The organism is Streptomyces sp. RK62 (assembly GCF_018070255.1).
GTDB lineage: Bacteria > Actinomycetota > Actinomycetes > Streptomycetales > Streptomycetaceae > Streptomyces > Streptomyces nigra.
In genome coordinates this window covers 112,789-227,582 of record NZ_JAGPYD010000013.1, presented here as the reverse complement: position 1 = coordinate 227,582, position 114,794 = coordinate 112,789, and the positions used below count along the sequence as shown (strand labels likewise).

The 114,794-nt window shown below is 71.7% G+C and carries 103 protein-coding genes and 2 riboswitches (2 of these 105 only partly in view); of the genes, 35 read left to right on the top strand and 68 right to left on the bottom strand.

The genetic code is table 11. The annotated features are described in order from the left end of the window. Positions 1–2,550 carry the 5' portion of a DNA polymerase III subunit alpha gene (dnaE, locus tag KBY32_RS25555; protein ID WP_055621597.1) on the bottom strand. It extends 990 nt beyond the left edge of the window, so 2,550 of the gene's 3,540 nt are visible here — the first part of the coding sequence; its start codon is at positions 2,548–2,550; its stop codon lies beyond the left edge, outside the window. A gap of 256 nt (positions 2,551–2,806) precedes the next feature. Between dnaE and KBY32_RS25550 the strand changes: the two genes are divergently transcribed. The 4 genes from KBY32_RS25550 (at position 2,807) to KBY32_RS25535 (ending at position 7,615) form a co-directional block, all read left to right on the top strand. After that, positions 2,807–4,132, top strand: a complete 1,326-nt coding sequence (locus tag KBY32_RS25550) for a DUF2252 domain-containing protein (RefSeq protein WP_210981786.1) — start codon at positions 2,807–2,809, stop codon at positions 4,130–4,132. 90 nt (positions 4,133–4,222) lie between these two features. Next, on the top strand, positions 4,223–4,921 hold the full coding sequence (locus KBY32_RS25545; protein WP_055621599.1) for a hypothetical protein: 699 nt from the start codon (positions 4,223–4,225) through the stop codon (positions 4,919–4,921). A gap of 78 nt (positions 4,922–4,999) precedes the next feature. Beyond that, entirely contained in the window at positions 5,000–5,839 is an 840-nt protein-coding gene (locus KBY32_RS25540) for a thioredoxin domain-containing protein (RefSeq protein ID WP_055621600.1), read from the top strand. Between the two features lie 114 nt (positions 5,840–5,953). After that, positions 5,954–7,615 carry an alkaline phosphatase gene (locus KBY32_RS25535; protein ID WP_210981785.1) on the top strand — a complete coding sequence of 554 codons (1,662 nt, stop codon included), beginning with the start codon at positions 5,954–5,956 and terminating at the stop codon, positions 7,613–7,615. 7 nt (positions 7,616–7,622) lie between these two features. Here the strand turns inward: KBY32_RS25535 and KBY32_RS25530 are convergent, their stop codons facing one another. Next, positions 7,623–8,192 (bottom strand): dienelactone hydrolase family protein, encoded by a 570-nt coding sequence (locus KBY32_RS25530; protein WP_055621602.1) that lies wholly within the window; start codon positions 8,190–8,192, stop codon positions 7,623–7,625. A gap of 93 nt (positions 8,193–8,285) precedes the next feature. On the opposite strand from KBY32_RS25530, the gene KBY32_RS25525 reads away from it, so the two are divergent. Then, positions 8,286–9,407, top strand: a complete 1,122-nt coding sequence (locus tag KBY32_RS25525; RefSeq protein WP_210981784.1) for a mechanosensitive ion channel family protein — start codon at positions 8,286–8,288, stop codon at positions 9,405–9,407. 5 nt (positions 9,408–9,412) lie between these two features. Here KBY32_RS25525 and KBY32_RS25520 read toward each other — a convergent pair whose 3' ends face one another. From KBY32_RS25520 to KBY32_RS25495, 6 genes are all read right to left on the bottom strand, one after another. After that, complete coding sequence (locus KBY32_RS25520; RefSeq protein ID WP_210981783.1) at positions 9,413–10,153, bottom strand: SDR family NAD(P)-dependent oxidoreductase; 741 nt, start codon at positions 10,151–10,153, stop codon at positions 9,413–9,415. Between the two features lie 38 nt (positions 10,154–10,191). Next, positions 10,192–11,778 (bottom strand): Na+/H+ antiporter, encoded by a 1,587-nt coding sequence (locus tag KBY32_RS25515; RefSeq protein ID WP_210981782.1) that lies wholly within the window; start codon positions 11,776–11,778, stop codon positions 10,192–10,194. 79 nt (positions 11,779–11,857) lie between these two features. Next, a complete protein-coding gene (locus tag KBY32_RS25510) occupies positions 11,858–12,331 on the bottom strand; it encodes a GNAT family N-acetyltransferase (RefSeq protein WP_210981781.1) in 474 nt (157 codons plus the stop codon). After that, positions 12,328–13,272, bottom strand: a complete 945-nt coding sequence (locus tag KBY32_RS25505; protein ID WP_108706468.1) for an RluA family pseudouridine synthase — start codon at positions 13,270–13,272, stop codon at positions 12,328–12,330. Before KBY32_RS25505 ends, KBY32_RS25510 begins: the two co-directional genes overlap by 4 nt. Before the next feature lie 74 nt (positions 13,273–13,346). After that, the gene (gene lspA, locus KBY32_RS25500) at positions 13,347–13,946 is read right to left on the bottom strand and encodes a signal peptidase II (protein ID WP_210981780.1); all 600 of its coding nucleotides are present in this window, start codon (positions 13,944–13,946) and stop codon (positions 13,347–13,349) included. A gap of 70 nt (positions 13,947–14,016) precedes the next feature. After that, positions 14,017–14,907 (bottom strand): TraR/DksA C4-type zinc finger protein, encoded by an 891-nt coding sequence (locus KBY32_RS25495; RefSeq protein ID WP_210981779.1) that lies wholly within the window; start codon positions 14,905–14,907, stop codon positions 14,017–14,019. Between the two features lie 615 nt (positions 14,908–15,522). Here KBY32_RS25495 and ileS point away from each other — a divergent pair. After that, on the top strand, positions 15,523–18,663 hold the full coding sequence (ileS, locus tag KBY32_RS25490) for an isoleucine--tRNA ligase (RefSeq protein ID WP_210981778.1): 3,141 nt from the start codon (positions 15,523–15,525) through the stop codon (positions 18,661–18,663). Positions 18,664–18,900: 237 nt separating this feature from the next. On the opposite strand, the gene KBY32_RS25485 is transcribed toward ileS, so the two are convergent. From KBY32_RS25485 to rsmH, 16 genes are all read right to left on the bottom strand, one after another. Further along, the gene (locus tag KBY32_RS25485) at positions 18,901–20,046 is read right to left on the bottom strand and encodes a DivIVA domain-containing protein (protein ID WP_055621610.1); all 1,146 of its coding nucleotides are present in this window, start codon (positions 20,044–20,046) and stop codon (positions 18,901–18,903) included. A 55-nt stretch (positions 20,047–20,101) separates the two neighbouring features. Further along, a complete protein-coding gene (locus tag KBY32_RS25480; protein ID WP_055621611.1) occupies positions 20,102–20,389 on the bottom strand; it encodes a YggT family protein in 288 nt (95 codons plus the stop codon). Between the two features lie 59 nt (positions 20,390–20,448). Further along, on the bottom strand, positions 20,449–21,090 hold the full coding sequence (locus tag KBY32_RS25475; protein WP_055621612.1) for a cell division protein SepF: 642 nt from the start codon (positions 21,088–21,090) through the stop codon (positions 20,449–20,451). A gap of 129 nt (positions 21,091–21,219) precedes the next feature. Then, entirely contained in the window at positions 21,220–21,939 is a 720-nt protein-coding gene (locus tag KBY32_RS25470) for a YggS family pyridoxal phosphate-dependent enzyme (protein WP_210981777.1), read from the bottom strand. Between the two features lie 6 nt (positions 21,940–21,945). Continuing rightward, positions 21,946–22,674, bottom strand: coding sequence for a peptidoglycan editing factor PgeF (pgeF, locus tag KBY32_RS25465; protein WP_210981776.1), 729 nt, complete (start codon positions 22,672–22,674; stop codon positions 21,946–21,948). Between the two features lie 10 nt (positions 22,675–22,684). Continuing rightward, positions 22,685–23,890 (bottom strand): cell division protein FtsZ, encoded by a 1,206-nt coding sequence (gene ftsZ / locus KBY32_RS25460; protein WP_115509188.1) that lies wholly within the window; start codon positions 23,888–23,890, stop codon positions 22,685–22,687. 287 nt (positions 23,891–24,177) lie between these two features. Continuing rightward, positions 24,178–24,975 carry an FtsQ-type POTRA domain-containing protein gene (locus tag KBY32_RS25455; protein WP_210981775.1) on the bottom strand — a complete coding sequence of 266 codons (798 nt, stop codon included), beginning with the start codon at positions 24,973–24,975 and terminating at the stop codon, positions 24,178–24,180. Positions 24,976–24,998: 23 nt separating this feature from the next. After that, a complete protein-coding gene (gene murG / locus KBY32_RS25450) occupies positions 24,999–26,093 on the bottom strand; it encodes an undecaprenyldiphospho-muramoylpentapeptide beta-N-acetylglucosaminyltransferase (RefSeq protein WP_055621616.1) in 1,095 nt (364 codons plus the stop codon). Positions 26,094–26,099: 6 nt separating this feature from the next. Further along, complete coding sequence (gene ftsW, locus KBY32_RS25445; protein WP_055621617.1) at positions 26,100–27,461, bottom strand: putative lipid II flippase FtsW; 1,362 nt, start codon at positions 27,459–27,461, stop codon at positions 26,100–26,102. A 102-nt stretch (positions 27,462–27,563) separates the two neighbouring features. Continuing rightward, entirely contained in the window at positions 27,564–28,988 is a 1,425-nt protein-coding gene (gene murD, locus KBY32_RS25440) for a UDP-N-acetylmuramoyl-L-alanine--D-glutamate ligase (protein WP_055621618.1), read from the bottom strand. Then, positions 28,970–30,043, bottom strand: coding sequence for a phospho-N-acetylmuramoyl-pentapeptide-transferase (gene mraY / locus KBY32_RS25435; protein ID WP_055621619.1), 1,074 nt, complete (start codon positions 30,041–30,043; stop codon positions 28,970–28,972). The genes murD and mraY overlap by 19 nt, the downstream gene beginning before the upstream one ends. Beyond that, positions 30,040–31,455: a UDP-N-acetylmuramoyl-tripeptide--D-alanyl-D-alanine ligase gene (murF, locus tag KBY32_RS25430; RefSeq protein WP_210981774.1), complete on the bottom strand. Its 1,416-nt coding sequence runs from the start codon at positions 31,453–31,455 to the stop codon at positions 30,040–30,042. The genes mraY and murF overlap by 4 nt, the downstream gene beginning before the upstream one ends. A gap of 4 nt (positions 31,456–31,459) precedes the next feature. Beyond that, positions 31,460–32,989: a UDP-N-acetylmuramoyl-L-alanyl-D-glutamate--2,6-diaminopimelate ligase gene (locus tag KBY32_RS25425; RefSeq protein ID WP_108706479.1), complete on the bottom strand. Its 1,530-nt coding sequence runs from the start codon at positions 32,987–32,989 to the stop codon at positions 31,460–31,462. A gap of 171 nt (positions 32,990–33,160) precedes the next feature. Then, positions 33,161–35,122 carry a peptidoglycan D,D-transpeptidase FtsI family protein gene (locus tag KBY32_RS25420; RefSeq protein WP_374224991.1) on the bottom strand — a complete coding sequence of 654 codons (1,962 nt, stop codon included), beginning with the start codon at positions 35,120–35,122 and terminating at the stop codon, positions 33,161–33,163. Positions 35,123–35,127: 5 nt separating this feature from the next. Further along, positions 35,128–35,673 (bottom strand): hypothetical protein, encoded by a 546-nt coding sequence (locus tag KBY32_RS25415; RefSeq protein ID WP_210981772.1) that lies wholly within the window; start codon positions 35,671–35,673, stop codon positions 35,128–35,130. Between the two features lie 79 nt (positions 35,674–35,752). Next, complete coding sequence (gene rsmH, locus KBY32_RS25410; RefSeq protein WP_079033851.1) at positions 35,753–36,748, bottom strand: 16S rRNA (cytosine(1402)-N(4))-methyltransferase RsmH; 996 nt, start codon at positions 36,746–36,748, stop codon at positions 35,753–35,755. 420 nt (positions 36,749–37,168) lie between these two features. On the opposite strand from rsmH, the gene KBY32_RS25405 reads away from it, so the two are divergent. The 4 genes from KBY32_RS25405 (at position 37,169) to KBY32_RS25390 (ending at position 42,785) form a co-directional block, all read left to right on the top strand. Beyond that, positions 37,169–37,717 carry a carbonic anhydrase gene (locus tag KBY32_RS25405; RefSeq protein WP_247689960.1) on the top strand — a complete coding sequence of 183 codons (549 nt, stop codon included), beginning with the start codon at positions 37,169–37,171 and terminating at the stop codon, positions 37,715–37,717. A gap of 279 nt (positions 37,718–37,996) precedes the next feature. Continuing rightward, positions 37,997–39,040 (top strand): MoxR family ATPase, encoded by a 1,044-nt coding sequence (locus KBY32_RS25400; protein WP_055624570.1) that lies wholly within the window; start codon positions 37,997–37,999, stop codon positions 39,038–39,040. Beyond that, complete coding sequence (locus KBY32_RS25395; protein ID WP_210981770.1) at positions 39,037–40,404, top strand: DUF58 domain-containing protein; 1,368 nt, start codon at positions 39,037–39,039, stop codon at positions 40,402–40,404. Before KBY32_RS25400 ends, KBY32_RS25395 begins: the two co-directional genes overlap by 4 nt. Next, positions 40,401–42,785, top strand: a complete 2,385-nt coding sequence (locus KBY32_RS25390) for a DUF3488 and transglutaminase-like domain-containing protein (protein ID WP_210981769.1) — start codon at positions 40,401–40,403, stop codon at positions 42,783–42,785. Before KBY32_RS25395 ends, KBY32_RS25390 begins: the two co-directional genes overlap by 4 nt. Before the next feature lie 235 nt (positions 42,786–43,020). On the opposite strand, the gene KBY32_RS25385 is transcribed toward KBY32_RS25390, so the two are convergent. From KBY32_RS25385 to KBY32_RS25375, 3 genes are all read right to left on the bottom strand, one after another. After that, positions 43,021–43,413, bottom strand: a complete 393-nt coding sequence (locus tag KBY32_RS25385; RefSeq protein WP_108706486.1) for a DUF3040 domain-containing protein — start codon at positions 43,411–43,413, stop codon at positions 43,021–43,023. A gap of 290 nt (positions 43,414–43,703) precedes the next feature. Further along, positions 43,704–44,531: a methyltransferase gene (locus tag KBY32_RS25380; RefSeq protein WP_055624566.1), complete on the bottom strand. Its 828-nt coding sequence runs from the start codon at positions 44,529–44,531 to the stop codon at positions 43,704–43,706. Positions 44,532–44,766: 235 nt separating this feature from the next. Beyond that, positions 44,767–45,333 (bottom strand): SAV_6107 family HEPN domain-containing protein, encoded by a 567-nt coding sequence (locus tag KBY32_RS25375; protein ID WP_055624565.1) that lies wholly within the window; start codon positions 45,331–45,333, stop codon positions 44,767–44,769. A gap of 170 nt (positions 45,334–45,503) precedes the next feature. Between KBY32_RS25375 and KBY32_RS25370 the strand changes: the two genes are divergently transcribed. The 5 genes from KBY32_RS25370 to KBY32_RS25350 all read left to right on the top strand — a co-directional run bounded on the left by KBY32_RS25370 (position 45,504) and on the right by KBY32_RS25350 (position 51,605). Continuing rightward, entirely contained in the window at positions 45,504–46,343 is an 840-nt protein-coding gene (locus KBY32_RS25370) for an ATP-binding cassette domain-containing protein (protein ID WP_210981768.1), read from the top strand. Then, on the top strand, positions 46,315–48,399 hold the full coding sequence (locus KBY32_RS25365; RefSeq protein ID WP_210981767.1) for a YhgE/Pip family protein: 2,085 nt from the start codon (positions 46,315–46,317) through the stop codon (positions 48,397–48,399). Before KBY32_RS25370 ends, KBY32_RS25365 begins: the two co-directional genes overlap by 29 nt. A gap of 23 nt (positions 48,400–48,422) precedes the next feature. Beyond that, complete coding sequence (locus tag KBY32_RS25360; protein WP_055624562.1) at positions 48,423–49,052, top strand: TetR/AcrR family transcriptional regulator; 630 nt, start codon at positions 48,423–48,425, stop codon at positions 49,050–49,052. Between the two features lie 377 nt (positions 49,053–49,429). Then, complete coding sequence (locus tag KBY32_RS25355; RefSeq protein ID WP_055624561.1) at positions 49,430–50,047, top strand: DUF4126 domain-containing protein; 618 nt, start codon at positions 49,430–49,432, stop codon at positions 50,045–50,047. Positions 50,048–50,102: 55 nt separating this feature from the next. Beyond that, complete coding sequence (locus KBY32_RS25350) at positions 50,103–51,605, top strand: NAD(P)/FAD-dependent oxidoreductase (protein WP_210981766.1); 1,503 nt, start codon at positions 50,103–50,105, stop codon at positions 51,603–51,605. A gap of 30 nt (positions 51,606–51,635) precedes the next feature. Here KBY32_RS25350 and KBY32_RS25345 read toward each other — a convergent pair whose 3' ends face one another. The 7 genes from KBY32_RS25345 to KBY32_RS25315 all read right to left on the bottom strand — a co-directional run bounded on the left by KBY32_RS25345 (position 51,636) and on the right by KBY32_RS25315 (position 57,968). Continuing rightward, positions 51,636–52,592 carry a hypothetical protein gene (locus KBY32_RS25345; protein ID WP_210981765.1) on the bottom strand — a complete coding sequence of 319 codons (957 nt, stop codon included), beginning with the start codon at positions 52,590–52,592 and terminating at the stop codon, positions 51,636–51,638. Between the two features lie 57 nt (positions 52,593–52,649). Further along, entirely contained in the window at positions 52,650–53,573 is a 924-nt protein-coding gene (metF, locus tag KBY32_RS25340) for a methylenetetrahydrofolate reductase [NAD(P)H] (protein ID WP_055624558.1), read from the bottom strand. Positions 53,574–53,768: 195 nt separating this feature from the next. Further along, positions 53,769–54,431 (bottom strand): thiamine phosphate synthase, encoded by a 663-nt coding sequence (thiE, locus tag KBY32_RS25335; protein ID WP_210981764.1) that lies wholly within the window; start codon positions 54,429–54,431, stop codon positions 53,769–53,771. Between the two features lie 211 nt (positions 54,432–54,642). Then, complete coding sequence (locus KBY32_RS25330; protein ID WP_004001914.1) at positions 54,643–55,008, bottom strand: Rv2175c family DNA-binding protein; 366 nt, start codon at positions 55,006–55,008, stop codon at positions 54,643–54,645. Positions 55,009–55,085: 77 nt separating this feature from the next. Further along, positions 55,086–56,249, bottom strand: coding sequence for an NAD(P)/FAD-dependent oxidoreductase (locus tag KBY32_RS25325; protein ID WP_247689989.1), 1,164 nt, complete (start codon positions 56,247–56,249; stop codon positions 55,086–55,088). A gap of 77 nt (positions 56,250–56,326) precedes the next feature. Further along, positions 56,327–57,505 carry a hypothetical protein gene (locus tag KBY32_RS25320; RefSeq protein WP_210981763.1) on the bottom strand — a complete coding sequence of 393 codons (1,179 nt, stop codon included), beginning with the start codon at positions 57,503–57,505 and terminating at the stop codon, positions 56,327–56,329. A gap of 115 nt (positions 57,506–57,620) precedes the next feature. Beyond that, positions 57,621–57,968, bottom strand: a complete 348-nt coding sequence (locus tag KBY32_RS25315; protein ID WP_055624554.1) for a hypothetical protein — start codon at positions 57,966–57,968, stop codon at positions 57,621–57,623. Between the two features lie 52 nt (positions 57,969–58,020). Continuing rightward, positions 58,021–58,132, top strand: a riboswitch (TPP riboswitch). Between KBY32_RS25315 and thiO the strand changes: the two genes are divergently transcribed. From thiO to KBY32_RS25285, 6 genes are all read left to right on the top strand, one after another. Next, a complete protein-coding gene (thiO, locus tag KBY32_RS25310; protein ID WP_210981762.1) occupies positions 58,130–59,293 on the top strand; it encodes a glycine oxidase ThiO in 1,164 nt (387 codons plus the stop codon). It overlaps the preceding riboswitch by 3 nt. Then, entirely contained in the window at positions 59,290–59,490 is a 201-nt protein-coding gene (gene thiS, locus KBY32_RS25305; protein ID WP_055624552.1) for a sulfur carrier protein ThiS, read from the top strand. The genes thiO and thiS overlap by 4 nt, the downstream gene beginning before the upstream one ends. A gap of 3 nt (positions 59,491–59,493) precedes the next feature. Beyond that, positions 59,494–60,288, top strand: a complete 795-nt coding sequence (locus KBY32_RS25300; RefSeq protein ID WP_210981761.1) for a thiazole synthase — start codon at positions 59,494–59,496, stop codon at positions 60,286–60,288. A gap of 118 nt (positions 60,289–60,406) precedes the next feature. Further along, positions 60,407–62,338 carry a Stk1 family PASTA domain-containing Ser/Thr kinase gene (gene pknB / locus KBY32_RS25295; RefSeq protein WP_210981760.1) on the top strand — a complete coding sequence of 644 codons (1,932 nt, stop codon included), beginning with the start codon at positions 60,407–60,409 and terminating at the stop codon, positions 62,336–62,338. A gap of 75 nt (positions 62,339–62,413) precedes the next feature. Next, entirely contained in the window at positions 62,414–63,307 is an 894-nt protein-coding gene (locus KBY32_RS25290) for a deoxyribonuclease IV (RefSeq protein WP_210981759.1), read from the top strand. 76 nt (positions 63,308–63,383) lie between these two features. Further along, entirely contained in the window at positions 63,384–63,860 is a 477-nt protein-coding gene (locus KBY32_RS25285) for a DUF4396 domain-containing protein (RefSeq protein WP_210981758.1), read from the top strand. A gap of 19 nt (positions 63,861–63,879) precedes the next feature. Here the strand turns inward: KBY32_RS25285 and KBY32_RS25280 are convergent, their stop codons facing one another. Next, the gene (locus KBY32_RS25280) at positions 63,880–64,512 is read right to left on the bottom strand and encodes a sulfite oxidase-like oxidoreductase (protein ID WP_055624547.1); all 633 of its coding nucleotides are present in this window, start codon (positions 64,510–64,512) and stop codon (positions 63,880–63,882) included. Between the two features lie 175 nt (positions 64,513–64,687). Between KBY32_RS25280 and bfr the strand changes: the two genes are divergently transcribed. After that, positions 64,688–65,164, top strand: a complete 477-nt coding sequence (gene bfr / locus KBY32_RS25275) for a bacterioferritin (RefSeq protein WP_055624546.1) — start codon at positions 64,688–64,690, stop codon at positions 65,162–65,164. 19 nt (positions 65,165–65,183) lie between these two features. Here bfr and KBY32_RS25270 read toward each other — a convergent pair whose 3' ends face one another. Together KBY32_RS25270 and KBY32_RS25265 are read right to left on the bottom strand one after the other, a co-directional pair. Then, positions 65,184–65,408, bottom strand: coding sequence for a bacterioferritin-associated ferredoxin (locus tag KBY32_RS25270; protein WP_055624545.1), 225 nt, complete (start codon positions 65,406–65,408; stop codon positions 65,184–65,186). 143 nt (positions 65,409–65,551) lie between these two features. Then, positions 65,552–66,904: a class II 3-deoxy-7-phosphoheptulonate synthase gene (locus tag KBY32_RS25265; RefSeq protein ID WP_055624544.1), complete on the bottom strand. Its 1,353-nt coding sequence runs from the start codon at positions 66,902–66,904 to the stop codon at positions 65,552–65,554. 96 nt (positions 66,905–67,000) lie between these two features. On the opposite strand from KBY32_RS25265, the gene KBY32_RS36000 reads away from it, so the two are divergent. Beyond that, the gene (locus KBY32_RS36000) at positions 67,001–67,057 is read left to right on the top strand and encodes a trp operon leader peptide (RefSeq protein WP_079033853.1); all 57 of its coding nucleotides are present in this window, start codon (positions 67,001–67,003) and stop codon (positions 67,055–67,057) included. A gap of 93 nt (positions 67,058–67,150) precedes the next feature. Beyond that, positions 67,151–69,031: an anthranilate synthase family protein gene (locus KBY32_RS25255; protein ID WP_115509213.1), complete on the top strand. Its 1,881-nt coding sequence runs from the start codon at positions 67,151–67,153 to the stop codon at positions 69,029–69,031. Here KBY32_RS25255 and KBY32_RS25250 read toward each other — a convergent pair. The 5 genes from KBY32_RS25250 to KBY32_RS25230 form a co-directional block, all read right to left on the bottom strand. Further along, entirely contained in the window at positions 68,983–69,978 is a 996-nt protein-coding gene (locus KBY32_RS25250; RefSeq protein ID WP_055624542.1) for a 2-hydroxyacid dehydrogenase, read from the bottom strand. The genes KBY32_RS25255 and KBY32_RS25250 overlap by 49 nt on opposite strands. Before the next feature lie 105 nt (positions 69,979–70,083). Further along, positions 70,084–71,112 carry a 6-phosphofructokinase gene (locus tag KBY32_RS25245; protein WP_115509214.1) on the bottom strand — a complete coding sequence of 343 codons (1,029 nt, stop codon included), beginning with the start codon at positions 71,110–71,112 and terminating at the stop codon, positions 70,084–70,086. A 139-nt stretch (positions 71,113–71,251) separates the two neighbouring features. Beyond that, on the bottom strand, positions 71,252–71,944 hold the full coding sequence (locus KBY32_RS25240) for a response regulator transcription factor (protein WP_210981757.1): 693 nt from the start codon (positions 71,942–71,944) through the stop codon (positions 71,252–71,254). Next, positions 71,941–73,176, bottom strand: a complete 1,236-nt coding sequence (gene macS, locus KBY32_RS25235; protein WP_079033848.1) for a MacS family sensor histidine kinase — start codon at positions 73,174–73,176, stop codon at positions 71,941–71,943. Before macS ends, KBY32_RS25240 begins: the two co-directional genes overlap by 4 nt. Positions 73,177–73,219: 43 nt before the next feature. Then, a complete protein-coding gene (locus KBY32_RS25230; RefSeq protein ID WP_181890525.1) occupies positions 73,220–73,972 on the bottom strand; it encodes a 1-acyl-sn-glycerol-3-phosphate acyltransferase in 753 nt (250 codons plus the stop codon). 190 nt (positions 73,973–74,162) lie between these two features. Here KBY32_RS25230 and KBY32_RS25225 point away from each other — a divergent pair, with 190 nt between their 5' ends. Then, a complete protein-coding gene (locus tag KBY32_RS25225; protein ID WP_210981756.1) occupies positions 74,163–74,942 on the top strand; it encodes a carboxylesterase in 780 nt (259 codons plus the stop codon). Next, entirely contained in the window at positions 74,935–75,573 is a 639-nt protein-coding gene (locus tag KBY32_RS25220) for a hypothetical protein (protein WP_210981755.1), read from the top strand. Before KBY32_RS25225 ends, KBY32_RS25220 begins: the two co-directional genes overlap by 8 nt. Before the next feature lie 22 nt (positions 75,574–75,595). Here the strand turns inward: KBY32_RS25220 and KBY32_RS25215 are convergent, their stop codons facing one another. From KBY32_RS25215 to KBY32_RS25190, 6 genes are all read right to left on the bottom strand, one after another. Continuing rightward, complete coding sequence (locus tag KBY32_RS25215) at positions 75,596–76,351, bottom strand: endonuclease/exonuclease/phosphatase family protein (RefSeq protein WP_210981754.1); 756 nt, start codon at positions 76,349–76,351, stop codon at positions 75,596–75,598. A 138-nt stretch (positions 76,352–76,489) separates the two neighbouring features. Then, positions 76,490–77,443 carry an ROK family glucokinase gene (locus KBY32_RS25210; protein WP_055624534.1) on the bottom strand — a complete coding sequence of 318 codons (954 nt, stop codon included), beginning with the start codon at positions 77,441–77,443 and terminating at the stop codon, positions 76,490–76,492. A 128-nt stretch (positions 77,444–77,571) separates the two neighbouring features. Continuing rightward, entirely contained in the window at positions 77,572–78,066 is a 495-nt protein-coding gene (locus tag KBY32_RS25205) for a DUF5304 domain-containing protein (protein WP_210981753.1), read from the bottom strand. Positions 78,067–78,123: 57 nt separating this feature from the next. Then, the gene (locus KBY32_RS25200; RefSeq protein WP_210981752.1) at positions 78,124–79,299 is read right to left on the bottom strand and encodes an ArsA family ATPase; all 1,176 of its coding nucleotides are present in this window, start codon (positions 79,297–79,299) and stop codon (positions 78,124–78,126) included. Positions 79,300–79,384: 85 nt separating this feature from the next. Beyond that, complete coding sequence (locus KBY32_RS25195) at positions 79,385–79,825, bottom strand: SRPBCC family protein (protein WP_210981751.1); 441 nt, start codon at positions 79,823–79,825, stop codon at positions 79,385–79,387. Positions 79,826–79,967: 142 nt separating this feature from the next. Beyond that, positions 79,968–80,774, bottom strand: coding sequence for a metallophosphoesterase (locus tag KBY32_RS25190; RefSeq protein ID WP_210981750.1), 807 nt, complete (start codon positions 80,772–80,774; stop codon positions 79,968–79,970). Positions 80,775–81,071: 297 nt separating this feature from the next. Here KBY32_RS25190 and KBY32_RS25185 point away from each other — a divergent pair, with 297 nt between their 5' ends. Beyond that, on the top strand, positions 81,072–82,868 hold the full coding sequence (locus tag KBY32_RS25185) for a long-chain fatty acid--CoA ligase (RefSeq protein ID WP_055624529.1): 1,797 nt from the start codon (positions 81,072–81,074) through the stop codon (positions 82,866–82,868). An 82-nt stretch (positions 82,869–82,950) separates the two neighbouring features. On the opposite strand, the gene KBY32_RS25180 is transcribed toward KBY32_RS25185, so the two are convergent. After that, positions 82,951–84,093 (bottom strand): glycosyltransferase family 4 protein, encoded by a 1,143-nt coding sequence (locus KBY32_RS25180; RefSeq protein ID WP_210981749.1) that lies wholly within the window; start codon positions 84,091–84,093, stop codon positions 82,951–82,953. A gap of 120 nt (positions 84,094–84,213) precedes the next feature. Here KBY32_RS25180 and KBY32_RS25175 point away from each other — a divergent pair, with 120 nt between their 5' ends. After that, positions 84,214–85,449: a glycosyltransferase 87 family protein gene (locus tag KBY32_RS25175; protein ID WP_115509232.1), complete on the top strand. Its 1,236-nt coding sequence runs from the start codon at positions 84,214–84,216 to the stop codon at positions 85,447–85,449. A 9-nt stretch (positions 85,450–85,458) separates the two neighbouring features. On the opposite strand, the gene KBY32_RS25170 is transcribed toward KBY32_RS25175, so the two are convergent. From KBY32_RS25170 to KBY32_RS25150, 5 genes are all read right to left on the bottom strand, one after another. Continuing rightward, complete coding sequence (locus KBY32_RS25170; RefSeq protein WP_210981748.1) at positions 85,459–86,652, bottom strand: hypothetical protein; 1,194 nt, start codon at positions 86,650–86,652, stop codon at positions 85,459–85,461. Between the two features lie 32 nt (positions 86,653–86,684). Next, positions 86,685–87,701, bottom strand: a complete 1,017-nt coding sequence (locus tag KBY32_RS25165; RefSeq protein WP_210981747.1) for an NlpC/P60 family protein — start codon at positions 87,699–87,701, stop codon at positions 86,685–86,687. A gap of 228 nt (positions 87,702–87,929) precedes the next feature. Further along, positions 87,930–88,964, bottom strand: coding sequence for an NlpC/P60 family protein (locus KBY32_RS25160; protein WP_210981746.1), 1,035 nt, complete (start codon positions 88,962–88,964; stop codon positions 87,930–87,932). A gap of 210 nt (positions 88,965–89,174) precedes the next feature. Continuing rightward, a complete protein-coding gene (locus tag KBY32_RS25155) occupies positions 89,175–90,518 on the bottom strand; it encodes an NYN domain-containing protein (RefSeq protein WP_210981745.1) in 1,344 nt (447 codons plus the stop codon). 34 nt (positions 90,519–90,552) lie between these two features. Next, positions 90,553–90,792 (bottom strand): hypothetical protein, encoded by a 240-nt coding sequence (locus KBY32_RS25150; protein WP_055624524.1) that lies wholly within the window; start codon positions 90,790–90,792, stop codon positions 90,553–90,555. 165 nt (positions 90,793–90,957) lie between these two features. Here KBY32_RS25150 and KBY32_RS25145 point away from each other — a divergent pair, with 165 nt between their 5' ends. Together KBY32_RS25145 and KBY32_RS25140 are read left to right on the top strand one after the other, a co-directional pair. Continuing rightward, positions 90,958–91,707, top strand: coding sequence for a rhomboid family intramembrane serine protease (locus KBY32_RS25145; protein ID WP_210981744.1), 750 nt, complete (start codon positions 90,958–90,960; stop codon positions 91,705–91,707). Beyond that, positions 91,704–91,985, top strand: a complete 282-nt coding sequence (locus KBY32_RS25140) for an Lrp/AsnC family transcriptional regulator (RefSeq protein WP_062674842.1) — start codon at positions 91,704–91,706, stop codon at positions 91,983–91,985. The genes KBY32_RS25145 and KBY32_RS25140 overlap by 4 nt, the downstream gene beginning before the upstream one ends. A gap of 46 nt (positions 91,986–92,031) precedes the next feature. On the opposite strand, the gene KBY32_RS25135 is transcribed toward KBY32_RS25140, so the two are convergent. From KBY32_RS25135 to KBY32_RS25110, 6 genes are all read right to left on the bottom strand, one after another. Then, entirely contained in the window at positions 92,032–93,399 is a 1,368-nt protein-coding gene (locus KBY32_RS25135) for an aminotransferase class V-fold PLP-dependent enzyme (protein WP_210981743.1), read from the bottom strand. A 126-nt stretch (positions 93,400–93,525) separates the two neighbouring features. Beyond that, positions 93,526–93,642: riboswitch (SAM riboswitch) on the bottom strand. Between the two features lie 72 nt (positions 93,643–93,714). After that, a complete protein-coding gene (gene trpD, locus KBY32_RS25130) occupies positions 93,715–94,779 on the bottom strand; it encodes an anthranilate phosphoribosyltransferase (RefSeq protein WP_055624520.1) in 1,065 nt (354 codons plus the stop codon). A gap of 139 nt (positions 94,780–94,918) precedes the next feature. Further along, positions 94,919–96,556 (bottom strand): cytochrome bc complex cytochrome b subunit, encoded by a 1,638-nt coding sequence (locus tag KBY32_RS25125; protein WP_055624519.1) that lies wholly within the window; start codon positions 96,554–96,556, stop codon positions 94,919–94,921. Beyond that, complete coding sequence (locus tag KBY32_RS25120; RefSeq protein WP_055624518.1) at positions 96,553–97,602, bottom strand: ubiquinol-cytochrome c reductase iron-sulfur subunit; 1,050 nt, start codon at positions 97,600–97,602, stop codon at positions 96,553–96,555. Before KBY32_RS25120 ends, KBY32_RS25125 begins: the two co-directional genes overlap by 4 nt. Next, positions 97,599–98,411 carry a c-type cytochrome gene (locus KBY32_RS25115; protein WP_055624517.1) on the bottom strand — a complete coding sequence of 271 codons (813 nt, stop codon included), beginning with the start codon at positions 98,409–98,411 and terminating at the stop codon, positions 97,599–97,601. Before KBY32_RS25115 ends, KBY32_RS25120 begins: the two co-directional genes overlap by 4 nt. Before the next feature lie 80 nt (positions 98,412–98,491). Next, positions 98,492–99,112: a heme-copper oxidase subunit III gene (locus KBY32_RS25110; RefSeq protein WP_055624516.1), complete on the bottom strand. Its 621-nt coding sequence runs from the start codon at positions 99,110–99,112 to the stop codon at positions 98,492–98,494. Positions 99,113–99,259: 147 nt separating this feature from the next. On the opposite strand from KBY32_RS25110, the gene KBY32_RS25105 reads away from it, so the two are divergent. Beyond that, positions 99,260–99,661 (top strand): hypothetical protein, encoded by a 402-nt coding sequence (locus KBY32_RS25105; protein ID WP_210981742.1) that lies wholly within the window; start codon positions 99,260–99,262, stop codon positions 99,659–99,661. Between the two features lie 50 nt (positions 99,662–99,711). On the opposite strand, the gene KBY32_RS25100 is transcribed toward KBY32_RS25105, so the two are convergent. From KBY32_RS25100 to coxB, 4 genes are all read right to left on the bottom strand, one after another. Next, complete coding sequence (locus KBY32_RS25100) at positions 99,712–100,962, bottom strand: Ig-like domain-containing protein (RefSeq protein WP_210981741.1); 1,251 nt, start codon at positions 100,960–100,962, stop codon at positions 99,712–99,714. Positions 100,963–101,106: 144 nt separating this feature from the next. Beyond that, positions 101,107–101,505 carry a cytochrome c oxidase subunit 4 gene (locus tag KBY32_RS25095; protein ID WP_055624513.1) on the bottom strand — a complete coding sequence of 133 codons (399 nt, stop codon included), beginning with the start codon at positions 101,503–101,505 and terminating at the stop codon, positions 101,107–101,109. After that, on the bottom strand, positions 101,502–103,235 hold the full coding sequence (gene ctaD / locus KBY32_RS25090) for a cytochrome c oxidase subunit I (RefSeq protein ID WP_055624512.1): 1,734 nt from the start codon (positions 103,233–103,235) through the stop codon (positions 101,502–101,504). Before ctaD ends, KBY32_RS25095 begins: the two co-directional genes overlap by 4 nt. Then, entirely contained in the window at positions 103,232–104,197 is a 966-nt protein-coding gene (gene coxB / locus KBY32_RS25085; RefSeq protein WP_210981740.1) for a cytochrome c oxidase subunit II, read from the bottom strand. The genes ctaD and coxB overlap by 4 nt, the downstream gene beginning before the upstream one ends. Before the next feature lie 264 nt (positions 104,198–104,461). Between coxB and KBY32_RS25080 the strand changes: the two genes are divergently transcribed. After that, positions 104,462–105,847 (top strand): cysteine desulfurase/sulfurtransferase TusA family protein, encoded by a 1,386-nt coding sequence (locus KBY32_RS25080; RefSeq protein ID WP_210981739.1) that lies wholly within the window; start codon positions 104,462–104,464, stop codon positions 105,845–105,847. Positions 105,848–105,862: 15 nt separating this feature from the next. Here the strand turns inward: KBY32_RS25080 and KBY32_RS25075 are convergent, their stop codons facing one another. Beyond that, a complete protein-coding gene (locus KBY32_RS25075; RefSeq protein ID WP_055624509.1) occupies positions 105,863–106,837 on the bottom strand; it encodes a carbohydrate kinase family protein in 975 nt (324 codons plus the stop codon). Between the two features lie 131 nt (positions 106,838–106,968). Here KBY32_RS25075 and KBY32_RS25070 point away from each other — a divergent pair, with 131 nt between their 5' ends. Together KBY32_RS25070 and KBY32_RS25065 are read left to right on the top strand one after the other, a co-directional pair. Then, positions 106,969–107,178: a hypothetical protein gene (locus KBY32_RS25070; RefSeq protein ID WP_055624508.1), complete on the top strand. Its 210-nt coding sequence runs from the start codon at positions 106,969–106,971 to the stop codon at positions 107,176–107,178. Between the two features lie 578 nt (positions 107,179–107,756). After that, positions 107,757–109,169: a hypothetical protein gene (locus tag KBY32_RS25065; protein ID WP_308293794.1), complete on the top strand. Its 1,413-nt coding sequence runs from the start codon at positions 107,757–107,759 to the stop codon at positions 109,167–109,169. An 84-nt stretch (positions 109,170–109,253) separates the two neighbouring features. Here KBY32_RS25065 and KBY32_RS25060 read toward each other — a convergent pair whose 3' ends face one another. After that, positions 109,254–109,610 (bottom strand): iron-sulfur cluster assembly accessory protein, encoded by a 357-nt coding sequence (locus KBY32_RS25060; RefSeq protein ID WP_030951236.1) that lies wholly within the window; start codon positions 109,608–109,610, stop codon positions 109,254–109,256. 336 nt (positions 109,611–109,946) lie between these two features. On the opposite strand from KBY32_RS25060, the gene nadA reads away from it, so the two are divergent. Further along, positions 109,947–111,143 carry a quinolinate synthase NadA gene (gene nadA / locus KBY32_RS25055; protein WP_210981737.1) on the top strand — a complete coding sequence of 399 codons (1,197 nt, stop codon included), beginning with the start codon at positions 109,947–109,949 and terminating at the stop codon, positions 111,141–111,143. A gap of 15 nt (positions 111,144–111,158) precedes the next feature. On the opposite strand, the gene KBY32_RS25050 is transcribed toward nadA, so the two are convergent. Continuing rightward, the gene (locus KBY32_RS25050) at positions 111,159–113,396 is read right to left on the bottom strand and encodes a PQQ-binding-like beta-propeller repeat protein (protein WP_210981736.1); all 2,238 of its coding nucleotides are present in this window, start codon (positions 113,394–113,396) and stop codon (positions 111,159–111,161) included. A 135-nt stretch (positions 113,397–113,531) separates the two neighbouring features. Then, positions 113,532–114,794 carry the 3' portion of an efflux RND transporter permease subunit gene (locus KBY32_RS25045; protein WP_210981735.1) on the bottom strand. Its footprint extends 1,872 nt past the window's final position, so the window shows 1,263 of its 3,135 coding nt (coding positions 1,873–3,135); the start codon falls outside the window, past its right edge; the stop codon is at positions 113,532–113,534.

Genomic DNA, 114,794 nt, shown 5'->3' with positions numbered 1-114,794 from the left:
GTCGTCGCCCTGGGCGGCGAAGTTGTGCACGGATTCGTTGACGTTCGGCGGGAGCACGCGGATGCCCATGCGCCGGCACTCGTTGAGGTAGACCGCGGACTTGTCCTTGTCGTCCTTCACGGACGTGAGCAGCGCGGCCATGTACTCGGCGGGGTGGTTCGCCTTGAGGTAGGCGGTCCAGTACGACACCAGTCCGTACGCGGCCGAGTGCGCCTTGTTGAACGCGTAGCCGGCGAACGGGACCAGCACGTCCCACAGCGCCTGGATGGCCTCGTCGCTGTAGCCGTTCTTGCGGGCGCCGGCCTGGAAGATCGTGAAGTTCTTCGCCAGTTCCTCGGGCTTCTTCTTGCCCATCACACGGCGGAGGATGTCGGCCTCGCCGAGCGAGTAGCCGGCGACGATCTGGGCGGCCTTCTGCACCTGCTCCTGGTAGACGATCAGGCCGTAGGTGACGTCCAGGACCTCGCGCAGGGGCTCCTCGAGCTCCTTGTGGATGGGCGTGATCTCCTGCTGCCCGTTCTTGCGCAGCGCGTAGTTCGTGTGGGAGTTCATGCCCATGGGGCCCGGGCGGTACAGGGCCGACACGGCGGAGATGTCTTCGAAGTTGTCCGGCTTCATCAGACGCAGCAGCGAGCGCATGGGGCCGCCGTCGAACTGGAAGACGCCGAGGGTGTCGCCGCGCTGGAGCAGTTCGAAGGTCGTGGGGTCGTCCAGCGGGAGACTGAGGAGATCGATGTCGATCCCCTTGTTGGACTTCACCATCTTGACGGCGTCGTCCATGATCGTCAGGTTGCGCAGGCCGAGGAAGTCCATCTTCAGCAGGCCGAGCGACTCGCAGCTCGGGTAGTCCCACTGCGTGATGGTCACGCCGTCGGTGTGCCGGACCCAGACGGGCACGTGCTCGGTGATGGTCTCGCTGGACATGATCACGCCGGCGGCGTGCACACCCATCTGCCGGACCAGGCCCTCCACGCCGCGCGCGGTGTCGATGACCTTCTTCACGTCCGGTTCGTTCTCGTACATCGCGCGGACCTCGCCGGCCTCCGAGTACCGGGGGTGGCTCGGGTCCGTGATGCCGGAGAGCGGGATGCCCTTGCCGAGGACGTCGGCGGGCATCGCCTTGGTGATACGGTCGCCCATCGCGTACGGGTAGCCCAGCACGCGCGCGGAGTCCTTGATCGCGTTCTTGGCCTTGATGGTGCCGTAGGTGCCGATCATGGCGACCTTGTCGGCGCCGTACTTCTCCGTCACGTACCGGATCACCTCGACGCGCCGGCGCTCGTCGAAGTCGATGTCGACATCGGGCATGGAGATGCGCTCGGGGTTGAGGAACCGCTCGAAGATCAGGCCGTGCGGGATGGGGTCGAGGTCGGTGATGCCCATGGCGTACGCGACGATCGAACCGGCCGCGGAGCCTCGGCCGGGGCCGACCGCGATGCCGTTGTTCTTGGCCCACATGATGAAGTCGGCCACGACGAGGAAGTAGCCGGGGAAGCCCATCGAGATGATGACGTCCATCTCGTAGTCGGCCTGCTTCTGGCGGTCCTCGGGGATGCCGCCCGGGAAGCGGCGCTCCATGCCGCGGCGGACCTCCTCCTTGAACCAGGTGACCTCGGTGTAGCCCTCGGGAATGTCGAACTTGGGCATGAGGTCGCGCTTCTCGAACATGCCCGTGGTGTCGACCATCTCGGCGATCAGCAGGGTGTTGGCGCAGCCCTCCTGCCAGGCGTCCGAGGAGTCGATGGCGTACATCTCGTCCGTGGACTTCAGGTAGTAGCCGGTGCCGTCGAACTTGAAGCGGTCCGGGTCGGAGAGGTTCTTGCCGGTCTGGATGCACAGCAGGGCGTCGTGGGCGGTCGCCTCGTGCGCGTACGTGTAGTGCGAGTCGTTCGTCACCAGGGGCGGGATGCCGAGCTTCTTGCCGATCTCCAGCAGGCCGTCGCGGACCCGGTGCTCGATGTCGATGCCGTGGTCCATCAGCTCCAGGAAGTACCGGTCCTTGCCGAAGATGTCCTGGTAGTCGGCGGCGGCCTTCAGGGCCTCGTCGAACTGGCCGAGCCGCAGCCTGGTCTGCACCTCGCCGGAGGGGCAGCCGGTGGAGGCCACGATCCCCTCGGACCACTGCGAGATGGTCTCCTTGTCCATCCGGGGCCACTTCTGCAGCCAGCCCTCGGCGTAGGCGTCGGAGGAGAGCCGGAAGAGGTTGTGCAGCCCCGTGCTGTTCACGGCCCACATCGTCTTGTGGGTGTAGCCGCCGGAACCGGAGACGTCGTCGCGCTTCTGGTGCGGCTGGCCCCACTGGATCTTGCGCTTGTTGCGCCGGGACTCGGGGGCGACATACGCCTCGATCCCGATGATCGGGGTGATCCCGGCCTTCTGCGCGGAGTGGAAGAAGTCGTACGCCCCGTGGAGGTTGCCGTGGTCGGACATGGCGATATGGGTCATGCCCATCTCGTTGCAGGCGTTGAACATGTCCTTCAGCCGCGCGGCACCGTCCAGCAGCGAGTACTGGGTGTGGACGTGCAGGTGCGTGAACGGCGGCTTCGACACGACGTGGCCTCCAGGGGAAAACGCTGCGGCGCGAAGCGCCTCGCTGAGGGGTGGTGGTCGGGTGACGGGTGGGCAGTCGGTGACAGGCGGGCGGACACTTCCGGGGACAGCGTCGAAGTCTATGCCTCGGCACTGACACGCACGGGCCTCCCCCGCGTACCTTCACAGCGAGGGCCTGCGGGGCACTTTTCAGCGGGCCCGCCCGTTCGATACGGCAGAAACGCTGTCGTACACATGCACCAGGAGGCACCCAGCGATGTCGGTCCCCCAGCTCAACGACGAGCAGCGCGGCGACGAGATCCTCGCCGTCTTCGAGACCGCCTTCGGCGAGCTCCTGGCCGCCGACCCGGCGGCGTTCCGCGTGAAGTTCCGGAAGATGGCGGCCTCGGCCTTCGCCTTCTACCGGGGCACGGCGTGCCTCTTCTACCACGACCTCGACAGCGAGAAGCGGGGCGGCCCGTACCTGGACGAGCGCACCTCGCGCGTGTGGATCCACGGCGACCTGCACGCGGAGAACTTCGGCACGTACATGGACAGCAACGGCCGGCTGGTCTTCAACGTCAACGACTTCGACGAGGCCTACGTCGGCCCCTTCACCTGGGACCTCAAGCGCTTCGCCGCCTCCGTCGCCCTGATCGGGTACGCCAAGGCGCTCGGCGACGACCAGATCAGCGAGCTGGTGCGGATCTACGCGGAGGCCTACCGCGCGCGCATCCACGCCCTGGCGACCGGCGCCAAGAGCGACGAGGTGCCGCCGTTCACGCTGGACACCGCCCAGGGCCCGCTCCTGGACGCGCTGCGCGTCGCCCGCTCGCTGACCCGCTTCGGGCTGCTGGACTCGATGACGGAGATCCGGGACTTCGAGCGCCGCTTCGCCCCGGGCGGCGGTTCCATCGAGCTGGACGCCGCCACGCGGTACAAGGTGCTCGCGGCGTTCGACGGCTATCTGGAGACGCTGCCGGACGCCTCGCTGGCCCGCCCCGACTCCTACCGGGTCAAGGACGTCGTGGGGCGGCGCGGCATCGGGATCGGCTCGGCGGGGCTGCCGTCGTACAACATCCTGCTGGAGGGCCACAGCGACGCCCTGGAGAACGATGTGGTGATCTACATCAAGCAGGCCCAGACCCCGGCCGTCTCCCGCCACATCACGGATCCGGCGATCGCCGGGTACTTCCAGCACGAGGGCCACCGCACGGTGATCTCGCAGCGCGCGCTCCAGGCGCACGCCGACCCGTGGCTCGGCTGGACGGAGCTGGACGGCTCGGGCCAGCTGGTCGCCGAGGTCTCGCCGTACGCCGTGGACCTGGACTGGAGCGACATCGACGACCCGGAGGAGATCGCGACGGTCGTCGCCGACCTCGGCCGGGCCACCGCGGCGATGCACGCGGCGGCGGACGACACCTCCGGCGAGTCGCTGGTGCCGTTCTCGACGGAGCGCGCCATCGACGCGGCGATCGCCGCCGACGAGGAGAACTTCGCCGAGCTGCTGGTCTCCTTCGCGCACGACTACGGCGCACGCGCGCGTACCGACCACCAGATCTTCGTGGACCTGTTCCGCAACGGCCGGATCCCGGGTCTGTGACGAAAGGGTCGCCCACCGGCGGCCGGGGACCTCTCACAAGCACTCTTTAGGGGTCCCTTACCTCCTCTCATGCCACACTCTTCTTTCGATATGGACATCTCCGGGACCCAGCTGCGAGCGGTACGCGCGACGCTGTTCACGTCACTCGTGGTGACGCTGAGCACGGCGTCGCACGTCCTGCTGTCCCGGGCGCCCCTGCCGCTGAACACGGTGGCCCTGCTGGCGGCCGCCGTGTTCGCCCTGGCGTACGCGCTGGCCGGGCGGGAGCGGAGCTTCGGGCGGATCGCCGCGCTGCTGATCCCGCTGGAGCTGGCCGCCGACACGATCCTCACCACCGGGCAGCACGTCTGCTACGGCAGGGCGGGCGGCCCGGTCGCGGGCCCGCTGGCCTCCGTCGGCTGGGACGTGCTGTGCGGCGACGGCACCGAGGTCGGCACCCCGCTGGCCCAGGTCACCGGCACCGACCCGGACCGGCTCGGCGGGCTCCTCGCGCACGCCGACCCGGCCACCGCCTGGTTCCTGCTCGCCGCCCATGTCGGCGTCGGCCTCGCGGCCGCGGCCTGGCTGCGCCGGGGCGAGCGGGCCCTGGCCCAGCTGCTGCGGGCCGTCGGCGCGACCACGTTCCGGCCGCTGCTGCTGGCGGTCGCCGCGGTGGCGGTCCGGCTGACGTCGCCGGCCCGGCGCCTGCCCCGCCCGGCGCACCGCGCGGCCACCGCGCGCCTGCTGCTCCTCGTGCACTCCCTGGGACGGCGTGGGCCGCCCTGCTCCCCCGCGCTCACCCTCGCGTGACCGCGCCCTGAGCAATACGGCCCACCCGTACGTATCCCGCACACGACGTGTGCGCGTCCCCATGCATGGAGATCACCAATGAGCAAGCGGAACAGCCAGGCGGCGAAGTCGGCGGCCCGAGAGCGCCTGCGCGCCGAACGCGAGCGCGAGGCCAAGCGCGCGAAGGTCAGGCGCCAGATCATCGTCGCGGCCTCGGTCGTCGGCGTCCTGGCGGCGGCCGGCGGCATCGGCTACGCGGTCGTCCAGGCGAACAAGCCCAGCTACTGGGAGTCGCTGACCGACGCCAAGGTCACCGCGCCGGCGAACACGACCGGGACGAACGGCACGACCGTCGTCATCGGCAAGGACAGCGCCAAGAAGACCCTGAAGCTGTACGAGGACCCGCGCTGCCCGGTCTGCGCCTCCTTCGAGCAGGCCGTCGGCCCGACCGTCGAGAAGGACATCGACGCCGGCAAGTTCAAGCTGCAGTTCGTCGGCGGCACCTTCCTCGACGGCGACCAGATGAAGGAGGGCGATATCGGGGCGAACGGCGAGGGCTCGAAGAACGCGATGAGCGCCCTGGGCGCCGCGCTGAACGTGAGCCCCGAGGCGTTCCTCGCCTACAAGAGCGCCCTGTACTCGGAGAAGTTCCACCCGCTGGAGTCCGAGGACAAGTTCAAGGACGACGCGTACCTGATCAAGGTGGCGGACAGCGTGCCCGATCTGAAGGGCAACACCGAGTTCCAGAACGCCGTCAAGAAGGGCACGTACGACGCCTGGGCGCTGGCCATGTCGAAGACCTTCGACACCAACAAGGACGGTGTGACGGGCACGCCGAGCCTGGTGATGGACGGCAAGATCCTGGAGAAGTCCGATGCCAACCAGCCGTGGACGGTGGACGAGTACACCAAGGCCGTGGACGCGGCGCTGAAGGGCTGATCTCCGCCTTCGAGCGGCGGTGACCGCAAGGAAGCCGGACCTCCGTGTGAAGGGCGGGCGAATTTCCGCGGATTCGCCCGCCCGAGCGAGTACCGCTCAGTAACCTGTTCGGCTGTGACCAGTCGATACAGATCATCCGATCAGTACAACGCGCTCAGCCCTCGCCGCCGTTCGGTCGTCAAGGCCGCGGCGGCGACGGCTGTTCTGGCCGGCCCGCTCGCCGGCGCCCTGCCCGCCCGCGCCGTCGACGCCGCCCCCGCCTTCCTGCACGGTGTCGCCTCCGGCGATCCCCTGCCGGACGGCGTCCTGCTGTGGACCCGGCTGACCCCGACGCCGGACGCGGTCCCCGGTTCCGGGATCGGCCCGGACGTCGAGGTCAGCTGGACCGTCGCCCTGGACAAGGCGTTCATGAACGTCGTCGCCAAGGGCTCGACCACCGCGACCGCGGCCTCGGACCACACCGTCAAGGCCGACATCCGCGGCCTGTCACCGGCCACCGACTACTGGTTCCGCTTCTCGGCCGGCGGCACCGACTCCCCGGCGGCGCGTACCCGCACCGCGCCGGCGGCGGACGCGGCGGTGACCAACCTGCGTTTCGGCGTGGTCTCCTGCGCCAACTGGGAGGCCGGCTACTTCTCGGCGTACCGCCATCTCGCCGCCCGCGGCGACCTCGACGCCTGGCTCCATCTCGGCGACTACATCTACGAGTACGGCACCGGGGACTACGGCACCCGCGGCAAGGTCGTCCGCCCGCACTCCCCCGCCCACGAGATCGTCACGCTCGCCGACTACCGGGTCCGGCACGCCACGTACAAGACGGACCCCGACCTCCAGGCCCTGCACACCAAGGCGCCGGTCATCGCGATCTGGGACGACCACGAGTTCGCCAACGACACCTGGTCGGGCGGCGCCGAGAACCACACCGAGGGTGCCGAGGGCGCCTGGGCGGCCCGTCAGGCCGCCGCCAAGCAGGCGTACTTCGAGTGGATGCCGGTGCGCCCGGCGATCGCCGGCACCACCTACCGCCGGCTGCGCTTCGGCAAGCTCGTCGACCTGTCCCTGCTCGACCTGCGCTCCTTCCGCTCCCAGCAGGTCTCGGTCGGGAACGGCGAGGTCGACGACCCCGACCGCACGCTCACCGGACGCGCCCAACTCGACTGGCTGAAGGCGGGCCTGAAATCCTCGGACACCACCTGGCGGCTGGTGGGCAACTCCGTGATGATCTCGCCGTTCGCGATCGGCTCGCTCTCCGCCGATCTGCTCAAGCCGCTCGCCAAGCTGCTGGGCCTGCCGCAGGAGGGGCTCGCCCTCAACCCCGACCAGTGGGACGGCTACACGGACGACCGCCGTGAACTCCTCGCGCATCTGCGGTCGAACGCGATCCGCAACACCGTCTTCCTCACCGGCGACATCCACATGGCGTGGGCGAACGACGTCCCCGTGGACGCCGGCACCTACCCGCTGTCGGCCTCCGCCGCCACGGAGTTCGTCGTCACCTCGGTGACGTCGGACAACCTGGACGACATCGTGAAGGTCCCCGAGGGCACGCTCTCCGCGATCGCGTCCCCGGTCATCCGCGCCGCCAACCGGCACGTCCACTGGGTCGACACCGACCGGCACGGCTACGGAATCCTCGACATCACGGCCGAGCGCGCGCAGATGGACTACTACGTCCTGTCCGACCGCACCAAGCGCGACGCGACCGCGAAGTGGACCCGCTCCTACCGCACCCGCAACGGCACACAGAAGGTCGAGCGCACGTACGACCCGGTGTGACCGGACTCTAGAGGCCTTCCAGGAAGCCGAGTGCCACTCGCCAGGTGGCCTCGGCCGCCTCCTCGTCGTAGTCGGGGAGGTCCGGGTCCGTGTAGAGGTGCCCGGCGCCCGCGTACCGGTAGACCTCGACGTCGGCGCCCGCACGGCCCATCTGGAGGTACCAGGCGCTGAGCCAGTCGTCCGTCTCGAACGGGTCCGGCTCGGCCACGTGCAGCTGCACCGGCAGGTCGTCCACGGAGGCGTTCGCCGCGATGTCCGAGGTGCCGTGCAGAAGCAGCAGCCCGCGGGCCTTGTCGTCACCGAGCGCCAGCGTCTGCGCGATCGACGCCCCGAGCGAGAACCCCGCGTAGACCAGTCCCCGTTCCGAGTAGGGGGCCGCGGCCAGGACGGCCCGCTTCAGCAGCTCGTCCTTGCCGATCGACGTGTTGAACTCCATGCCCTCCTCGACCGTCCCGAAGGTCCGCCCTTCGAACAGGTCGGGCGTCCACACCTCGTGTCCGGCGGCACGCAGCCGGTCCGCGGCCTGCCGCACCGCGGGCCTGAGCCCATAGGTCGAGTGAAACAGCATGATGTTCATGAGGCCATGGTGCCAGCCGCCCCGGCGAGGCCGTGACCAGCGCCTCACCCACCATGATGTTCAGGCCCCCCGAAGGCTGGTTACGTTCGAGGGATGGAGACGATACTCCGTCCACTGCTCGTGATCGGCGGCTCGGTCCTGCTCACCCTGCTCATCGGGTGGGCCACCGACCTCGTGATGCGCAAGGCCGACGAACGGCACGGCGAGACCCCGCTGTGGGGTCTGCTGCGCCGCGCCCGGGTGCCCTGGCAGGTCGTGCTGTGCGTGGCCCTGCTGAGAGGGTCCTACGACGAATCCCAGCTGCTGGTGGAGCACCGCGTCGCCGTGGGCCGGGTGCTCACGCTGGTGCTGATCGGGGCCGCGGCCTGGCTGGCGATCCGGATCGCCGCCGCGGTCGTGGAGACCTCGTACAGCCGCTACGCCCGGGTGCACCACGACGCGGCCCGGGTCCGCCGGGTCCGCACCCAGGTGACACTCATCATGCGGGTGGTGTCCGCGGTCGTCGGCGTGGTGGCGGTGGCCGCGATGCTGCTGACGTTCCCGGCGTTCCGCGCGGCCGGCGCCTCGCTGCTGGCCTCGGCCGGGATCCTCGGCATCGTCGCCGGTGTGGCCGCCCAGTCCACGCTGAGCAACATGTTCGCCGGCCTGCAGATCGCCTTCGGCGACATGGTGCGCATCGGGGACACGGTCGTGGTCGACGAGGAGTGGGGCACCGTCGAGGAGATCACCCTGACCTTCCTGACCGTGCGGACCTGGGACGAGCGCCGGATCACGATGCCCGTGTCGTACTTCACGGCGAAGGCGTTCGAGAACTGGTCGCGCGGCGGCGCGCAGATGACCGGCACGGTCTATCTGCACGTCGACCACTCGGCGCCGCTGGACGCGATGCGCGAGAAGCTCCGCGACATCGTGCGCGAGTGCCCGGCCTGGGACGGCCGCGACCACGGCCTCGTCGTCACCGACTCCACGCCCTCCACCATGGAGGTCCGCGCCCTGGTCACCGCGAAGGACGCGGACGACCTGTGGACGGTGCGGGTCACGGTGCGCGAGCAGCTGATCCGCTGGCTGACCGAGCGGCACCCGTACGCGCTGCCCCGTGTCAACGCGGCGGACGCGGTCCTGCCGCCCGGCTTCCCGGTCCCGGACCGCGTCCCGACGGCCCGCCGCACCCTGCCCCGCGGCCAGCAGCCGACGGCGCGGTCCGAACGGCCCTGACGGGTTCAGCGCCCGCGTTCGGCCCCGCCGTTGACCTGGATGATCTGTGAGGTGATGTGGCCGGCGGCGTGCGAGGCCAGAAAGTGCAGCGTCGCGGCCACGTCGCCGGGCGTCCCGGCCCGCCCGTTGGACGTCTCGGCGATGAGCCGGGCGCGCCGCTCCTCGCTCATCGCGTCGCCGAAGAAGCCGGTGTCCTCGACGTACCCGGGCGCGACGACGTTCACGGTGATCCCGCGCGGCCCCAGCTGGCGGGCGAGATCATGGGCGTACGGGTGCAGCGCCGCCTTGGACGCCGCGTACGCCCCGCTGCCGGAGCCCCGGAAGGCGGCGATGGAGCTGAGGAACAGCACCCGCCCGCCGGGGTCGGCGAGCCGGTCCTTCAGCGCCTCGGTGAGCAGGGCGGCGGTCAGCGTGTTGAGGCCGAAGTTCAGGGTCCAGTCGTGCAGGACGACGTCGAGCGGTTCGTCGCTCTCCACCCGGGGTTCCAGCCCGCCCGAGCCGCCGGCGCTGTGGATCAGCACGTCCACGGTGCCGAACTCGGCGGCGACGAAGCGCTCCACCGCCCGCGCCCCTCGCGGCCTGCTCAGATCCGCCGCCAAGGTCAGGGCGCCGGGCACCCCGGCCTCCTCCAGGACCTCGGCGCGCCGCCCGAGCAGCAGCACCTGGTCGCCGTCCGCGGCGAACAACCGGGCCGTCGCCAGCCCGATCCCCGTACCGCCTCCACTGATGACAACGTTGCGAGCCATGATCAGATGGTACGAAGCCACCGGCCCCGGCGGGCGGATCAGCGCAGACTGCGCACGTCCAGGTGGCGCAGCACCCGGTCGACGACCTCGGGGTCGGCGCCCGGCTCGCTGCGGGCCGCGAGCACCTCGTGCCGGGCCGCGCTCAGCAGCTCGCCCTGGATGCGCCGCACCCGCTTCAGCCGTCTGACCCGCTGATCGTGGGCCTCCCGGCGCTCCTCCTCGCCCAGGTCGGGGCTGATCCGCACGCCGATCTCCAGGGCCCGCCGCAGCATCTGCTCGGACAGCTCGTCGGGCAGCTCCTCGACGGCCTCGATCTCCCGCAGTCTGCGTTTGGCGGCCTTGGCCGCGCGGATCGCCAGCGTCCGTTCGAACTCCTTCTCCTGTTCGCTGTCGGACTCCACGCCGAGCCGCTTGACCAGCCAGGGCAGGGTCAGTCCCTGGAGCACGAGGGTCGCCATGATCACGCCGAACGCGATGAAGATGATCTCGTCCCGGTCGGGGAACGGCGAGCCCGCGTCGGTCTCCAGGGGGATGGCCAGCGCCAGTGCCACGGACGCCACCCCGCGCATTCCCGACCACCACATGACGACGGTCTCGCGCCAGGTCATCGGGATCTCCTCCTCGACGTCCCGTCTGGCGTGCATCCGCTTGGCGAGCCAGCTGGCCGGCAGCAGATAGAGCAGGCGTACGAGCACGACGACCCCGACGATCGCGCCGGCCCAGGTGAGCATCTCGCCCCAGCGGCCGGACGCGGTGCTGATGGCGTTGTGCAGTTCGAGGCCCACCAGGCCGAAGGCGACGCCGGTGACGAGCGTGTCGACGATGTCCCAGAAGGTGTGCCCGGCGAGCCGGGTCATGACGTCGTCGGCGTCGGTGGCGTACTCGGCGAGGAACAGCGCGGTGACCAGCACCGCGAGCACACCGGAGCCGTGCAGCTCCTCGGCCATCACGTACGAGGCGTACGGCACGAGGAGCGAGAGCCCGATCTGCAGGGTGGGGTCGCCGAGGAGGTCCATGAGCTTGTAGGCGCCCCAGCCGAGGGCGAGCCCCACGGCCAGCGCGACCACCGCGGACAGGACCAGGTCGAGTCCGGCCTGCCACGGGGAGAAGCTGCCGCTCACGGCGGCGGCGATCGCCACGTGGTAGAGGACGATCGCCGTGACGTCGTTGAAGAGGCCCTCGCCCTCCAGGATCGACACCAGACGGCGGGGCAGCCCGAGCTGGCCCGCCACGGCGGTGGCCGCGACCGGGTCGGGCGGTGCGACGAGGGCGCCCAGCGCGACGGCCGCGGCGATCGGCAGGCCCGGCACGATGGCGTGCGCGACGGCGGCCACGCACAGGGTGGTGACGAAGACCAGGGCGACGGCCAGCAGCAGGATGGGCCGTACGTTCGCCGCGAACTGCCGCCACGACGTGCGGCGTACGGCGGCGTAGAGCAGCGGTGGCAGCAGCAGCGGCAGGATCAGGTCGGGCGGGACGTCCACGTTGGGGACGAACTCCAGCAGCGCGAGGACGATCCCGAGCAGGGTCATCAGCACGGGCGCCGGCAGACCGATCCGGTCCCCGACCGGGACGCTCACCAGGGCCCCTAGCAACAGCACGAACAGCAGGGCCAACTGATCCACGGTCAGCGCTCCGACGAGTAGGCATCCACGGACGGACTCAAGCCTGCCACGCAGCGCGTCCCACCAGCGCGTTCGCGCCCTACTGCGTCAGGTCGCGCCGCATCGCCCGGTGGGGTATCCCGGCGTCGGGGAACTCGGGTCCGTACGCCTGGTACCCCAGACGCTCGTAGAAACCCAGGGCGTGGGTCTGCGCGTGCAGGTCGACGGCCGTGAGACCCCTCACGCGGGCCGCGTCCTCGACGGCCCGGACGAGGGCCGCGCCGACGCCGAGGCCCCGGGCCTCCTTCGTCACGGCGAGCCGCCCGAGCGAGCCCACGGCCGGGTCCCCGCCGGTCTTCGCGGCGGCCGCCTCGCCGTGCAGCAGCCGGCCGGTCCCGAGCGGCAGCCCGTCCTCGCGGACCGCCAGCACGTGCACCGCGCCTTCGTCGTAGGCGTCGTACTCGATCTCCGGCGGGACGCCCTGCTCGGCGACGAAGACCTCCTTGCGGACCGCGAAGCACGCCTCGCGGTCGGCGGGGTCCTCGGCGACCCGGAACGTGACGGCCGGGCTCATGCGTAGGTCTCCTCGCGCACCTGGTCGAGGGCCTGCTGGAGGTCGGCCGGGTAGTCGCTGGCGAACTCCACCCACTGCCCGTCCCCGGGGTGCTCGAAGCCGAGCCGCACGGCGTGCAGCCACTGGCGGGTCAGCCGCAGCCGCTTGGCGAGCGTCGGGTCGGCGCCGTAGGTGAGGTCGCCGACGCAGGGGTGCCGGTGGGCGGCCATGTGGACGCGGATCTGGTGGGTGCGGCCGGTCTCCAGCTTCACGTCGAGCAGCGAGGCCGCCCGGAACGCCTCGATGAGGTCGTAGTGCGTGACCGACGCCTTGCCCTCGGCGGTGACCGCCCACTTGTAGTCGTGCTGCGGGTGGCGGCCGATGGGGGCGTCGATGGTGCCGCTGGTCGGGTCGGGGTGGCCCTGGACGAGCGTGTGGTACCGCTTGTCGACCGTGCGCTCCTTGAACTGGCGCTTGAGCGAGGTGTACGCGTACTCGGACTTGGCGACGACCATGAGGCCGGAGGTGCCCACGTCGAGCCGGTGCACGATGCCCTGGCGCTCGGCGGCGCCCGAGGTGGAGATCCGGTAGCCGGCGGCGGCCAGCCCGCCGATCACCGTCGGACCGCTCCAGCCCGGCGAGGGGTGGGCGGCGACGCCGACGGGCTTGACGATCACGACGATGTCGTCGTCGTCATGGACGATCTCCATGCCCTCGACGGGCTCGGCGACGACCTGCACGGGCGCGGGGGCCTGCGGCATCTCGACCTCCAGCCAGGCCCCGCCGTGCACCCGCTCGGACTTCCCGACCACCGACCCGTCGACCGTGACCTTCCCCGCCGCGGCCAGCTCGGCCGCCTTCGTACGGGAGAAACCGAACATGCGGGAGATGGCGGCGTCGACGCGCTCGCCCTCCAGGCCGTCCGGCACGGGCAGGGTACGGATCTCGGGAATCGTGCTCACCCGTCGAGTATGCCGGACGGGGCAGGCCGGCCCGCACGGGCCTGTGGAAAACCCCGTCGCACCCGGCCTGCGGGTCAGTCCTTGTGGACGGTCCCGTCCGGGTCCAGGCCCCGGAACGACAGCAGCACGATCAGGATGCCGCCGCACACGATCGCGGAGTCCGCGAGGTTGAACACGGCGAAGTGCTTGGGCGCGATGAAGTCCACGACGGCGCCCTCGAAGACGCCGGGCGAGCGGAAGATCCGGTCGGTGAGGTTGCCGAGCGCACCGCCGAGCAGCAGGCCGAGCGCGATCGCCCAGGGCAGGCTGTACAGCTTGCGGGCGAGCCGGGCGATCACCACGATCACGGCAGCCGCGATCACCGTGAAGATCACGGTGAAGGCCTCGCCGAAGCCGAACGCCGCGCCCGCGTTGCGGATCGCCTCGAACTTCAGCCAGTCACCGATGATCTCGATCGGCGGGTGGTGCTCGAGCTCGGCGACCACCCACATCTTGCTGACGAGGTCGAGGATGTACGCGAACGCGGCGACGCCGAACAGCACGGCGATCCGGCGCCTGCCCCGGGGCCGCTCGGCGTCCGCCGTGTCTTTCGCCCGCCGGTCGGACTGCTCCGGCCCGGCGTCCCCCGTCTCCGGGGAGTCCGGCGTACCGATGATGCGCTCCGCCTCTGCCACGTGAGTCCCTCGACCTAGGTACCTGACTGAGGACGAGGGTACGGCACGTCCCGCGTCGCCCGCCTGCCGGTCAGTACCGGCGCTCCTGCTTCTGCTTGCACTCGACGCACAGCGTCGCGCGCGGGAAGGCCTGCATCCTGGCCTTGCCGATCGGGTCGCCGCAGTTCTCGCACAGACCGTAGGTGCCCGCGTCCAGCCGCTCCAGGGCGTGCTCGGTCTGGATCAGCATCTCGCGCGCGTTCGCGGCGAGGGCGAGCTCGTGCTCGCGCGTGATGTTCTTGGCGCCGGTGTCCGCCTGGTCGTCGCCGGCCCCGTCCCCGGAGTCCCGCATCAGACCGGCGAGGGACCGCTCGGAGGAGCTGATCTCCTCGCGCAGCCGGGTCTCCTCCGCCTGCAGCTCGGCCCGCGCCTCCTCGACCTCTTCCGGGGTCCAGGGGTCCTCACCGGGGCGTACGGCCAGGTCGCCGGGGTCCGCCGCGGCGATGCGCGCCTTGGGAACGGCGGTCTTGGCCGCCGTGGCCGTGCCAGGAGTCTTCTTCGCAACCACTGTCGTGGCTCCCGTCTGCTCCGCGGCCTGCGCCGCGCCCGCCTTCTTGGCCCTGCTCCGGCCGGCCGTCCGCTCCCCGGCCGCCCGTCCCGCGTCCACCGCCTTCTTCTTCGCGCCGCCCGTGGTGCCGGAGGCCTTCCCGGCGGTGGTCTTCTTGGTGCCGTGCGTCCCGCCGGCGCCGCTCGCCTTCTTCTTCGCCGCGCCGGTGTCCGCGCGCGCGGACGCCGTGCTCCTGGTGGCCCCCTTCTTCGCGCCGGCCCCGGCCACCTTCTTCGCGGTCCCACCCCCCTGAGCGCTCTTCCTGCCGTTCACATCCTTGGCCGCGCCCCCGGAGGCGACCGTGCGGCCGGAGGCACCGGCACGGGTCGAGCCGCTCGACGCCGACTGCTGTACGGCGGTCTTCTTCGCCACCATGCCGCGGCCCCTTCACATTTTATGATCTTGCTCGCGAATCGTGCTGGGACGATAAATCGACTCGAGTGCCGCGGCAACGGGGCACACCGCCCGATTCGCCCGCCCCGCGCAGGGAGCGCGCCGGACTTGCATCCGTTGTGCCCAGCTCCCCGCCGGGTATGCCGCCGGGAACGACGTCCCGGGATCCGAACAGGCGTGCCGCGCCATTCGAGTCACCGCGCGCCGCGTCCGCCCGCCCGCGCGCCCTCCGCTCCGGTGCCGTAAATCCGGTCGGCCGGTGTCCCCGCGGCGCCGTACACTGGGCTGAGCGAAAAGCGTGGATGGGGACGAGTAGCGGCGTACGCAGCCCAGAGCGACCCGGGGACGGTGTGAGCCCGGGGGCGAGCGCGACGTGAAGATCACCCCGGAGCCGCCGGAGGAAAGCCGCAGCAGCGTCATCGCAGCGGCGAGTAGAACCGGTATCGCGACCCCAATGAGGGGGCTCACCGGCGCACACCCCGCACCGGAGGGCCAAGGAGGGTGGTACCGCGGGAGCGCGCCGCACCGGCGCACGGAAAGAGCCGGCTCTCGTCCCTCCGGACGGAAGGCAGCAAGTCCGCCGGAGGAAGCTCGCTGATGACACAGCCGACGTACCGCCAGGTGCCCGCCCAGGTCGACCTGCCCGCGCTCGAGCACGCGGTGCTCGACTTCTGGCGCGAGCAGAAGATCTTCGCCAAGAGCCTGGAGCAGTCCGAGGGGCGCCCCGAGTGGGTGTTCTACGAGGGCCCGCCCACCGCCAACGGCATGCCGGGCGCCCACCACATCGAGGCCCGCGTCTTCAAGGACGTCTTCCCCCGCTTCCGCACCATGCGCGGCTACCACGTGGCCCGCAAGGCGGGCTGGGACTGCCACGGCCTGCCCGTGGAGCTGGCGGTCGAGAAGGAGCTCGGCTTCTCCGGCAAGCAGGACATCGAGGCGTACGGCATCGCCGAGTTCAACGCCAAGTGCCGTGAGTCGGTGACCCGCCACACCGACGCCTTCTCCGAGCTGACGACCCGCATGGGCTACTGGGTCGACCTCGACGACGCCTACCGGACGATGGACCCCGAGTACGTGGAGTCCGTCTGGTGGTCGCTGAAGGAGATCTTCGACAAGGGCCTGCTGGTCCAGGACCACCGCGTCGCCCCCTGGTGCCCCCGCTGCGGCACCGGCCTGTCCGACCACGAGCTGGCCCAGGGCTACGAGACGGTCGTCGACCCCTCCGTCTACGTCCGCTTCCCGCTGACCTCCGGCCCGCTGGCCGGCGAGGCCGCCCTCCTGGTGTGGACGACCACCCCGTGGACCCTCGTCTCCAACACGGCCGTCGCCGCGCACCCCGACGTCACCTACGTCGTCGCGACGAACGGCGAGGAGAAGCTGGTCGTCGCCGAGCCGCTGGTCGAGAAGTCCCTCGGCGAGGGCTGGGAGACCACCGGCCAGTCCTTCACCGGCGCGGAGATGGAGCGCTGGACGTACCAGCGCCCGTTCGAGCTGGTCGAGTTCCCGGCCGAGGCCCACTACGTGGTCAACGCCGAGTACGTCACCACCGAGGACGGCACCGGTCTGGTCCACCAGTCCCCCGCCTTCGGTGAGGACGACCTCAAGGTCTGCCGCTCCTACGGCCTCCCGGTGGTGAACCCGGTCCGCCCCGACGGCACCTTCGAGGAGGACGTCCCGCTCGTCGGCGGCGTCTTCTTCAAGAAGGCCGACGAGAAGCTCACCGCCGACCTCGACGAGCGCGGTCTGCTCTTCAAGCACATCCCGTACGAGCACAGCTACCCGCACTGCTGGCGCTGCCACACCGCGCTGCTCTACTACGCGCAGCCGTCCTGGTACATCCGCACGACGGCCATCAAGGACCGGCTGCTCGAGGAGAACGAGAACACCAACTGGTTCCCGGACACGGTCAAGCACGGCCGGTACGGCGACTGGCTCAACAACAACATCGACTGGGCGCTGTCCCGGAACCGCTACTGGGGCACCCCGCTGCCGATCTGGCGCTGCGAGGACGACCACCTCACGGTCGTCGGCTCCCGCGCGGAGCTGTCGGAGCTGACCGGCACCGACCAGTCCGGCCTCGACCCGCACCGGCCGTACATCGACGAGGTCACCTTCGCCTGCCCGACCTGTGAGAAGACGGCCACGCGCGTGCCGGAGGTCATCGACGCCTGGTACGACTCGGGTTCGATGCCGTTCGCGCAGTGGGGCTACCCGTACAAGAACAAGGAGCTGTTCGAGGCCCGCTACCCGGCGCAGTTCATCTGCGAGGCCATCGACCAGACCCGCGGCTGGTTCTACACGCTGATGGCGATCGGCACGCTCGTCTTCGACAAGTCGTCCTACGAGAACGTGGTCTGCCTGGGCCACATCCTCGCCGAGGACGGCCGGAAGATGTCCAAGCACCTGGGCAACATCCTCCAGCCGATCCCACTGATGGACCAGCACGGCGCGGACGCGGTGCGCTGGTTCATGGCGGCCGGCGGCTCCCCGTGGGCGGCCCGCCGCGTCGGCCACACCACCATCCAGGAGGTCGTCCGCAAGACGCTCCTGACGTACTGGAACACGGTCGCCTTCCAGGCCCTGTACGCCCGTACGTCCAACTGGGCGCCGTCCGCGGCCGATCCGGCCCCCGCCGACCGCCCGCTCCTGGACCGCTGGCTGCTGTCCGAGCTGCACGCCCTCACCGATCAGGTCACCCAGGCCCTGGAGGGCTACGACACCCAGCGCGCCGGCAAGCTGCTCTCGGCGTTCGTCGACGACCTGTCCAACTGGTACGTCCGGCGTTCGCGCCGCCGCTTCTGGCAGGGCGACAAGGCTGCGCTGCGCACCCTGCACGAGGTCGTGGAGACCGTCACCAAGCTGATGGCCCCGCTCACCCCGTTCATCACCGAGCGGGTGTGGCAGGACCTGATCGTGCCGGTGACCCCGGACGCGCCGGAGTCGGTGCATCTGGCGTCCTGGCCGGAGGCGGACCTGTCGGCGATCGACCCGGAGCTGTCGCAGCAGATGGTCCTGGTCCGTCGCCTGGTCGAGCTCGGCCGCGCCACGCGCGCGGAGTCGGGCGTCAAGACCCGCCAGCCGCTGTCGCGCGCGCTGATCGCCGCCGCCGGCTTCGACGCCCTGCACCCGGAGCTGCGTACGCAGATCACCGAGGAGCTGAACGTCGAGTCGCTGGCGTCGCTCTCGGAGGTCGGCGGCAGCCTGGTGGACACCACCGCCAAGGCCAACTTCCGCGCCCTGGGCAAGCGGTTCGGCAAGCGGGTCCAGGATGTGGCGAAGGCCATCGCGAACGCGGACGCCGCCGCCCTGTCCCTGGCCCTGCGCGAGGGCACGGCGTCGGTCGAGGTCGACGGTGAGACGGTCGCCCTCGCCCCGGACGAGGTGATCATCACGGAGACCCCGCGTGAGGGCTGGTCGGTGGCCTCCGACTCGGGCGCCACGGTCGCCCTGGACCTGGAGATCACCGAGGAGCTGCGCCGCGCCGGTCTGGCCCGCGACGCGATCCGCCTGATCCAGGAGGCCCGCAAGAACAGCGGCCTGGACGTGGCCGACCGGATCGCCCTGCGCTGGACGGCGACGGACCCGGCGGCGGTCGAGGCGCTCGACCGGCACGCGGGGCTGATCGCCGACGAGGTCCTGGCGACGGACTTCGCCCAGGGCGAGGCGGACGACTCCGGTTACGGCGCCCCCTTCACCGACGAGGGCCTGACCCTGACGTTCCGCCTCCGGAAGGCGTGACGCTCAGCCCTTCGACGCGAAGGCCCTGAACGCGGCGGCCCCGAACGCGAAGGCCCGGCCCACCGGAAAAATCTTGGTGGTGCCGGGCCTTCGGCGTTGTGTGCGTCGGACATCACACCCAGCACCGAACAAACGCCGTATACACCGTGAACACGCGTAGCAAAAGGGCGAGGCCCCGGAACTGAATCCGGGGCCTCGCCCTGAACGCTGCCGACGCCTGAGGCGTACTACCGACCGTCAGTTGTCGTCCTCGTCGATGAGGAAACCGCGCATCGGCGACGGAGCCTGTCCCATCGGGGACGGGCCCTGCGGCCGGACCGGAGCCATCGGCTGGGTCATGGCCGGCGACATCTGCTGCTGGCCGCCGTAGGACGGGCCGGCCGGCGACGGGCCGCCGCCCATCGTCTGGTTGCCGCCGTACGACGGGGCGCTCGCGCCGGCCGGAGCCATCGAGGGCGCCGGGGACGGCGGCAGCGACGCCGTGGCCGGAGTGCGCGGCGGGGCCAGCGAGTCGTCCGCCTGGGTCTCCAGCTGACGCAGCTGGGACTCGAGGTAGGACTTCAGCCGCGTGCGGTACTCGCGCTCGAAGCCGCGCAGGTCCTCGACCTTGCGCTCCAGCGTGGCGCGGGCGGACTCCAGGGAGCCCATCGCGACGCGGTGCTTCTCCTGCGCGTCCCGCTCCAGGGCGTCGGCCTTGGCACGGGCGTCACGCTCCAGACCCTCGGCACGCGAACGCGCCTCGCCCACGATCTTGTTGGCCTCGGAACGGGCCTCCGCGATCGCCTGGTCGGCGGTCTGCTGGGCGAGCGACAGAACGCGGGCCGCGCTGTCGCCGCCGGGGCCGCCCTGACCGGGACCGCCCATCGGGCCACCCATCGGACCGCCCATGGGGCCGCCCATCTGCTGCATGGGGGGCTGGCCCATCGGCCCCGGACCCTGGCCCATCGGACCGGGACCCTGCGGGCCACCCTGACCGCCGGGGCCGGCGGGCAGCTGCGGGGCACCGCTCGGCAGCTGGGGCGGACCACCCATGGGGCCACCCATCTGCTGCTGCGGCGGGCCCGATATCCCGGCGGGAACGGGTCCCCCGGGACCGCGCATGCCCTGCTGTGGCATACCGCCCTGCTGCGGCATACCGCCCTGCTGCTGGTCCTGCGGACCGCCCGGGCCCTCCGGAGGCTTGCGCATGTTCTGCTGGTTCTGGGCAGCAGCACGCGTCGCCGCGGCCAGCTTGGCGCGCAGATCCTCGTTCTCGCGGAGCAGGCGGGTCAGTTCGGCTTCGACCTCGTCGAGGAAGGCATCGACCTCGTCCTCGTCATAGCCTTCTCGGAGGCGGACGGTCGTGAACTGCTTGTTCCGCACGTCCTCGGGGGTCAACGGCATCTCTTCACCTCAACGTAGTCGTCGGCAGTCGGCAAGACCGTATCTGTCACATCGTTCACATCGCGCTCCGCACGAGCGTGATCAGGATGTAGACGATGATCAGCAGTACGAAGAAGGACAGGTCGAGCGCCACGCCCCCGAGACGCAGCGGCGGAATGAACCGCCGCAGAAGCTTCAGCGGTGGATCAGTGACAGTGTAGGTGGCCTCCAGAACGACCACCATCGCCTTGCCGGGTTGCCATGAGCGGGCGAACTGGAAGACGTAGTCCATGACCAACCGGAAGATGAGCACGATGAGGAACACCATCAGCGCGATGTAAAGAACCTGCAGGACCACGCTCATGACTGGTGTTTCCCTCTCCCCTGTCCCTGTCGGGTGTGCTGCTCTTCCGGTGGTGCGTCTCAGCTCTGGTTGAAGAACCCGCCCTCTGCGATGCGGGCCTTGTCCTCCGCCGTGACATCGACGTTAGCAGGAGACAACAGGAACACCTTCTGGGTCACCCGCTCGATACTGCCGTGAAGACCAAACACCAAACCGGCCGCAAAGTCGACAAGTCGCTTCGCGTCTGTGTCATCCATCTCAGTCAGATTCATGATCACCGGGGTGCCTTCACGGAAGTGTTCCCCGATGGTACGGGCCTCGTTGTAGGTCCGCGGGTGAAGTGTGGTGATCCGGTACGGCTCTCGTTCCGACACGACCTTGGGCATGATCACCGGTGCGTTCTTCTCCAGGCTTGCGCGTTCTTGTGTGATGGACGCCACGGGCGCGATGCGCGCCGGACGCCCGGATTCCGCGGACAGCGAAGCCGACCGGGCCACCGGTTCGCGGGGCGCGGGCGGCTGCACGATTCGCACCTCTTCGTCCCTTTGGGACTGATGTGCACTGTGAGATGAGTGGGACGGCTCGTGCCGTCGGTGGTCCCGCTCCGGCTCCGGGTCCAGTTCGGGCTCGAAGTCGTCGTCGGGGTCGAACCCCCGGCCGTCGTACCCATCGTCCTCCACGAGGCCGAGGTAGACCGCCATCTTGCGCATCGCGCCGGCCATTCTCTGAGTCCTCCGCTCTGTGGTGGATCGGCTGACGACTGCCAAGTGCCTTCGATCCACGCGGTCGTTACGTCCGCCTTTCGGCGACATTGACCATATTTTCTGCTGTGGTCCGACTTCTTGGCGACGTTACCCGAGCCTGGGGCGGACTCCGAGTACCGCAGTGCCGACGCGCACATGTGTCGCACCGGCCGCCACGGCCTCCTCGAGGTCCGCGCTCATCCCTGCCGACACCATGTTCGCAGCCGGATGAGCTCGGCGCAGGTCAGTCGACAAATCCATCAACCGCTCGAACGCCGCCCGTTGGCGGCCCGCGTACTCGCCGGTGAGCGGCGCGACCGTCATCAGGCCCGCCAGCCGCAGCCCCGGCGCGTCCGCGACGAGACCCGCCAACTCCTCGACGCCGCCCGGCGCCACTCCGCCGCGCTCGCCGCGCGCGCTCTCGCCCGCGTCCAGCGCCACCTGGATCAGACAGCCCAGCTCGCGCTCCTGCCGTACGGCCTCCTTCGACAGGGCCGTCACCAGCCGGGCCCGGTCGACGGACTGCACGAAATCGGCATAACCAGCAACGGACCGGACCTTATTGGTCTGCAACTGGCCGACGAAGTGCCAGGCGAGCGGCAGATCCGAGCAGTCGGCGGCCTTGGGGGCCGCGTCCTGGTCGCGGTTCTCGGCGACGTGCCGCACACCGAGTTCCGCCAGGATCCGCACGTCGCTCGCGGGGTAGGTCTTGGTGACCACGATCAGGGTCACCTCGTCACGGGAGCGCCCGGCGGCCGCACAGGCGGCGGCGATTCGACGCTCCACTTTCGCCAGGTTCTCGGCGAGTTCGTCCTTACGGTCCGTCATGTCCATTCAGTCCAGCCAGACATATCCCGCGAGTCGCCCCGTGGTGCGATCGCGGCGATACGAGAAGTGGTCGGGCGACTCCCGTGTGCACACCGGCGACCGCTCCCGGTCGCGCACCCCGAGCCGGGTGAGCTGCGCGTGCACTCCGGCGGCGACGTCCACGGCGGGCGTGCCCCAGCTGGTCTCGGCGTGCGCGGCCGGTTCGACGGCGGCGACGTCGGCGCGCATCTCCTCGGGCACCTCGTAGCACCGGCCGCACACGGTGGGTCCGGTGCGGGCGACGATCCGGGCGGGGTCGGCGCCGAGCCGGGTCATGGCCGCCACCGCCGCCGGGACGACCCCGGCGATCATGCCGGGGCGTCCGGCGTGGGCCGCGGCGGCGATCCCGGCGACCGGGTCGGCCAGCAGCACCGGCACGCAGTCGGCGGTGAGGACCGCGAGGGCGAGTCCCCGGCGCGTCGTGACGATCGCGTCGACCTCGGGCACCGGCGCGTCGCCCCACGGTCCGTCGACCACGGCGACATCGGTGCCGTGCACCTGGTTCATCCAGACGACGTCGCCCGGGTCGAGCCCGAGCGACGTGGCCGCGCGTTCGCGGTTGGCCCCGACGGCCCCGGGGTCGTCGCCGACCGCCCCGCCGAGGTTGAGCTCCTCATACGGAGCGGCGCTCACCCCGCCCCACCGGTCGGTGAAAGCGAAGTGCGCGCCGCTCACGGTGTCGCGCTGTCCTATCACGTCAGAAGGATCACTTGAGGAAGTCCGGTACGTCCAGCTCTTCCGCCGCGCTGTCGGCGTAGGTCCGCGACGGCGGGACCGGCGGGGCGACCGGGACGTCGGCCACCGGCTCCGGCGCCGGCTCGGGCTCCTCCTTCGGCGTCACGCTGCCGAGGGATCCGAAGGACGGACGGCTCTCGGGCTGCGGCCGGGACGCCGGCGCGGGCTCCTCGCGGCGCGCCGGGGTGGACGAGGCCGAGCCGAGGACGTTGTCCCGGCGGGCCGGCGGCTGGCCGCCGTCGAAGCCGGCCGCGATCACGGTGACCCGCACCTCGTCGCCGAGGGCGTCGTCGATGACCGCGCCGAAGATGATGTTGGCCTCGGGGTGGGCGGCCTCGCTGACCAGCTGGGCCGCTTCGTTGATCTCGAACAGGCCGAGGTCGGAGCCGCCGGAGATGGAGAGCAGGACCCCGCGGGCGCCGTCGATGGACGCCTCGAGGAGCGGTGAGGAGATCGCCATCTCGGCCGCGGCCACCGCGCGGTCGTCGCCGCGGGCCGAGCCGATGCCCATGAGGGCCGAACCGGCCTCGGACATGACCGACTTGACGTCGGCGAAGTCGAGGTTGATGAGGCCGGGGGTGGTGATGAGGTCGGTGATGCCCTGGACACCGGAGAGCAGGACCTGGTCGGCCGACTTGAAGGCGTCCAGGACCGAGACCTGGCGGTCCGAGATGGACAGCAGCCGGTCGTTCGGGATGACGATGAGGGTGTCGACCTCTTCGCGCAGCTCGGCGATGCCGTCCTCGGCCTGGTTGGCGCGGCGCCGGCCCTCGAAGGTGAACGGGCGGGTGACCACGCCGATGGTGAGCGCGCCCAGGGAGCGGGCGATGTTGGCCACGACGGGCGCGCCGCCGGTGCCGGTGCCGCCGCCTTCACCGGCCGTCACGAAGACCATGTCGGCCCCCTTGAGGACCTCCTCGATCTCCTCGCGGTGGTCCTCGGCGGCCTTGCGGCCGACGGCCGGGTTCGCTCCGGCGCCGAGTCCGCGGGTGAGTTCGCGGCCGACGTCGAGCTTGACGTCGGCGTCGCTCATCAACAGCGCCTGCGCGTCGGTGTTGATGGCGATGAACTCGACGCCCTTGAGACCGACCTCGATCATCCGGTTGATGGCATTGACACCACCGCCGCCGACACCGATGACTTTGATGACTGCGAGGTAGTTCTGCGGTGCTGCCACGTCGAAGGCCTCTCGCCTCGAGTTACGGGTCACCGGAGGACGGAAGCGGTGCGCTTCGCGAACCCGGTGACTGATGCCGAATGGGACGGTCCATAGCGCCGACCCGAACCCTAACCCTGAAGTTTAGGGTTACCAGTGTGTCTGTTCCCTGAAGTCTTCTGAACAGGACACTAAGTCGACAAGTGGCGCACGTTCAACGAACACGCCGAACCTCCCGTTTTTCTTTTCACCCTATGTGATCAGCCGTGTCGCTGCCCAACCAGGGTGCTGGCCTGCGCGGATGTGCGTCAACTCCCTGATGACGCCGGGGCCGTGGGGACACTGACGTCGAAGTGCCGCGCACGCGGGGAGGCTTTCATGAGAGCGTGGAGTGTGCGAGCCTTCGCCGCGCCGTTCTCGCCGCTGCCCCAGTCGACGGTCGTGCCGCCGGTCAGGACGAGCGAGATGTCGTCGTAGGAACGGACCTTGACGACCTGGGTGCCCCGTGCGACGGACGCCGGGAGGGCGCCCGCGACCCGCACCGCCTCCCGCACCAGCCGGGCCTCGCCGAAGCGCCGCAGGCTCGCCGCGGCGGAACTCGACCGGGAGACCGTCAATTCCAGCGCGGGGACGCCTTTCGGCGGTTCGGGGGCGGTTGCGAAACGGACGCCTTTTCTGTCCACTTCGACGAATTCCTCCCCGCTTCGGACCGTCAGGACCGGAGTACGCTCCACCACTTTCAGACCGATTCCGTGCGGCCAGGCACGGACCACGTCGACCTGGTCGATACGGGGCAGTTCGCGCCGCAGACGCGCCTCGATCGCCTCGATGTCGACGGAGACGAGCGGCGCGCCGACGGGGACGTCGGCGGTGTCCCGTACCTGCTCCGATGTCAGTACCCGGGCCCCGGACACCGACACCCGCTCGACGCGCAGCCACGAGGAGCCGTACAGCAGCCAGACGGAGCCGGCGCCGAGCAGCACCAGGACGATGGAAAGAATGATGATCGTACGAAGCCGGGGCAGCCTCAACCGCCGCCGGGTGAGGGGCGGGTCGGACGACTCCTGCTGGCGTTCACCGCGCTCGGCGGTCGTCGATCCGGCCACGCTCCCTACCCTCCGTCATACGGTCACTGGCGGCGGTGCGAGGCGATCGCCTCGTACACCATGCCGACGAGCAGGTCGTCGGCGTCCCGGCGGCCGAACTCACCGGCGGCGCGGGACATCTCGTACAGCCGGTGCGGGTCGGCGAGCACGGGCAGCACGTTCTGCTGCACCCACTCGGGGGTGAGTTCCGCGTCGTCGACCAGCAGGCCGCCGCCGGCCTTGACCACCGGCTGGGCGTTCAGCCGCTGTTCGCCGTTGCCGATGGGCAGCGGGACATAGGCGGCCGGGAGTCCGACGGCGGAGAGTTCGGCGACGGTCATCGCGCCCGCGCGGCAGAGCATCATGTCGGCCGCGGCGTACGCGAGGTCCATCCGGTCCAGGTAACTTACCGGGATGTAGGGGGGCATCCCCGGCATCTGCTGTACGTGCGGCAGTTCGTTCTTGGGTCCGACCGCGTGCAGGATCTGGATGCCGGCCTGCTGGAGGTAGGGCGCGACCTGCTGGACGACCTCGTTGAGGCGGCGGGCGCCCTGCGAGCCGCCGGAGACCAGCAGCGTCGGCAGGTTGGGGTCGAGCCCGAACATCGCGCGCGCCTCCGGGCGGCGGGCGGCCCGGTCGAGGGTGGCGATGGTGTGGCGCAGCGGGATGCCGATGTAACGGGAGTTGCGCAGCTTGCTGTCCGGGGTGGCCACGGCGACCTGGGCCGCGTAGCGCGAACCGATCTTGTTGGCGAGGCCCGGGCGCGCGTTGGCCTCGTGGATGACGATCGGCACGCCGAGGCGCTTGGCGGCGAGGTAGCCGGGCAGGGCGACATAGCCGCCGAAGCCGACGACGGCGTCCGCCTTGGTGCGCTCCAGGATCTGCTCGGTCGCCTTGATCGTGCCGCGCAGCCGGCCCGGGACGGTGATCAGTTCGGGCGTGGGCTTGCGTGGCAGGGGCACGGCGGGGATCAGCGCGAGCTCATAGCCCCGCTGCGGTACGAGCGTGGTCTCCAGACCGCGTTCCGTGCCCAGGGCCGTGATCCCCACGGTCGGGTCCTGCCTGCGCAGGGCGTCCGCGAGGGCGAGCGCTGGCTCGATGTGGCCGGCGGTCCCCCCACCGGCGAGTACGACATGCACCGAAATTCACCGCTCTCCGGACGAGCGCGCCGCCGTGGCACGCCGTCGCATCGTGTTCCATCTCCGAGGCCCCCGAACAAGCCCGGCGCCTCCCGCACGCTTTTTACCAAAGCGTGGTTGCCGTACGGAAAGCGCTGCTCGCGCAGCGGGCTCGTCGCGCGCGAACGCGATCAGCAGCCCGATGGCGAACATGGTCGGCAGCAGGGCGGACCCTCCGTAGGAGAACAGCGGGAGGGGGACTCCGGCGATCGGCAGCAGGCCGAGCACCGCACCGATGTTGATCACGGCTTGCGCGGTGATCCAGGTGGTCACACCTCCCGCGGCATACCTGACGAAGGGGTCCTCCGTGCGTCCGGCCACGCGGATACCCGCATAGCCTAGAGCCGCGAACAGACCCAGTACCGACAGCGTCCCCGCCAGGCCCAGTTCCTCACCGGTGACGGCGAAGATGAAGTCGGTGTGGGCTTCGGGTAGTTGGCCCCATTTCTCCACGCTCGCCCCGAGTCCGGATCCGAAGATCCCGCCGGACGCGAGCGCGTAGATCCCGTGCACGGCCTGCCAGCAGTCGACGGGCCCGGACTGCGGCTCGGTCGCGCCGAGGCACTGCAGGCGGGCCATCCGGTTGGCGCTGGTCCTGATCAGCAGCAGGCCGATCGCGCCGGCGACGGACAGCACGCCGACGAACAGCCGGGTCGGCGCCCCCGCCAGCCACAGCAGGCCGAACAGGATCGCGGACAGGATGATCGCCGTGCCCATGTCGCCGCCGAGCATGATCAGCCCGAGCAGCATGAACGCGACCGGCACCAGCGGCACCAGCATGTGCTTCCACTGGGTCAGCAGCTTCTTGTCCTGCTTGCGGGCGATCAGGTCGGCGCCCCACAGCACCAGCGCCAGCTTGCCGAACTCGCTGGGCTGGATCTGGAAGGAGCCGCCGAGCGCGATCCAGTTCTGGTTGCCGTTGACCGCGACTCCTATCCCGGGCACCTGCACCAGCGCCATCAGGAAGACGGCACCCGCGAGGATCGGGTAGGCGAGCGCCCGGTGCAGCTTCACCGGCATCCGGGAGGCCGCGAACAGCAGCCCGGCGCCGATCACCGCGGCCAGCAGCTGCTTGCGGAAGAAGTACGAGCCGGGCAGCGACATCTGCAGCGCGGTGATCTGGGAGGCCGAGTAGACCATCACCAGACCCAGCACGGTGATAAGTAGGCTGCCGCCGAAGATCAGGTAGTAGGCGGTCAGCGGCCGGTCCCAGGCCCGGCGCAGCCGCCGGTGGAGCCGCCGTACGGCGTTGTCGCGCACCGGGCGCGCGGCGGCGGGGCGCCGCACGGTCCGCTGGACGGGGGGCCGTCCGGTACGGCTACCGGGCATCGGCGCTCACCGCCTCGCCAAGGGCGTACGTGCTGTCCGGCCACATCCGAGTCACGCGTCCTCCAAGGGTCCCGAAGCACCCGCTGTGGCCGAGACCCGCCGTCAGGCGCCCGCGCCGAGTTCGCGGACCGCCGCCGCGAACGCGTCACCGCGCTGGTTGTAGTTGGCGAACATGTCCATCGAGGCACACGCCGGAGCGAGGAGCACCGTGTCGCCGGGCTGTGCGAGCCGCCGCGCCTCCTGGACTGCCGCGAGCATCGCCCCAGTGTCGGTCCGGTCGAGGTCGACGACGGGTACTTCCGGCGCGTGTCGCGCCAGGGCTTCACGGATCAGGGCTCGATCGGCGCCCATCAGCACGGCCGCGCGCAGCCGCGGCGCGGACTTGGCGACCAGTTCCTCGAACTCGGCGCCCTTGGCGAGGCCGCCCGCGATCCACACGATGGACTCGTACGCCGCCAACGACGCCTCTGCGGCGTGGGTGTTGGTGGCCTTGGAGTCGTCGACGTAGGCGACGCCGTCCACGTCCGCCACGTGGGCGATGCGGTGGGCGTCCGGGGTGAAGGCCCGCAGCCCGTCCCGTACGGCCCGCGGGGGCACCCCGAAGGCGCGCGCGAGGGCCGCCGCCGCAAGGGCGTTGGCGATGTTGTGCGGGGCCGGCGGATTGACGTCGGAGACCTCGGCGAGCTCCTGGGCGTTCTTGTGCCGGTCCTCCACGAAGGCACGGTCGACGAGGATGCCCTCGACGACGCCGAGTTGGGAGGGGGCCGGGGTGCCGAGGGTGAAGCCGATGGCACGGCAGCCCTCCTCGACGTCGGCCTCGCGCACCAGGTCCTCGGTGGCCTTGTCGGCGACGTTGTAGACGCAGGCGACGCGATTGCCCTCGTAGACGCGGCCCTTGTCGGCGGCGTACGCCTCCATGGAGCCGTGCCAGTCGAGGTGGTCGGGCGCGAGGTTCAGCACGGCGGCGGAGTGGGCGCGCAGGGAGGGCGCCCAGTGCAGCTGGTAGCTGGAGAGTTCGACGGCGAGGACGTCGTACTCCTCGTCGCCGAGGACGGCGTCCAGCAGGGAGACCCCGATGTTGCCCACGGCCGCCGTGCGCAGGCCCGCCGCGCGCAGGATGGCGGCGAGCATCTGGACGGTGGTCGTCTTGCCGTTGGTGCCGGTGACGGCGAGCCAGGGGGCCGCGTCCGGGCCCCGCAGCCGCCAGGCGAGTTCGACGTCGCCCCAGATCTCCACGCCGGCCGCGCGGGCCGCCTCGAACAGCGGCTTGTCCGGCTTCCAGCCGGGCGCGGTGACGACGAGTTCGGTGCCGTCGGGCAGGGTCGCCCCGTCGCCGAGCCGCACGGTGACGCCCAGCGCCTCCAGTTCGGCGGCCTGCGCACGGGCGCGGTCGTCGTCGCCGTCGTTGACGACGGTGACCTTCGCGCCGAGGCCGTGCAGCACCTTGGCCGCCGGGATGCCGGAGACGCCGAGCCCGGCGACGGTGACGTTCTTCCCCTGCCAGTCGGTCACTTGTCCGCTGCCCATCCCGCGTAGAAGAGACCCAGTCCGACGATCACACAGATGCCCTGGATGATCCAGAAGCGGACCACCACAAGGACTTCGGACCAGCCTTTGAGTTCGAAGTGGTGCTGCAGTGGCGCCATACGGAAGACGCGCTTGCCGGTCAGGCGGAACGAACCGACCTGGATGACCACCGACATGGTGATGAGGACGAACAGGCCGCCGAGGATGGCGAGCAGCAGCTCGGTGCGCGAGCAGATGGCGAGACCGGCGAGCGCGCCGCCGAGGGCCAGCGAACCGGTGTCGCCCATGAAGATCTTGGCGGGCGACGTGTTCCACCACAGGAAGCCGAGGCAGGCGCCCATCAACGCCGAGGAGACGACGGCGAGATCGAGTGGATCGCGCACCTCGTAACAGGCGCCCGGGTTCGTCAGGGTCTGCGCGTTGGCGCAGGACTCCTGGAACTGCCAGACGCCGATGAACGTGTAGGCGCCGAAGACGAGCACCGAGGCGCCGGTGGCGAGGCCGTCCAGACCGTCGGTCAGGTTCACGCCGTTGGACATCGCCAGGATCATGAACAGCGCCCAGACCACGAACAGCACCGGGCCGATGGACCAGCCGAAGTCCTGTACGAAGGAGAGCTTGGTGGACGCCGGGGTGTTGCCGCGGTTGTCCGCGAACTGCAGCGACAGGACCGCGAAGGCGATGCCGCCGAGCAGCTGGCCGGCCATCTTCGCCTTGGCCCGCAGACCCAGCGATCGCCGCTTGACGATCTTGATGTAGTCGTCCAGGAAGCCGACCAGACCCATGCCGGCCATGAGGCCGATCACCAGGATGCCGGAGAACGTCGGCGGCTTGCCGGTGATCAGCTTCGACAGGAAGTACGCGGCGATCGTCGCCAGGATGAAGGCGATACCACCCATCGTCGGCGTACCGCGCTTGCTGTGGTGCTCGCGCGGGCCGTCGTCCCGGATGTACTGGCCGTAGCCCTTGCGGGCCAGCAGCTTGATCAGCAGCGGTGTGCCGACCAGGGTCAGGAACAGACCGATGACACCCGAGAACAGGATCTGATTCATCATCGGGCGGCGACCTCACCCTCGGTACCGCCCGCGAGCAGCGCCTCGGCGACACTCTCCAGACCGACCGAACGGGACGCCTTCACGAGCACGACGTCCCCTGGGCGCAACTCGCTGCGCAACAGGTCGACCGCCGCCTGTGCGTCGGACACGTGCACCGACTCCTCACCCCACGAACCCTCGTTATATGCGCCCAGTTGCAGCCAGGACGCTTCCCTGCCCCCGACCGCGACGAGCTTGCCGACATTGAGCCGGACGGCGAGCCGTCCGACCGCGTCGTGCTCGGCGAGCGCCTCGTCCCCGAGCTCGGCCATCTTGCCGAGCACCGCCCACGTACGGCGCCCCTGGCCCATCGCCGCGAGGGCGCGCAGAGCGGCTCGCATGGACTCGGGGTTCGCGTTGTAGGCGTCGTTGACGACCGTCACGCCGTCCGGGCGCTCGGTGACCTCCATCCGCCAGCGGGAGAGGGAGCCCGCCTCCGAGAGCGCGGTGGCGATCTCTTCCGCGGACATGCCCAGCTCATGGGCGACGGCGGCCGCGGCGAGCGCGTTCGACACGTGGTGCTCACCGTACAGGCGCATGGTCACATCACTGCACCCGGAGGGTGTGTGAAGCACGAAGGAGGGCTGTCCGCTGTCCGTGAGTCGCACGTTCTCGGCGCGAACGTCCGCTTCGTCGGACTCTCCGAAAAGGACCACCTTCGCCTTCGTACGGGAGGCCATGGCGCGTACGAGGGGGTCGTCGGCGTTGAGGACCGCGGTGCCGCCCTCCTCGGCGGAGGGCAGGCTCTCGACGAGTTCGCCCTTCGCCTGGGCGATCTGCTCCCGGCCGCCGAACTCGCCGATGTGCGCGGTGCCGACGTTGAGCACCAGGCCGACCTTCGGCGGGGTCAGTTCGGTCAGGTAGCGGATGTGGCCGATACCGCGCGCGCCCATCTCCAGGACCAGGAAGCGGGTGTCCTCGGTGGCGCTGAGGGCGGTGAGCGGCAGTCCGATCTCGTTGTTGAGCGAGCCCGGCGTGAACACGGTCGGCGCCTTGTGGCGGAGCACCTGGGCGATGAGGTCCTTGGTGCTGGTCTTGCCGGCGGAGCCGGTCAGCGCCACGAGGGTCGCGCCGAGCCGGCGGACGACATGGCGGGCGAGGGCGCCGAGAGCCTTCTGCACGTCCGGCACGACGATGGCGGGCACGCCCACCGGGCGTGAGCCGAGGACGGCGGCGGCACCGGCCGCGACGACCGCTTCCGCGAAGTCGTGGCCGTCCACGCGCTCGCCGACGAAGGCGACGAAGAGGCTGCCGGGCTCCACCTCACGGGAGTCCCGGACGACGGATCCGGTGACCTGGACCGACGGATCCGGTATGTCGTACGTCTGCCCGCCGACGACTTCTGCGATCTCGGCGAGGGAGAGGGCGATCACAAGTTCATCCCTGGGTCTTCTTGATGGCTTCGCGCAGCACCTGGCGGTCGTCGAAGGGACGGACCACCCCGGCGATGTCCTGGCCCTGCTCGTGGCCCTTGCCCGCGATCAGCACGGTGTCCCCGGGCTGGGCGCGGGCGACGGCGGCGGCGATCGCGGCGGCGCGGTCCTCGAAGACCTGCACCTCGCCGCGCTCGTGGGCCGGCACGGAGGCGGCGCCCCGGAGCATGGCCGCGAGGATCGCGAGGGGGTCCTCGGAGCGGGGGTTGTCGGAGGTCAGGACGGCGGTGTCGGCGAGCCGCGCCGCGGCCGCGCCCATCGGCTCCCGTTTCGTCCTGTCCCGGTCGCCGCCGCAGCCGAGCACCACGTGCACCTTGCCCTCGGTGACCTTGCGCAGGGCCTTCAGGACGGACTCGACGGCGTCGGTCTTGTGGGCGTAGTCCACGACCGCGAGGTACGGCTGCCCGGCGTCCACCCGCTCGAGCCGGCCCGGCACGCCCGGTACGGCCGCGATGCCGTCGGCGGCGGTCTGCGGGTCGAGGCCCGCGGCGGCCAGGGCGACGATCGCGGCGAGGGTGTTGGCCACGTTGAAGGGACCGGCCAGCGGCGAGGTGGCGGTGATCCGCTCGTCCTTGGGGCCGATCACCGTGAACCGCGCGTCCATGGGTCCGATCCGGACGTCCTCGGCCCGCCAGTCGGCGTCCGGGTGGCCCTCGGCGGAGAAGGTGACGACCGGGACACCGGCCTCCTTCACGAGCCGGCGGCCGTACTCGTCGTCGACGTTGACCACGCCGAGCCGGCTGCGCGCCGGGGTGAACAGCTGCGCCTTGGCCTGGAAGTAGTCCTCCATGTCGGAGTGGAACTCCATGTGCTCCGGGCTCAGGTTGGTGAAGACGGCGATGTCGAAGACACAGCCGTCGACCCGCCCGAGCACCAGGGCGTGACTGGAGACCTCCATGGCGACCGCCTCGACGCCGCGCTCGCGCATGACGGCGAAAAGGGCCTGCAGGTCGGTGGCCTCGGGGGTGGTGCGCTCGGACTTGATCCGCTCGTCGCCGATGCGCATCTCGACCGTGCCGATCAGGCCGGTGGAGCGGGCCGTGCGCAGGCCGCCCTCGACGAGGTAGGCGGTGGTGGTCTTGCCGGAGGTGCCGGTGATGCCGATCTGGAGCAGGTCGCGGCCCGGGTGGCCGTAGATGGTGGCCGCGAGTTCGCCCATCCGGCCGCGCGGGTCGTCGGCCACCAGGACCGGCAGGCCGGTCGCGGCGGCGCGCTCGGCGCCGGTCGGGTCGGTGAGCACGGCGACCGCGCCGAGGCCGGCGGCCTGGGTCACGAAGTCGGCGCCGTGCAGGCGGGCGCCCGGGAGGGCGGCGTACAGATCGCCGGGGCGGACGGCCCGCGAGTCATGGGTGATGCCCGTGACCTCGACGGCGCCGTCCGGCTGTGCCGGCGTGGCGGCACCCAGCTGATCGGCGAGTTCCGCCAGGGGTGTGGCGGCGACCTGTACCGGCCTGGGCGGTCCCGGATACGTCACGGGGTGCCCCTTCTGGGTGGTTTGGGACTGATCAGCGTGTGGCACGGCGGTGAGCGTACCGGGAGTACCCCCTTGCGGGCGAAGTGAGGGGCGGGGGGTGCCGTGGTTCCCGGGGTCGGGGGTGATCGTTGTCACGGGGCGGTTCCTGGCTGCTCGGTGCTGATCAGGGGGTCAGGGTTTGTAGGAGACCGGAAGGCTGGCGGGCTTGGCCCCGGTCGGCGGGACCTGGAGGGTCTTCAGCGCGAACTCCATGACCTGCTTGTAGATGGGGCCGCAGATCTGGCCGCCGAAGTAGTTGCCCTGGGTGGCGTTCTGGATGGCGCAGTAGACGGTGATCCGGGGCTTGTCCGCGGGTGCGAAGCCGGCGAACGACGATGTGTAGCCGCGGTACTTGCCGGTGGCCGGATCCACTCGGTTCGCCGTACCCGTCTTGCCCGCGACGCGGTAGCCGGGGATGCGCGCCTTGGTGCCGGTGCCCTCGCGGTCGTCCACGACGGACTCCAGCATCCGGGCGAGCGTCTTCGCCGTCTTCTCACTGATCACCCGGGTCTTCTTGGGCTTGGCTGCCTCGGTGAACTGCCCGTCGGGGCCCTTGGTGCCGCGGACGAGCGTGGGTTCGACGCGGACACCGCCGTTGGCGATCGTGGAGTAGATGGACGCGGCCTGCATGGCGTTCAGGGACAGGCCCTGGCCGAAAGGAATCGTGTACTGCTGCGACGTCGACCACTTGCCGGGGGCGGCCAGGATGCCCGGGGTCTCGCCGGGGAAGCCGAGCCCGGTGTAGCTGCCGAGGCCGAACTTGCGCAGATAGTCGTAGAGGACCTTGTTGGCCTTCGGCTGGGTCTTGCCGAGCTGGCCGGTGGCGAGGATCGTGCCGATGTTGCTGGACTTGGCGAGCACGCCGTTGAGCGTGAGGTACCAGGTCTCGTGGTCGATGTCGTCCTTGAAGAGCCGGTCGCCGCGGTGCAGCCGGTTCGGTACGACGACATGCGTGCCGGGCGTGGCCACGCCCTCCTCCAGGACGGCGGCCATCGACATGATCTTGGCGGTGGAGCCGGGCTCGTAGGCGTCCTGGAGGGCCGCGTTGCCCATGTTGGCGCCGCTGGCCTCGGACAGGTCGTTGGGGTCGAAGCCGGGTGCGTTGGCCATGGCGAGGACCTCGCCGGTGCGGGTGTCCTGGACGATGACGTAGCCGCGGTCCGCCTTGGACTTGGCGACCTGCTCGCTGATCGCGTTCTGCGCGGCCCACTGGATGTCGCGGTCGATGGTGAGCTCGACGTCGCTGCCGGGCACGGCCGGGGTCTCGGTGGCGTTGACGGTGGGGACCTGCCGCCCGCCGGACTGGGCGTAGCGGATCTCGCCGTCCTTGCCGGACAGCTCCTCGTTCAGCTGCTGCTCGACCCCGCCGCCGCCCTTGCCGTCGGCGTTGACCCAGCCCAGTATCCCGGCGGCGAGGTCGCCGTTGGGGTACACGCGCTTGCTGCTGGCGACCGACAGGACGCCGCCGAGGACGTTCACCGTGGCCTTGTCGGCCTCGGACTTGGTGGCGAGCGCCGTCTTCAGGTCCTTGATCTGCTTCCAGACCTGCGGGCTCTGGCGGCTGGCCAGCAGGGTGTAGCGGAGGTTCTTGTTCGCCGGCCGGAGCTTCTTGACGATGTCGTCCTGCTCCTGGCCGAGGATCGGCGCGAGGAGGGCGGCCGCCTGCTCGGGGCCGTCGTCGACGCCGAGCTGCTCGCGGGTGAAGAGGGTGGGGTCGGCCGTGATGTCGTACGCGTCGACGCTGGTCGCGAGGGCCACGCCGTTGCGGTCGGTGATGCCGCCGCGCTCGGCGGCCAGGGTGTAGCCGACGTAGCGGTTCTTCTCGGCCTTCGCGGCGTAGGTGCTCGCGTCGACGCCCTGCACCTGGAGCAGGCGCACCACGAAGGCGCTGAGGACGAGGGTCAGGGCCAGGCCGACCATGCGCAGCCGGGGGCGGGGGCTGCCGAGCCGGATGGTGCCCTGGGCGCCGGGGCGGGGCCGGGCCGGGCGGCGGGCGGGGCGGGCGCCGGGTCCCGGGCGTCGCTGGGCGCCGCCGGAGCGGGCGGGCTTCGCGGGTCCGGGCACACGGCGGCGCGGCGGTTCCCTGTCGGACACTTCCGTCACCTGCCGGGGGTCGGGTACGGGGAGGGCTGTGCGTCGGAGGGGGCCGGGGACGCGCCCGGCGTGCCCTGCGGTGAGGTGGCGGCCGGGTCCGGCTCGGGTGAGGTGCCGGGTGTGGCGGGGTCACCGGTGAGGGCCTCGGGGGCGAGCAGGAGCGGGTCGCGGGCGGCGGCGGGACCGGCGGCCGCAGCGCTGGGGACGCCCTTGACGGTGCCGTCGGGGCCGAGGAAGGCGGGGTCGCCGCCGGGCACCATGCCGAGTTCGCGGGCGCGGCGCTGGAGGGCGTCGGGCGCGGAGTAGGCGTCGATGTCGCGCTGGAGGGACTGTTCCTCGTCGGTGAGGGTCTTCGTCTCCCGTTCGAGGTCGTCGAGCCGGAACGCGCCCTCGCTGAGGGCGGAGTTCAGCACGAGCAGTCCGATGAGCCCGCCGCCGAGGAGGAGGACGACGAGGAGGACGAAGGGGGCGCGGGCGGCGCGTCCGGCCCCCGCGGGCAGGAGCCGGGCGAGCCGGGCGGCCCGGCCCCTCAGTTCGGGTTTCCCGCTCACGCGCCCTCCCCCGTCCGGTGCTCCGGCCCGCAGGCGGCGTGCCCTCCGGGACCGGGCGTCCGCCCCTGCCTCTCGGCCCTCATTCGATGGACTCCCTGATGCGCTCGGCGCCGCGCAGCCGCGCCGGTGCGGCACGGCGGTTCTCGGCGACCTCTTCCTCCGTGGGAAGTTCGGCACCGCGTGTCAGCAGCTTGAGCCGGGGCTGGTAGCGCTCGGGCACGACGGGCAGCCCGGGCGGGGCGGTGGTGGCCGCGCCGGCCGCGAAGACCTGCTTGACCAGCCGGTCCTCCAGCGAGTGGTACGACAGCACGGCGATCCGCCCGCCCACGGCGAGGGCCTCCACGGCGGCCGGGATGGCCCGCTCCAGGACGGACAGCTCGCCGTTGACCTCGATGCGCAGCGCCTGGAAGGTGCGCTTGGCCGGGTTGCCGCCGGTGCGCTTGGCGGCCTGGGGCAGCGCGTCCCGGATGAGCTCGACGAGCCGGGCGCTGTTGGTGAACGGCTCCTTCTCGCGCTCGCGCACGACGGCGGACACGATCCGCTTGGCCTGCTTCTCCTCGCCGTAGGCGCGCAGGATGCGGACGAGCTCGCCGGGCGGGTAGGTGTTGAGGACCTCGGCGGCGCTGATGCCGGTCGTCTGGTCCATGCGCATGTCGAGCGGGGCGTCCTGCGCGTAGGCGAAGCCGCGGTCGGCCTCGTCGAGCTGCATGGAGGAGACGCCGAGGTCGAACAGGACGCCCTGGACGCGCGGGATGCCGAGGCGGGCGAGGACGTCGGGCAGCTCGTCGTAGACGGCGTGCACGAGATGGGCGCGCTCGCCGTAGGGCGCGAGCCGTTCGCCGGAGAGGCGCAGGGCCTCGGTGTCCCGGTCGAGGGCGACGAGCCGGGCCTCGGGGAAGCGCCGCAGCAGAGCCTCGCTGTGTCCGCCGAGGCCGAGGGTGCAGTCGACGACGACGGCTCCGGGCTGTTCCAGGGCGGGGGCCAGCAGGTCGAGGCACCGCTGGAGCATCACCGGGACGTGCCGGTCCTCCCGTCGCCCGCCGTCCGTGTGGGGAAGCGCTTCGCGCCCTGTCACTCTTGGGCCCTCTCAGATCCGGCGGCGCACGCACCGCCGGGTCTCCCGCCGCTCGTGAAGGGGGGGTCTGCCGGCGCCTGGAGCGTCAGCCGACCGGGAGCGGGAGGAGGCCGAGCCGTACGTACGCGCCGCGCACGCGGGGAGGTCTCCGGAAAGTCGCCGGAGCCTCCGGGGTTTGCTGTCCAGCAGGGGGAGTCTCGCCTCCCGCTTCGCGTCACTTTAGTCCACGGTGTCGCGCGGTCAATCAACCGGCCTGCGCGTCGCCGCGACGGGTTCCGATGACGCCCGGCGGGCGGCGAAACCGCTCGTATGGGGGCACTCACACCACCCCTGTGGGTTAGCTCACAACAAGCCTCGATGACGTTCTTTGTCCCCTCTCACGACAGGACCGGCGCCGATGTGACCAGTACCGTCATGGGTATGACGACTTCTGCATCGGTTCCTGCCGGCTCCGACAGCGCGATAGACCGCAGCGGGACGGTCACCGACCGCCTCGTCGACGCCAACGCGCAGTACGCCGCCGAATTCGCCGACCCGGGCATGGACGCCCGTCCCGTCCTGCGCGTCGCCATCGTGGCCTGTATGGACGCCCGTCTCGACCTGCACGCCGCGCTGGGGCTGGAGCTGGGCGACTGTCACACGATCCGCAACGCGGGCGGAGTCGTCACCGACGACGTGATCCGTTCGCTCACCATCAGCCAGCGGGCGCTCGGCACCCGCAGCATCGTCCTGATCCACCACACCAACTGCGGCCTGGAGTCCCTCACCGAGGAGTTCCGGCACGAGCTGGAGATGGAGGTCGGCCAGCGTCCGGCGTGGGCGGTGGAGTCCTTCCGGGACGTCGACCAGGACGTCCGCCAGTCCATGCAGCGGGTGCGCACCTCACCGTTCCTGCTGCACAACGACGATGTGCGCGGCTTCGTCTTCGACGTGAAGACGGGTCTGCTGCGCGAGGTCGACGCCGCCTGACCCCGGCCGGCGACACCTCGTGGTGACATCGCGCGCACCCCTGGTGACCATCGGCTTCACCTGTCGTTTCGCTGTCGATCCCGCCCTGCGGGGCACACAAAAGCCCCTAAGACCGACATAACGCAGGCAGTTGTCCACAGTCGAGTGACACGAATCGGTAACGGCAGCAAGAATGCGAGTGTGGCAGCACGCGCACCGTCTCAGGCGTGGTGCCCGTGTTCCAGGGGAGGGCCGGTCCGCGTTGTGTCGGCCCGGTAAGAACGGGCCGAGGAGGGCCGGGTGACGACCTATGACGATCGAGCGAGCCTCACAGATCTGACCGCCACTGCGGAGCGTGTCCGCAGTTCGGTGGAGGGTGTGATCGAGGGCAAGCCCGAGGTCGTACGGCTTTCGCTGACCGTACTGCTCGCCGAGGGGCATCTTCTGATCGAGGATGTCCCCGGCGTGGGCAAGACCATGCTGGCCAAGGCGCTGGCGCGATCCATCGACTGCTCGGTGCGGCGGATCCAGTTCACGCCCGACCTGCTGCCGTCCGACATCACGGGCGTGTCCATCTGGGACCAGCAGCGCAAGGACTTCGAGTTCAAGCCGGGCGCGATCTTCGCGCAGATCGTGATCGGCGACGAGATCAACCGCGCCTCGCCGAAGACCCAGTCCGCGCTCCTGGAGTCCATGGAGGAGCGCCAGGTCACCATCGACGGGCACACCTACGAGCTGCCCAGCCCCTTCATGGTGGTGGCCACGCAGAACCCGGTCGAGATGGAGGGCACCTACCCGCTGCCCGAGGCCCAGCGCGACCGCTTCATGGCCCGGGTCTCCGTCGGCTACCCGAGCGTGGAGGCCGAGCTGCAGATGCTGGACGTGCACGGCGGGGTGTCCCCGCTGGAGGACCTCCAGCCGGTGGCCCACGCGCACGACATCGTCAAGCTGATCGACGCCGTGCGCGGGGTCCATGTGGCCGAGCCGGTCCGCCGGTACGCGGTGGAGCTGGTCGCGGCCACGCGCATCCACCCGGACCTCAGACTCGGCGCCTCCCCGCGCGCGACGCTGCATCTGCTGCGCGCGGCGAAGGCGTCGGCGGCCCTCAGCGGCCGGGAGTACGCGCTGCCGGACGACGTCCAGGCACTCGCCCCGGCCGTCCTGGCCCACCGTCTGCTGCCCACCGCGCAGGCCCAGCTCAACCGCCGCACCGCCGAGCAGGTCGTCCAGGAGATCCTGCAGAGCACCCCGGTGCCGGCCGCGCCCCATCAGCAGAGCGGCTTCGGCGGTCTCGGCCGCGGCGCCGGCGCGTACGGCCATCAGCCGCCGCGGAGGCTCGGATGACCTCCGGCGAGGCCGGCCGGGCCGACGCGGACCGCGGTGACCGCAGCGGGGTCCGTACGGCACTGGCCGGTCTGACGACGCGCGGCCGCTCCTTCCTGGCGGCGGGCGTCGCGGCCGCCGTCTGCGCGTACGTCCTGGGGCAGAGCGACCTGCTGCGCGTCGGGCTGCTGCTCGCCGCGCTGCCGCTGGTCTGCGCGACCGTGCTGTACCGCACCCGTTACCGGGTCGCGGGCAGCCGGCGGCTGTCCCCCGCGCGTGTGCCCGCCGGCAGCGAGGCCCGGGTGCATCTGGGGATCGACAACGTCTCCCGGCTGCCCACCGGACTGCTGATGCTCCAGGACCGGGTGCCCTACGTCCTCGGTCCCCGGCCCCGCTTCGTGCTGGACCGGGTGGAGGCCGGCGGCCGGCGCGAGGTGTCCTACCGGGTGCGCTCCGACCTGCGCGGCCGCTATCCGCTGGGCCCGCTGCAGCTGCGCCTGAGCGACCCGTTCGGCATGTGCGAGCTGACCCGCTCCTTCTCGGCGTACGACGACCTCACCGTCGTCCCGCGCGTGCAGCCGCTGCCGCCGGTCCGCTTCGGCGGCGAGGCCAAGGGGTACGGCGACGGGCGGCAGCGCTCCCTGGCGCTGGCTGGCGAGGACGACGTGATCCCGCGCGGCTACCGCTACGGCGACGATCTGCGCCGGGTGCACTGGCGCTCCACCGCCCGCTACGGCGAGCTCATGGTGCGCCGCGAGGAGCAGCCGCAGCGCTCCCGCTGCACCGTGCTGCTCGACACCCGGGGCGACGCCTTCCTGGGCGCGGGCCCCGACTCGGCGTTCGAGTGGGCCGTCTCCGGTGCGGCCTCCGTGCTGGTGCACATGCTGGAGCGGGGCTTCTCCGTACGGCTGCTGACGGACACCGGGTCCTCGGTGCCGGGCGAGGGCACCGACGGCTTCGCGGGCGCCAGCCAGGAGTCGGCGGACGCCGCCGGGCTGATGATGGACACCCTCGCGGTGATCGACCACTCCGACCACGAGGGCCTGTCGCGCGCCTACGACGTGCTGCGCGGCGGCAACGAAGGATTGCTGGTCGCCTTCTTCGGCGACCTGGACGAGGAACAGGCGGCGGTGGCCGCCCGGATGCGGCAGCGCAGCGGGGGCGCGATCGCCTTCGTGCTGGACAGCGAGACCTGGACGCGGGAGGCGACGGACGTCCCCGGGGCCCTGTCCGGCCGGCACGAGGAGCGGCTGCATCTGCTGCGCGACGCCGGCTGGACCGCGCTCGGCGTGCCCCGCGGCGCCCCGCTGGAGGACATGTGGCGGCGGGCCGACCGGGAGCGCAGCGGGCTCACCGCGGCCGGTGGCGGGGAGGCATGGGGATGAGCGGGCGGACACGGATGGCGCTGTGCGCCGCGGCGGCCACCCTGATGGCGTCCTGCGCGCTGCTGCCGCTGGTCATGTCGGTGAGCTGGCTGGTGCAGGCCGCGCTGATGCTGGCGGTCCTGAGCGGCGTGGGCATGCTGACCCGGCGGGTGCCGCTGGCCCGGCCGCTGACCGTGGCCACACAGGCCGTCGTCGCGCTGGCCCTGCTGACCCTGGCGTTCGCGAGCAGCGAGGCCGTGCTCGGGGTGATCCCGGGACCGGAGGCGTTCCGGCACTTCGGCGAGCTGCTGCAGGCGGGCGGCGAGGACGTCAACCACTACTCGGCCCCCGCCCCGCTCACACCCGGCATCCGGCTGATGCTGGTCGGCGGTGTCCTGGTGATAGGGCTCGCGGTGGACGCCGTCGCGGTGACGTTCCGCAGCGCCGCCCCCGCCGGGCTGCCGCTGCTCGCGCTGTACTCGGTGGCCGCGGGGCTGTCCGAGGGGGCGGCGGACGGCCTGTGGTTCGTGGTCGCCGCCGTCGGCTATCTGATGCTGCTCCTCGCGGAGGGCCGCGACCGGCTCTCCCAGTGGGGCCGGGTCTTCAGCGGGGCCCCGCGCCACCCCGGCGCCGCGCCGGGCGGTGCGGTGGCGCCGGTGCGCACCGGACGGCGGATCGGTGTGCTCGCCCTGGGCATCGCCCTGGTCGTGCCGCTCGCCCTGCCCGCCATGAACGGCGGCCTGCTCGGCCCCGCGGGCACGGGGATCGGCGCCGGCAGCGGGAGCGGCGGGACGATCTCCGCGGTGAACCCGCTGGTGTCGCTGCGCGACAGCCTGAACGTCGAGGAGGACCGCCAGGTCCTGTCGCTGCGGACCGACAACTCCGACATCTCCAGCATGTATCTGCGGATCGTGTCCCTCGACGACTTCGACGGCACGACGTGGCAGCCGTCCAAGCGGACCATCGAGGCGGTGCCCGATCCGTTCCCGACCCCGTTCGGGCTGGGTCCGGACATCAAGCGCAACGAGGTCGTGACGACCGTCCGGGCCGCCGACTGGTACGCGCAGAACTGGCTGCCGATGCCGTATCCGCCGAGCGCCGTGAAGATCCCCGGCGACTGGCGGTACGAGCCGCTCGGCATGACCGTCGTCGGCGACCGCCGTCAGACCACGCGCGGTGTCACGTACACCGTGCGCTCCCTGGACGTGCGGCCGACGGCGAAGCAGCTGGCGGAGGCGCCCGAGGCGCCGACCGCGCTGCGGCGCGAGTTCACACAGCTGCCCGACTCGCTGCCGGACGTCGTCGCCCGTACCGCGCGCGAGGTCACCGAGGGCGCGACCAGCCGGTACGACCAGGCGGTCAAGCTGCAGGACTACTTCTCCCTGACGGGTGGGTTCGAGTACGACACCGACGTCAAGGTCGGCAGCGGCCCGGGCGCGATCGCCCGCTTCCTGAAGGACAGGGAGGGCTTCTGCGTCCACTTCTCCTTCGCGATGGCGGCGATGGCCCGCTCGCTGGACATCCCGGCCCGGGTCGCGGTGGGCTTCGCGCCGGGCACCCCGCAGGGTGACGGCACGGTGTCGGTGGGGCTGCGGGACGCGCACGCCTGGCCCGAGCTGTACTTCGAGGGCGTCGGCTGGACGCGTTTCGAGCCGACGCCGACCCGTGGCTCGGTGCCGTCGTACACCCAGCCGGACTCGTCCAGCAGCGCGCAGCCGGACGAGTCGCGCCCCTCGCAGTCGGCGAGCGAGGCTCCTTCTCCGTCCGCTTCGGAGAGCGACAGCTGCGCGGGCCAGCGCCCCGAGCTATGCGCGAGCGAGTCCCCGGCCCTGGCCCTGGGCTCGGACGACGACGGCCCCCGGTGGTATCTGGCGCTGGCCTGGGCGCTCGGCGGGCTGCTGGCCCTGCTGATCCCGCTGGCGCCGGCGCTGTGGCGGCTGCGGACCAGAGGGGTACGGCTCGGCGGGCACGGCCGCTCGGACGAGGACGCGGCGCTGCACACGCTGGCGGTCTGGCAGGAACTGACCGACACGGCGTGGGACTTCGGCATCCCGCCGGACGACAGCCAGACCCCGCGCCGGACCGCGGCCCGGATCGTGCGGCTGGGCCTGCTCGATCCTCCGGCGGCGGAGTCCGTCCACCGCATCGCGGACGCGGTGGAGCAGGTCCTGTACGCCCCGGCCCCGCGCCCGGTGGCCGGCCTGGCGGAGGAGGCCCGCCGGGTCCGCGCCGACCTGAACGCCAAGGTCAGCCGGCTGACCCGGCTGCGGGCGCTCCTCGCCCCGCGTTCGACCGTGCGGGTGGTGTGGGCCCTGGCGGACCGCTGGGCGGCGGTGAAGCAGCGTGCGGCGGCGGCCCGCCCGAGCCGGCGGCGGCCGTGGGCGCCGGGGCAGCGGGGCTGAGGCCGGAGCCTGACGGGCGCCGGGGTAACGCGTATGCGGTCCTGCCCGGCGCCGGGCAGGACCCGCGCGTACGGCCGTGGGTGTACGGCGGTCTCATGGCCCTGGGTGTACGGCGGCATACGGCCTCAGCAATACGACCGGCGACCGCCCTCGGCTATACGACTCTGGGCATACGACAGGGGGTGACCACCCTTCGGTGGTCACCCCCTGATGTCGTTCGGGAGTGGCTCGGCGGCTAGTGGCCGCCCTGTTCGTCGCGGCGGCGCTGCCAGCGCTGCTCGATCCTGTCCATCATGGAGCGCCTCTGCCGTGGCCGATGGCCGGCCTGCGGCCCGCCCGCGGGCTGCTCGCCCGGCTTGGGGGCCTTGCGCCAGCCGGTCACGGCGAGGACCGCACAGCCAAGCATCACCAGGAAGCCCACCACACTGAGCCACACCTGCTTGGCGACCATTCCAGCCATGAGGAGCGCGATACCTACGAGGAAGCCCGCGACCGCCTGGTAGACCCGTCGCCGGGTGTACGTGCGCAGCCCGCTTCCCTCAAGCGCTGTCGCGAACTTGGGATCTTCGGCGTACAGCGCTCGCTCCATCTGCTCGAGCATGCGCTGCTCGTGCTCCGAGAGCGGCACGGAGTCCTCCTCATCGTGCAGTCGCCGGGGCGACCCGGGGGGTCCCTTCAGGATAGGCAGGGAATCGCCCCCGTGAAACCCGCCCCTCTACGCCAATTGGCCAACCGGGCCCCGGCATGGCGCCCCGGCTCGCTGAGATCTACTTTCCCCAGCGGCCGACCCGTCATGCCGGAACGGTCTCCCTCGATCATACGGCGCCGCGCGCCGGGACGGGGGGCCTGTGGCGTACTCCATGTGCGGCCAAGTCCCTGATCAAGGCATGCCCCGGCGGGGTGAACGCACCGGGCCGCTCAGGCCCCGGCCGCCTCGGCGGTCTCACCGAGCACATGGAGCTGGGTGGCCACCGAGTGGAAGGCGGGCAGCTCGGCCGCCGCCTCCTCCAGCTTCAGCAGCGCCTCCAGCGCCCCGGGCTCGGTGTCCACGAGGACGCCCGGCACGAGGTCGGCGAAGACCCGCACGCCGTGCACGGCACCGACCCGCAGGCCCGCGCCCTCGACCAGCCCGGTGAGCTGGTCGACGGTGAAGCGCCGGGGCACCGGGTCGCCCTGGCCCCAGCGCCCGTCGGGGTCCTCCAGGGCCCGCTTGGCCTCCGTGAAGTGGCCGGCGAGCGCCCGCGCGAGCACCGCGCCGCCGAGCCCGGCGGCGAGCAGGCTGAGCACACCCTCGGGGCGCAGCGCGGCCACCGCGTTGCGGACGCCCTCGGCGGGGTCGTCGACGTACTCCAGGACTCCGTGGCACAGCACGATGTCGTAGGCGCCGCGCTCGGCCACGTCGAACAGCCCGTGGGCGTCGCCCTGGACGCCCTGGACGCGGTCGGCGACGTCGGCCTCGGCGGCGCGCCGCTCCAGGGCGAAGAGCGCGTTGGGGCTGGGGTCGACGACGGTGACACGGTGGCCCAGGCGGGCCAGGGGCACGGCGAAGTTGCCGCTGCCGCCCCCGGTGTCGAGGACGTCCAGCGCGGGGCGTCCCGTGGCCTTGACCCGGCGGTCCAGGGCGTCCTGGAGGACCTCCCAGACCACGGCGGTGCGCAGGCCGGCGCGGGGCGGCCGGGAGGGGCCGGAGCGCGGTGTCCCCTGGGGGTGCTGGGCGGAGACGGGCGGGCGCATCGGGTCCGACACGGCGATTGACTCCTCGGCGCGGGACCGCCGTCTGCACGGCGGAGCGAACGGTCTGCCTCACCGGGCCGGATGAGGGCGCGGGGAGGCTGCAGGCACCTCCCACCCTATTGCCTCCCGGGCGCCGGGCGGCCATCCAGGTGCCGGGCGGGCCCGGGCGTCCCGCCCACCGGACTCCCCCGCCGACCAGGGCCGCCGTACGCCTGTGGACGGTGCCTTGGCAGCCGCCCGCGCGGGCTCATCCCGCGTCCGGCATCTCCTCGGAGCGGGGTCCCGGGGCCGGGCCAGCGTCGGTGTCCTGGCGCGGCTGGGGCAGGACCGGCTGGAGCACCAGCATCCGCTCGACGAGCCGCAGGAACATCGCCACGTCCCGTATGAGGTCGTCGGCGTCCCGGCGGTTGGCCGCGCCCCGGATGCCGGCCTCGGCCCGGGCGCGGCGGCGGGCACCGGCGGCGAACAGCGCGCTCCACTCGGCGAGTTCGGGCGCTATCTCGGGGAGCACTTCCCAGGCGCTCCGGATCCTGGCCCGGCGCCTGGGCGTGGTCTCCGGGCGGCCCCGGGCGGCGAGCACGGCGGCGGCGACGCGCAGGGCGGCCAGATGGGCCGTGGCATAGCGCTCGTTGGGGGTCTCGAGGACGGACGCCTCGTCGAGTCCGGCGCGGGCCTGGGCGAGCAGGTCGAGGGCGGCGGGCGGCGCCGTGGCCCGGCGGAGCACCGGGTGCACGTCGCTCGCGGGGCCGGTCAGTGAGGGGGCAGGGCCGGTGGCGCGGCGCCGGCGGGCGGCGGCTGCGTGCGAGCTGGCCATGACGAACCTCCTGTCGTCTGTGTGACGGCATGCCCCGATACGGGTTGCCGTATGTGCCCATCGTGGGGTACGGCACTGACAATCCGTTCCGACCTGGGGTTTTGCCTCGATCGCAAGTTCGGGCTACCTTTTGAACTGACCAGTCAGTTCAAAGAGATGAGGGGGCGGGGATGGGGGGAACCGTGGCAGCCGACGGCGTCACGGCCCGGGACCTCGGACTCCGGGGACCGCGCGGATGGGCGTTCCGCGCGGTCTCCTTCGAGGCCGGGCCCGGTTCGCTGATCACGATCGAGGGGCCGTCCGGCAGCGGCCGTACCTGTCTTCTGCTGGCCCTCACCGGGCGGATGAAACCCACCGAGGGCACGGCGACGGTGGCGGGGGCGGAACTGCCCCGGCGGATGGCGGCGGTGCGGCGCGTCAGCGCGCTCGCCCATGTGCCCGGGGTCACCGACCTCGACCCGGCGCTGACCGTCGCCGAGCACCTGAGTGAACGCGCCTTGCTGCAGCGGCGGTTCGGCGACTCGCTACGCGCGCTGCTGCGTCCGCGGCAGGAGGGGCGTGCGGCGCGGCGGGAGCGGATAGAGAGCGCGCTGACGGCCGCGGGTCTGGACCTGGAGTCGCTGCCCAAGGGCGCGCGCACCGCCGTACGGGATCTGGAGCGCGCGGAGGCGCTGCGGCTGTCCCTGGCGCTCGCGCTCATCGCGCGCCCGCGCGTGCTCGGCGTCGACGACACCGACCTGAAGCTCTCGGACGTCGAACGCGTCGCGATCTGGGAGCTGTTGAGGTCGATCGCCGCGTCCGGGACCACGGTCCTGGCCGTGTGCAGCGAGGCCCCGGACGGGACGGTACGGGTGTCCACGGCAGGGACGGCCGAGGAGGCCGACACCGGCGCCGACACCGAGAGCGAGTCCGAGTCGGAATCCGACTCCGAGTCCGACTCCGAGTCCGACGAGAACGGCACCGACGGAAAGGAGGCCGCCGATGCGATCGCCCAGGCTGGCCGCGCTTGAGCTGCGGCGCTTCGGCCGGGGGAAGCTGCCCCGGGCCGCGCTGGTCGCCCTCCTCGTGCTCCCCCTGCTGTACGGCGCGCTGTACCTGTGGTCCTTCTGGGACCCGTACGGCCGGCTCGACCGCATCCCCGTCGCCCTGGTGAACGAGGACGCGGGGGCGACCGTGAGCGGGAAGAAGCTCAGGGCCGGCGACGACATCACCGAGGGGCTGCACGAGAGCGACGTCTTCGACTGGCGCGAGGTGAGCGCCGCCCAAGCCGAGAAGGGCGTCGAGGACGGCACGTACTACCTGTCGCTGACCATGCCGTCCGACTTCAGCCGGCGGATCGCCTCCAGCGCCGGCGAGAGCCCTGAGACCGGTGCCCTCCAGGTGCGGACGAACGACGCCAACAACTACATCGTCGGGCAGATCTCGCGGACGGTCTTCAGCGAGGTGCGCGACGCCGCCTCCACCAAGGCGTCGCGGTCCTTCCTGGACCGCATCTTCGTGTCGTTCTCCGACATCCACGGCGAGACCGTGAAGGCCGCGAACGGCGCCGACAAGCTCGAGGGCGGCATCGGCAAGGCCGAGAAGGGCTCCAAGGACCTCGCCAAGGGCCTGAAGGACGCAAAGGAAGGCAGCGGCGAACTGTCGTCGGGGCTGAAGAAGCTCGACAAGGGCGCGCGGGACCTGGAGAACGGCTCGCGGCGGGTCGCCGCGGGCACCGGGGCGCTGGCCGACAAGGTGAACGCCGTCGACCGGAAGGTCGGCCCGTTCCTGGCGGGCAACGAGAAGACCATCGGCGACACCGCCCGGCTGGTCTCCGACACCTCGGGCGCCCTGCGCAACAACCTCGACGACCTCGTCGAACGCGCCCCGGGAGCGGCCAAGGGCGCCCACGCCGCCTCCGACGTGCTGGACACCGTCTATCAGGCGCGCTGCGAGGACGCCGTCCTGTCCGACCCGGCCTGCGCCGACCTGAAGAAGGCCAAGCAGTCGGCGGCCGACGTGGCGACGATCGCCGACGACCTGAACACGCTGATCGCCGACCAGCACGGCGATCTGAAGAAGCTCGACAAGAACCTCGCCACGCTCCAGAAGCAGGCCGACGCCCTCGCCGAGCGCGCCCCCCGGCTCTCGGAGGACCTGGACGACGCCGTCAGCCGTATCAACAAGCTGAACGACGGCGCAGCGAAGGTCGCCGCCGGCGCCAAGAGGCTGCACACCGGTCTCGGCACGGCGAAGTCCGGCGCCGTGGACCTGGACACCGGTGTGGGCCGGCTCAAGTCGGGCGCGTACGACCTGAGCGGCGGCATGTACAAGCTGGCCGACGGCTCCGGCAAGCTCTCCAACGGGCTGCACGAGGGCGCCGGGAAGATCCCCGACTACGACAAGAAGGACCGCGACCAGCGCACCGAGGTGATGGCCGACCCGGTCCAGCTGGTCTCCCGGGACATGCACAAGGCGCCCAACTACGGCACCGGTTTCGCCCCGTACTTCATCCCGCTGTCCCTGTGGGTGGGCGCGATGGTGGCGTACATGCTGATCGCGCCGATGAACCGGCGCGCGCTCGCGGCGGGCGCCTCGGCGTGGCGGATCGCCCTGGCGGGCTGGCTGCCGGTGGTCGCGATCGGCGTGCTGCAGACCGTGGCGCTGATGGCGGTGCTGCACTGGGCGATCGGGCTGCAGATGGCGCGGGCGGCCGGGACGGTCGGCTTCCTCTTCCTGGTGACGGCGTGCTTCGCGGCGATCGTGCAGTGGCTGAACGCACGCTTCGGCGCGGCCGGGCGGATCCTCGTCCTGGCGCTGCTGATGCTCCAGCTGACGTCGGCGGGCGGCACCTACCCGGTGCAGACCAGCCCGGGATTCTTCAACGCGCTGCACCCGTTCCTGCCGATGACGTACGTGGTCGAGGCGCTGCGCCGGCTCATCACGGGCGGCGGGCTGCAACCGGTGTGGACGGGATGCCTGGTCCTGGCCGCGTTCACGGCCGGCGCCCTGGCGCTGACCGCGCTGTCGGCCCGCCGCCGGCAGGTGTGGACGCTCGACCGGCTGCACCCGGAGCTGAGCCTGTGAGCGGGCGCGGGACAATCGGGGCCATGGAAAGCAGCAACGCCGCGTCGGGCGGCAGCACGCGCCGTGAGGCCACCCGGCAGAAGCTCTACGAGGCGGCCGTCACGCTCATCGCCGAACAGGGCTTCTCCGCCACCACGGTGGACGAGATCGCCGAGCGTGCCGGGGTGGCGAAGGGCACCGTCTACTACAACTTCGCCAGCAAGTCGGTCCTCTTCGAGGAGTTGCTGCGGCACGGGGTGGGGCTGCTGACGGCCTCCCTGCGCGACGCCGCCGAGACGACCGCGCGCGAGGGCGGCGGCAAGGTGGACGCGCTCGACGCGATGATCCGCGCGGGCCTCGTCTTCATCGACCGCTACCCGTCGTTCACGCAGCTCTATGTGGCCGAGCTGTGGCGGACCAACCGGGCCTGGCAGTCCACGCTGATGGTGGTCAGACAGCAGGCCGTGGCGGTCGTCGAGGACGTGCTCCGCGAGGGTGTCGAGGGCGGTGAGTTCAGCGAGGAGATCGACGTTCCGCTGACCGCCGCCGCGCTGGTCGGCATGGTTCTGGTGGCCGCGCTGGACTGGAAGTCGTTCCAGCCGGAGCGCTCCCTGGACGACGTCCACGCGGCGCTGTCCCGGCTGTTGCAGGGCCGGGTGAGCGGGCGCCGCTGAGGTCCCGCCGGCACACACGAAAGCGCCGGTCCGTGACGGCCGCGTCCCCCGCGGGCCGTCATCGGACCGGCGCCTTCTCGTGCCCCCCCGTACTCCCCCGTTTCCTGCTGGACCCCCGTTCGGTCCGTCCCCCGGGTCCCCCGGTCTCGCTCCCGCCGACGCCGGGCCGGCGGAAGGAGCGGATCCGGGGCCGCTCCGTTCCGGCGCCCCGTGTCGCCGGTGCCGGAGCCGATCCCCTTCTCCGTGCCTCCACTCTCCCGTCCGGGCAGGTCGCGGCCCATCCGCGCGCGTACTCATCTCCACGGCTAGGTACGGGTACTCAGGGGTGCGCGCCCGGCCCCATGACCCGCCGTCGCCGACTGGCTACGATCACCCCCGTGTCCGTACTCCCCCTGGTGTTCACGAGCGGCTGGGCGAGCGGTGTCAACGCGTACGCGGTGGTGCTGCTCCTCGGCATATTCGGCGCGACCGGTCTGAGCGACGACGTCCCCGAGGCGCTCCAGCGCCCGGACGTGCTGATCGCGGCCGGCGTGCTCTTCCTCTGCGAGGCCGTCGCCGACAAGATCCCGTACGTGGACTCGGCCTGGGACGCGGCGCACACCGTGATCCGCCCGGTGTCCGGCGCGGTCGTCGCCGCGCTGCTCGCCGGTCAGAGCGGTTCGGTGCCGGAGCTGGCGGCGGGCGCGGTCGGCGGTTCCACGGCGCTGGTCAGCCATCTGGTCAAGGCCGGGACGCGGATGGCGGTCAACAGCTCCCCGGAGCCGTTCAGCAACATCCTGGTGAGCCTCGCCGAGGACCTCGGCGTCGCCGCGCTCATCACCTTCGCGATCTTCCACCCCGTCGCGGCCGCCGTCGTCACGGGGGCCCTGCTGCTGGCCGGGGTTCTGATGCTGTACTTCCTCGTCTCGCGGATCCGGCGCTTCCTGCGGCGCCGGGCCGAGCGGCGGGCCGAGAAGCGGCTCGCGCGCAGCCCGTTGCCCCAACGGCCCGCCTGAGCTGGGACGCGGCCCGGCGGACCGGTTGTCGGTGGCGGCCGATAAGGTCCCCTGCATGGCACGGATTGCGGTGATCGGCGCCGGGATGGGCGCCTTGGCGGCCGCCGCCCGGCTGGCCGTCGCGGGCCACCGGGTGGCGGTGTACGAGCGGACGGAGACGTACGGCGGAGCGGTGCGCCGCTTCGAGCGCGACGGCTTCGCCTTCGACACGGGTCCCGGGCTGCTCCCGCTGCCCGCCGTGTACCGCGACCTGTTCGTCAAGACCGGCAAGGAGCCGCTGGAGGAGTGCGTCGGCCTCGTGCAGGTCGACCCGTCCGCGCGGCACCTCTTTGCGGACGGCTCCGAGACCGCGCTGCCGAACGCCTCACGCGCGGGCGTCGTCTCCGCCCTGGACGAGGCGCTGGGTGCCGGGGCCGGCCGCCGCTGGGGCGACTTCCTGGTCCGCGCCCGCGAGACCTGGGACCGCACCCGCAGACCGCTGCTGGAGGAGCCCCTGTGGCCCGACTGGCAGGTGCTGGCCGAGCGCGAGCCCTACCCTGCGGTGCCCCACAAGCGGCTGTTGCGCACCCGGCGCGCCGGCACCCTCGCCGAGGTCGGCGCCTGGGAGCTGCGCGACCCCCGGCTGATCGCCCTCCTGGAGAGCTACGCGCTGGCGTACGGCCTCGATCCCCGCGCGGTGCCGGCGAACGCGGCGGTGCTGCCGTACATGGAGCACGCCTTCGGGACCTGGTATGTGCGCGGCGGGCTGCGGGAGTTGGCGCGGGCCGTCTACGAGCGGTGCCTGGCCCGCCGGGTGGAGTTCCACTTCGGGGCGGAGGTCGCCGCGATCCTGGAGAAGGACGGCCGGGCGGCCGGGCTGGAGCTGGCCGACGGCACCGCGGTGGAGGCCGATCTGGTGGTGTCCGGGGTCGCGCCCGGCGTCCTGGACCGGCTCGTGCGGGGGACGGCGGTGCGCGCCGAGGGCGAGGTCCCGCCCCTTCGCGGGGCGCCGAGCCGGCTGACGGTGCTGCTGGCCCTGCGCGGCGGCCGCCCGGAGGGCACGGCGCATCGCACGGTGGTGCACGCCGAGGACCGCGACGCCGAGCTGGACGCCCTGTTCGGCGCGGCGCCCGGCATGGCCGCGCGTCCCACGGTGACGGTGCTGCGGCCCGGTGACCCGGCGCTGGTCCCGGACCCCGCTCATGAGACGGCCGTGCTGGTGGCGACGGTGCCGGCCGGGGGCGGTTCCGCCGAGGAGACGGCCCGGCGCGCGGACGACCTGATCACGGTCGCCGAGCGGGCTCTGCCGGAGCTGCGGAAGCGCCTGCTGTGGCACGAGGTTGTGACGCCGGCCGACGTGGAGGAGGCGACGGGCGCGGAGGGCGGCGCGGTCCCCGCCCCGGCGCTGGCCGCGGCCGGCGGGCGGATGCTGCACGCCTCCAACGGCACGGCCCTGTCGGGGCTGTTCACGGTCGGCGGCTGGTCGCACCCCGGCGGCGGGCTTCCGCACGCGGGCATGTCGGGCGCGCTGGTGGCCGGGCTGATCGTGGAGGGGCCGGACTTCCAGGGCTCGCAGTGAGACGGGCGTGAGCCCCGGCGCGCGGATCCGTCAGAAACGGTACTGCTCGTCGTAACCAGGGCCCTGCTGCTGCCCGTTGCCCTGGTAGTACTGCTGCTGCTCGGGCGGGAGCTCGCCGCCGTACTCGTCGGTGCGCTGCTGCGGGACCCAGACGCCGGCGGCCGGGGTGCCGTCGGGATAGGTGCCGGTGGCGTACGGGTCCTGCCCGTAGGCCTGCTGCTGGTCGTACTGCTGCTGCCCGTAGGCGTCGTAGGAGCCGCCGCCGTAGGTCTGGGTGCCGATGTACGGGTCCGAGTAGGCGGCGTACTGCTGCTGGCCGTTGGCGTCGTAGCCGTACTGCTGCTGGTCGTACCCGGCGTAGCCGTCGTACCCGTAGCCCTGGTCGGCGGTGGCGTACTGCTCCTGGGACTGGCCCGCGTCGGCGTAGCCCTGCTGCTGGGCGGCGGCCGCGTAGGCGGCGTCGCTGTAGACGCCGTAGGAGCCGGTGTCCTCCGGCAGGGGCTGCGGCTCGTAGACGGCGGACGACTCGGCGCCGCCCCGGCCCCCGCGGGCGGGGGTGAAGACGTCGTCGCGGTCGTAGTCGTCGGCGATCTGTCCGGTGTCGGCCCGGCCGTAGCCGGTGTCGTCGTCCGCGTAGCCGTCGCCGGCCTCCAGGTCGGAGACCTCCAGGGTCGGCTCCTGGCGGTCCTCCTCGTCGCGGCGGCGCTTGGCGCCGGCCAGCGGGCCGAGGGCCGGTGCGGAGACCGCCCAGCCGGCGGAGAAGCCGCGGCGGAACGACAGCGTGACGTAGGTCTGCCCGACGGCGAAGGCCGCGGCGCCCAGTCCGATGACGATCACGGACGGGATGAGCACGCCGAGGACGACGCCGAGGAAGCCGACGAAGGCGACCAGCCGCCAGCGCAGCCGCGCCTTGTACTGCAGCAGCACCTCGCCGAGCAGCCACAGCGCGACGACGCCGAACGCGATGTAGAGGACCGTCAAGCCCATGTACGCCCCTCTCCCAGTGGCCGCCTACGCAGTGTGACGTATATCAGGACGACCGGTCTAGGCCTGCGGTGGGTGGTGCAGGCCCAGGTTCTCGTGGATTTCCAGTGTCGCCGTGGAGTTGTTGAGCGTGATGAAGTGCAGTCCGGGCACTCCCTCGGCCAGAAGCCGCGCACAGAACTCGGTGGCGAACTCGATACCGATGGAGCGTACCGCCGCGGGATCGTCCTTCGCTGTGAGGATCCGCTCTCTGAGGGCGTCCGGGAACGCGGCGTTGGTGAGCGAGGGGATCCGCTCCAGGGTCCGTACGCTGGCGATGGGCATGATCTCGGGGATGATCGGGGTGTCGCAGCCGGCGGCGGAAACCCGGTCGCGCAGCCGCAGATAATCCTCCGGTTCGAAGAACATCTGGGTGATCGCGTAGTCCGCGCCGGCCCGGCACTTGTCCACGAAGTGCCGGACGTCGGTCTCCCAGTCGGCTGAGCGCGGGTGCATGGCCGGGAAGGCCGCGACACCGACGCAGAAGTCGCCGGACGCCTTGATCAGCTCGACGAGCTCGGCGGCGTAGGCCAGGCCCCGGGGGTGCGGCACCCAGTCGCCCAGCGGGTCGCCGGGCGGGTCGCCGCGCAGGGCCAGCATGTTGCGGATCCCGGCGTCGGCGTACTGCCCGATGATGTTGCGCAGGTCGGCCACGGAGTGGTCGACGGCGGTGAGGTGGGCGATCGGCGTGAGCGTGGTGTCCGAGGCGATGGCCTCGGTCGCCTTGACGGTGCCGGCGCGCGTGGAGCCCCCCGCGCCGTAGGTCACCGAGACGAAGTCGGGGCGTACGGCCTCGACCCTGCGCAGCGCGTTCCACAGGTTCCGCTCGCCCTTCGGGGTCTTGGGGGCGTAGAACTCGAAGGAATACGTCGTCTTGCCGGTCGCGAGCATGTCGCGCACGGTACGAGCGTGGTCCGACCTGATGGATGCGGTGCCGAGGGCCATACTCGCAGGTTAACCAGGGGTACCCGGTCCCCCAACCGGACGCCGGACATTTGCCCGATTTGTCGGCCCGCTGTCCACGCCTTGGACAGATCGGGGCCGAAAAGCGCCCCGGACACCCCTCCAAGATCTCCGGCCGCCCACCATCCGAGACGGCTCGGCACGGAAATGAGACGGCGGAAAAGAAGACGGACCGGTTCAGTCCTGCCGGAGCCGCTTCGCGAACTCCGCCGCGGCCGCCCCGGGGTCGTCCGCCTCCGTGACGGCCCGGACGACGACGACCCGGCGGGCCCCGGCGTCCAGCACCTCGTCGAGGTTGCCGAGGTCGATGCCGCCGATGGCGAACCAGGGGCGCCCGGTGCCGAGGGCGGCGGTGTGCCGGACCAGGCCGAGACCGGGGGCGTGGCGGCCGGGCTTGGTGGGGGTGGGCCAGCAGGGCCCGGTGCAGAAGTAGTCGACGCCGTCCTGGCGGGCGGCCGCGGTGGCCTCCGCCTCGCTGTGCGTGGAGCGGCCGATCAGGACGTCGGGGCCGAGGATCGCACGGGCGGCGGAAACGGGCAGGTCGCCCTGGCCGAGGTGCAGGACGTCGGAGCCGGCGGCATGCGCCACGTCGGCCCGGTCGTTGACGGCGAGGAGCTTGCCGTGCCGGGCGCACGCGTCGGCGAACACGCGCAGATGCTCCAGCTCCTCGGCGGCCTCCATGCCCTTGTCGCGCAGCTGCACGATGTCGACGCCGCCGGCGAGCACGGCGTCCAGGAACTCCGCGAGGTCGCCCTGGCGCCTGCGGGCGTCGGTGCACAGATAGAGCCGGGCGTCGGCGAGTCGCGCGCGGGCGGTGCCCGCGGTGGCGGTGTCGGACATACGGAGCCCCCTGGGGTCGGTGGTGCCGGTCGGATGCCGGACGCAGGCACCGTACCCAAAGCCGCCGACGGGGTCGCCCGGCGGGCAGGGCTGTCCCGCGGGGCGCGGCGAACCGGCGCCACACCCCGAGGGTGTTCACCCGGGCGGCCGGGCCCGGGTCACCGGTCGACGGCGGCCCGGGGCCGGCCGCGTGGGCCGGGCGGTGTGCGGGTCAGACGGCGAGCGCCTGGGCGCGGCGCTTCACCTCCGTGCCGCGGTTCTCGCTCAGGGCCTGCGCCGGCGTGCCGGGCAGGGAGGGGTCGGGAGTGAAGAGCCACTCCAGCATCTCTTCGTCCGTGAAGCCGTCGTCCCGCAGGAGCGTCAGGGTCCCGGACAGGCCCTTGACGACCTTGTCCCCGTCGATGAAGGCGGCGGGGACGTGCAGCGCGCGGTTCTCACCCCGGCGTACGGCGATGAGCTGGCCCTCCTTGACCAGCTGCCGGACGCGGGTCACCTCCACGCCGAGCATCTCGGCGATGTCGGGGAGGGTGAGCCAGGCGGGGACGAGAGCATCGATCTTTGCGTCAATCTCGGTCACGGGAACAAGCCTGCCATCTGGCACCGACAGTCGGAAGCCAGGCCGGTCCGCACGGGCACGGCCGTCGCCCCCGCGCGCTACGCGATCGCCGACTTCAGGGGCCGCGCGGGGTCCGCCAGCAGGGTGGCGTCCATCGGCGTGCCCGCCTCGATCAGCCTCCGTCCCTGGGCCAGGTCCCGGGGCCGGCCCACCGCCAGGAGCGCGGTCAGCCGCCCCTCGCGCAGCCAGCACACCGACCAGGCCGGGCCCGCCGGGTCGCCGCGCCACAGCAGCGTGTCGGCGCCCGGGTGGTGTCCGGCGTACTGCACGAACCGGCCGAACTGCTCGGACCAGAAGTAGGGCACGGGGTCGTAGGGCGCGACGGCCTCGCCGAGGATGTCGGCGGCGACCGTGCGCGGCCCCTGGAGGGCGTTGTCCCAGTGGTGGACGAGCAGGCGTTCGCCGTAGCGCCCGGAGGGGAAGGAGGCGCAGTCGCCGACCGCGTACACGTCCGGCGCCGAGGTGCGCAGCCGGTCGTCGGCCAGGACCTCGCCGTGCGCGCCGAGCGCGATGTCCGAGCCGGTCAGCCAGGCGGTGGCGGGCCGGGCCCCGATGCCGACGACGACGGCGCCCGCGGACACCCGCGTGCCGTCGTCCAGGACGACCTCGCCGGGTTCGGCGCGCTCCACGCGCGTGCCCGTGCGCAGCACCGCCCCGCTGTCCGCGTACCAGGCGGCCATCGGCGCGGCCACCTCGGCGGGCAGGGCGCCCGCGAGCGGCCGTTCGGCGGCCTCCACGACGGTGACCGCGCAGCCCGCCTCACGGGCGGCGGTGGTGAACTCGGCGCCGATCCAGCCCGCGCCGACGACCACGACGTCGTGCTGCCGGGCGAGCACCGGGCGCAGCCGCTCGGCGTCGTCCAGGGTGCGCAGCAGATGCACACCGGGGACGCCCTCGGTGCCCGGCAGCCGCAGGGGCTCGGCACCCGTGGCGAGGACCAGCACGTCGTAGGGGACGGGCCCGGCCTCGGTGTCCAGGACGTGGTCGGCGGTGCGGACGCCCAGCACCTCGCGGCCGAGCCGCAGTTCGACGCCGAGCGCCTCGAAGTCGACGTCGAAGGCGGAGCCCTCGGCGGTGCCGAGCAGCACCGCCTTGGACAGGGGCGGGCGGTCGTACGGCTGGTGGGGCTCGGCGCCGATCAGGGTGATCGTCCCGGTGAAGCCCTTCTCCCGCAGGGCGACCGCCGTCTGCACACCGGCCATGCCGGCACCGGCGACGACCACGGACCGCTGCGACTGGGTGGTTGGCTCGCTCACCCGCTCACCATAGACACTCGTCGTCAGCTCGGGTTCCGGCCCCGGCCGCGGCGCATGGCGAGGAGCGCGCCCGCACCCATGGCCACCGCCGCGGCGGCCACACCCGTGAGCGGCAGCGCCGAGGAGCCGGTGTCCGCCAGTTCGCCGCCGTTCGAGTCGTCGCCACCCGTCGACGACGACCCGCCGGCCGAGCCGCCCGTGGAACCGCCTGACGAGCCTCCCGTGGAGCCGGCCGACCCGCCGCCCGTCACGTCCAGGGTGATGTCGGCCTTGTCGTTGGCCTTGTCGGGGTCGAACGAGCGGCGTTCGGGGCTCAGCGCGATCGAGCCCTTGGCGCCGGCGATCCGCTTGTCGATCCTCAGCTTGAAGGTGTATTCCATCTGGGCGTCCTCGGGCATGTTCATACCGAGGTGTGCGGGGCAGTTGTACGTCCCGCCCTTGTCGTGGCAGTAGTAGTCACGCTTGACCACCGACGTTCCGGCGGGAAGCTTGATGAGGACGTGGACGCCCGGCACCTCGCCCTCCTCCAGGAGCCAGGCGGGCCCGGCGTTGGCGAACCTCACCTTCATCGTCACCGTGTCACCGGCCCTCCCGCTCAGCGCGGCACCCGTCACGCGATAGTCGGCCGTGTTGACAGTGGTGACCGGCACGTGGACGTACTTCGCGGAACCCGCGCCACCGGCCGGCCCCTCGACCAGTTTCACCGCCGGCGCGGTCCCCGGCACCGACGGCTCTCCGTTCTCGTCGTCCGACGGGGCGTCCCCGTACCCGACACGCAGCCGCAGCCTGTCGTGGTACGCGCGGTCCAGTGCCTCGACCCGGAGAGGCTTCCCGGGCGTGAGCACGACGCCCGGCTCCACCGCCTGGTCGTACGCGCACGTCGCGGTCCAGTACTCGGGCATCTCGTCGTAGGACCTGACGTGCTGCACACGGCAGTTGGAGGGGACGTCCACGAGGTCGAGCCCCCGGGTGACGGAGTAGGAGACCCACGCCGTCCGGGCGGTCACGGTGCCCTTGTTCGCCACGGTGACCGGCAGGTCGAACGTGCTCCCCGGCCGCAGCCCGTGGACCGGCTCGACTCCGCCGAGGACCAGGTCGGGCGCGGCTTCCTCGCCGAAGGCGGCGGGAGCCGCGGCCAGCACGATCAGGCCGGCGACGACAGCGGCACTTGGGGCACGACGGCTGTGCGGGGGTCTGTGCATGGCAGATCCTCTGCTGGGACGCGGGCGGACGGACGGCGCCCACCGGGGAACAGTCCTTGGACCGCTAGACCCCTGCCGGCCGGCAACGGTTGTACGTCCCGCACATGACGGACCGTCAGTCGGATGCGAGGACCTGCTCCACCACGCTGGTGCCGCTGCCCTGCTGCGACTCCCACTCCCAGGTCTCCGCCAGACGCACGCGCCCGTCCGGGAGTTCGCCCACCGTGGACACGCAGTGCCCGGAGGAGGTCGTGCCGTCCCGCTTCAGCTGCACGTACCGGAAGTCGAGGCGGTCGCCGTCCCGGGTGCCGACGAGGTGCCCGCGTACGACGTCGCCGCCGCTGTACTCGGCCCAGATCACGCCGTCCCGCTCGTGGTACGTGAACCGGGTGCGCGTCCCCACCTGCCCCGGTGCCTGGTCGGCGACGGGGGCGAGGACGAGACCGTCGAGTGAGCGGGCCATGCGGGGAGGCTCCCTTACCGATACCGGGGACTGCGGGCTAGGGTGGCCACCGTAGAGCACTCGCGGGAGCCCGGACGCACCGGGCTGAGAGGGAGGCTGGCGGCCTCCGACCGTACGAACCTGATCCGGGTCATGCCGGCGAAGGGAGGGGCTGGACGCCCATGTCGCGTACGCGTACCTCAGACGTCCTCGTCGTGGGGGGCGGGATCATCGGCCTGGTCACGGCGTGGCGGGCCGCGCAACGCGGGTTCGCCACCGCCGTGGTGGACCCGGAGCCGGGCGGCGGGGCCGCCCGGGTGGCGGCCGGGATGCTGGCCGCGGTCACCGAACTGCACTACGGCGAGCAGACCCTGCTCGGCCTGAACCTCGACTCGGCCCGCCGCTATCCGGACTTCGCGGCCGAGCTCACCGACCTCACCGGACACGCCCTCGGCTACCGCAGGTGCGGCACGCTCGCCGTCGCGCTGGACGCGGACGACCGCGCGCATCTGCGCGAGCTGCACGCCCTGCAGAGCCGTTCGGGGCTGGACTCGGAGTGGCTGACGGGCCGGGAGTGCCGGCGCCTGGAGCCGATGCTGGCGCCCGGGGTGCGCGGCGGGCTGCGGGTGGACGGCGACCACCAGATCGACCCGCGGCGGCTCACCGGGGCGCTGCTGGCCGCCTGCGAGCGGGCCGGCGTCACCTTCCACCGGACCTGGGCCGAGCGCCTGGACGTCACCGCGGACCGGGCCACCGGGGTCACCACCACGGACGGCAGCCGGCTGGCCGCGGACCGGGTGGTCCTCGCGGCGGGCAGCCTGAGCGGCCGGCTCGCGGGCGTCCCCGACGCCGTACGGCCGCCGGTGCGGCCCGTGAAGGGGCAGGTGCTGCGGCTGACCGTGCCCAAGGGCCTCGCGCCGTTCCTGAGCCGGACGGTGCGGGCGGTGGTGCGCGGCAGCCAGGTGTATCTGGTGCCGCGCGAGAACGGCGAGCTGGTCGTCGGCGCGACGAGCGAGGAACTGGGCTGGGACACCACGGTGACCGCCGGCGGTGTGTACGAGCTGCTGCGGGACGCCCACGAGCTGGTGCCCGGCATCACCGAGCTGCCGCTGACCGAGACCCGGGCGGGCCTGCGCCCGGCCTCCCCCGACAACGCGCCGCTGCTCGGCCCGACCGCGCTGGACGGGCTGCTGCTCGCCACCGGGCACGGCCGCAACGGCGTACTGCTCGCCCCGGTCACCGGGGACGTCCTGGCGCACGTCCTGACCTCCGGTGAACTGCCGGACGTGGCCCGTGACTTCACCCCGCTGCGGTTCGCCGCCGTCCGCGAGGAGCAGCCCGCATGAACATCTCGCTCAACGGCGAGCGGCGCCGGGTCGACCCCGGTACGGCGCTCGACACCGCCGTACGGCTGCTCACGCGGGCCCCCTCCGGGGTGGCCGCCGCCCTGAACGAGACCGTCGTCCCGCGCGCGCAGTGGCCGTCGACGCCGCTGCGCGAGGGGGACCGCGTCGAGGTCCTGACCGCCGTGCAAGGAGGCTGACCCATGGCCGACGACCCCCTCGTCATCGGGGACCTGACCCTCATCTCCCGGCTGATCATGGGCACGGGCGGGGCGCCCAGCCTGGACGTCCTGGAGCGGGCGCTGGTGGCGTCCGGGACGGAGCTGACGACCGTCGCGATGCGCCGGGTGGACCCCTCGGTGCACGGCTCCGTCCTGTCGGTGCTGGACCGGCTCGGCATCCGGGTGCTGCCGAACACCGCGGGGTGCTTCACGGCGGGCGAGGCGGTGCTGACGGCCCGCCTCGCGCGCGAGGCGCTCGGCACGGACCTGGTGAAGCTGGAGGTCATCGCCGACGAGCGGACCCTGCTGCCCGACCCGGTCGAGCTGCTGGACGCGGCGGAGACGCTGGTGGACGACGGTTTCACGGTGCTCCCGTACACCAATGACGACCCGGTGCTGGCGCGGAAGCTGGAGGACGCCGGATGCGCGGCGATCATGCCGCTGGGCTCACCCATCGGCTCCGGGCTCGGCATCCGCAACCCGCACAACTTCCAGCTGATCGTGGAGCACGCGCGCGTGCCGGTGATCCTGGACGCGGGTGCCGGTACGGCCTCGGACGCGGCGCTCGCGATGGAGCTGGGCTGTGCCGGTGTGATGCTCGCCTCGGCGGTGACGCGGGCCCAGGAGCCGGTGCTGATGGCCGACGCGATGCGGCACGCGGTGGAGGCGGGCCGGCTGGCGCGCCGGGCGGGCCGCATTCCGAGGCGGCACTTCGCGGAGGCGTCCTCGCCGGTGGACGGACTGGCGCGGCTGGACCCGGAACGGCCCGCGTTCTGAACGTACGTTCGATCAAGGCGCCCGAAGGCTGAGGTGTCCGTCACAGGACGGTCGCAGTCCCGCCCCGATCCATGCGGGACCGGACGGGGTGTCGGTGTCGGCTCGTACACTCACCTGCGTGGATACGACCCTTCAGGACCCTCTGGTCGGGCAGGTGCTCGACGGCCGGTATCGCGTGGACGCGCGGATCGCGGTCGGCGGGATGGCCACGGTCTACCGGGCCCTGGACACCCGCCTCGACCGCGTGCTCGCGCTCAAGGTGATGCATCCGGCGCTGGCGGTGGACGGGGCGTTCGTCGAGCGGTTCATCCGGGAGGCGAAGTCCGTCGCCCGGCTGGCCCACCCGAACGTGGTGCAGGTCTTCGACCAGGGCACCGACGGGTCGTACGTCTATCTCGCGATGGAGTACATCGCGGGCTGCACCCTGCGCGACGTCCTGCGCGAGCGCGGGGCGCTCCAGCCGCGGGCCGCGCTCGACATCCTGGAGCCGGTGCTCGCCGCGCTCGGCGCCGCGCACCGTGCGGGGTTCGTGCACCGCGACATGAAGCCGGAGAACGTCCTGATAGGGGACGACGGCCGGGTGAAGGTCGCCGACTTCGGACTGGTGCGCTCGGTGGACACCGTGACCAGCACCACCGGCGCCGTCCTCGGCACCGTCTCGTATCTCGCGCCCGAGCAGATAGAGCAGCCGGGCGCCGCCGACGCCCGTGTCGACGTGTACGCGTGCGGGGTCGTCCTCTACGAGATGCTGACCGGCGAGAAGCCGCACGACGGGGACTCCCCCGCCGTGGTGCTCTACAAGCATCTGCACGAAGACGTGCCGCCGCCCTCCGCGGTGGTGCCGGGCCTGGCCTACGAGCTGGACGAGCTGGTCGCCTCCGCGACCGCCCGCACCCCGGGCGTCCGCCCGTACGACGCCGTGGCCCTCCTCGCGCAGGCCCGCGTGGCGCGCCAGGCGCTCACCGACGAGCAGCTGGACGCGATGCCCCCGCAGGCGCTGTCCGACGGGCACGACAACGCGGACGACCGTACGAGCGTGATCCCGCGCGGGCTGACCGTGCCCCGCCCGCTGCCGGTCGACGGGGACGAGCCCGTGCACCGGACCAGCCGTCTGGAGATGCCCCCGGCCCCGCCGGCCGGGCCGCCCCGCGCGCGCGCCTCGCGCCGGCCGCGCGGCCCGATGGTCGTGGTGGCCGCCGTGCTGCTGGCCCTCGGCCTCGGCGCGGGGATCTGGTACATCAACTCCGGGCAGTTCACCGAGGTCCCCCCGCTGCTGTCGAAGAGCGAGGCGCAGGCCAGGGACCGTCTGGAGCAGGACGGGCTGGACCTCGGCAAGGTGCGGCGGGCGTACAGCGACACCTTCGACCGCGGCACGGTCATGAGCACCGACCCGAAGCCGGGCGCCCGCATCCGGCAGAACGACTCCGTGGACCTGGTCGTCTCCCTCGGCCCGAAGACGGTGAAGGTGCCGGACCTCAGGGACCGCACGCCGGCCCAGGCGCGGGCCGCGCTGAAGGAGCGCGGTCTGGAGCCGGGCATGGTCACGCGGGAGTTCGACGACGAGATCGCGCGCGGCTCGGTCATCTCCACGTCCCCGGGCGAGGGCACCACGGTCCGCTCGGGCTCGGCGGTCGCGCTGACCGTCAGCAAGGGCAGCCCGGTCGACCTCCCGGACGTCACCGGCGAGAGCCCCGAGGACGCGCGGGCCGAGCTGGAGGAGGCCGGCCTGAAGGTGCGGATCGCGCCCGGCCGGGTCAACTCGGAGTTCGACGCGGGTCTGGTCGCCCGGCAGTCGCCGGGCGAGGGCACCCAGGCGGCCGAGGGCGACACCGTCACGCTGACCCTCTCCAAGGGCCCCGAGATGATCGAGGTCCCGGACGTGGTCGGCGACAGCGTCGACGACGCCAAGGCCCAGCTGGAGGCCGCCGGCTTCGAGGTCGACGAGGACCGCGGACTGCTCGGCCTGTTCGGGGACACGGTGAAGAAGCAGTCCCCGAAGGGCGGGGACAAGGCGCCGAAGGGGTCGACGGTCACCATCACCATCCGGTGAGGCCGGTGACGGCGGGCGGGGGCGGCCGGGTGACCGGGTGACCGGGCCGTTCCCGCCGCATGACACCCTGGACGGGTGAGAAGTCAGCAGTCCGGTTCCGCCCTCCCCGGCCCCTCCCGCAACCCCGTCGGCGGCCACGTCCCGGTGGCCGGCGGTCTCAGCTCCGTCGGCCTCGCCTACGCCCGCGATCTGAAGGCCGAGACGGTCCAGGTCTTCGTCGCCAACCCGCGGGGCTGGGCGACCCCGCCCGGCAATCCGCACCAGGACGAGGAGTTCCGGGCGCTCTGCGCCGCCGAGTCGATACCGGCGTACGTCCACGCCCCGTATCTGATCAACTTCGGCTCGCACACCGAGGCGACCGTCGAGCGGTCCGTGGAGTCGCTGCGGCACTCGCTGCGGCGCGGCCGGGAGATCGGGGCGCTCGGCGTGGTGGTGCACACGGGCAGCGCGACCGGCGGCCGGGACCGCTCGGTGGCCCTGAAGCAGGTCCGCGAGCATCTGCTGCCGCTGCTGGACGAGCTGACCCACGACGACGACCCGTTCCTGCTGCTGGAGTCCACCGCCGGGCAGGGCTCCTCGCTGTGCTCGCGTACCTGGGACTTCGGGCCGTACTTCGAGGCCCTGGACGCCCATCCGAAGCTGGGCGTCTGCCTGGACACCTGCCACATCTACGCGGCCGGCCACGATCTCACCGGCCCGTCCGGGATGCACCAGACGCTGGACCTGCTGGTGGACACGGTCGGCGCGGGCCGGCTGAAGCTGATCCACGCCAACGACTCCAAGGACGTCGTCGGCGCCCACAAGGACCGGCACGAGAACATCGGCGCGGGGCACATCGGCGAGGACCCGTTCCGCGCGCTGATGACGCACCCGGCCACCGCGGGCGTCCCGCTGATCATCGAGACCCCGGGCGGCAAGGAGGGTCATGCCGCGGACGTGGAGCGGCTGAAGAAACTGCGCGACGGCTGACCGATTCCCGGAATACCCCCAGGGGGTATGTGGTTCTGATGGAGCGAGAGACGGACATCGCGCGTCAGGGGGCGTCATGCAACAGGAAGCAAACCACCACCACGAGGGAATGACCGGGGGCGGCGGCTGGGAGACCGCCGTCCGGGCCACCCTGCACTGCCTCACCGGGTGCGCCATCGGCGAGGTGCTCGGCATGGTGATCGGCACCGCGCTCGGCTGGAGCGCCGTGCCGACCCTGATCCTCGCGATCGCGCTCGCCTTCTTCTTCGGCTACGCGCTCACCCTGCGCGGCGTCCTCAAGGCGGGCCTCGGCCTGCGGGCCGCCGTGAAGGTGGCACTGGCCGCGGACACCCTGTCCATCGCGGTGATGGAGCTGGTCGACAACGGCGTGATCGTGCTGTGGCCGGGCGCCATGGACGCCGGGCTCGGCGACCCGCTGTTCTGGTGGGTGCTGGCGATCGCGCTGGCCGTGGCCTTCGTCGCCACGACCCCGGTCAACAAGTGGATGATCGGGCGCGGGCGGGGCCACGCGGTGGTGCACCAGTACCACTGAGGCCGGTGCGGGCCGGGAGTCAGAGCTCGGGGCCGTCCCCGGGCTCTTCCTGGTAGGAGTAGCGCTGCTCGCGCCACGGGTCGCCGATGTTGTGGTAGCCGCGCTCCTCCCAGAAGCCCCGGCGGTCGGCGGTCATGTACTCCACGCCACGGACCCACTTGGGTCCTTTCCAGGCGTACAGATGGGGGACGACCAGGCGCAGCGGGAAGCCGTGCTCGGCGGTCAGCAGCTCGCCGTCGCGGTGGGTGGCGAAGATCGCGCGTTCATGGGCGAAGTCGTCCAGCCGCAGGTTGGAGCTGAAGCCGTACTCCGCCCAGACCATGACATGGGTGACGGTGGACGCGGGCGGCGCGATGTCGAGGATCGTGCGGGCCGGGATGCCGCCCCACTCGGCGCCGAGCATGCTGAACTTCGTGACGCAGTGCAGATCGGCGACGACGCTGGTGTACGGCAGGGCCGTGAACTCCTCGTGGGTCCAGCTGTGCTTCTCGCCGTCGGCGGTGGCGCCGAAGACCCGGAAGTCCCAGCGCTCGGGGCGGAACTTGGGCACCGGACCGTAGTGCGTGACCGGCCAGCCGCGCTGGATGCGCTGCCCCGGCGGGAGCTCGGAATGTGCTGCTGCCCCACCTTCGCGCTCCACCGGCTGACCCATGCCTCCATCCTGACAGACCCGGGACGGTGCACCTGACCACACCCCTCACCGCACCACCCAAAACCGACTAAGCATGCACTTACTTACTAAGTCAAGACTTACTGGACGATCTTCGCGCCCGGTGGAATCATGCGGCGCATCCTGCCAGTCCCCCGCGTGGAAGGAGCCCGTAGCGATGCAGGGCGACCCCGAGGTCCTCGAATTCCTCAACGAGCAGCTCACCGGTGAGCTCACCGCGATCAACCAGTACTGGCTGCACTACCGCATCCAGGACAACAAGGGCTGGACGAAGCTCGCGAAGTACACGCGGGAAGAGTCCATCGACGAGATGAAGCACGCGGACAAGCTCACCGAGCGCATCCTCATGCTCGACGGCCTGCCCAACTACCAGCGGCTCTTCCACGTCCGGGTGGGCCAGACGGTCACGGAGATGTTCCAGGCCGACCGGCAGGTGGAGGTGGAGGCGATCGACCGCCTCAAGCGCGGTATCGAGGTGATGCGCACCAAGGGCGACATCACGTCCGCGAACATCTTCGAGGAGATCCTGGCGGACGAGGAGCACCACATCGACTACCTGGACACCCAGCTGGAGCTCATCGAGAAGCTCGGCGAGGCGCTCTACATCGCCCAGCAGATCGAGCAGCCCAGCTAGATCCGAGGGACTGGGCGGACTAGGCGGCGTCCTCGAGGTCGGAGACGACCGGACGGCCCTGGTCGGCGAGCTCACGGCGGGGGCAGGCGCCCCGGCCCAGCAGTGCCTGGATACGGCGCACGCACGATCCGCAGTCGGTGCCGGCCTTGCAGGCCGAGGCGACCTGGCGGGGGGTGCAGGCGCCGTCCTCCGCATGCTTCTTGACCTGCTGCTCGGTGATGCCGAAGCAACTGCAGACGTACACGCGGTTCACCTCCCGACGGGGTCGATGCGCCATCCCCTGTTCGGTGAGGCAAACCTAACCTTACCCGTCATGGCAGGAGCACAAAAGTGGGGTGGGGCATGGATCCGGTGTGATCCTTGCCCCACCCCCCATGATCGGGAAGATCACTGGTCGCGGTACATCTCCGCGACGAGGAACGCCAGGTCCAGCGACTGGCTGCGGTTCAGCCGGGGGTCGCAGGCCGTCTCGTAGCGCTGGTGCAGATCGTCGACGAAGATCTCGTCGCCGCCGCCCACGCACTCGGTGACGTCGTCGCCGGTGAGCTCCACATGGATGCCGCCGGGGTGGGTGCCCAGCGACTTGTGGACCTCGAAGAAGCCCTTGACCTCGTCCAGCACGTCGTCGAAGCGGCGGGTCTTGTGCCCGGAGGCCGCCTCGAAGGTGTTGCCGTGCATCGGGTCGGTCACCCAGGCCACGGTGGCACCGGAGGCGGTGACCTTCTCGACCAGCTCGGGGAGCTTGTCCCGGATCTTGTCGGCGCCCATGCGGACGATGAAGGTCAGCCGGCCCGGCTCGCGCTCCGGGTCGAGGCGGTCGATGTACTGCAGCGCCTCCTCGGCCGTCGTCGTCGGGCCGAGCTTGATGCCGATGGGGTTGCGGATCCGCGAGGCGAACTCGATGTGCGCGCCGTCCAGCTGCCGGGTGCGCTCACCGATCCACACCATGTGCCCGGAGACGTCGTACAGGTGCCCGGTGCGGGAGTCGACCCTGGTCAGCGCGGACTCGTAGTCGAGCAGCAGCGCCTCGTGCGAGGCGTAGAACTCGACGGTCTTGAACTCCTCCGGGTCGGCCCCGCAGGCGTGCATGAAGTTCAGCGCCTGGTCGATCTCGCGGGCCAGCTGCTCGTAGCGCTGGCCGGACGGGGACGACTTGACGAAGTCCTGGTTCCAGGCGTGCACCTGGCGCAGGTCGGCGTAGCCGCCGGTGGTGAAGGCGCGCACCAGGTTGAGCGTGGAGGCGGACGCGTTGTACATCCGCTTCAGGCGCTCGGGGTCCGGGACGCGGGCGGCCTCGGTGAAGTCGAAGCCGTTGACGGAGTCGCCGCGGTAGGTCGGCAGGGTGACGCCGTCGCGGGTCTCGGTCGGCTTGGAGCGCGGCTTGGAGTACTGGCCGGCGATGCGGCCGACCTTCACGACCGGCACCGAGGCGGCGTACGTGAGCACGGCGCCCATCTGGAGGAGGGTCTTGAGCTTGTTGCGGATGTGATCGGCGGACACGGCGTCGAACGCCTCGGCGCAGTCGCCGCCCTGGAGGAGGAACGCCTCTCCCTTGGCGACGGCCGCCAGACGGGCGCGCAGCTGGTCGCACTCGCCCGCGAAGACGAGCGGCGGATACGACTCGAGGTCCGCGATCACTGCGCGCAGAGCCTCGGGGTCGGGGTACTCGGGCTGCTGCGCCGCGGGCAGGTTTCGCCAGGTGTTGCCAGCGCTCGGGCTGGTCTTAGCGTTCACGGTCACGACCTCAACATTACGGGGTCGTGTCGGGCGTCCCGCCCCATGCCCAGCAATTGAGACACGGGGTACACCAGTCGGACATGCGGTAGGGTGCGTGGCATGTTCGCGCACTCGATCCAGAACTGGTGGTGGACCGCTCATCCGGCGGCCCGCTGACTGCGCGTATCCAAGACTTCGCGAAGGCCGCCCGAGGGGCGGCCTTCGGTGTTTTCCGGGGTCCGTTCCTCCCAGTGAGAGGGAACCGGACCCATGCACCTGCTCGACCTGCTCGACGATCCCCGCCCGTTCGCCCTGCTGCGCCGTCGCGCGCCGGGCCACGACGAGAACACCGTGGAGGTCCTGCTCGGCCCCGTCGGCACCCGGGAGCGGCTCGCCGACCTCCCCGACGAGGGCCTCGCCCTCGTGCCGTTCCGGCAGATCAGGGAGCGCGGCTTCGACGTCCGCGACGACGGCACCCCGCTGACGGTGCTGACGCCCGAGGAGTCGTACACCGTGCCGCTGGACGACGCCCTGGCGCAGCTCCCGGCGCACGAGGTCCGGGTCGAGGGCGGCGGCTTCGACGTCGGCGACGAGGAGTACGCGCGGATCGTCGGGCGGGTGCTGGACGAGGAGATCGGGCGCGGCGAGGGCGCCAACTTCGTGATCCGGCGGACGTACGAGGGCCGGATCGACGGGTTCTCCCGGTCCGACGCGCTCGCGCTGTTCCGGCGGCTGCTGGAGGGCGAGCGGGGCGCGTACTGGACGTTCGTCGTGCACACCGGGGAGCGGACGCTGGTCGGGGCCAGCCCGGAGGTGCATGTGCGGATGTCGGGCGGCACGGTCGTGATGAACCCGATCAGCGGGACCTACCGCTACCCCGCCGAGGGCCCGACGCCGGAGCATCTGCTCGGCTTCCTCGCCGACGGCAAGGAGATCGAGGAGCTGTCGATGGTGGTCGACGAGGAACTGAAGATGATGTGCACCGTCGGCGACATGGGCGGGGTCGTGATCGGGCCCCGGCTGAAGGAGATGGCCCACCTCGCGCACACCGAGTACGAGCTGCGCGGGAAGTCCTCGCTGGACGCCCGGGAGGTGCTGCGGGAGACGATGTTCGCGGCGACCGTGACCGGCTCGCCGGTGCAGAACGCGTGCCGGGTCATCGAGCGGCACGAGTCCGGCGGGCGCGGCTACTACGCGGGCGCGCTGGCCCTGCTCGGCCGGGACTCCGGCGGGGCGCAGACCCTGGACTCCCCCATCCTGATCCGCACCGCCGACATCGACGCCGGCGGGCGGCTGCGGGTGCCGGTCGGCGCCACGCTGGTGCGCGGCTCGGACCCGGCGGGCGAGGTGGCCGAGACCCACGCCAAGGCGGCCGGGGTGCTGGCCGCCCTGGGCGTACGGCCGTCGCGGCCCGCCGCGGAGCACGCGCGCGTGCGGCTCGCCGACGACCCGCGCGTACGGGCCGCGCTGGACGGGCGCCGGGCCTCGCTCGCGCCGTTCTGGCTGCGGATGCAGGAGCGGGGCGACGAACTGACCGGTGACGCCCTGGTCGTGGACGGCGAGGACACGTTCACCGCGATGCTCGCGCATGTGCTGCGCGCGGCCGGCCTCGGGGTGAGCGTCCGCCGCTACGACGAGCCCGGGCTGCGGGAGGCGGTGCTCGCCCACGAGGGCCCGGTGGTGCTCGGCCCCGGCCCCGGCGACCCCTCCGACCTGGCCGACCCGAAGATGCGGCTGCTGCGGGACCTGACCGCCGAGGTGGTCCGGCACCATCGGCACGGTGTGCTCGGGGTCTGCCTCGGCCATGAGCTGATCGCCACCGAGCTGGGCCTGGACATCGTGCGCAAGGACGTGCCGTACCAGGGCGCGCAGACCACGATCGACCTGTTCGGACGGCCGGAGACGGTCGGCTTCTACAACAGCTTCGTGGCCCGCTGCGACGACGAGGCGCTCCAGGAGCTCGCCGCGCACGGCGTCGAGGTCAGCCGGGCGGACAACGGCGAGGTGCACGCGCTGCGCGGTCCTGGCTTCGCCGGGGTGCAGTTCCACCCCGAGTCGGTGCTGACGCTGAACGGCGCCGCCGTCGTCCGGGACCTGGTGGCTCAGCTGCGGGGCACGAGCACGTTCTCCGAGCGGCGGCCGGCCGTGTAGTCGAGGACGTTGCGCACGGTGGTGTCGACGATCTGGCCGACGGCGTCCCGGGTGTAGTACGCCTGGTGCGAGGTGACCAGGACGTTGGGGAAGGTGACCAGGCGGGCCAGGGTGTCGTCCTCGATGGCCTGGAGGGACTTGTCGAGGAAGAACAGGCCGGCCTCGGCCTCGTAGACGTCGAGGCCGACGCCGGTGAAGCGGCCCTCGCGCAGCTCGGCGACGAGGGCCGCGGTGTCGATGAGCCCGCCCCGGCTGGAGTTCACGAGGATCGCGTCGTCCTTCATCGTCTTCAGGGCGGCCGCGTCGATCAGCCTGCTGGTCTCGGGCATCAGCGGGACGTGCAGGCTGATCAGGTCGGACTCGGCGAGGAGCCGCTCCTTGGGGACGTACTTCATGCCGAGCTGCATACAGGCGGGGTTCTCGGCGACGTCCCAGCCGAGCAGCTTCATGCCGAACCCGTGGGCGATGCGGGCGAAGGCCTCGCCGATCTTCCCGGTGCCGAGGACGCCCGCGGTCCGGCCGTGCAGATCGCGGCCCATCAGCCCGTCGAGGCGGAAGTCGAAGTCACGCGTGCGCGTGGAGGCGCGCACGATCCGGCGGTTCACCGCCATGGCGAGGGTCCACGCGAACTCGGCCACCGAGTAGGGCGAGTAGTACGAGACCCGGGCGACGGTCAGGCCGAGGTCCGCGGCGACGTCGAGGTCGATGTTGTTGAAGCCGGTGGAGCGCTGGGCGACCATCCGGGTGCCGCCGGCCGCGAGGGCCCGCAGCACGGAGGCGCCCAGGTCGCAGTTGACGCTGGTGCAGACGATCTCGTGGCCGGCCGCGATGGGGGCGGTGTCGTCGTTGAGGAAGACGTCCAGGCTGCGGACCTCGTGGTGGTCCCTGAAGGCCTGCTCGATCAGGGGTTTCTCGTCGGCCTGCACGCCGAAGGCCACGATCTCCAAGGCTGCTCCCGGCTCCGTAGGGGCTGTGGGCCGCAATATACGGCCCACAACCCGTCACCGCCGGGCGGCCGGACCTGGCGTCGGTCAGCGGTCGGCGGTCAGCCGTCAGCCGAAGAAGACGCCGACCTCGTCGTAGAGCTTCGGGTCGACCGTCTTCAGCTTCGCCGTCGCCTCGGCGATCGGGACGCGCACGATGTCCGTGCCGCGCAGGGCGACCATCGTGCCGAAGTCGCCGTCGCGGACCGCCTCGATGGCGTGCAGCCCGAAGCGGGTGGCGAGCCAGCGGTCGAAGGCGCTCGGGGTGCCGCCGCGCTGGATGTGCCCGAGGACGGTGGTGCGGGCCTCCTTGCCGGTGCGCTTCTCGATCTCCTTGGCCAGCCACTCGCCGACGCCGGAGAGCCGGACGTGCCCGAAGGAGTCGAGCGACTCGTCCTTGAGCACCATGTCGCCGTCCTGGGGCATGGCGCCCTCGGCGACCACCACGATCGGGGCGTACGAGGCCTTGAAGCGCGAGGTGATCCAGGCGCAGACCTTGTCGACGTCGAAGCGCTGCTCGGGGATGAGGATGACGTTGGCGCCGCCGGCCAGCCCGGAGTGCAGGGCGATCCAGCCGGCGTGACGGCCCATCACCTCGCAGACCAGGACGCGCATATGCGACTCGGCGGTGGTGTGCAGCCGGTCGATGGCCTCCGTCGCGATGCCGACGGCGGTGTCGAAGCCGAAGGTGTAGTCGGTGGCGGACAGATCGTTGTCGATGGTCTTCGGCACGCCCACGCAGGGCACGCCGTACTCGTCGGACAGCCGGGCGGCGACGCCGAGGGTGTCCTCGCCGCCGATCGCGATGAGCGCCTCGACCTCCTGCTTGGCGAGGTTGTCCTTGATGCGCCGGATGCCGTCCTGTTCCTTCAGCGGGTTGGTGCGCGAGGAGCCGAGGATCGTGCCGCCGCGGGGCAGGATGCCGCGCACGGCGGGGATGTCGAGACGGATGGCGTCGTTCTCGAGCGGACCCCGCCAGCCGTCCCGGAAGCCGACGAAGTCGTAGCCGTACTCCTGGACGCCCTTGCGGACGACGGCCCGGATGACGGCGTTGAGACCGGGGCAGTCGCCGCCTCCGGTCAGTACTCCGACCCGCATGGAAATGTCCCTTCGCCGCGGTTGCCTGGTGAGGCCACGCTAATGGTGAGCCAGGTCACACAGCGATGGGTCGGACCGGCAATTCCGGTGAACGGCCGGGGATTTGGCTTGACGGCTCGTCAATCCGGCGACGCCCGGTTCACTCGTCGTCGAGGCCCCGCTCTATCGCGTACCGCACGAGTTCCACCCGGTTGTGCAGCTGGAGCTTGCCGAGGGTGTTCTGGACGTGGTTCTGCACCGTGCGGTGGGAAATCACCAGGCGCTCGGCGATCTGCTTGTAGCTCAGGCCCTTCGCGACCAGCCGCAGTACCTCCGTCTCCCGCTCGGTGAGCTGCGGGGCGCCGGGCCGGCCGGCCTCCTGCGCGGGCGGCGCCGGCTCCGAGGCCAGCCTGCGGTACTCGCCGAGGACCAGTCCGGCCAGGCCCGGCGTGAACACCGGGTCGCCGACGGCGGTACGGCGCACCGCGTCCAGCAGCTCCTCGGTCGACGCCGACTTCAGCAGATAGCCGGTCGCGCCGGACTTCACGGCCTCCAGCACGTCGGCGTGCTCGCCGCTCGCGGACAGCACCAGGACACGCAGCGCGGGGTTGTGCCCGACGAGCTCCTTGCAGACCTGGACGCCGGGCTTCAAGGGCAGGTTGAGGTCGAGCACCAGGACGTCGGGGGCGGCGGCCTTGGCGCGGCGCACCGCCTGCTCGCCGTCGCCCGCGGTGGCGACGACCTCGAAGCCGGACGCCCCGAGGTCGCGGGCGACCGCGTCGCGCCACATCGGGTGGTCGTCGACCACCATCACCCTGATCGGCTCCCGCCGCGCGGCCGTACCGTCCGTCATCGCTGTCCCGCCTTCCCCCGTGAGGCACTGCCGGCCTTCGGTACCTTCAGTTCCACCTCGGTGCCCTGCCCCGGGACCGAGATCACCTCGGCGGTGCCGCCGAGGTCGCGCAGCCGTCCCCGGATCGACAGGGCGACGCCGAGCCGGCCCTCCCCCTCGGCCTCGGCGAGCCGGCCCTCGGGGATGCCGGGGCCGTCGTCCCGGACGGTGACGACCACCTCGCCGGGCTCGTCCTCGACGAGGATCCACGCGCGGGCACCCTCACCGGCGTGCGTGCGCACGTTGTCCAGGGCGGCCGCGACGGCCGCCGTCAGCTCCCGCGCGGCGTCCGGGGCCAGCCGCACGGGCGCCCCGGGCTCCGCGAGGCTGACCCGCGCGCCGGCGTACGGGGCGAGCAGCGCCCGCAGATCCACCGGCCCGCCGTCGCCGTCGTCGTCCGGGACCTCCACGGCCCGTACGAGAGCGCCGTCGGCGGCATCCTCCGACACCCGGGACACCGGGACCAGGCCGCCGGAGACCAGGGTGCGCAGCGCCACCTCTTGCTCACCGGCCATGCGGCCCAGCTCGGCCGCCTCGCCGCCGATGACCGCGCCGCGCCGCTGCACCATGGCCAGCACCTGCAGCACGCTGTCGTGGATGTCCCGGGCCAGCCGCTCCCGCTCGCGGGTGGCCGCCTCGATCTCCAGGGCGCGGGCGAGGGTGCGCTCGGAGGCGCGGGCGACCTCGACGACGTAGCCGATGGCGATGGAGGCGATCCAGACGAGCAGCACCATGTGGATGGTGTCGCGGGTGGGCACCCCGGAGCGCTCGGCCAGGTTGGCGACGGCGACCAGGGTGGAGGCGAACGCCGCCCAGCGCCAGCCGCCCTTGATGGCGAAGGCCAGCACGGCGCCCGCCGTCCAGATCGACGGCAGGGTGGGCGCCCCGGCGTCGATGCGCTCCGGCGACTCCGCGACCCGGGTGAGCAGGATGCCGACGACGGCGACGGACAGGTCCACGGCGAGGAAGGGCCGGGTGCAGCTCGCGGCGTTGGCGACCCTCGGCAGGGTGGCCAACGTCCAGACGACCAGGACGGCGAAGTAGCCGAGGGCCACCCAGGGCCGGGCCACCTGGTCGTGCGCGCTGACGAACAGGCCGATCGCGTAGACCATGGTCAGTACGCGGTACCCGGCGAGCGCACGCCACAGCGGCTGCTCCACCGACATCCTCATGACCCGCTCGCGCCTGGCCACGCCCCCACCCCCTGTGTGCCGGACGGGCCCGGCCCCGGACGCCCTACTGGGCCCCGGGACGCTCCTCGTCCGGCTTCCTCGTCCTCTTCGCCTGTTCCTTCTCGGCCTTGGCGGCCTCCGCGATCTGCCGCTTGGCGGCGGTCGCGTACATGTCGACGTACTCCTGGCCGGAGAGCTTCATGATCTCGTACATGACCTCGTCGGTCAGCGCCCGCAGCACGAAACGGTCGTGCTCCATGCCCTGGTAGCGGCTGAAGTCCATGGGCTTGCCGATCCGGATGCCCGGCCGCATCAGCTTGGGCATGACCTGCCCGGGCGGCTGGATCTTCTCGGTGTCGATCATGGCGACGGGGATGACCGGCGCCCCGGTGGCGAGCGCCACGCGCGCGAGGCCGCCCGGCTTGCCCCGGTAGAGCCGTCCGTCGGGCGAGCGGGTGCCCTCCGGGTAGATCCCGAACAGCTCACCCCGCTCCAGCACCTCTATGCCGCTCCTGATGGCCGCCTCGCCCGCGCCGCGCGCGCCGGAGCGGTCCACCGGCAGCTGGCCGACGCCCTTGAAGAACGCCGCCGTCAGCCGGCCCTTGACCCCGGGGGTCGTGAAGTACTCGGCCTTCGCGATGAAGGTCACCTTGCGGTCCAGGACCGCGGGCAGGAAGAACGAGTCGGAGAACGACAGGTGGTTGCTGGCCAGGATCGCGGCACCCTCGGCGGGTACGTTCTCCAGGCCCTCCACCCAGGGCCGGAAGGCGACCTTCAACGGTCCCCCGATGGCCACCTTCATCGCGCCGTACAACAACCCTGTGCCTCCTGTGTGTGTGGAGGAGACCTTAACCCGGAGCGCGACGGACCGACCCGACGGCCCTGGTCGGTGTCAGTGCGGTCGCGTACGGTGAACCTCACCGGGTCGTACCGACAAGCGGCTGCCGCGTGAGCCGATGTCGCCGTACACGTCCATGCCGTCCCTCTCACGAACGGGAGACCGTAAGGTGCCGGTCCTTCCTGGAGCCGAGCCGTACCACCACCAGGGCACAGAGGTCGGGGTCCTCCTGTGCCACGGATTCACCGGCTCCCCGCAGTCGCTGCGCCCCTGGGCGGAGCGGCTCGCCGAGCGCGGGTTCACCGTCTCGGTGCCGCTGCTGCCGGGGCACGGCACACGCTGGGAGGACCTGCGGCTCACCGGCTGGCAGGACTGGTACGCCGAAGTGGACCGCGAGCTGCGCGCGCTGCGCGACCGCTGCTCCCAGGTGTTCACCGCAGGGCTGTCGATGGGCGGCGCCCTGGCGCTGCGGCTGGCCGCCAAGCACGGAGCGGACGTGTCCGGCGTGGTGGCCGTCAACCCGGCGAACCGGTTGCACGGCCTGTTCGCGCACAGCCTGCCCGTCACCCGGCACCTGGTGCGCACGGTGCCCGGGATCGCCGGCGACATCGCGAAGGAGGGCGCCGTCGAGATCGGCTACGACCGGGTGCCGCTGCACGCGGCGCACTCCCTGCGGACCTTCCTGCGCCTGGTCGACGGTGAGCTGCCGCAGGTCACCCAGCCCCTGCTGCTTTTTCGCAGCCGGGAGGACCGCGTGGTGCCCGCGGCGGACTCGGCCAGAATTCTGAGCCGGGTGTCGTCGACGGACGTGACGGAGATCGTGCTGGAACAGAGCCGTCATGTCGCGACGTTGGACCAGGACGCGGACCGGATCATCGAGGAGAGCCTCGCATTCATCGGCCGGCTCGCAACCGGTGCCGGCAAGGAAGGGACGACCGCACGTGGCTGAGCACGACTCCGGCTCCGACCGCGACAGACGCGAGGAGGGTGAGCCCGAAGAGCAGCAGGTGCCGTTCGACGAGGACGCCGCCTGGGCCGCGATCGTCGCCGGGTACGGCGAGGAGCCGACGGATCCGCCCGGGGCCAAGCCGTTCAAGTCGGTGGAGGACCTGGCGCTGCTCGAATCGGGCACCAACGACCCGGTGGGCGGTGCCGCGGACGCCGAGCCGAAGGCCGAACGGGCCGAGCCCGGCGACACCGCCGTGAAGGACGACGGCGGCGAGGACGCGCCGGTGCGCCCGCTGGGCGGCTCCGTCCAGTTCGCGCCCGGTGTCGGTCCCCGCGACTACAGCGTGCCCGAGCCGTCGGAGGAGGACTTCGACGCCGACGACGAGGGCCACTTCGTCCCGCCGGAGCCGCCACCACTGCCCGAGGCGGACGCCACCGCGAAGTTCGCCTGGCTCGGGGTGCTCGGCGGGCCGGTGCTGCTGCTCCTCGCCGTACTGCTCGGCTGGGACATGACCTGGTGGCTGACCACGCTCTGCGTCGGCGGTTTCCTCGGCGGCTTCGCCACGCTCGTGATGCGGATGAAGACCGACGACGAGGGCGACGACGACCCCGGCCGGGGCGCGGTCGTCTGACGCGGACAGCCCGTCGCCGGGGTCAGCTCTGGCCGGCGGCGGGCACCCTGAGGGCGCCGAGCACCGGCAGATGGTCGGTGGCCGCCCGCAGATCCTCCTGGGTCACCCCGGGCTGCTCCAGCGGGACACCGCAGCCCAGCACCTGAATGCCCTCGGTGGCGAAGATCGCGTCGATGCGCTGATGCGGGTCGAGCGGGGTCGAGGTGTGCTCGCCGCCCCAGGGAGCGGTGGCCCAGCAGTCCTGGAGGCTGCCGGCGAGCAGGCGGAAGGTGCGTCCGGTGGGCCGGTCGTTCAGGTCGCCCCCGGCGACGGCGTGCTCCACGCCCAGCGCGGACAGCCGGTCCAGCAGCATGCGGCCCTGCTCCAGCCGCTCGTCCGTGTGCAGGGAGAGATGGCAGCTGAGGACGCCGAGGCGGGCGCCGCCGAAGCGGACCACGGCGGTGGCGAAACCGCGCCGGTGATGCCCGGGGACCAGGGGGAGCAGCACGTCCTCGGTGCGCTCCACGGTGGCCCGCAGACCGCACAGGATCGCCGGACCCGCCGCGGGCGCACCGCCGGTGAGGATGACGAGATCGGCGGCGCGGGCCAGCCGGGCGAGCTTCTTGCGCCAGCGGAAGAACCGCGGTGCCTCCTGGACGAGGACCAGGTCGGGTGCGCAGGCGCGGATCACCCGGGCGAGGGCAGCGGTGTCGTCGCGCAGCGAGCGGACGTTGTAGCTCAGGACGCGGAGGGTGGCTGAACCGTCGGGGTCGGTGCGGGACTCGGGGAGCAGCGCCATGCCGATCAATGTAACGCCCAGCACTCGGGGCGCGGAGTCATGCGTCGGCCGGTCGGCGTGGCCGGCCGCGCAGGTCCCCGCGCCCCGGAGCGGTGGCGCGTGCGGTGCCCTCGGGAATGTCCCGGAGGGCGTACCGCGTCACATGATCGGGTCGGGCTCCCTCGCCAGGTCCGCGGCGCCCACGAGTCCGGCCTTGTTGCCCAGTTGCGCGGCGATGACGTCGGCGACCGGCCGCCAGTTGCCGCCCACGAGCCAGCGCTTGTAGGACTTGCGGATCGGGTCGAGGACCAGTTCGCCCTCGTCGGAGAGGCCGCCGCCGACGATGAACGCGGACGGGTCGAACAGCGAGGCCAGATCGGCGAGGCCGGCCCCGGCCCAGCGGGCGAGCTCCCGGTAGGAGTCGACGGCGACCGGGTCGCCCTGCCGGGCGGCCATGGAGATGTGCTTGCCCTCGATGCCGTCGGGGGTGCCGTCGCCCAGGCCGAGCAGGATCTCGGCGTTCTCCGGGGTGGCGTTGGCGCGCTGCTTGGCGTAGCGCACGAGGGCGCGGCCGGAGGCGTACTGCTCCCAGCAGCCCTGCGAGCCGCAGCCGCACAGCAGGCCGTCCGGCACCATACGGATGTGGCCGAACTCGGCGGCCACGCCGAAGTGCCCGCGGCGCAGCTTGTTGCCGATGATGATGCCGCCGCCGAGGCCGGTGCCCAGCGTGATGCAGATGACGTTGCGGTGGCCCTTGCCCGCGCCGAACTTGTACTCGCCCCAGGCGGCCGCGTTGGCGTCGTTCTCCACGACGACGGGGAGGCCGACTCGGGCCTCGACCTTCTCCTTCAGCGGCTCGTTGCGCCAGTCGATGTTCGGCGCGAAGTACACCTCCGAACGCTGGCGGTTGACGTATCCGGCCGCACCGATGCCCACGCCGACGATCTCGTGCCCGGCGCGCGCGCCCTCCACCGCGGAGGCGATGGCGTCCACGATGCCCTCGGGCGTGCCCGGGGTCGGCACCTTGTGGGTCGAGAGGATGTTGCCTTCCTCGTCGACCACGCCGGCCGCGATCTTCGTGCCGCCGATGTCGACGCCGATGGTGAGTCCCATGAATCCCTCAGTTTCGGTCGAGCCCCGCTACGGCCAACCGTACCCGAGGCCCCTGCCCTCCAGTCCGCGTCGTCCGCTCGGCGGACGGGGCCGGGAATCCAGGGGGTGTCTCGGCCCGGGCGGGCGGGTCAGTCGAGGTCGATGCGCTCGCCGGGACCGGTGTCGTCGCCCCGGTCGCGGCCGTCGCGCGGGGCCTTGTCGGCGTCGTCCCCGGCGGTCCAGCGCCGTTCCTGGTGCTGGACGGCCGAGCGGTAGGCGGCGAGCAGTTCGCCGCCGGCGGCGGCGAGATGGTCGAAGACGTCGGGGTTGCGCTCGATGACCGGTTCGACGGCGGCCTTGGCCTGCTCGACGACCTGCTTGACCACCTGCTGGGCGGCGGGTCCGGCGACCGCGCCGAGCAGCGGGGACTGCAGGGTGGAGAGCCGGTCGGCGACGGCGTCGACGAACTTGCGCAGCTCCTCGGCGGCCGAGCCGGGCGGCATCCCGTTCTGGGCCCGGCGGCGGGCCTTCTCCTCGGCGAGGTCCTCGGCGCACGCCGTCGCCCAGGCGTCGGCGTCGGCCGTCCGTACCTCGTCCACGGGCTCGTGCCCGTCCGCCTCGGACGGGGGGAGCTCTTCGCTCATGACGGACTCCTGACTACGGCTCGTCCCTACGACGTTACCCGAACGGAGGTATCCGCTTCACCGGGCGCGGGGCCACAGGCCGGGGTCCGGCGCGAACCGGATCCGCAGCTCGCCGTCGCGCAGTGCGGCCCCGTCCACGGTGCACCGCCGCAGCACGGAGGGCAGCGGCACGATCCGTCGGAACTGCCCGGCCTCGAGGACGAGTTCGTCGCCGCGCCGGATCAGGTCGAGTTCGTCGCGGTGGGCGCCGGGCAGGGGGATGTGCCAGACCAGGACGCCGTCGTCGGCGAGCCGGTCGGTGACGGGCCACTCGACGGTGGAGGACGTCCCGTTGACGACGGGGACCGCGAGGGCGGCGAGGTCGTCGGTGCCGCGCGGGTCGTGCCCCAGGTGGGCGACGTCCCGTACGTCGTGGGCGCCGCTCCATTCGTCGGTCACCTTGCGCTGGTGGGCGACGGGCCCGGCGAGCCAGCTGCCCGGTCCGGCCTCCGCCTCGGGCAGGAGACGGTTGGCGATCAGCACGTCGGGGCGCAGCCCGCGCAGGGCGAGGCCGAGCCCGGCGTCGCGCACGGCGTCGGCGCCGCCCGGGCCGGGTTCGGCGACGAGCCGTACGACGGTGTCACGGTCGGCGACGACGGCCTCGACGGCGGCGAGCTCGAGGTCCCAGCGGGCGGCGGTCTCGTACAGCCACTCCGCGGGCATGGGGACGCCGGCCAGCCGGCCGAGGACGGGGCGCAGGGCGCGGGCCGCCTGGCGTTCCGGCGGGAGCAGGCGGCGCAGATAGCGGCGCAGCTCCTCGGGCAGGGAGAGCAGGGCGAGGGCGTGCGGGGTGGCGGGCAGGTCGACGACGAGGAGGTCGTGGGCCTCGGCGAGCGCGGCGTCCCGCAGGGCCCGCAGCAGGGCGAGCTCCTCCGCGCCGGGCAGCGGGGTGACCTCCTCCGGGTCGAGCCGGGAGGCGCCGAGGAGGTCGAGGGCGCCGGTGGCCCGCTCCTGGAAGGCGGCGAGGTCGTCGCGGAAGCCGGTCGCGGCGTCGGGGCGCCAGGCGGTCAGCCGGGGCGCGGCCTCGACGGGGGCCGCCCCGGTGCGCACACCGAGTGCCGCGCCGAGGGTGTCGGTGCGGTCGGCACTCAGCACGAGCGTGCGGGCGCCGTCGGCGGCCGCCGCGAGCGCGGTGGCCGCCGCGACGGTCGTACGGCCGCTGCCGCCCGGGCCGGTGATCAGGATGGTGCGCATAGGGGTGAACCGTAACGGACGGCACGGTCCCGCCCCGGCGCGGTGCTCCCGGTGGGGGCGGAGCTACTCGGTGGACTCCACGCGGCTACTTGGTGGACTCCACGCGCTTCTTCAGACCGGCGAGGGCGCGGTCGATGATGACCTTCTCGGCCTTGCGCTTGATCATCCCGAGCATCGGGATCTTGACGTCCACGGTGAGCACGTAGGTGACCTCGGTGGCGCCGGCGCCGGCCGGCTTGAGGAGGTAGGAGCCGTCCAGGGAGCGGAGCATCTGGGACTTCACCAGCGTCCAGGAGACCTCGTGCTCGCCGGTCCAGGTGTACGCCAGCACCTGGTCGTCCTTGATCGCCCCGGCGTCCATGACGAGGCGGACCTGCTCGGCGCGGCCCTGGCCGTCGGTCGCGAGGACCTCCGCCTCCTTCACCTCGCCGGTCCAGTCGGGATAGCGGGCGAAGTCGGAGATGACCCCCATGACATCGCCCGGTGCCGCCTCGATCGTGATGCTCGAGCTGGTGTGTTCCGCCATCGCCGTGGCTCCTCCAGAAGCGGCCGGTGAGAATTCGTGGTGCGCACGCGTGCGCAGCGTGAAGGCTACCGCGCGCCGGGTCGGGTGGATCCACCCCCACCTGGGCGATCGCCCGGAAAGCGCCCGGGGGGCCTGATTCCGCTCACCATTCGAGTGCCCAGGGCTTCCCGGACCGTGCGAAGTGCCCGACGTTCACGCATTCGGTGGCGCCGATCCGCATCCGGCGGGCGAGGGGCTGGTGGACGTGCCCGAAGAGCGAGTAGCGGGGCCGGGTGCGGCGGATCGCCTCCAGCAGCGCCCGGCTGCCGCGCTCGAAGCGCCGCGCGACGGTGTCGTAGACGAGTTCCGGCACCTCCGGCGGGATGTGGGTGCACAGCACGTCGACCTCGCCGACGGCCTCGATCTTCGCGGCGTACTCCTCGTCGCTGATCTCGTAGGGCGTGCGCATCGGGGTGCGCAGGCCGCCGCCGACGAATCCGAAGGTCCAGCCGCCGATCTCGGCCCGCTGCCCGTCGAGGACGGTGACGCCGGGGCCGGCGTACTCCGGCCACAGGGGCGGGATGTCGACGTTGCCGTAGGTGGCGTACGTCGGTGTCGGCAGGACCGAGAACATCTCGCGGTACTGCTTGCGGACCGCCTTCTCGATCACGGCGGCCCGGTCCTCGCCGATCCCGGCCCACAGCCGCGTCCCGAGCTCGCGGGCCTCGTCGAAGCGCCGGGCGGTGCGCAGTTCGACGATCCGGTCGGCGTTCTCGACGCCGAAGAGGTCGGGGAAGATGCCGCGCGAGTGGTCGGCGTAGTCCAGGAACAGCACCAGGTCGCCGAGGCAGATGAGGGCGTCGGCGCCGTCGCCGGCGCGGGCGAGGTCACGGGCGTTGCCGTGCACGTCGCTGACCACATGAACGCGGGTGCCGCGGGTGCCGTTGTTTCCCGTCGGTGTCGGTGCCATGGCGATCAAGGGTAGGCGCCATGGGGCAGACGTGAACAGTGGCGGCCGAACCGATGGTTACTGGCCAGTTGTCCGAACGCTCGACTACTGTGCGCGCAGAAACACCAATCCGTGTGACGCAGCGAACATCTCGCCGGGACCCCCTGTCGGAGACGCCATACCGGCGGGTAACGTCCGGTCGGTCCAGTCGTGCTCTGGATTTCAACATGTGAATCCATGAGCACCTGCCCGAGCCTTGGACCGATCGGTCGCATCACACAACGTCGTGGCGCCGGCGCCCTATGAGGAGCAGCAGTCTTGCGCGAGTTCAGCCTTCCGGCTTTGTACGAGGTCCCTGCGGACGGCAATCTCACCGACATCGTCCGCAGAAACGCCGCGCAGCACCCCGACGTGGCCGTCATCGCCCGCAAGGTCGGCGGTGCCTGGCAGGACGTCTCGGCGACCGCCTTCCTCGCGGAGGTGCGCGCGGCCGCCAAGGGCCTGATCGCCGCCGGCGTCGAGCCGGGCGACCGGGTCGGCCTGATGTCCCGCACCCGTTACGAGTGGACCCTGCTCGACTTCGCGATCTGGTCCGCGGGCGCGGTCACCGTGCCGGTGTACGAGACCAGCTCGCCGGAGCAGGTGCAGTGGATCCTCGGTGACTCGGGCGCCACCGCCGTCGTCACGGAGCTGGACGCCCACACCGCCGCCGTCGAGTCGGTGCGCGACCGGCTGCCCGCCCTGAAGCACGTCTGGCAGATCGACGCCGGCGGCGTCGACGAGCTGGGCCGGCTCGGGCAGGACGTCGCCGACGCCACCGTCGAGGAGCGCAGCTCCCTGGCGAAGGCCGACGACCCGGCGACCATCGTCTACACCTCGGGCACCACGGGCCGCCCCAAGGGCTGTGTGCTCACCCACCGCAGCTTCTTCGCCGAGTGCGGCAACATCGTGGAGCGGCTGCGGCCCCTGTTCCGCACCGGCGAGTGTTCGGTCCTGCTGTTCCTGCCGCTCGCCCATGTCTTCGGGCGTCTGGTGCAGATCGCGCCGATGATGGCGCCGATCAAGCTGGGCACCGTCCCGGACATCAAGAACCTCACCGACGAGCTGGCCTCGTTCCGCCCGACGCTGATCCTGGGCGTCCCCCGGGTCTTCGAGAAGGTCTACAACTCGGCACGCGCCAAGGCGCAGGCCGACGGCAAGGGCAAGATCTTCGACAAGGCCGCGGACACGGCGATCGCGTACAGCCGGGCGCTGGACACTCCGTCCGGCCCGTCCGTCGGTCTGAAGATCAAGCACAAGGTCTTCGACAAGCTGGTCTTCGGCAAGCTGCGCGCGGTCCTCGGCGGCCGGGGCGAGTACGCCATCTCCGGCGGCGCACCGCTGGGCGAGCGGCTCGGGCACTTCTTCCGCGGCATCGGCTTCACCGTCCTGGAGGGCTACGGCCTGACGGAGTCGTGCGCGGCGACCGCGTTCAACCCCTGGGACCGGCAGAAGATCGGCACGGTCGGCCAGCCGCTGCCGGGTTCCGTGGTGCGCATCGCGGACGACGGCGAGGTGCTGCTGCACGGCGAGCACCTGTTCAAGGAGTACTGGAACAACCCGGGCGCCACCGAGGAGGCGCTGGCCGACGGCTGGTTCCACACCGGTGACATCGGCACCCTCGACGAGGACGGCTACCTCCGGATCACCGGCCGCAAGAAGGAGATCATCGTCACCGCCGGCGGCAAGAACGTCGCCCCGGCCGTGATCGAGGACCGTATCCGGGCGCACGCGCTCGTCGCGGAGTGCATGGTCGTCGGCGACGGTCGGCCGTTCGTGGGCGCGCTGGTCACCATCGACGACGAGTTCCTCGGGCGCTGGTGCGCCGACCACGGCAAGCCGGCCGGTTCCACGGCGGTGTCGCTGCGCGAGGACGCCGATCTGCTCGCCGCGGTCCAGTCGGCGATCGACGACGGCAACGCCGCGGTGTCGAAGGCGGAGTCGGTGCGCAAGTTCCGCATCCTGCCCGCCCAGTTCACCGAGGAGTCGGGCCATCTGACGCCGTCGCTGAAGCTCAAGCGGAACGTGGTGGCGAAGGACTTCGCCGACGAGATCGAGGCGATCTACCAGAAGTAAGCACTCCACCAGAGGCGAGCAAGGGCGCGGTGTCCCCCTCGGGGGCCCGCGCCCTCGTGCGTGCGGCGACCGACCGGGACGCTCAGAGCAGGGCTTCGAGCCGCTCGGCCAGCAGGTCCCAGCGCCACTTCTCCTCGACCCACTCCCGGCCCCGCTCCCCCATCCGGGCCCGCAGCTCGGGGTCCCCCAGCAGCGTGACGATGCGGTCGGCCGCGTCCTCCGGGGAGCCGCCGCGCACGACCCAGCCGGTCTCCCCGTCCAGGACGGCGTCCGGCGCCCCGCCGGAGTCACCGGCCACGACCGGCAGCCCGGTCGCCGACGCCTCCAGGTAGACGATGCCGAGCCCCTCGACGTCGAGCCCGCCCCGGCGGGTGCGGCACGGCATGGCGAAGACGTCGCCGGCGCCGTAGTGGGCGGGCAGCTCCGACCACGGCACCGCCCCGGTGAAGCGGACCGAGCCGGCGACACCGGTCTCCCTGGCCAGCCGGCGCAGATCCTGCTCGTAGGGCCCGCCGCCGACGATCAGCAGCACGGTGTCCGGCTCGGCGGCCAGGACGCGGGGCAGCGCGCGGATCAGGGTGTCCTGCCCCTTGCGCCGGACCAGCCGGCTCACACACACCACGACGGGCCGGTCCGTCAGCCCGAGCCGCGCCCGGACCTCGTCGCCGCCCGAGCCGGGGTGGAACGTCTTCTCGTCGACACCCGGCGGCAGCTGCGTCATCCGCGCGGCCGCCTCCGGCGACAGGGCGCGGGCGATCCGCGAGCGGGTGTACTCGCCGAGGTAGGTGAGCGTGTCCGTGCTCTCCCCGATCCGGCCCAGCAGCTGCCGGGCGGCGGGCAGCTGCGCCCAGCCCGCCTCATGCCCGTGGGTCGTGGCCACGAGCCGCTCGGCGCCGGCGCTGCGCAGCGCCGGCGCCATCAGGCCGAGCGGCGCCGCCGCCCCGAACCACACCGACGTACAGCCGTGCTCGCGCAGCAGACCCACCGCCCGCCGGGTCGCGCCAGGCGTCGGCAGCAGCATCGTCGTCCGGTCCCGTACGACCGTGAAGGGCTGCTCGGCGTCGAAGGCGGCGGTGGCCTCGGCGCCCTCCCGCCCGCGCTTCCAGGTGGAGGCGTAGACGACGAGCCGCTCGGGGTCCAGGCGCAGCGCCATGTTGTGCAGGAACGCCTGGATGCCGCCGGGGCGGGGCGGGAAGTCGTTGGTCACGATCAGGGTCTTGTGCATCGCCGCCGACCTTATCGAAGCGTCCATCCGCGCCCGGGCCCGGCCGTGTATGTGGCCGGTGCCCCGCGGGACAGGACATCATGGTCCATTCGAGCCGGATATCGAACGGACGGGGTTGTGGTGGAGACGACGGGCACGCGGCGGTCCCTGGCGTGGCTGCTGGCCGTCTGGGGCCTGACCAGGACGGCCCTGCTGCTTTTCGTGTTCAAGGTGTACGTCTTCCCCGGCCCGGACGTCACCAGCGATGTGTCGGTGATCTACCACGACTGGTACGAGGTGCTGCGCGCCGGCACCTTCCCGCTGGACGACGTCACCTGGCAGTACCCGCCCGCCGCCGCCCTCGCCGTCCTCTCACCGGCGCTGGTCTTCTGGCTCGACTACACCTCGGCGTTCTTCGTCCTCGCCTTCTGCGCGGACCTCGTCGTCCTGCTGCTCCTGCTGTACGCCGGACTGCGCCCGGGCCGGCTCGTCCGCGGGGCCTGGGTGTGGGTGGTGGGCGTACCGCTGCTCGGACCGACGGTGTACGCGCGCTACGACGTGATGGTGACCGCCGTCGCCGTGGCCGCGCTGCTGGCCGGTGCCCGGCGCCCGGCCCTGATGGGCGCCCTGACGGCGTTCGGCGCGATGCTCAAGGTGTGGCCGGTGCTGCTGCTGGTGGCGGCCCGCCGGCGCGGGGCCTGGCTGTGGGCGGCGCTGACCGCGGGCGCCCTCGCGCTCGGGTTCGCCGTGGCCATGCCCGGCGCGTTCGCGTTCCTGACGTTCCAGCGCGACCGGGGCACCGAGGTCGAGTCGCTGGGCGGCCTCGTCCTCCATGTGGCCCGGCAGCACGGCTGGGACGGCCAGGTGCTGCTCAACTACGGCTCGGTGGAGTTCCTCGGCCCGTACGTCGACGCCGTCAGCAGGGGCGCCCTGGCGCTGAGCGCCCTCGCGTTCGGCTGGCTGCTGCTGTGGCGGCTGTGGGCGCGGCGGTTCGCCCCGCACACGCTCGCGGACGCGGCGTTCGTGGCGGTGCTGATGTTCACCACCACCAGCCGGGTGATCAGCCCGCAGTATCTGGTGTGGCTGGTCGGCCTGGCCGCCGTCTGCCTGTGCTTCCGGGGCAGCCCGATGCGGCTGCCGGCCGGCCTGGTGCTCGCCGCGTGTCTGGCGACGGTGCTGGAGTTCCCGGTGTGGTTCGCGCACGTCGTGGCGAGCGACGCGCTCGGGGTCACCCTGCTGTTCGTCCGCAACGGCCTGCTGGTCGCCGCCACCGTGCTGGCGGCCCGCGCGCTGTGGCGCTCCACCACCGGGCGTCCCGAGCCTCTGCCCGTGCCGCCGCCCGCGGAACGCGCCCGCGAGACGTCCCTGCCCTCCTGAAACGCCGGATCAGCCGAACTCGGTACGCAGATACGCCCGCCACCGCTCGGTGAACCGCTCCGTCGAGGTGCCGAGCACCTTCTCCAGGGCGTCCGCCACCGCGCCCTCGCGCCCGTCGTGCGCGCCGACGGCCCGGTAGAACGCGGCGAGCCGGGTCTCGCCCCACTGCCCGGCGATCATCCGGCAGGCCATCCAGCCGCCCTCGTACGCCCGCGCCAGGCGCCCGGACTCGCCGGTGAAGCCGAAGTCCGCGTCGGCCGGTAGCGCGGCCGGCACCCGTCCCTCGCGGACCGCGCGGGCCAGTTCGGGCGCGGCCTCGTCCGGGGTGCGGGAGCCGCCCCGGTAGCCGACCCAGTCGGCGTAGCCCTCGGAGAGCCACAGCGGGGTGGCCCGGGTGGTGTGGGCGCGGGTGGCCACATGGGTCGTCTCGTGGGTGAGGACGACCTGCCGGCCGAGGTCGCCGAGGACGCCGTACGCGTCCGGGTTGACGATGATCCGGTCCGCGGGGGCCTTCGCCGGGGCGTCGGTCTCGCCGGTGGTGACGGCGGCGATCCCCCGGTACGAGGACTCGGGCGAGCCCAGCAGGGCCGCCATGCCGGTCAGCGACTTCGGTACGAGGACGACGACGTGCCCGGACCAGTCGCCGTCCCAGGCCCCTGACACGGCGGGCACCGCGCGGTCGGCGAGCCCCGCGAACGCGCGCAGGTCGTTCTCGGAGCGGCCGACGCCGAGGACGAGGCTGTGGTCGCCGCGGACGGCCTCGACCCGGCCCTGGTCCCACAGCTGCTCGGCGGCGCCCTCGGCGGGCCGCTCGGTCCGCACGGACCAGTCGCCGTCGGCGTCCCGGGCGAGGCCGAGGGTGCGCTTCGCGGTGACGGGCGCCCGGTCGTAGCCCTGGACGCGGTAGCGCAGTTCGGCCTCGGCCACCGCCTGGTCGCCGTCCCGCCGCAGCCCGGTGACCCGGTAGGACCACTCGGCGAGGGGCACCTCGCGCAGCCGTGACGCCCAGTCGGCCGCCCCCGTGCGCGGGGACGCCGTCCGGTCGTGGCCGAGCAGGGCCTCGGCACGGCGGTCGAGGAGCTGCTGCACCGCGGTACGGGTGCCGTCGGCGCCGGGCTCCCCGCCGCAGCCGACGAGCCCGGCGAGCAGCAGACAGAGCGCGACGACGACCCGTGTTCCCGGCACCCGCCTGCGACCAGCCATTTCCCGATCGTACGGCGGGGCGGGCGCGGAGGTCAGACCCTGGTGACGGTCGCCCCGGGGATCATGCCCACCGGGTCGTAGCGCACCGGCGCCCCCGGGTAGGGCGCGTGGATCACCTGGCCGTTGCCCATGTACATCCCGACATGGCTGGCGTCGGAGCGGTAGGTGACGATGTCGCCGGGCCGGGCCTCGGAGAGCGGGACCTGCCGCCCGGCGTAGCGCTGGCCCTGCGAGGTGCGCGGCAGGGCGACACCGGCCTGCGCGTACGACCACTGGATCAGGCCCGAACAGTCGAAGCCGGACGGCCCGTTGGCGCCCCACACATACGGCCGGCCGAGCGCGGACTGGGCGGCGGCGACGGCGGCCGCCGCGCGGCCCGACGCGGGCAGGGCACCGCCGAGGCCGAGGAGTTCGTCTCGGCCCGAGCGGGAGGCCCGGTCGTAGGCGGCGCGGTCGGCGGCCGTCAGGGAGTTGAGGAGCCGGCGCGCCTCGGTGAGCTTCTGCTCGACGGTCCGCTTGTGCGTGGCGACGACCTGACGGCTCTTGTCGAGCTCCGCGAGTTTCCCGGCCGCCTCGGCCCGCTCCTGGGCGAGGTGGCGCATGGCGTCCTGGAGGTCCTTGAGCTCGCCCGCGTGGTGGGCGCTGATCCGGGCGAGGGTCGCGGCCCGGTCGAGGTAGTCGGCCGGGTCGTCGGAGAGCAGCAGGGCGAGCGACGGGTCGATGCCGCCCGAGCGGTACTGGGCGCCGGCCAGCGAACCGAGCGCGTCCCGCTGGGAGTTGATGTCCTGCTGTTGCCGGGCGATGCGGTCCTGGGCGCTTCTGACCTCGGTGCGCAGCTTCTCGGCGCGTTCCTCGGCCCGGTTGTACGCCTCGGTGGCCTTCTCGGCCTCCGTGTAGAGGCGGTCCACCTCGGCCCGGGTGTCGTCGTGCGGCGCGGCGACGGCCGCCGGTACGGCACCGAGGGCGGCGGCCGCGGCCGACAGGACGCACAGCGCTGCGCCGGCGCCCCGGTCGAACCCGGGTGATTCAAGGCGACGATGGGACCCCACGGGAAGCCGCGCTCCTTCCGCTGGCGGACAACGACTGCTCCCCCGGCGTCGGGGGAAACGCGGCAGACAGTAGCTCCGTGGCGGGGCGGCGACCAACGGCCGCGGCGGGCACACACCGTGACGCCCCGCCTCTGACGCAGGTCATCGGCGGGGCGCGGGGTCAGTCGGCGGTGCCGCAATTCGCCCGATCGGGCGGCACGCGGCGTTGATCTTGGGTGGTGCTCCGGGTCAGATCCGGACGCCGAACTGGAACGGCATGTTGTTGATCGACTCGTAGCGCACGACCGTGCCGGAGCGCGGGGCGTGCAGGACCTGGCCGTTGCCGGCGTAGAAGCCGACGTGGTGCAGGTCGCCGTAGAAGATGACCAGGTCGCCGACCTTGAGCTGGGACTGGCTGTAGATCCTGGTGCCGTAGTTGGCCTGCGCCTGCGAGGTGCGCGGGATGCCGACGCCGGCCTGGGCGAAGGCCCAGGAGGTCAGGCCCGAGCAGTCGAAGGAGGACGGGCCGGAGGCGCCGTAGACGTAGGGCGAGCCGATCTTGCTCTGGGCGGCCTGGAAGGCGGCCATGGCGCGGCCCGTGCCGGGGGCGGTGTTGCCGAGGTCGACGCGGTCCGAGGCGGAGCGGCTGGCGCGGGCGTCCTCGGCGGCGAGGGCGGCCTTCTCGGCGGCGCTGAGGCTGTTGAGCAGCTTCTGCGCCTCGCCCAGCTTGGCCTGGACCTCCTTCTTCTTCTTGCCCAGCTCGGTGCGGGTGGAGGAGAGGTCCTTGAGCTTGTCGGCGGCCTCGGCGCGCTGCTGCGCCAGCTCGCGCTGCTTCTCCTGGATCTTCTTCAGCGACTCGACCTGCTGAGCGCTCAGCTGGTCCATCGCGGAGGCCTTGTCCAGGTAGTCGTCCGGGTCGGCCGACAGGAACAGCTGGACGGAGGAGTCGATGCTGCCGGTGCGGTACTGCGCGGCGGCGGCGAGACCCATGGCGTCGCGGAGCTCGTTCAGGTCGTCCTGGCCCCGGGCGACGTTGTCCTGGATCGTGGAGATCTCCTTCTGGAGCTTCTCCTGCTTCTCCTTGGCGCCGTTGTACTTCTCGGTGGCCTGCTCGGCCTGCTCGTAGAGGGCGTCGACCTTGGCCTTGACCTCGTCCTTGCTCGGCTTCTCGCTGGGTGCCGCGTTGGCCGCCTGAGAACTGATGGCCACGGCGGCGGCTGCCGCGGTGGTGAGCACGGTCACACGTGCACGGCTCGGCTGCTTGGGTCGACGGTGGGACGCCACGGAGGTGAACTCCTTCTTCTGAGTGATCACCCGCTCGGAGGTTCGAGGCCAGACCCTAGTGACCCTCTTGTGATCAGATCAAATCCTCACCCGAAAAATCTCGCCCCAGCCGTCATTCTTTACACACAACTCACAGGTCGTCACCCAGGCTTGACGCTGCGTTGCGCGCGAGGGGCGCCAATTCGGGCATTGCGCCTGTACGTTGGCGCTTCAGGACAGGCGCTTGAGAAGTACCGCAGATGCCACGGGGCGCGCTCCGGCGCGTGCGACCCCGTCCGCCACCTCGCGGTCCGTCGAGGCGACGATGACGGGCCGGCCGGGCGGCTCGGCGCGCACGAGCTGACGGATCAGCTCGTCGGCCGTCACCCCCGGCTTGGAGAAGAGCACCCGCACCCCGCGCGGCGGCGCCAGCAGCACCGGCGCGGCCAGTTCCGCCCCGTCGAAGACACAGGTCACCTCGGCGCCGGTCTGCGCGGCGAGCTGCGAGAGCTGGCCGAGGAGCCGCAGGCGCTGCTTCTCCAGCGGCATCTGCGGATAGCCGGTCTTGGTGACGTTGTAGCCGTCGACCACCAAGTGCGCCTGGGGCAGGGCGAGAAGCTGGTCCAGGATGGCCGGGTCGTGCTCGGACAGCGCGCGGGCGGCGATGTCCTTCGGGGTCATCCGGCCCGGCTCGACGGCGTCCACGGTCTCGGCGGGCCGCACCGACACCGGCGGCAGCGCCAGTTCGCGGCGCAGCCCCTGCGTGGCGTCCAGCAGGGTGTCCAGGAGCAGCCGTACGCGCATGTCCTCCACGCTGCGCCCCTCGCGGGCCGCCCGGCGCGTGGCCTCCAGCGCCGCCTCGGCCTCCGCGAGCCGCGCCTTGAGCCGCCGCGTCTCGCTCTCGGCAGCCGACACCTGGGTCGTCCCCTCGGCGCGTACGGCCTCCATCTCGGCGTGGGCCTTGCGCAGGGCCGCCTCGCCGCGCTTGACGTCGCTGAGGGCCGAGCGCAGCTTGCGGTGCAGGGACTCGGCCTCCTTGCGGGAGGCGTCCAGCTCGGCGCGCAGCCGCTCGGTCTCGTGCCGGGTGTGCTCGCGGGCCTGCGTCAGCTCCTCGCGCAGCCGCTCCAGCTCGGCGCGGCTCTCCTCGCCGGCCCGCTCGGCGTCGGCCCGCTGGGCCTCCTCGCCGGCCGCGGTGACGAGCTTGACCCAGCCCGCGGGCCGCAGCACATAGGCCGCGGCCGCCACGTCGAGCGGGTCCGCGGCCGCCGGCGCCGAACCGGAGTCGAGGGCGCCGGTGAGCTCCGGCTGGGCCTCTCTGAGCTTCTCCCCGATGCGCTGACGGAACAGCGGATCGGTCTCCAGGGCGGCCGCCATCGCGTTCCCGGCGAACTTCGCCCTGCGGTTCGGCGCGAATCTGGCGTACTGCCGCAGCTGCGCGGGCAGTTCGCCCACGGTCAGCCCGCCGAACCCGTCGGACACGATCTGCACGACCCTGCGGCGCACCCCGTCGGGCAGCGGACGGTCGAGCACCTCAGCGGTGCCGTCGTCCGGCTCCCCGCCTTGTGTCTCCACCATCCGTCACCCCAATACGTGTGCGGTGCCGCTCCCGTCAGGAGCCGGCGCCCGGCCTGTCCACGAGCTCCACCTTGTCCACGGCGTTGCACCAGCGGCAGCGCACCGACTCGATCGTCTCACTGAGCACCTCGCGCTCCTCGACCTTCGGCTCGCCGGCCAGATCGAGGTGGACGTACTCCACGACCTTGGACGAACGGGTCACGTCGAAGCGGGTGAGGTTGCCGCAGAGGGTGCAGCGCCACCGGGTCGTCTCAGTGGGCAGGGGAACCGTCATCGTGACCGCGCTCTTTCCTTCTAGGCCTTCTATTGTCCGCGACGCCCGGGCGTGCCGGTGCGTGTGGCTCGTAACCCTACGGCCTGGGGGGTACCCGCCGCCCGTCCGTCCACGGCGGCGAGGCGGTCTGCGCGCGTGCGTCCCGTTACGTCATGCTCTGTACTCATGATCCGCACCTGGCGCCCGGCGCGCTCCCCGGCCCGGACCGGCTCCGCGGCCCGCAGACCGTCGGCTCCGGTGACGCACACGCTGATCGCCCTGTGCGTCGCGCTCTTCCTGGCGGGCCCCGCGGCCGGGCTCAATCCGGCCTTCGGCTCCGGGGAGGAGCTGCTCGCCGCGCAGCGGGCCTACTTCCACCGCTGGGGCGTGGTGCCCGCGGAGCTCTTCGCGGGCTCCCCACGGGCGGCGCTGACCCCGTTCACGGCCCTCTTCGTGCACGGCAGCTGGGTCCACCTGCTGGGCAACATGCTCTTCCTCTACGTCTTCGGCGCGATGACGGAGGAGCGGATGGGCCGGACCCGGTTCACGCTGTTCTGCCTGGGCTGCGGGTATCTGGCCCTGCTGGGCTACGCCGCCGCGAACGACGACTCGGGCCGGCCCCTGGTCGGCGCGTCCGGGGCGATCTCGGCGGTCCTCGGCGCGTTCCTGTTCCTGTTCCCCACGGCCCGGGTGACCAGCCTGCTGCCGTTCCTGCTCTTCCTGCCGCTGCGCTTCCCCGCCTGGGTGGTGCTCCCCTTCTGGGTGGCCGTCCAGTGGGTCGCGGCACGGCAGGCCGGACCGGGCCCGGGGGTGGCGTACCTGGCCCACCTGGTGGGCTTCGGCCTGGGCTTCGGCTACGCGTGGGCGTGCTTCGGGCGGCGCACTAGAGTGAAACCCACCCGAGCTCCGGCCCCTGAGGGAGAGAACCAGCCGTGATCACCGCGATCGTCCTCATCAAGACCAGCGTGGACCGGATCCCCGAGATCGCCGAGCGGATCGCCTCGCTGGACAGCGTCAGCGAGGTCTTCTCGGTCACCGGGACCTACGACCTGATCGCCATGGTGCGGGTGAAGCGGCACGAGGACCTGGCCGAGGTCATCCCGGGCCGGATCAGCAAGATCCCCGGCGTCGAGGGCACCGACACGCACGTCGCCTTCCGCACGTACTCGCAGCACGACCTGGAGGCCGCGTTCGCCATCGGCCTGGACAGCTGAGCCGGGGTGTCCCGGCGGCGTCCGCGCGCCGCCGGGCACGGCCCGCTCAGGCCGAGGTGTCGGGCACGCAACGGCCGTTCTCGGTGCGGTAGTTCCACCGGGCGCCGTCCGTCACCAGCTCCTTCACGGCCGTCACGAACCGCTCGACGTGCTCGTCCGGCGTCCCGGCGCCGAAGCTGACCCGGATCGCGTTGAGGGACTTCTCGCCGGGCGCCGCCTCCGGGGCGCCGCACTCCCCCTGCGTCTGCGGGTCGCTGCCCAGCAGGGTCCGCACCAGCGGATGGGCGCAGAACAGCCCGTCGCGGACGCCGATGCCGTACTCGGCGGACAGGGCGGCGGCGAAGTGGGAGCTGTTCCAGCCCTCGACGACGAAGGAGATGACGCCCACGCGCGGGGCGTCGTCCCCGAAGAGGGACAGCACCCGGACCTCGGGCACGTCGGCGAGGCCGGTGCGCACCTTCTCGATCAGGTGCCGCTCCCGGGCGACCAGGCTGTCGAACCCGGCCTCGGTGAGCGCCTTGCAGGCGGAGGCGACGGCGTAGGCGCCGATGACGTTCGGGGAGCCGGCCTCGTGGCGGGCGGCGCTGTCGTGCCACTCGACGTCCACTCCCCCGTCCTCGCGCCGGGTCACCGACCGGCTGGCGCCGCCGCCCGCCAGGTACGGCTCGGCCGCCCGCAGCCAGTCCGCGCGGCCCGCGAGGACACCGGTGCCGAACGGGGCGTACAGCTTGTGCCCGGAGAAGGCGACCCAGTCGACGTCCAGGTCGCGCACGCTCACCGGGTGGTGCGGGGCGAGCTGCGCCGCGTCGAGCACGATCCGGGCGCCGTGCGCGTGCGCGGCCGCCGCCAGCTCCCGTACGGGCCACAGCTCGCCGGTGACGTTGGAGGCGCCGGTGACACAGACCAGGGCCGGGCCGTAGGGGTCGCGGTCCGCCAGGGCGTGCTCCAGGGTGCGTACGGCCTCGCCGGGGGTGCGGGGCGCGTCGAGGTAGGTGACGCGGGCGTCCCGCCAGGGCAGCAGGGAGGCGTGGTGCTCGGTCTCGAAGACGAAGACCTCGCAGCCGGCCGGGAGCGCCCCGGCGAGCAGGTTGAGCGAGTCGGTGGTGGAGCGTGTGAAGACGACCTGGTCGTCCTCGCGGCAGCCGAGGAACTCGGCCACGGTGCGGCGGGCGTTCTCGAACAGGTCGGTGGAGAGCTGCGAGAGGTACCCGGCGCCCCGGTGGACGCTGCCGTAGTACGGCGCGTAGGCGGCCACGTCGTCCCAGACGCGCTGGAGGGCGGGGGCGCTCGCGGCGTAGTCGAGGGCCGCGTAGGCGACCTCGCCGCCGGTGACGAGCGGGACGGTGACATCGGCACCCAGAACGGGCAGCGGGGCACAAATGTCCTGGACGGAGGCAGCGGTGGAGACGGACATGGCGGAACTCCCGTGAGAGGAAGGGGGAAGTGAAGAAGGGTGTGCGGAGGCGGGGCTCGGCGGCCCTATCGCATTCGCTTGCTCACGGAAGACTCCTCGACGACCAGGATCCCTGGAATCGTGAGGGATCCGCGCTTGCCGCAGACCTCGCTGCCTGCGGCCTGGTCTTCACCCGGGGCACCCCGCCACGGACGGAGGGTTGCCGGACAGTCGGCCGGGGCCTCATGACTGTCACTCATGACCTGGTACGGAAACGTACCGAGATGATCGTCGTCCCGCAACCCATGTCCGGATCGCGGGACGACGAGGTGTCTGTCAGGCGTTGCTGGCGGCCACCCACCGCTCCAGCGTCCGCTTGGCCGCGCCCGAGTCGATGGACTCGGCGGCCTTCGCCATGCCGAGCCGGATCTGCTCGGCGAGCGGGGCGTCCGTGGGCTCCAACGCGACCAGCGCGGCGGCCGAGTTGAGCAGGACGGCGTCCCGCACCGGGCCCGTCTCGCCGTCCAGCAGCCGCCGGGCGACCTCCGCGTTGTAGGAGGCGTCGGCGCCGCGCAGGGCCTCCACCGGCACCAGTTCGAGGCCGACGTCCCGCGGGTCGAAGCCCTCCTCGCGGACCGTGCCGTCACGGACGACCCACACCCGGGAGGTGGCCGTCGTCGTCAGCTCGTCGAGGCCGTCGTCGCCCCGGAACACCAGCGCCGACGAGCCCCGCTCGGCGAGGACGCCGGCCATCAGCCCGGCCATCCGTGTGTCGAAGCAGCCGATGGCCGAGGCGCTGACCCGGGCCGGGTTGGTGAGCGGGCCGAGCAGGTTGAACGAGGTCGGGATGCCGAGGTCCCGGCGCACCCCGCCGACGAATCGCATCGAGGGGTGGAACTTGGCGGCGAAGCAGAACGTGATCCCGGCCTCGTCCACGACCCGCGCCACCCCTTCGGGGGACAGGTCCAGGTTGATCCCGAGCTTCTCCAGCACGTCGGAGGAGCCGCTCGCCGAGGAGGAGGCGCGGTTGCCGTGCTTGACGACCTTGGCGCCGGTCCCGGCGATCACGACGGCCGACATGGTGGAGATGTTGACCGTCTTGGCCCGGTCGCCGCCGGTGCCGACGATGTCCACGGCGGGCCCCGGGATGTGCAGGGGCTGGGCGTGGGCGTACATCGCCTCGACCAGGCCGTTGATCTCCTCGACGGTCTCGCCCTTGGCGCGCAGGGCGACCATGAACCCGGCGATCTGCGCGTCGGACGCCTCGCCGCTCATGAACCGGTCCATCGCCCAGGCGGTGTCGGCGGCGCTCAGGTCCCGGCCGGCCAGCAGGGCGCTCAGCACCTCGGGCCAGGAACGGCCCGCCGCGGTGTCGCCTCCAGCGGGGGTCACAGCGCTCATAAGCCGCTCCAGGGTCAGGTGTCCCGCACTTCGGGACATCGGTCTCAACGAGGTCCACCCTATCCAGGCGCCGGACACGGAGAAGGGCCCCGTCCGAAGACCGGACGGGACCCTTCTGCCGTGTGTGGCGGTGCAGCGATCAGTGGTGGCCGTGGCCGCTCGTGATCTCCTTGTACTCGTCGACGGTCGGCTTGGGGATCTGGCCGTCCGGGCCGTAGTACGACTTGCTGAGCTTGGCGCGCAGCTTCTCGGACGCCTTCACCTTGCGCTCGACGCCGTTCTCGTCGACCGTCGGGCCGATCTCGGCCGGCTTGTACTGCTCGTGCGCGGTGAGCGTGTACATCGCGTCCTGGCTGAGCGGCTCGTGGATCTCGATGAACTCACCGTGCGGCAGGCGCTTGATGATGCCCGACTCGCGGCCGTGCAGCACCTTGTCCTTGTCCCGGCGCTGCAGGCCGAGGCAGATCCGCTTGGTGATGATGAACGCGAGGACCGGTCCGACGAAGAAGCTGATCCGGACGAACCAGGTGACCGCGTTGATCGACAGGTGGAAGTGGGTGGCCCACAGGTCGTTGCCACCGCCGACCAGACCGATCATGTACACCGTGATCCAGGCGACGCCGAACGCGGTACGCGTCGGGGCGTTGCGCGGGCGGTCCAGGATGTGGTGCTCGCGCTTGTCGCCGGTGACCCAGGACTCGATGAACGGGTAGACCGCGATCGCCGCGAGGACCACGCCGAACAGCACCAGCGGGATGAACACGCCGAGGACCAGCGTGTGACCCCACAGGTTGATCTCCCAGCCCGGCATGTACCGGACCAGACCCTCGGCGAAGCCCATGTACCAGTCGGGCTGGGCGCCGGTGGAGACCATGTCCGGACGGTAGGGGCCGATGGCCCAGACCGGGTTGATCTGCGCGATCGCCGCGATGACCGCGATGACACCGAAGACCAGGAAGAAGAAGCCTCCGGCCTTGGCCATGTAGACCGGCAGCAGCGGCATGCCGACGACGTTCTTGTTGGTCTTTCCGGGACCCGCGAACTGCGTGTGCTTGTGGTAGAAGACCAGGATCAGGTGGCCGACGACCAGGCCGAGCATGATGCCCGGCAGCAGCAGGATGTGGATCGAGTAGAACCGGGCCACGAAGTCGACGCCCGGGAACTCGCCGCCGAAGAGGAAGAACGAGATGTACGTGCCGACGATCGGCATGGACAGGATCGCGCCCTCGGTGAAGCGGACACCGGTGCCGGAGAGCAGGTCGTCCGGGAGCGAGTAGCCGGTGAAACCGGTGAACATGCCCAGGACGAACAGCAGGAAGCCGAACAGCCAGTTGATCTCACGCGGCTTGCGGAACGCGCCCGTGAAGAACACGCGCATCATGTGCACGAACATGCCGGCGAGGAAGATCAGCGCCGCCCAGTGGTGGATCTGCCGGATGAGCAGACCGCCACGGACGTCGAAGGAGATGTGCAGCGTGGAGCTGAACGCCTCCGACATCAGCTGGCCCTGCAGCGGGACGTAGCTGCCGTGGTACTCCACCTCGTTCATCGACGGGTGGAAGAACAGCGTCAGATACACACCCGTGAGGATGATGATGATGAAGCTGTAGAGGCAGACCTCACCCAGCATGAACGACCAGTGGTCGGGGAAGATCTTGCGCATGTTGGCCTTGGCCAGGGAGTAGATCCCCAGGCGGCCGTCGGCCCAGTCGGCGACGCGCTCGCCGGCCGGCGCCTTCCCGCGAGAGCGGGACTCGGTGGTCTCTGAAGTGCTCATCCGCGCTCCCAGAATGCAGGACCGACGGGCTCCGTGAAGTCGCCGAGCGCCTCGAGGTAGCCCTCGTCGTTCACACCGATGCGCAGCTGCGGCAGGGGGTGACCGGCCGGGCCGAAGATGACCTTGGCGCCGTCGGAGAGGTCGAAGGTGGACTGGTGGCAGGGGCAGAGCGCGTGGTGCGTCTGCTGCTCGTACAGGGAGATCGGGCAGCCGACGTGGGTGCAGATCTTCGAGTACGCGACGATGCCCTGGTAGGACCAGTCGAGTTCCTGCTTGTCCTTGATGTCGTCCGGCTGGAGCCGGATGATCATCAGGGCAGCCTTGGCGATCTCGTTCTGGAACTCGTGGTCGTGCTCCTCCAGGCCCTCGGGCTTGGCGAAGGTCAGCGAACCGACCGCGACGTCCTCGGGACGCAGCGGCTCGTTCGTGTTCATGTTGACGAGCAGCTTGCCCTTGGACCACAGCGTGTGGCGCAGCTTGGTGCCGGGCAGCGGGCCGAGGTCGCGCAGCAGGACGACGCCGGAGAGCGGGAACAGGGCCAGCGCGCCGAACATCGTGTTGCGGATCAGCTTGCGGCGGCCCAGCGCCGACTCCTTGGCGCCCTGCCGGAAGTCGGCCATGACCTTGGCCTTGACGTCGGGGTCGGCGGCGATCGGGTGCCGCTCGTCCGCCACCTCCACGTCGGACATCAGGGTGCGGGCCCAGTGGACCGCGCCCGCGCCGATGCAGAACAGCGCCGCGCCGAGGGTCAGGCCCAGCGCGAAGTTCAGCGCGTTGAGGTGACCGATCGGGAAGACGAAGACCGACTTGTCGTGCGGGATCGCCACGTAGGAGGCGATGAAGCCGACGGTGGCCAGCATGGAGAGCGTGAACAGCAGGGCGACGGTGCGCTCGGACCGCTTGGCGGCCCGCTCGTCGACGTCCTGGATGCGGTGCTCGTGCGGGGGCAGCCCGGGGTCGGCGAACGGGTGCTTCTCGTCCGCCACCGCGACGTGGGCGCCCTGCTCAGCGGGCAGCTTCTCTTCTGGGATGTCTTGGCTACTCATGACTTCCTGGCCTTTGCGGTCCGAGCTGCGACCCAGATGGCGATCGCGATCAGGGCACCGAGGCCGAAGATCCAGGCGAAGAGGCCCTCGCTGACCGGCCCGAGGCCGCCCAGCTCCAGACCGCCCGGGTTCTCCGTCTCGTCACTGTTGACCGCGTGCAGGTACGCGATGATGTCCTTCTTGTTCTGCTCCGACATCACGGTGTCGGGGAAGGACGGCATGTTCTGCGGGCCCGTCTGCATGGCCTCGTAGATGTGCTTGGGCTCGACGCCCTCCAGGCTCGGGGCGTACTTGCCCTTCGTCAGGGCGCCGCCCTTGCCGGTGAAGTTGTGGCACTGGGCGCAGTTGTTGCGGAAGAGCTCACCGCCCTTGGCGATGTCCGCGCCCTCGGGGTCGTACTGGTCCTTCGTCGGGACGGAGGGACCGGCACCCAGCGAGGCGACGAACGCCGCGAGCTGGTCGATCTCGGCCTGCGAGTAGATGTTCTTCTTCCGCGGGACCTGGGCGGCCTGGGAGGTGGCGGCCGGCATGCGGCCCGTCGAGACCTGGAAGTCCACGGCGGCGGCGCCGACGCCGACCAGGCTCGGACCGTCGGAGGTGCCCTGACCATCGGTTCCGTGGCAGCTGGCGCAGCCGACGGTGTAGAGCTTCTTGCCCTCCTCGATGGTGAGGGACTGGGCGGATTCCTCGGCCTGCGCCTTGTCCGCGGGCGCGAACACGGCGTACAGCCCCCCCGTGCACGCCAGCGCGAGGAGTAGGACGACGACTGCCGCCAGCGGATGGCGTCGTCGTGCGGAGAGCTTTTTCACGGATTACCCCGGTGTCAGGATCTTCTGCGTCGATGCTTCTGGTAGGTGCGTTGGTGGAACGCGCGCGGGATCGGGCCCGGCTACTTGATCATGTAGATCGTGGCGAAGAGTCCGATCCAGACGACATCGACGAAGTGCCAGTAGTAGGACACGACGATCGCAGCGGTCGCCTGTTCGTGCGTGAACCTCCGGGCCGCGTAGGTGCGGCCGAGGACCAGCAGGAAGGCGATGAGACCGCCCGTCACGTGCAGGCCGTGGAAGCCGGTGGTCAGGTAGAAGACCGAGCCGTACGGGTCCGACGAGAGCGAGAGGCCCTCGTGCTTGACCAGCTCGGTGTACTCGTACACCTGACCGCCGATGAAGATCGCACCCATGATGAAGGTGACGATGAACCAGCCCCGGAGCTTCTTCACGTCACCGCGCTCGGCGGCGAAGACGCCGAGCTGGCAGGTGAGTGAGGAGAGCACCAGGATCGTGGTGTTCGTCGCCGAGAACGGGAAGTTCAAGGCCTCGGCCTTCTCTGCCCAGAACTCGGGTCCCGTCACCGATCGCAGGGTGAAGTACATCGCGAAGAGGGCCGCGAAGAACATCAGCTCGGAACTCAGCCAGATGATGGTTCCGACGCTGGTGAGGTTCGGCCTGTTGACCGACGGGTGCGCGTGCCCGGTTTCTACTGTCGTTGCTGTCGCCACGACCGACATTATGTCGGTCGCTTATCCCGCCCTCACTCCGGGGGGTGCCGTTCGGAGTGTCTTCCCCGTTCATACCGGTGTTGACGTGGTGTTCAAGGGAGTAGCATCCGGCCCAACGGGCCCTGTCCTTACGACGCCGACGTCACGGAGGAACCCATGCAGCCGACCGCCACGGTGCTGGTCTACAGCGACGACTCCAACACCCGCGAGCAGGTGCGGCTCGCCACCGGGCGACGGCCCGCACCGGACGTGCCGGTGGTGGAGTTCGTGGAGTGCGCGACGCCGGCCGCCGTCGTCAAGGAGCTGGACAAGGGCGGGATCGACGTCTGCGTCCTGGACGGCGAGGCCGTGCCCATGGGCGGCATGGGGCTGTGCAAGCAGATCAAGGACGAGGTGTTCGAGGCCCCGCCCGTGCTGCTCCTCATGGGGCGCCCGCAGGACGCGTGGCTCGCCACCTGGAGCCGCGCCGAGGCCGCTGTGACGCTGCCTGTGGACCCCGTGGAGTTCGCCCAGGCCCTGGCCTCCCTGCTGCGCACCAGGCGCCTGCAGAGCGCCTAGAGGGCTTTGGGCGGGACCTCCGCCTCCGCTCTGTATCCGCCCGTCCGCGGTCAGACGTTCTGCGGTCTCAGCCTGGCCCGTTCGGCCGGGCTGGGGCCGTCCGGCGTGTCGGCGACGAGGGCGCTTCCGCCGCGCCACTTGCGCCAGCTGAGGTTCCAGTCGCCGTAGCCGTTGCCGAACGGCGCCATCATCTCGCCGCCGGAGTTCACCACCTCGACGATGTCGCCCTCCTTGACGGTCTCGTAGAACCAGGCGGCGTTCGCGGTGCTCATGCCCGTGCAGCCGTGGCTGACGTTGGCGTATCCCTGGGAGCCGGTCGACCAGGGGGCGGCGTGGACGTACTCGCCGCTGTTGGTGACGCGCACCGAGTGATGCACGATCAGGTCGTAGAAGTCGGAGCTGCCTATGCTCGCGCTGGTCATCCGGACGGTGCCCTCCTTGGCGAGGACGACCTTGACGCCGTTGCGCGTGTCGTAGCCGGGCTTGCCCGTGGTGACCGGTATCTCCCGGATGACCTCGCCGTTGCGGTAGACGGTCATCACATGGGACCCGGCGTCCGTGACCGCGATGACCCGGTCGCCGATGGCGAGGCCGAGGGACTTGGACTTGCCGCCCCGCAGCCGGTCGCCGACCCGGATGCCCTCCAGGTTGCTGCGCGCGCGGACGGTGGCGCCGGCCGGCCAGTAGTCCTTGGGCCGGTAGTGGAGTTCCTTGTCGTCGACCCAGTGCCAGGCGCCGGAGACGGCGGGTATCGACTCCACCCGCAGGGCCCGTTCGACGGTGGCCCGCTCCTCCTTGGTCCGCACGGGCGCGCTCAGCTTGGCGGTGACGGGCTGGCCGACCCCGTACGTGCCGGCCCGGGGGCCGAACGTGACCGTGAGCGGCTTCTGGCTGGCCGGCCTGCTGGTGTCGAAGGTGACGACCTTGCGGCCGGGGGCGCCGTCCTCGTCCTCCGTGCTCACCCGCACCGTGTAGCGGGCGTCGGCGGCCAGCGGGGAGGTGCTGTGCCACCGGGTGCCGTCGGCCGAGAGTTCGCCCGCCACATGCCGTCCTGTGGCGTCCTGGGCGACGACGTCCGTGATCCGTCCGTCGGAGTCCTCGGCGGTGATCTCCAGGGGCTTGTCCGGGTCGACCTTGCGGCCGTCGCCTATGGGGCCGTTGAAGGCGATCTGCTCCGCGGCGTCGTAGGGCTCTGCGGAGAGCGGGTTGCCGTCGCTGCTGCAGCCTGCGGCACTCGCGCCGAGCGCGATCAGCAGCAGCGCGCAGCCTATGACGGTGCTCGTGCGCGGTGTATTGCTCATGGACTCACGCTAGGAAGCGGCGTCCGCGGCGGCGCGCCGAGTCATGCGTTCGGGTGACGGCGGAGGCGTACGGCGTGTCGGGGAACGCCGAAAGCCCGGACCCTCCTGACGGAGTGTCCGGGCTTTCGGTGGAACGGGTTCAGGTCACTGGGTGCGGTTCTCACCGCGGTAGTACTCGAAGACCCAGCCCCAGATGCCGATGAGGATCATCGGCAGCGAGAAGTACATCAGCCACCAGCCGATCGCGATCGAGAGGAACGCGAGAGCGCCACCGATCGCGAGGGAGAGGGGCTGCCAGCTGTGCGGGCTGAAGAAGCCCACCTCGCCGGCGTCGTCCGCGACGTCCGCCTCCTTGTCGTCCTGCGCGCCCGCGTCGACCCGCCGGGCCGTGAAGCCCAGGTAGAAGCCGATCATGACCGCGAGACCGAAGGCCAGGAAGAGGGCCGTGGTACCGGCCGGCTCCTTCGACCACACGCCATAGACGATCGCCATGGCGAGGATGAAGACGCCCAGCCACATGAACATCCTGCCCTGGATCTTCACTTGCCGGCCTCCTTGCCACCAGCCAGAGCCTTGTCACCGTGAGGCGCGTTCTCGAGCTGGTCGAGTGCGGCGATCTCAGGGTGATGCAGGTCGAACGCCGGGGATTCGGATCGGATCCGCGGCAGAGTGATGAAGTTGTGCCGCGGCGGCGGGCAGGACGTCGCCCATTCGAGCGAACGGCCGTAGCCCCACGGGTCGTCGACGCCGACCGGCTTGCCGTACTTGGCCGTCTTCCAGACGTTGTAGAAGAACGGCAGGAGCGACAGGCCGAGGACGAACGAGCTGATCGTCGAGAAGGTGTTCAGGGCGGTGAAGCCGTCGGCCGCGAGGTAGTCCGCGTAACGACGGGGCATGCCCTCGGCACCCAGCCAGTGCTGGACCAGGAAGGTGCCGTGGAAGCCGATGAACAGCGTCCAGAAGGTGATCTTGCCGAGGCGCTCGTCGAGCATCTTGCCGGTCATCTTCGGCCACCAGAAGTGGAAGCCGGCGAACATCGCGAACACCACGGTGCCGAACACCACGTAGTGGAAGTGGGCCACCACGAAGTACGAGTCGGAGACGTGGAAGTCCAGCGGCGGCGAGGCCAGGATGACGCCGGTGAGACCACCGAAGGTGAAGGTGATCAGGAAGCCGACCGCCCAGAGCATCGGTGTCTCGAAGGACAACGAGCCCTTCCACATCGTTCCGATCCAGTTGAAGAACTTCACGCCGGTGGGTACGGCGATGAGGAACGTCATGAAGGAGAAGAACGGCAGGAGCACTCCGCCGGTGACGTACATGTGGTGCGCCCACACGGTCACGGACAGACCCGCGATGGCGATGGTCGCCGCGATCAGGCCCATGTAGCCGAACATCGGCTTGCGGGAGAAGACCGGGATGACCTCACTGATGATGCCGAAGAACGGCAGCGCGATGATGTACACCTCCGGGTGTCCGAAGAACCAGAAGAGGTGCTGCCACAGCAGCGCTCCGCCGTTGGCCGAGTCGAAGACGTGGGCGCCGAACTTGCGGTCCGCCTCCAGCGCGAACAGCGCCGCCGCCAGCACGGGGAAGGCGAGCAGGACCAGGACCGCGGTCAGCAGCACGTTCCAAACGAAGATCGGCATGCGGAACATGGTCATGCCCGGCGCGCGCATGCAGATGATCGTGGTGATGAAGTTGACCGAGCCGAGGATGGTGCCGAAGCCGGAGAAGGCCAGACCCATGATCCACATGTCGGCGCCGATGCCCGGCGAGCGGACCGCGTCCGACAGCGGGCTGTAGGCGAACCAGCCGAAGTCGGCCGCGCCGTCGGGGGTGAGGAACCCGCCGACCGCGATGAGCGAGCCGAACAGGTACAGCCAGTAGGCGAACATGTTCAGCCGCGGGAACGCCACGTCGGGCGCGCCGATCTGCAGCGGCATGATCCAGTTCGCGAAGCCCGCGAACAGCGGCGTCGCGAACATCAGCAGCATGATCGTGCCGTGCATCGTGAACGCCTGGTTGAACTGCTCGTTCGACATGATCTGCAGACCGGGTCGAGCGAGCTCGGCGCGCATGACCAGCGCCATCACGCCACCGATCACGAAGAACACGAACGACGTGACCAGGTACAGCGTGCCGATCGTCTTGTGGTCGGTGGTAGTGAGCCACTTGACCACGACGTTGCCGGGCTGCCGGCGGCGGACCGGCAGTTCGTTCTCATAGGTGCCCGCCTCGGGGGCACCCAAGGGTTCGTTGACGATGCTCACAGGTTTGTCGTCTCCCGGTTCTTCTCGTGGCTCGTCTGCGCGATGCCGGCGGGAACGTAACCGGTCTGCCCCTTCTTCGCGAGGTCCTTGAGGTGCTGCTCGTACCGCTCGGGGGAGACGACCTTCACGTTGAACAGCATCCGGGAGTGGTCGACGCCGCACAGTTCGGCGCACTTGCCCAGGAAGGTGCCCTCACGGTTGGGGGTCACCTCGAAGGCGTTGGTGTGGCCCGGGATGACGTCCTGCTTCATGAGGAACGGCACCACCCAGAAGGAGTGGATGACGTCACGCGAGGTGAGCACGAAGCGGACGGTCTTGCCCTTCGGCAGCCACAGGGTGGGACCCGGGGTGCCCTTCTGCGGGTTCCGGGTGCTGGGGGTGCCGCAGTCGTAGACGCCGCCGGCGTTCGCCGGGAAGTCGTCCTTGTACCGGTCCGGGATGGCGGCCAGTTCCTTGGACGTCTTCGCGTCACCGGTGGAGCCCTCGACGTCGGCGACCATGTTGAAGCACCAGCTCCACTGGAAGCCGACCACGTTCACCGTGACGTCGGGCTTGTCCTTGAGCTCGAGGAGCTTCGACTCGTCGCGTGCCGTGAAGTAGAACAGCACGGAGACGATGATGAGCGGGACCACGGTGTACAGCGCCTCGATGGGCATGTTGTACCGGGTCTGCGGGGGAACCTCGACCTTCGTCCGGCTGCGCCGGTGGAAGATCGCGCTCCAGATGATCAGGCCCCACACCAGCACGCCGACGGCGAGCGCAGCCGCCCAGGAACCCTGCCACAGGGAGAGGATCCGCGGAGCCTCTTCCGTGGTCGGGGTGGGCATACCAAGGCGGGGGAAGTCTTCCCAGTTGTACGAGCAACCGGTGGCTGTCGCCAGGACCAGGCCCGCGGTCATTGCCTGCAGCAGCTTCCGCCGCATCGGGCGCCGCGGCGAGCGGTCGGAGCCGTTGGGACTCACGTAGCGCCTTCCCGAGAGTCTCGCCCGCGCGGTTCGGCTGCGGCCTGGCCTTCTCGCTGGTCGGTCGCCGCCCTGCGTCGGGCAGGGGTTTGGATGTTTATGCGGACCAAACCCTAGCCGACGCCCTCCGGGGGTTCGCGGGGAGGGGTGCCTAGTGGAACGGGGGGTTCGCTGGATTGGCGGCGGCGGGCCGTCCGGGGCCGGTCGCACGGCCTGCGCGCCCCTGGGAGGCGGGCCGCCGAACGGACGCTCTAGCGTTGCCGTGTGGGCTACTTCGACGCTGCTTCCAGTGTTCCTCTCCACCCCGTCGCCCGGCAGGCCCTGCAGGCCTCGCTGGACGAGGGGTGGGCCGACCCCGCACGGCTCCACCGGGAGGGCAGGCGGGCCCGGTTGCTGCTGGACGCCGCCCGGGAGGCGGCCGCCGAGACGGTGGGGTGCCGGCCCGACGAGCTGACGTTCACGACGTCCGGGACTCGGGCCGTCCACACCGGTGTCGCCGGGGTGTTGGGCGGACGGCGGCGGGTCGGACGTCACCTGATCGTGTCGGCCGTCGAACACTCCTGTGTGCTCCATGCGGCTGACACGCACGAAGCGGCGGGGGGTTCGGTCAGTCAGGTGGCGGTGGACCGCGCCGGGGCGGTGACGGCGGACGCCTACCGGGAGGCGCTGCGCCCGGACACCGCGCTGGCGTGTCTGCAGTCGGCCAACCACGAGGTGGGCACCGAGCAGCCGGTGGCGGAGGTGGCCGCGGTGTGCCGGGAGGCCGGGGTGCCGTTGCTGGTGGACGCGGCGCAGTCGCTCGGGTGGGGGCGGGTGGAGGGCGACTGGTCGGTGCTGACCGGCAGCGCCCACAAGTGGGGCGGACCGTCGGGCGTGGGGCTGCTCGTGGTCCGCAAGGGGGTGCGGTTCGCCGCGCAAGGGCCGGTGGACGAACGGGAGTCGGGCCGTGCGCCCGGGTTCGAGAACATCCCGGCGATCGTCGCGGCGGCGGCCTCGTTGCGGGCCGTACGGGCGGAGGCGGCCCAAGAGGCGGTACGGCTGCGGGAGCTGACGGAGCGGATCCGGGCGCGGGTGCCGGAGCTGGTGCCGGACGTGGAGGTGGTCGGCGATCCGGTGCAGCGGCTGCCCGGGATCGTCACCTTCTCCTGTCTCTACGTCGACGGGGAGACACTGCTGCACGAGCTGGACCGTGCCGGATTCTCCGTGTCGTCCGGTTCGTCCTGTACGAGCAGCACGCTGACGCCCAGCCATGTGCTGAGGGCGATGGGGGTGCTGAGCGAGGGGAACATCCGGGTGTCGCTGCCGCCGGGCACGGACGCCGAGGAGGTCGAGCGGTTCCTTCAGGTGCTGCCGGGGGCGGTGGCGGGCGTCCGGGAGAAGCTGGACGCCCCGGCCTCGGGGCCGGTGGCCCGGGAGGACGGGGACGACGTCCTGGTCGTGGACTCTCTGGGCAAGCGGTGCCCGATCCCCGTCATCGAGCTCGCCAAGGTCATCGGGCAGGTACCGGTGGGCGGGCTGGTGCGGGTCCTGTCCGACGACGAGGCGGCCCGGCTGGACATCCCGGCGTGGTGCGAGATGCGGGGCCAGGAGTACGTGGGCGAGGAACCGGCGGAACGGGGGACGGCCTACCTGGTCCGCCGGCTCGGGTAGCCCGGGGGCTGGAGGTCAGGCCAGGTGGGCCCGCACCTCTTCGCTCGCGTCATGGCCGTACGCCTTGGCGAAGCGCTCCATGAAGTGGGCGCGGCGCAGCTGGTACTCCTGGGTGCCGACGGTCTCGATGACGAGCGTCGCCAGCATGCAGCCGATCTGGGCGGCGCGCTCCAGGGAGACGCCCCAGGCCAGACCGGACAGGAAGCCGGCCCGGAAGGCGTCGCCGACGCCGGTGGGGTCGGCCTTGCGCTCCTCCTCGGGGCAGCCGACCTCGATCGGGTCCTCGCCCTGCCGCTCGATGCGCACACCGCGCGAGCCGAGCGTGGTCACGCGGTGGCCGACCCGGGAGAGGATCTCGGCGTCGCTCCAGCCGGTCTTCGACTCGATGAGGCCCTTCTCGTACTCGTTGGAGAAGAGGTAGGTCGCGCCGTCCAGCAGTATCCGGATCTCCTCGCCGTCCATCCGCGCGATCTGCTGGGAGAAGTCGGCGGCGAACGGGATCTGCCGGGAGCGGCACTCCTCGGTGTGGCGGAGCATGCCCTCGGGGTCGTCGGCGCCGATCAGGACCAGGTCGAGGCCGCCCACGCGGTCCGCGACGGTCTTCAGCTCGATCAGGCGGGCCTCGCTCATCGCGCCCGTGTAGAAGGAGCCGATCTGGTTGTGGTCGGCGTCCGTGGTGCAGACGAAGCGGGCGGTGTGCAGGGTCTCGGAGATACGGACCGAGCCGGTGTCGACGCCGTGCCGGTCCAGCCAGGCCCGGTACTCGTCGAAGTCGGAGCCGGCGGCGCCGACCAGGATCGGCTTCGTGCCCAGCTGGCCCATGCCGAAGGCGATGTTCGCGCCCACACCGCCCCGGCGCACGTCCAGGTTGTCGACCAGGAAGGAGAGCGAGACCGTGTGCAGCTGGTCCGCGACGAACTGGTCGGCGAAGCGACCGGGGAAGGTCATGAGGTGGTCGGTGGCGATGGAGCCGGTGACTGCGATGCGCACGGCGGGGAGTCTCCTGGGGGGAGGTTGGGTTGACAGTCCACGCTACCTTCCGTGACCGGCTCGCTGAAGTGGCCGAAACTACCCGATAGTAGATCTTTCTTCTCGGGCCTCGGGGTGCTTACGGTGCCGCCATGACGAAATTCGAGGTCCGCGCCCCCGCTCCGGCCGACCAGGAGGCCGGGCTGGCATCGCTGCTCGGCGACTGCGCGCGGATGGCACCTCACTGGGCCGTCCCCGACCGGGTCCTTTCCCACCCGGTCTCGCCCGCACTCATCCACGGGGTGTCGGTGCCGCCGAGGTCGGCGCGACTGCTGGACGCGATGTCCGACTACGGCGACTGAGCGACCGGCGCCCACCCGGGCGCCTCATGGGGAACCGTGCGCTCCCCCGCTGCGTCCCATCGGCGTCCCCCGTAAAGGGGATGCGGGATACGACCCGACGGATCCGGTTTTGACAGGGCCGGGTCAGGGTCCTGGGACATGTGCGCGGCCGAAGGAGCGATGCGGTGAACACCGAGCGACCCGAGAACGACGACACGGCTGCCTCTGGCGGTGACCGTAAGGACGCGGGGGCGCCCGGCGCCGGGGGGTCGGCCGAGGTGGAAGCTCCGGGGGGCGTGGGCACCGGGGGTGCCGGTGAGGGCCGGGCGTCGGACGCCGGTGAGGGCCAGGTGTCGGACGCCGGGGACGCTAGTGAGGGCCGGGCGCCAGAGGCCGTAGAAGCTGATGCCGAGGCCGAGGCGCCGGAGGCCGCAGCTGCCGACGCCGGTGCTGAGGCGCCGGAAGCCGTGGAGGCCGGCGCTGAGGTTCCCGAGGCTGAGGGCGCCCCTGCCGATGGGCCGGACGTCGACGGCCGGCACGGCCAGGGGGCCGGGAGCCGGCGGCGGTCTTCCGCCGCCGTTGCCGCCGTTGCCGCCGCCGTGCTGCTCGTCGGCGGGGGCGGGGCCTATCTCGCCGCGAACGCCTCGGGTGGGTCGGACGGGTCCGCGGCGACCGGAGCCGGCGGCTCCACTCCCCCGCCGCTGAACCTGGACGGGGCCACCGACGGCGGCGGTTCGCCCGGTATCGCGCCCGGGGAGCCGAACCCGTACGGCGTGAAGTACCGGGCGGGCGGCGAGCTGCCGGACGGGCCGGGGTCGGCGCCGGTGTACCGGGCCACGGGCCAGGTCGGCGCGGACGACGTGGCGCGGCTGGCCGAGGCGCTCGGCGTGGACGGCACACCCGTGTCCCGCGGGGAGACCTGGCACATCGGTGTGAAGGACGGCTCGGGGCCCACGCTCCAGGTGGACAAGAAGGCACCGGGCGCCTGGACGTTCCAGCGGTTCGCCGCCGGCACCGACGACTGCCGGGGTGTCGCCGAGTGCTCCAAGGCGCCGTCGGCCCGGGCCGGTGACCCGCCCGCCGAGGACGCCGCGAAGAAGGCGGCGGAGCCGGTGCTGGAGGCGGCCGGACTGGACGAGGCGAAGCTGGACACGAGCCAGGTCATGGGCGCGCAGCGGGTGGTGCACGCCGAGCCGGTGGTGGACGGGCTGCCCACGTACGGCTGGACCACCGGGGTCACCGTGAACGCCCAGGGCGAGGTGGTCGGCGGCAGCGGTCTGCTCGAGTCCCCGGAGAAGGGCGACACCTACCCGGTGCTGAGCGCGGAGAAGACGCTCGGGCTGATGAACAGGACTCCGGCCGCCGACGGCCGTACGGGCATCGGCGGCTGCGCCGACCCCGTACCGCTGAAGGACGGCACCGCAGTGCCCTGCGAGGCGGCGCCGGACGCGCCGTCGAAGGACACGGACACGGTCACGGTCGAGAAGGCGGTGTTCGGGCTGGCCGCGCACGCGGTGGACGGCCGGCAGGCCCTGGTGCCGTCCTGGCTGTTCGAGGTGCGGGCGCCCGAGGCGCGGGACAGTTTCACGGTGACGCATCCGGCGGTCGATCCGGAGTATCTGGCCTCGTCGTCCGGTGAGGCGACGGACGGGCCGAGCCCGCGTCCGTCCGGCCCGAAGGACGACCCGTCCGCGTCCCCGGTCACCCGGAACGTGACGGTGGAGGGCTACAAGGCCGAGGGCAGGGAGCTGACCGTGACCTTCACGGGCGGGGTGTGCGCCGACTACGACGTGACGGCGAGCGAGAGCGGCGGCGCCGTGACGGTCCGGGTGACGGAGACCACGCGGCCGGAGAAGGTCTGCATCCTCATCGCCAAGGTGTTCCACCGGACCGTTCAGCTGGACGAGCCGCTCGGCGACCGGAAGGTCGTGGGCACGGACGGGCAGAGCGTGCCGCTGGAGAAGCCGGGCGCGCGGCTGCCCGCGACACCGCAGACGTCCGGGGCCCAGTAGGCGCCCGGACAGCAGGAAGGCGGCGGCCCCGTCGGAGGGGGTCGCCGCCTTTCCACGCGGATCGGCCGGTCTGGGCCGGTCCGGCTAGCTGAACGAGTCGCCGCAGGCGCAGGAGCCCGTCGCGTTGGGGTTGTCGATCGTGAAGCCCTGCTTCTCGATGGTGTCGACGAAGTCGATGGAGGCGCCGCCCAGGTACGGGGCGCTCATGCGGTCGGTGACGACCTTGACTCCGCCGAAGTCCTTCACGACGTCGCCGTCGAGCGAACGCTCGTCGAAGAAGAGCTGGTAGCGCAGGCCCGAGCAGCCACCCGGCTGAACGGCGACACGCAGAGCCAGGTCGTCACGGCCTTCCTGGTCCAGCAGGGCCTTGACCTTGGCCGCGGCGGCGTCGCTCAGAATGATGCCGTCGGTGGCGGTGCTGGTCTCGTCCGATACGGACATCTACATCTCTCCCGGGTTGTACGGAGACTGCTTGCCGACGAGTGCAACCGGCAAGGCCGCGGATTCATTCCGGGCCGAGCGTGCTTTTCCGCTTCTCTTGCTCGCCCTCTTCATGCTCGCACATGCCCGGCGGCGCGGACAGCGCCCTGTTGAGGGGCCGCGGGCGGGCCGTTCCGGGATTCCCGTCACATCGACACGACCGGCATCGTCAAACTGACGTGAACCGGTTATGATAGATAGCGTCAATCCGACGAGAAGTCGGAGAAGGTGTCCCGCTTGACCCGCCGGACCGGACTTCCGGCGCCGGCGAGCCGCAGAACAGAAAGGGTGCGTGTCGTGACCACCGCCCAGACCCAGGAGCTCGACGTACAGCCGACGCCCCTCGCCCTGTTGCTTCTCGGCCGCGAGGCCGACCCGAGGAGCGAGCGCGGCGTCGAGTGTCCCGGTGACCTGCCCTCGCCGTCCGACCCGGACCTGGTCGAGCGGGCCCGCGCGGCCAAGGAGAAGCTCGGTGACAAGGTCTTCGTGCTCGGCCACCACTACCAGCGCGACGAGGTCATCCAGTTCGCGGATGTGACCGGTGACTCCTTCAAGCTGGCCCGGGACGCCGCCGCGCGTCCGGAGGCCGAGTACATCGTGTTCTGCGGTGTGCACTTCATGGCGGAGTCCGCGGACATCCTGACCTCCGACGACCAGAAGGTCGTCCTGCCCGACCTCGCGGCCGGCTGCTCGATGGCCGACATGGCGACGGCCGAGCAGGTCGCCGAGTGCTGGGACGTGCTGACCGAGGCCGGCATAGCCGAGCAGGTCGTGCCCGTCTCGTACATGAACTCGTCCGCGGACATCAAGGCGTTCACGGGCAAGCACGGCGGCACGATCTGCACGTCGTCGAACGCCAAGCGCGCCCTGGACTGGGCCTTCGAGCAGGGGGAGCCCTCGGCAACAAAGGTCCTCTTCCTGCCCGACCAGCACCTCGGCCGCAACACCGCGGTGCGCGACATGGGCATGTCCCTGGAGGACTGCGTCGTCTACAACCCGCACAAGCCGAACGGCGGGCTGACCGCCGACGAGCTGCGCGCGGCGAAGATGATCCTGTGGCGCGGGCACTGCTCGGTGCACGGCCGCTTCAGCCTGGACTCCGTCAACGACGTGCGCGAGCGCATCCCGGGCGTCAACGTCCTGGTCCACCCCGAGTGCAAGCACGAGGTCGTGGCCGCGGCGGACTACGTCGGGTCGACCGAGTACATCATCAAGGCCCTGGAGGCCGCCCCGGCCGGTTCCAAGTGGGCCATCGGCACGGAGCTGAACCTGGTCCGCCGGCTGGCGAACCGTTTCGCGCCCGAGGGCAAGGAGATCGTCTTCCTCGACAAGACGGTCTGCTTCTGCTCGACGATGAACCGCATCGACCTGCCCCACCTGGTGTGGACGCTGGAGTCGCTGGCCGAGGGCACCCTGGTCAACCGCATCGAGGTCGACAAGGAGACCGAGGCGTTCGCGAAGCTGGCGCTGGAGCGGATGCTGGCCCTGCCGTAGCCGCCCGCCCCGCCCTCACCCCGACACGGGCTCCCGGTCGGGGTGGGCGGGGTCCAGCGTGAACAAACCGCCCTCGGACGTGGTGACAACGAGGGCGCCGCCGTTCAGCAGCACCTGTGACGACTCCTGGCCCAGGCTCTCCGCCCGCTGGGCACGCGGCATCGTCTCCCAGAGCAGGGTGCCCTTCCTGGCGTCGAGGGCGGCGACCCGGCCGCTGGCGGTGGAGAGGTAGACCGTGCGGGCGCGCGGGTCGTGGGTGATGCCCCAGGAGCGCTCCATGCTGGTCCGGGTGGTCCACAGCCGCTCGCCGGTCCGGGCCGACACGGCGGTGAGCCGACCGGAGGACGAGACGCACCAGAGGACGCCGCCCGCGAGGGTCACGTCCTCGTCGAGATCCTGCGCGAGCTCCGTGACCGTGCTCCTGCCCGTGTCCGGGTCGACCCGCCGGATCCGGACGAACGTGTCACGCTCCGCCTTCTCGGGCCGGTCGAGGAGAAGGACGCGCCCGTCGTACGTCCCGAGGAGCAGGGACTGGGACGGCACCCGGGCCGTGCGCGCCGTGCCGTCGGCCGGGTCCAGGCTGAGCAGGAGCCGGTTCTTCGTGCCCCACTCGGCCGGCCCGCACATCAGGGGCAGGGCGGGCCCGGCGGGCGCCCAGTCGCAGTACTGGCCTTCCCGCAGGGTGGCCGTCCAGCGTTCGGCGCCGGTGCGTGCCGAGCGGGCGACCAGCGTCCGGCCGCCGTCGTCGTCCGGGGCGACGACGAGGTCGCCGGACATATGGGGACGGGCCTGCCCTGCGTTCACCGCGCGGTGCCAGAGCCGCTTCCCGGTGCGCGCGTCCAGGGCGCTGACCGAGAACCGCTGCTCTCCGTCCCCGCTGGGGCGGTACAGCTGCTCGACCACCACCGTGCCGTCCACGACCCCGAGCACCGAGAAGCTGAACAGGCCCTTGCCCAGGGCGGACGGCACTCCGTCGGCGCGCCAGACGGCCTTCCCGGTGAGCGCGTCGATCCGCACGGGCAGCGTCCCGTCGCCCGCGCAGAACACGGCCGTCCCGTCCGCCATGCACCGCGGGGCGTCGAAGTGGCCCACCCCGGCCACGTCGGAAGCCTTCTTCACCCCGCTCGCGGCCGTCGCCTCCATCGTCGTCTGCCAGGGCCGCCAGCCGGCCGGCAGGGCGGCCCAGCGGGAGGGCGCGGCGACATCGGTGCCCTGCGGGCGGTCCTCGTCCCCGGGGCCGGCGAGGAGGTAGGCCGTCAGCCCGAGCGCGAGCACGACGGCGGTCCCGGCCACGGCCCACAGCCTGCGGGCGCGGCCCCTTCGGCGAGCGGGCGGCTCCTCAGGAGAGAGGGAATCAGCGTCGGGGGTCCCCGCGGGGCGGGTCCGCACCAGGGCCAGCTCGCCGGCGCGCAGCCGGACCGTGGCGCCCTCGTCGTCGCCGGTCTCCGGAAGCGCGGCCATGAACTCGGCGGCCAGGGTGCCCGGTTCGGGCCGCTCTCCTGGGTCCTTGGCCAGGCAGCGCTCCAGGATCGGGCGCAGAGGCTCCGCCACACCGTCCAGGACCGGGGCGTCGTGCACCACCCGATACGCCGTCAGATAGGGGCTGTCCGCGTCGAAGGGGCCGCGCGCGGTGGCGGCGAAGACGATCAGGGCGCCCAGGGAGAAGACGTCGGAGGCCGGGCCCACCGAGCGGGCGTCGGTCAGCTGCTCCGGGGACATGAACGGCGGGGTGCCGATCATCTGGCCGGTCTCGGTCAGGGTGTTGTGGTTCTCGGCCGCGCGCGAGATGCCGAAGTCGATGACCCGGGGGCCGTCGTCGGCCATGAGCACGTTGGCGGGCTTGAGGTCGCGGTGGACGACCCCGGCGCGGTGGATGTCCCGCAGCGCCTCCACCAGGCCGAGCGCCAGCCGCCGCAGCTCGGTGCGGTTCAGCGGTCCCTCGTCGCGGATCCGGGCGGCGAGCGAGGGCCCGGGCACGTACTGGGTGGCCATCCAGGGGCGTTCGGCGTCCGGGTCGGCGTCCACGACGGGGGCGGTGAAGACACCGCTCACCTTGCGGACGGCGGCGATCTCCTGGCGGAAACGGGTCCGGAAGACGGGGTCCTCGGCGTACTGGGCGTGCACCACCTTCACGGCGACCTCGCGGCCGGACCGCGATCTGCCCCGGTAGACGGCACCCATGCCGCCCGCGCCGAGCCGGTCCAGCAGCCGGTAGCCACCGACCGACTTCGGGTCGTCCTTGCGCAGCGGCACGCCCGAGCCCTTCCCCCGTGAGCCAGTTCGAGGCCCCAGCATACGTAACGGTGAAACGGCGACGGCCGGTTCCCGAACCGGTTGTTCCGGTTCGGGACCCGGCCGTCACGGGTCATGCGGTCACACGGTCACGCGTCAGACGGACGCGGGCTGCGTCTCCTCGGAGGAGGCGTCCTGCGCCGGCTGCTCGGGCAGGCCGGCCTTCCGGGCCCGCTTGGCCGCCCGCTTCTTCGCCCGGCGCTCCTTGCGCAGTTCGAGCATCGCGTAGAGCGTCGGGACGAGGAGCAGGGTGAGCAGGGTGGAGGTGATCAGACCGCCGATCACGACCACGGCCAGCGGCTGGGCGATGAAGCCGCCCTCTCCGGTGACGCCGAGCGCCATCGGGAGCAGGGCGAAGATCGTCGCCAGCGCCGTCATGAGGATCGGGCGCAGCCGGTGCCGGCCGCCCTCGACCACGGCCTCGACGACGCCGTACCCCTGGGCCCGGTACTGGTTGATGAGGTCGATCAGCACGATGGCGTTGGTGACCACGATGCCGATCAGCATCAGCATGCCGATCATCGCGGGGACGCCCATCGGGGTGCCGGTCGCGATCAGCAGACCGATCGCGCCGGTCACCGCGAACGGGACCGAGACGAGCAGGATCAGCGGCTGTGCGAGCGAGCGGAAGGTCGCCACCAGCAGCATGAAGACGATCGCGATCGCCGCCAGCATCGCCAGGCCCAGGTTGGCGAACGCCTCGTCCTGGTCCTCGGAGACACCGCCGATGTCGGCCGTCGCGCCCGCCGGGAGCTTCAGCCCGTCGATCTTCGACTGGAGGTCGGTGCTGACCGCGCCGGTGTTGTCACCGGTCGGCTTGGCCGTGATGGTGGCGGCGCGCTGGCCGTCGATCCGGGTCATCGACACCGGGCTGTCCACCAGCTTCACGTCCGCGATGTCCCCCAGCTTCACCGGGCCGAGGCGCAGCTCCCGCAGCTCCTTCAGGGTCGTCGCCGGTTCGGCCGACTTGATGACGACGTCCCGCTCGGTGTCGTCGAGGGTCGCCTGGGCCGCGGTGGTGCCGCGGACCGCCTGGGCCACGGCCAGGCCGAGGCTCTGGTCGTCGAAGCCGGCCGCGGCCGCCTTCTCGTTGGCCCGCACCGAGACGCGGGGCACGCTCTGGGACAGGTCGCTGGTGACGTCGGTGACGTCGTCCAGGCCTGCCACGGCCTTGCGGACCTGCTCGGCCGCCGTGCGCAGCACCTCACCGTCGGCCGCCTTGACGACGACGCTCAGGTCCTGGGCGCCGAAGCCGTCACCGGCGGAGATGGTGGTCGTGCCGATGCCGTCGAGCTTCTTCAGTCCGGCCTCGATACGGCTCTGCACGTCGTCGTAGGACGCGGAGTCCTCCAGCATCAC

What these genes read in the sequence shown, in the direction of transcription:
- KBY32_RS25215 (WP_210981754.1), bottom strand. Translation starts at nt 76,351, where the DNA reads ATGGCGCTGCTCCCCGAGTCCCGCACCGACCCCGACGGTTCAGCCACC.
- KBY32_RS25205 (WP_210981753.1), bottom strand. Translation starts at nt 78,066, where the DNA reads ATGAGCGAAGAGCTCCCCCCGTCCGAGGCGGACGGGCACGAGCCCGTG.
- KBY32_RS25495 (WP_210981779.1), bottom strand. Translation starts at nt 14,907, where the DNA reads ATGGTGGCGAAGAAGACCGCCGTACAGCAGTCGGCGTCGAGCGGCTCG.
- KBY32_RS25105 (WP_210981742.1), top strand. Translation starts at nt 99,260, where the DNA reads ATGCAGCCGACCGCCACGGTGCTGGTCTACAGCGACGACTCCAACACC.
- KBY32_RS25325 (WP_247689989.1), bottom strand. Translation starts at nt 56,249, where the DNA reads ATGGCCGGTGTGCAGACGGCGGTCGCCCTGCGGGAGAAGGGCTTCACC.
- KBY32_RS25485 (WP_055621610.1), bottom strand. Translation starts at nt 20,046, where the DNA reads ATGCCGTTGACCCCCGAGGACGTGCGGAACAAGCAGTTCACGACCGTC.
- trpD (WP_055624520.1), bottom strand. Translation starts at nt 94,779, where the DNA reads ATGAGCGCTGTGACCCCCGCTGGAGGCGACACCGCGGCGGGCCGTTCC.
- KBY32_RS25480 (WP_055621611.1), bottom strand. Translation starts at nt 20,389, where the DNA reads ATGAGCGTGGTCCTGCAGGTTCTTTACATCGCGCTGATGGTGTTCCTC.
- KBY32_RS25375 (WP_055624565.1), bottom strand. Translation starts at nt 45,333, where the DNA reads ATGGCCAGCTCGCACGCAGCCGCCGCCCGCCGGCGCCGCGCCACCGGC.
- metF (WP_055624558.1), bottom strand. Translation starts at nt 53,573, where the DNA reads ATGGCCCTCGGCACCGCATCCATCAGGTCGGACCACGCTCGTACCGTG.
- KBY32_RS25255 (WP_115509213.1), top strand. Translation starts at nt 67,151, where the DNA reads ATGCACCTGCTCGACCTGCTCGACGATCCCCGCCCGTTCGCCCTGCTG.
- KBY32_RS25180 (WP_210981749.1), bottom strand. Translation starts at nt 84,093, where the DNA reads ATGCACAAGACCCTGATCGTGACCAACGACTTCCCGCCCCGCCCCGGC.
- KBY32_RS25155 (WP_210981745.1), bottom strand. Translation starts at nt 90,518, where the DNA reads ATGGTGGAGACACAAGGCGGGGAGCCGGACGACGGCACCGCTGAGGTG.
- ileS (WP_210981778.1), top strand. Translation starts at nt 15,523, where the DNA reads ATGACACAGCCGACGTACCGCCAGGTGCCCGCCCAGGTCGACCTGCCC.
- KBY32_RS25520 (WP_210981783.1), bottom strand. Translation starts at nt 10,153, where the DNA reads ATGGCTCGCAACGTTGTCATCAGTGGAGGCGGTACGGGGATCGGGCTG.
- KBY32_RS25060 (WP_030951236.1), bottom strand. Translation starts at nt 109,610, where the DNA reads ATGTCCGTATCGGACGAGACCAGCACCGCCACCGACGGCATCATTCTG.
- KBY32_RS25530 (WP_055621602.1), bottom strand. Translation starts at nt 8,192, where the DNA reads ATGAACATCATGCTGTTTCACTCGACCTATGGGCTCAGGCCCGCGGTG.
- KBY32_RS25100 (WP_210981741.1), bottom strand. Translation starts at nt 100,962, where the DNA reads ATGAGCAATACACCGCGCACGAGCACCGTCATAGGCTGCGCGCTGCTG.
- KBY32_RS25240 (WP_210981757.1), bottom strand. Translation starts at nt 71,944, where the DNA reads ATGACGGACGGTACGGCCGCGCGGCGGGAGCCGATCAGGGTGATGGTG.
- thiS (WP_055624552.1), top strand. Translation starts at nt 59,290, where the DNA reads ATGAACATCTCGCTCAACGGCGAGCGGCGCCGGGTCGACCCCGGTACG.
- KBY32_RS25300 (WP_210981761.1), top strand. Translation starts at nt 59,494, where the DNA reads ATGGCCGACGACCCCCTCGTCATCGGGGACCTGACCCTCATCTCCCGG.
- KBY32_RS25545 (WP_055621599.1), top strand. Translation starts at nt 4,223, where the DNA reads ATGGACATCTCCGGGACCCAGCTGCGAGCGGTACGCGCGACGCTGTTC.
- KBY32_RS25245 (WP_115509214.1), bottom strand. Translation starts at nt 71,112, where the DNA reads ATGCGGGTCGGAGTACTGACCGGAGGCGGCGACTGCCCCGGTCTCAAC.
- thiE (WP_210981764.1), bottom strand. Translation starts at nt 54,431, where the DNA reads ATGTCCGACACCGCCACCGCGGGCACCGCCCGCGCGCGACTCGCCGAC.
- KBY32_RS25150 (WP_055624524.1), bottom strand. Translation starts at nt 90,792, where the DNA reads ATGACGGTTCCCCTGCCCACTGAGACGACCCGGTGGCGCTGCACCCTC.
- KBY32_RS25475 (WP_055621612.1), bottom strand. Translation starts at nt 21,090, where the DNA reads ATGGCCGGCGCGATGCGCAAGATGGCGGTCTACCTCGGCCTCGTGGAG.
- murD (WP_055621618.1), bottom strand. Translation starts at nt 28,988, where the DNA reads ATGGGCAGCGGACAAGTGACCGACTGGCAGGGGAAGAACGTCACCGTC.
- KBY32_RS25285 (WP_210981758.1), top strand. Translation starts at nt 63,384, where the DNA reads ATGCAACAGGAAGCAAACCACCACCACGAGGGAATGACCGGGGGCGGC.
- bfr (WP_055624546.1), top strand. Translation starts at nt 64,688, where the DNA reads ATGCAGGGCGACCCCGAGGTCCTCGAATTCCTCAACGAGCAGCTCACC.
- KBY32_RS25145 (WP_210981744.1), top strand. Translation starts at nt 90,958, where the DNA reads ATGATCCGCACCTGGCGCCCGGCGCGCTCCCCGGCCCGGACCGGCTCC.
- KBY32_RS25360 (WP_055624562.1), top strand. Translation starts at nt 48,423, where the DNA reads ATGGAAAGCAGCAACGCCGCGTCGGGCGGCAGCACGCGCCGTGAGGCC.
- KBY32_RS25195 (WP_210981751.1), bottom strand. Translation starts at nt 79,825, where the DNA reads ATGGCGGAACACACCAGCTCGAGCATCACGATCGAGGCGGCACCGGGC.
- KBY32_RS25110 (WP_055624516.1), bottom strand. Translation starts at nt 99,112, where the DNA reads ATGTCGGTCGTGGCGACAGCAACGACAGTAGAAACCGGGCACGCGCAC.
- KBY32_RS25470 (WP_210981777.1), bottom strand. Translation starts at nt 21,939, where the DNA reads ATGACGGACCGTAAGGACGAACTCGCCGAGAACCTGGCGAAAGTGGAG.
- KBY32_RS25320 (WP_210981763.1), bottom strand. Translation starts at nt 57,505, where the DNA reads ATGCACAGACCCCCGCACAGCCGTCGTGCCCCAAGTGCCGCTGTCGTC.
- KBY32_RS25395 (WP_210981770.1), top strand. Translation starts at nt 39,037, where the DNA reads ATGACCTCCGGCGAGGCCGGCCGGGCCGACGCGGACCGCGGTGACCGC.
- KBY32_RS25200 (WP_210981752.1), bottom strand. Translation starts at nt 79,299, where the DNA reads ATGCGCACCATCCTGATCACCGGCCCGGGCGGCAGCGGCCGTACGACC.
- KBY32_RS25550 (WP_210981786.1), top strand. Translation starts at nt 2,807, where the DNA reads ATGTCGGTCCCCCAGCTCAACGACGAGCAGCGCGGCGACGAGATCCTC.
- KBY32_RS25510 (WP_210981781.1), bottom strand. Translation starts at nt 12,331, where the DNA reads ATGAGCCCGGCCGTCACGTTCCGGGTCGCCGAGGACCCCGCCGACCGC.
- KBY32_RS25525 (WP_210981784.1), top strand. Translation starts at nt 8,286, where the DNA reads ATGGAGACGATACTCCGTCCACTGCTCGTGATCGGCGGCTCGGTCCTG.
- KBY32_RS25540 (WP_055621600.1), top strand. Translation starts at nt 5,000, where the DNA reads ATGAGCAAGCGGAACAGCCAGGCGGCGAAGTCGGCGGCCCGAGAGCGC.
- KBY32_RS25390 (WP_210981769.1), top strand. Translation starts at nt 40,401, where the DNA reads ATGAGCGGGCGGACACGGATGGCGCTGTGCGCCGCGGCGGCCACCCTG.
- KBY32_RS25120 (WP_055624518.1), bottom strand. Translation starts at nt 97,602, where the DNA reads ATGAGTAGCCAAGACATCCCAGAAGAGAAGCTGCCCGCTGAGCAGGGC.
- mraY (WP_055621619.1), bottom strand. Translation starts at nt 30,043, where the DNA reads ATGATGAATCAGATCCTGTTCTCGGGTGTCATCGGTCTGTTCCTGACC.
- KBY32_RS25070 (WP_055624508.1), top strand. Translation starts at nt 106,969, where the DNA reads ATGACGAAATTCGAGGTCCGCGCCCCCGCTCCGGCCGACCAGGAGGCC.
- KBY32_RS25280 (WP_055624547.1), bottom strand. Translation starts at nt 64,512, where the DNA reads ATGGGTCAGCCGGTGGAGCGCGAAGGTGGGGCAGCAGCACATTCCGAG.
- KBY32_RS25350 (WP_210981766.1), top strand. Translation starts at nt 50,103, where the DNA reads ATGGCACGGATTGCGGTGATCGGCGCCGGGATGGGCGCCTTGGCGGCC.
- KBY32_RS25135 (WP_210981743.1), bottom strand. Translation starts at nt 93,399, where the DNA reads ATGTCCGTCTCCACCGCTGCCTCCGTCCAGGACATTTGTGCCCCGCTG.
- ftsW (WP_055621617.1), bottom strand. Translation starts at nt 27,461, where the DNA reads ATGCCCGGTAGCCGTACCGGACGGCCCCCCGTCCAGCGGACCGTGCGG.
- KBY32_RS25125 (WP_055624519.1), bottom strand. Translation starts at nt 96,556, where the DNA reads ATGAGCACTTCAGAGACCACCGAGTCCCGCTCTCGCGGGAAGGCGCCG.
- thiO (WP_210981762.1), top strand. Translation starts at nt 58,130, where the DNA reads ATGTCGCGTACGCGTACCTCAGACGTCCTCGTCGTGGGGGGCGGGATC.
- KBY32_RS25190 (WP_210981750.1), bottom strand. Translation starts at nt 80,774, where the DNA reads ATGGCACCGACACCGACGGGAAACAACGGCACCCGCGGCACCCGCGTT.
- KBY32_RS25170 (WP_210981748.1), bottom strand. Translation starts at nt 86,652, where the DNA reads ATGGCTGGTCGCAGGCGGGTGCCGGGAACACGGGTCGTCGTCGCGCTC.
- KBY32_RS25370 (WP_210981768.1), top strand. Translation starts at nt 45,504, where the DNA reads ATGGGGGGAACCGTGGCAGCCGACGGCGTCACGGCCCGGGACCTCGGA.
- KBY32_RS25365 (WP_210981767.1), top strand. Translation starts at nt 46,315, where the DNA reads ATGCGATCGCCCAGGCTGGCCGCGCTTGAGCTGCGGCGCTTCGGCCGG.
- KBY32_RS25315 (WP_055624554.1), bottom strand. Translation starts at nt 57,968, where the DNA reads ATGGCCCGCTCACTCGACGGTCTCGTCCTCGCCCCCGTCGCCGACCAG.
- KBY32_RS25210 (WP_055624534.1), bottom strand. Translation starts at nt 77,443, where the DNA reads ATGGGACTCACCATCGGCGTCGACATCGGCGGCACGAAGATCGCGGCC.
- KBY32_RS25345 (WP_210981765.1), bottom strand. Translation starts at nt 52,592, where the DNA reads ATGGGCTTGACGGTCCTCTACATCGCGTTCGGCGTCGTCGCGCTGTGG.
- KBY32_RS25405 (WP_247689960.1), top strand. Translation starts at nt 37,169, where the DNA reads ATGACGACTTCTGCATCGGTTCCTGCCGGCTCCGACAGCGCGATAGAC.